The organism is Rothia halotolerans (assembly GCF_004136635.1).
Lineage (GTDB): Bacteria > Actinomycetota > Actinomycetes > Actinomycetales > Micrococcaceae > Rothia > Rothia halotolerans.
Genome location: NZ_NOIU01000004.1, coordinates 112,971 through 228,313, shown reverse-complemented (window position 1 = coordinate 228,313; position 115,343 = coordinate 112,971). Strand labels below are relative to the sequence as shown.

General features: G+C 69.6%; 97 protein-coding genes, 1 tRNA gene, 3 pseudogenes, 1 CRISPR repeat array and 1 riboswitch (2 of these 103 cut by a window edge). Of the genes and pseudogenes, 56 read left to right on the top strand and 45 right to left on the bottom strand.

Annotated features, from left to right (window positions below; genetic code table 11):
- The 5 genes from EWV39_RS12215 to EWV39_RS12195 form a co-directional block, all read left to right on the top strand.
- Positions 1-207, top strand: the 3' portion of a protein-coding gene (locus EWV39_RS12215; protein WP_129660652.1) for a pseudouridine synthase. 774 nt of this gene lie to the left of the window's left edge; only the last 207 of its 981 coding nucleotides appear in the window; its start codon lies beyond the left edge, outside the window; the stop codon is at positions 205-207.
- A gap of 10 nt (positions 208-217) precedes the next feature.
- Complete coding sequence (locus EWV39_RS12210; RefSeq protein ID WP_129660649.1) at positions 218-1,507, top strand: glycoside hydrolase family 76 protein; 1,290 nt, start codon at positions 218-220, stop codon at positions 1,505-1,507.
- A gap of 139 nt (positions 1,508-1,646) precedes the next feature.
- Positions 1,647-2,192, top strand: coding sequence for an NUDIX hydrolase family protein (locus tag EWV39_RS12205; protein WP_129660645.1), 546 nt, complete (start codon positions 1,647-1,649; stop codon positions 2,190-2,192).
- 78 nt (positions 2,193-2,270) lie between these two features.
- Positions 2,271-3,584 (top strand): tRNA guanosine(34) transglycosylase Tgt, encoded by a 1,314-nt coding sequence (tgt, locus tag EWV39_RS12200; protein WP_238148335.1) that lies wholly within the window; start codon positions 2,271-2,273, stop codon positions 3,582-3,584.
- A gap of 12 nt (positions 3,585-3,596) precedes the next feature.
- On the top strand, positions 3,597-4,094 hold the full coding sequence (locus tag EWV39_RS12195) for an SRPBCC family protein (RefSeq protein WP_129660639.1): 498 nt from the start codon (positions 3,597-3,599) through the stop codon (positions 4,092-4,094).
- Positions 4,095-4,170: 76 nt separating this feature from the next.
- Here EWV39_RS12195 and EWV39_RS12190 read toward each other — a convergent pair whose 3' ends face one another.
- Positions 4,171-5,232, bottom strand: coding sequence for an FUSC family protein (locus tag EWV39_RS12190; RefSeq protein ID WP_238148334.1), 1,062 nt, complete (start codon positions 5,230-5,232; stop codon positions 4,171-4,173).
- 351 nt (positions 5,233-5,583) lie between these two features.
- Between EWV39_RS12190 and EWV39_RS12185 the strand changes: the two genes are divergently transcribed.
- From EWV39_RS12185 to cls, 4 genes are all read left to right on the top strand, one after another.
- Complete coding sequence (locus EWV39_RS12185; RefSeq protein ID WP_129660636.1) at positions 5,584-6,852, top strand: winged helix-turn-helix domain-containing protein; 1,269 nt, start codon at positions 5,584-5,586, stop codon at positions 6,850-6,852.
- Positions 6,853-6,945: 93 nt separating this feature from the next.
- Positions 6,946-9,792, top strand: coding sequence for a hypothetical protein (locus EWV39_RS12180; protein ID WP_129660633.1), 2,847 nt, complete (start codon positions 6,946-6,948; stop codon positions 9,790-9,792).
- A complete protein-coding gene (locus tag EWV39_RS12175; RefSeq protein WP_129660630.1) occupies positions 9,789-10,616 on the top strand; it encodes a hypothetical protein in 828 nt (275 codons plus the stop codon). Before EWV39_RS12180 ends, EWV39_RS12175 begins: the two co-directional genes overlap by 4 nt.
- 54 nt (positions 10,617-10,670) lie before the next feature.
- A complete protein-coding gene (cls, locus tag EWV39_RS12170) occupies positions 10,671-12,146 on the top strand; it encodes a cardiolipin synthase (protein ID WP_129660627.1) in 1,476 nt (491 codons plus the stop codon).
- 48 nt (positions 12,147-12,194) lie between these two features.
- Here the strand turns inward: cls and EWV39_RS12165 are convergent, their stop codons facing one another.
- Entirely contained in the window at positions 12,195-12,887 is a 693-nt protein-coding gene (locus tag EWV39_RS12165) for a hypothetical protein (RefSeq protein ID WP_129660624.1), read from the bottom strand.
- A 110-nt stretch (positions 12,888-12,997) separates the two neighbouring features.
- Positions 12,998-14,836, bottom strand: a complete 1,839-nt coding sequence (gene glsA / locus EWV39_RS12160; RefSeq protein WP_129660621.1) for a glutaminase A — start codon at positions 14,834-14,836, stop codon at positions 12,998-13,000.
- Between the two features lie 128 nt (positions 14,837-14,964).
- Here glsA and EWV39_RS12155 point away from each other — a divergent pair.
- The 5 genes from EWV39_RS12155 (at position 14,965) to EWV39_RS12135 (ending at position 20,933) form a co-directional block, all read left to right on the top strand.
- Positions 14,965-15,037: transfer RNA gene (locus EWV39_RS12155), tRNA-Lys, on the top strand.
- A 368-nt stretch (positions 15,038-15,405) separates the two neighbouring features.
- A complete protein-coding gene (locus tag EWV39_RS14380) occupies positions 15,406-15,984 on the top strand; it encodes a polysaccharide deacetylase family protein (RefSeq protein ID WP_420329965.1) in 579 nt (192 codons plus the stop codon).
- 578 nt (positions 15,985-16,562) lie between these two features.
- A complete protein-coding gene (locus EWV39_RS12145) occupies positions 16,563-17,993 on the top strand; it encodes an ATP-binding protein (RefSeq protein ID WP_165313300.1) in 1,431 nt (476 codons plus the stop codon).
- Positions 17,994-18,190: 197 nt separating this feature from the next.
- Positions 18,191-19,612, top strand: coding sequence for an SLC13 family permease (locus EWV39_RS12140; protein WP_238148333.1), 1,422 nt, complete (start codon positions 18,191-18,193; stop codon positions 19,610-19,612).
- Positions 19,613-19,706: 94 nt separating this feature from the next.
- Positions 19,707-20,933, top strand: a complete 1,227-nt coding sequence (locus EWV39_RS12135; protein WP_129660612.1) for a glycerate kinase family protein — start codon at positions 19,707-19,709, stop codon at positions 20,931-20,933.
- A gap of 837 nt (positions 20,934-21,770) precedes the next feature.
- Here the strand turns inward: EWV39_RS12135 and EWV39_RS14005 are convergent.
- The gene (locus EWV39_RS14005; protein ID WP_202864933.1) at positions 21,771-22,058 is read right to left on the bottom strand and encodes a hypothetical protein; all 288 of its coding nucleotides are present in this window, start codon (positions 22,056-22,058) and stop codon (positions 21,771-21,773) included.
- 891 nt (positions 22,059-22,949) lie between these two features.
- Between EWV39_RS14005 and EWV39_RS14370 the strand changes: the two are divergent.
- Together EWV39_RS14370 and EWV39_RS14250 are read left to right on the top strand one after the other, a co-directional pair.
- A pseudogene (locus tag EWV39_RS14370) lies at positions 22,950-23,123 on the top strand (SDR family NAD(P)-dependent oxidoreductase); the annotation flags it as partial.
- A 1-nt stretch (position 23,124) separates the two neighbouring features.
- Positions 23,125-23,487, top strand: coding sequence for an SDR family NAD(P)-dependent oxidoreductase (locus tag EWV39_RS14250; protein WP_337589947.1), 363 nt, complete (start codon positions 23,125-23,127; stop codon positions 23,485-23,487).
- Between the two features lie 376 nt (positions 23,488-23,863).
- On the opposite strand, the gene EWV39_RS12120 is transcribed toward EWV39_RS14250, so the two are convergent.
- From EWV39_RS12120 to EWV39_RS12095, 6 genes are read right to left on the bottom strand one after another with little or no spacing between them, the layout of a single operon-like run.
- The gene (locus EWV39_RS12120) at positions 23,864-24,604 is read right to left on the bottom strand and encodes an SDR family NAD(P)-dependent oxidoreductase (protein ID WP_238148332.1); all 741 of its coding nucleotides are present in this window, start codon (positions 24,602-24,604) and stop codon (positions 23,864-23,866) included.
- Between the two features lie 25 nt (positions 24,605-24,629).
- On the bottom strand, positions 24,630-25,610 hold the full coding sequence (locus EWV39_RS12115) for a Gfo/Idh/MocA family protein (protein ID WP_129660606.1): 981 nt from the start codon (positions 25,608-25,610) through the stop codon (positions 24,630-24,632).
- Entirely contained in the window at positions 25,607-26,527 is a 921-nt protein-coding gene (locus tag EWV39_RS12110; protein ID WP_129660604.1) for a sugar phosphate isomerase/epimerase family protein, read from the bottom strand. The genes EWV39_RS12115 and EWV39_RS12110 overlap by 4 nt, the downstream gene beginning before the upstream one ends.
- Entirely contained in the window at positions 26,524-27,066 is a 543-nt protein-coding gene (locus EWV39_RS12105; protein WP_129660804.1) for a VOC family protein, read from the bottom strand. Before EWV39_RS12105 ends, EWV39_RS12110 begins: the two co-directional genes overlap by 4 nt.
- A 14-nt stretch (positions 27,067-27,080) precedes the next feature.
- Positions 27,081-28,076, bottom strand: coding sequence for a LacI family DNA-binding transcriptional regulator (locus tag EWV39_RS12100; protein WP_129660601.1), 996 nt, complete (start codon positions 28,074-28,076; stop codon positions 27,081-27,083).
- Complete coding sequence (locus tag EWV39_RS12095) at positions 28,069-29,013, bottom strand: Gfo/Idh/MocA family protein (RefSeq protein ID WP_420329969.1); 945 nt, start codon at positions 29,011-29,013, stop codon at positions 28,069-28,071. The genes EWV39_RS12100 and EWV39_RS12095 overlap by 8 nt, the downstream gene beginning before the upstream one ends.
- A 226-nt stretch (positions 29,014-29,239) precedes the next feature.
- On the opposite strand from EWV39_RS12095, the gene EWV39_RS12090 reads away from it, so the two are divergent.
- The 4 genes from EWV39_RS12090 (at position 29,240) to EWV39_RS12075 (ending at position 32,847) form a co-directional block, all read left to right on the top strand.
- Entirely contained in the window at positions 29,240-29,896 is a 657-nt protein-coding gene (locus EWV39_RS12090) for a bifunctional 4-hydroxy-2-oxoglutarate aldolase/2-dehydro-3-deoxy-phosphogluconate aldolase (RefSeq protein WP_129660595.1), read from the top strand.
- A complete protein-coding gene (locus EWV39_RS12085; protein ID WP_129660592.1) occupies positions 29,893-30,516 on the top strand; it encodes a P-loop nucleotide/nucleoside kinase family protein in 624 nt (207 codons plus the stop codon). The genes EWV39_RS12090 and EWV39_RS12085 overlap by 4 nt, the downstream gene beginning before the upstream one ends.
- A 98-nt stretch (positions 30,517-30,614) precedes the next feature.
- Positions 30,615-31,412, top strand: a complete 798-nt coding sequence (locus EWV39_RS12080) for an IclR family transcriptional regulator (protein ID WP_129660589.1) — start codon at positions 30,615-30,617, stop codon at positions 31,410-31,412.
- Between the two features lie 91 nt (positions 31,413-31,503).
- Positions 31,504-32,847: an MFS transporter gene (locus EWV39_RS12075; RefSeq protein WP_129660586.1), complete on the top strand. Its 1,344-nt coding sequence runs from the start codon at positions 31,504-31,506 to the stop codon at positions 32,845-32,847.
- Positions 32,848-32,944: 97 nt separating this feature from the next.
- On the opposite strand, the pseudogene EWV39_RS12070 reads toward EWV39_RS12075, so the two are convergent.
- The 6 genes and pseudogenes from EWV39_RS12070 to EWV39_RS12045 form a co-directional block, all read right to left on the bottom strand.
- Positions 32,945-33,413: pseudogene (locus EWV39_RS12070) on the bottom strand (integrase core domain-containing protein); the annotation flags it as partial.
- Between the two features lie 141 nt (positions 33,414-33,554).
- Positions 33,555-34,529, bottom strand: a complete 975-nt coding sequence (locus tag EWV39_RS12065; protein ID WP_129660583.1) for an alpha/beta hydrolase — start codon at positions 34,527-34,529, stop codon at positions 33,555-33,557.
- Positions 34,530-34,593: 64 nt separating this feature from the next.
- Entirely contained in the window at positions 34,594-35,532 is a 939-nt protein-coding gene (locus tag EWV39_RS12060; RefSeq protein WP_129660580.1) for an NAD-dependent epimerase/dehydratase family protein, read from the bottom strand.
- Positions 35,533-35,620: 88 nt separating this feature from the next.
- Positions 35,621-37,201: a succinic semialdehyde dehydrogenase gene (locus tag EWV39_RS12055; RefSeq protein WP_129660577.1), complete on the bottom strand. Its 1,581-nt coding sequence runs from the start codon at positions 37,199-37,201 to the stop codon at positions 35,621-35,623.
- Positions 37,202-37,366: 165 nt separating this feature from the next.
- A complete protein-coding gene (locus EWV39_RS12050; protein WP_129660574.1) occupies positions 37,367-38,311 on the bottom strand; it encodes an acetoacetate decarboxylase family protein in 945 nt (314 codons plus the stop codon).
- A gap of 133 nt (positions 38,312-38,444) precedes the next feature.
- Positions 38,445-39,041: a TetR/AcrR family transcriptional regulator gene (locus tag EWV39_RS12045; RefSeq protein WP_129660571.1), complete on the bottom strand. Its 597-nt coding sequence runs from the start codon at positions 39,039-39,041 to the stop codon at positions 38,445-38,447.
- Positions 39,042-39,149: 108 nt separating this feature from the next.
- On the opposite strand from EWV39_RS12045, the gene EWV39_RS12040 reads away from it, so the two are divergent.
- A complete protein-coding gene (locus EWV39_RS12040) occupies positions 39,150-39,854 on the top strand; it encodes a type 1 glutamine amidotransferase domain-containing protein (protein WP_129660566.1) in 705 nt (234 codons plus the stop codon).
- A gap of 153 nt (positions 39,855-40,007) precedes the next feature.
- On the opposite strand, the gene fdhA is transcribed toward EWV39_RS12040, so the two are convergent.
- Both fdhA and EWV39_RS12030 read right to left on the bottom strand, forming a co-directional pair.
- On the bottom strand, positions 40,008-41,228 hold the full coding sequence (fdhA, locus tag EWV39_RS12035) for a formaldehyde dehydrogenase, glutathione-independent (RefSeq protein ID WP_129660563.1): 1,221 nt from the start codon (positions 41,226-41,228) through the stop codon (positions 40,008-40,010).
- A 251-nt stretch (positions 41,229-41,479) separates the two neighbouring features.
- Complete coding sequence (locus EWV39_RS12030) at positions 41,480-42,088, bottom strand: TetR/AcrR family transcriptional regulator (RefSeq protein ID WP_238148331.1); 609 nt, start codon at positions 42,086-42,088, stop codon at positions 41,480-41,482.
- 57 nt (positions 42,089-42,145) lie between these two features.
- Between EWV39_RS12030 and EWV39_RS12025 the strand changes: the two genes are divergently transcribed.
- A complete protein-coding gene (locus EWV39_RS12025) occupies positions 42,146-43,375 on the top strand; it encodes a beta-ketoacyl-[acyl-carrier-protein] synthase family protein (protein WP_238148330.1) in 1,230 nt (409 codons plus the stop codon).
- Between the two features lie 472 nt (positions 43,376-43,847).
- Positions 43,848-47,597: direct repeats of the CRISPR family, unit length 29 nt; unit sequence GGAAATACCCCCGTGCGTACGGGGAAGAG.
- An 18-nt stretch (positions 47,598-47,615) separates the two neighbouring features.
- Here EWV39_RS12025 and cas2e read toward each other — a convergent pair.
- Genes cas2e through EWV39_RS12005 form a run of 4 tightly spaced genes read right to left on the bottom strand, consistent with a single transcriptional unit; the run spans position 47,616 to position 52,202 of the window.
- Positions 47,616-47,930, bottom strand: a complete 315-nt coding sequence (gene cas2e / locus EWV39_RS12020; RefSeq protein WP_129660557.1) for a type I-E CRISPR-associated endoribonuclease Cas2e — start codon at positions 47,928-47,930, stop codon at positions 47,616-47,618.
- Positions 47,931-47,935: 5 nt separating this feature from the next.
- Entirely contained in the window at positions 47,936-48,874 is a 939-nt protein-coding gene (gene cas1e / locus EWV39_RS12015; RefSeq protein WP_129660553.1) for a type I-E CRISPR-associated endonuclease Cas1e, read from the bottom strand.
- 8 nt (positions 48,875-48,882) lie between these two features.
- Entirely contained in the window at positions 48,883-51,510 is a 2,628-nt protein-coding gene (cas3, locus tag EWV39_RS12010; protein ID WP_165313298.1) for a CRISPR-associated helicase Cas3', read from the bottom strand.
- Positions 51,507-52,202, bottom strand: a complete 696-nt coding sequence (locus EWV39_RS12005; RefSeq protein WP_129660547.1) for a type I-E CRISPR-associated protein Cas6/Cse3/CasE — start codon at positions 52,200-52,202, stop codon at positions 51,507-51,509. Before EWV39_RS12005 ends, cas3 begins: the two co-directional genes overlap by 4 nt.
- A gap of 256 nt (positions 52,203-52,458) precedes the next feature.
- On the opposite strand from EWV39_RS12005, the gene EWV39_RS12000 reads away from it, so the two are divergent.
- From EWV39_RS12000 to EWV39_RS11980, 5 genes are all read left to right on the top strand, one after another.
- Positions 52,459-54,159: a type I-E CRISPR-associated protein Cse1/CasA gene (locus EWV39_RS12000; RefSeq protein WP_129660544.1), complete on the top strand. Its 1,701-nt coding sequence runs from the start codon at positions 52,459-52,461 to the stop codon at positions 54,157-54,159.
- Positions 54,156-54,830, top strand: coding sequence for a type I-E CRISPR-associated protein Cse2/CasB (gene casB / locus EWV39_RS11995; protein WP_129660540.1), 675 nt, complete (start codon positions 54,156-54,158; stop codon positions 54,828-54,830). Before EWV39_RS12000 ends, casB begins: the two co-directional genes overlap by 4 nt.
- A gap of 35 nt (positions 54,831-54,865) precedes the next feature.
- Positions 54,866-55,930: a type I-E CRISPR-associated protein Cas7/Cse4/CasC gene (locus EWV39_RS11990; protein WP_129660537.1), complete on the top strand. Its 1,065-nt coding sequence runs from the start codon at positions 54,866-54,868 to the stop codon at positions 55,928-55,930.
- Entirely contained in the window at positions 55,927-56,631 is a 705-nt protein-coding gene (gene cas5e / locus EWV39_RS11985) for a type I-E CRISPR-associated protein Cas5/CasD (RefSeq protein ID WP_129660534.1), read from the top strand. Before EWV39_RS11990 ends, cas5e begins: the two co-directional genes overlap by 4 nt.
- 322 nt (positions 56,632-56,953) lie before the next feature.
- A complete protein-coding gene (locus EWV39_RS11980; protein WP_129660531.1) occupies positions 56,954-58,000 on the top strand; it encodes a universal stress protein in 1,047 nt (348 codons plus the stop codon).
- Between the two features lie 19 nt (positions 58,001-58,019).
- On the opposite strand, the gene EWV39_RS11975 is transcribed toward EWV39_RS11980, so the two are convergent.
- On the bottom strand, positions 58,020-59,048 hold the full coding sequence (locus EWV39_RS11975; RefSeq protein ID WP_129660528.1) for a LacI family DNA-binding transcriptional regulator: 1,029 nt from the start codon (positions 59,046-59,048) through the stop codon (positions 58,020-58,022).
- Between the two features lie 135 nt (positions 59,049-59,183).
- Between EWV39_RS11975 and EWV39_RS11970 the strand changes: the two genes are divergently transcribed.
- Both EWV39_RS11970 and EWV39_RS11965 read left to right on the top strand, forming a co-directional pair.
- Positions 59,184-60,533, top strand: coding sequence for an APC family permease (locus tag EWV39_RS11970; RefSeq protein ID WP_238148329.1), 1,350 nt, complete (start codon positions 59,184-59,186; stop codon positions 60,531-60,533).
- 143 nt (positions 60,534-60,676) lie between these two features.
- The gene (locus EWV39_RS11965) at positions 60,677-61,156 is read left to right on the top strand and encodes a hypothetical protein (RefSeq protein WP_129660525.1); all 480 of its coding nucleotides are present in this window, start codon (positions 60,677-60,679) and stop codon (positions 61,154-61,156) included.
- Positions 61,157-61,182: 26 nt separating this feature from the next.
- Here EWV39_RS11965 and EWV39_RS11960 read toward each other — a convergent pair whose 3' ends face one another.
- A complete protein-coding gene (locus tag EWV39_RS11960) occupies positions 61,183-62,616 on the bottom strand; it encodes an APC family permease (RefSeq protein WP_202864929.1) in 1,434 nt (477 codons plus the stop codon).
- 245 nt (positions 62,617-62,861) lie between these two features.
- On the opposite strand from EWV39_RS11960, the gene EWV39_RS11955 reads away from it, so the two are divergent.
- From EWV39_RS11955 to EWV39_RS11940, 4 genes are all read left to right on the top strand, one after another.
- Positions 62,862-63,347: a helix-turn-helix domain-containing protein gene (locus EWV39_RS11955; protein WP_238148328.1), complete on the top strand. Its 486-nt coding sequence runs from the start codon at positions 62,862-62,864 to the stop codon at positions 63,345-63,347.
- Between the two features lie 7 nt (positions 63,348-63,354).
- A complete protein-coding gene (locus tag EWV39_RS11950; RefSeq protein WP_129660522.1) occupies positions 63,355-63,915 on the top strand; it encodes a PIN domain-containing protein in 561 nt (186 codons plus the stop codon).
- Positions 63,916-64,119: 204 nt separating this feature from the next.
- Positions 64,120-65,760 carry a PTS sugar transporter subunit IIC gene (locus EWV39_RS11945; RefSeq protein WP_193554713.1) on the top strand — a complete coding sequence of 547 codons (1,641 nt, stop codon included), beginning with the start codon at positions 64,120-64,122 and terminating at the stop codon, positions 65,758-65,760.
- Between the two features lie 88 nt (positions 65,761-65,848).
- Entirely contained in the window at positions 65,849-66,436 is a 588-nt protein-coding gene (locus EWV39_RS11940; protein ID WP_129660519.1) for a hypothetical protein, read from the top strand.
- Between the two features lie 58 nt (positions 66,437-66,494).
- Here EWV39_RS11940 and EWV39_RS11935 read toward each other — a convergent pair whose 3' ends face one another.
- Positions 66,495-67,382: an arginase family protein gene (locus EWV39_RS11935; protein WP_129660516.1), complete on the bottom strand. Its 888-nt coding sequence runs from the start codon at positions 67,380-67,382 to the stop codon at positions 66,495-66,497.
- A gap of 282 nt (positions 67,383-67,664) precedes the next feature.
- Here EWV39_RS11935 and EWV39_RS11930 point away from each other — a divergent pair, with 282 nt between their 5' ends.
- From EWV39_RS11930 to EWV39_RS11915, 4 genes are all read left to right on the top strand, one after another.
- The gene (locus EWV39_RS11930; protein ID WP_129660513.1) at positions 67,665-69,134 is read left to right on the top strand and encodes a sugar porter family MFS transporter; all 1,470 of its coding nucleotides are present in this window, start codon (positions 67,665-67,667) and stop codon (positions 69,132-69,134) included.
- A 133-nt stretch (positions 69,135-69,267) separates the two neighbouring features.
- Positions 69,268-70,302: a Gfo/Idh/MocA family oxidoreductase gene (locus tag EWV39_RS11925; protein WP_129660510.1), complete on the top strand. Its 1,035-nt coding sequence runs from the start codon at positions 69,268-69,270 to the stop codon at positions 70,300-70,302.
- Positions 70,299-71,078 (top strand): TIM barrel protein, encoded by a 780-nt coding sequence (locus tag EWV39_RS11920; RefSeq protein WP_129660507.1) that lies wholly within the window; start codon positions 70,299-70,301, stop codon positions 71,076-71,078. Before EWV39_RS11925 ends, EWV39_RS11920 begins: the two co-directional genes overlap by 4 nt.
- A gap of 78 nt (positions 71,079-71,156) precedes the next feature.
- Complete coding sequence (locus EWV39_RS11915; protein WP_129660504.1) at positions 71,157-72,281, top strand: LacI family DNA-binding transcriptional regulator; 1,125 nt, start codon at positions 71,157-71,159, stop codon at positions 72,279-72,281.
- A 102-nt stretch (positions 72,282-72,383) separates the two neighbouring features.
- Here EWV39_RS11915 and EWV39_RS11910 read toward each other — a convergent pair whose 3' ends face one another.
- Entirely contained in the window at positions 72,384-73,433 is a 1,050-nt protein-coding gene (locus EWV39_RS11910; RefSeq protein ID WP_129660501.1) for a CobW family GTP-binding protein, read from the bottom strand.
- Positions 73,434-73,604: 171 nt separating this feature from the next.
- Positions 73,605-73,723, top strand: a riboswitch (SAM riboswitch).
- A gap of 41 nt (positions 73,724-73,764) precedes the next feature.
- Between EWV39_RS11910 and EWV39_RS11905 the strand changes: the two genes are divergently transcribed.
- From EWV39_RS11905 to EWV39_RS11885, 5 genes are all read left to right on the top strand, one after another.
- Positions 73,765-75,036: an acyl-CoA dehydrogenase family protein gene (locus EWV39_RS11905; protein WP_238148326.1), complete on the top strand. Its 1,272-nt coding sequence runs from the start codon at positions 73,765-73,767 to the stop codon at positions 75,034-75,036.
- A gap of 174 nt (positions 75,037-75,210) precedes the next feature.
- Entirely contained in the window at positions 75,211-76,479 is a 1,269-nt protein-coding gene (locus EWV39_RS11900; protein WP_129660498.1) for an acyl-CoA dehydrogenase family protein, read from the top strand.
- On the top strand, positions 76,472-77,956 hold the full coding sequence (locus EWV39_RS11895; protein ID WP_129660495.1) for an LLM class flavin-dependent oxidoreductase: 1,485 nt from the start codon (positions 76,472-76,474) through the stop codon (positions 77,954-77,956). The genes EWV39_RS11900 and EWV39_RS11895 overlap by 8 nt, the downstream gene beginning before the upstream one ends.
- Complete coding sequence (locus EWV39_RS11890; RefSeq protein ID WP_129660492.1) at positions 77,953-79,215, top strand: RbtT/DalT/CsbX family MFS transporter; 1,263 nt, start codon at positions 77,953-77,955, stop codon at positions 79,213-79,215. The genes EWV39_RS11895 and EWV39_RS11890 overlap by 4 nt, the downstream gene beginning before the upstream one ends.
- Positions 79,216-79,329: 114 nt before the next feature.
- Positions 79,330-80,310, top strand: a complete 981-nt coding sequence (locus tag EWV39_RS11885) for an arsenic resistance protein (protein ID WP_272947841.1) — start codon at positions 79,330-79,332, stop codon at positions 80,308-80,310.
- A gap of 205 nt (positions 80,311-80,515) precedes the next feature.
- Here EWV39_RS11885 and EWV39_RS11880 read toward each other — a convergent pair.
- From EWV39_RS11880 to EWV39_RS11865, 4 genes and pseudogenes are all read right to left on the bottom strand, one after another.
- Positions 80,516-81,078 (bottom strand): annotated as a pseudogene (locus EWV39_RS11880) (dihydrofolate reductase family protein).
- 495 nt (positions 81,079-81,573) lie between these two features.
- On the bottom strand, positions 81,574-81,951 hold the full coding sequence (gene crcB / locus EWV39_RS11875; protein ID WP_129660489.1) for a fluoride efflux transporter CrcB: 378 nt from the start codon (positions 81,949-81,951) through the stop codon (positions 81,574-81,576).
- On the bottom strand, positions 81,948-82,529 hold the full coding sequence (locus EWV39_RS11870; protein ID WP_238148325.1) for a fluoride efflux transporter FluC: 582 nt from the start codon (positions 82,527-82,529) through the stop codon (positions 81,948-81,950). The genes crcB and EWV39_RS11870 overlap by 4 nt, the downstream gene beginning before the upstream one ends.
- Positions 82,529-83,062, bottom strand: a complete 534-nt coding sequence (locus EWV39_RS11865; protein WP_129660486.1) for a universal stress protein — start codon at positions 83,060-83,062, stop codon at positions 82,529-82,531. The genes EWV39_RS11870 and EWV39_RS11865 overlap by 1 nt, the downstream gene beginning before the upstream one ends.
- A gap of 529 nt (positions 83,063-83,591) precedes the next feature.
- On the opposite strand from EWV39_RS11865, the gene EWV39_RS11860 reads away from it, so the two are divergent.
- Positions 83,592-83,867 (top strand): hypothetical protein, encoded by a 276-nt coding sequence (locus EWV39_RS11860; RefSeq protein WP_129660483.1) that lies wholly within the window; start codon positions 83,592-83,594, stop codon positions 83,865-83,867.
- A 60-nt stretch (positions 83,868-83,927) separates the two neighbouring features.
- On the opposite strand, the gene EWV39_RS11855 is transcribed toward EWV39_RS11860, so the two are convergent.
- From EWV39_RS11855 to EWV39_RS11820, 8 genes are all read right to left on the bottom strand, one after another.
- Positions 83,928-85,235, bottom strand: a complete 1,308-nt coding sequence (locus EWV39_RS11855) for a Fic family protein (protein ID WP_129660480.1) — start codon at positions 85,233-85,235, stop codon at positions 83,928-83,930.
- A gap of 65 nt (positions 85,236-85,300) precedes the next feature.
- Positions 85,301-86,557, bottom strand: coding sequence for a Gfo/Idh/MocA family protein (locus EWV39_RS11850; protein WP_129660477.1), 1,257 nt, complete (start codon positions 86,555-86,557; stop codon positions 85,301-85,303).
- Positions 86,554-87,438, bottom strand: a complete 885-nt coding sequence (locus EWV39_RS11845; protein ID WP_129660474.1) for a TIM barrel protein — start codon at positions 87,436-87,438, stop codon at positions 86,554-86,556. Before EWV39_RS11845 ends, EWV39_RS11850 begins: the two co-directional genes overlap by 4 nt.
- Before the next feature lie 56 nt (positions 87,439-87,494).
- Positions 87,495-88,415: an NAD(P)-dependent oxidoreductase gene (locus tag EWV39_RS11840; RefSeq protein WP_129660471.1), complete on the bottom strand. Its 921-nt coding sequence runs from the start codon at positions 88,413-88,415 to the stop codon at positions 87,495-87,497.
- Positions 88,408-89,637: a Gfo/Idh/MocA family protein gene (locus tag EWV39_RS11835; protein ID WP_129660468.1), complete on the bottom strand. Its 1,230-nt coding sequence runs from the start codon at positions 89,635-89,637 to the stop codon at positions 88,408-88,410. The genes EWV39_RS11840 and EWV39_RS11835 overlap by 8 nt, the downstream gene beginning before the upstream one ends.
- Positions 89,634-90,455, bottom strand: a complete 822-nt coding sequence (locus EWV39_RS11830) for an HpcH/HpaI aldolase family protein (protein WP_129660465.1) — start codon at positions 90,453-90,455, stop codon at positions 89,634-89,636. Before EWV39_RS11830 ends, EWV39_RS11835 begins: the two co-directional genes overlap by 4 nt.
- Complete coding sequence (gene iolD, locus EWV39_RS11825) at positions 90,452-92,389, bottom strand: 3D-(3,5/4)-trihydroxycyclohexane-1,2-dione acylhydrolase (decyclizing) (protein ID WP_129660462.1); 1,938 nt, start codon at positions 92,387-92,389, stop codon at positions 90,452-90,454. Before iolD ends, EWV39_RS11830 begins: the two co-directional genes overlap by 4 nt.
- A gap of 134 nt (positions 92,390-92,523) precedes the next feature.
- Positions 92,524-93,969 carry an aldehyde dehydrogenase family protein gene (locus EWV39_RS11820; RefSeq protein WP_129660459.1) on the bottom strand — a complete coding sequence of 482 codons (1,446 nt, stop codon included), beginning with the start codon at positions 93,967-93,969 and terminating at the stop codon, positions 92,524-92,526.
- Positions 93,970-94,160: 191 nt separating this feature from the next.
- On the opposite strand from EWV39_RS11820, the gene EWV39_RS11815 reads away from it, so the two are divergent.
- Positions 94,161-95,174 (top strand): Gfo/Idh/MocA family oxidoreductase, encoded by a 1,014-nt coding sequence (locus EWV39_RS11815; protein WP_129660456.1) that lies wholly within the window; start codon positions 94,161-94,163, stop codon positions 95,172-95,174.
- Positions 95,171-96,061 (top strand): sugar phosphate isomerase/epimerase family protein, encoded by an 891-nt coding sequence (locus EWV39_RS11810; protein WP_238148324.1) that lies wholly within the window; start codon positions 95,171-95,173, stop codon positions 96,059-96,061. The genes EWV39_RS11815 and EWV39_RS11810 overlap by 4 nt, the downstream gene beginning before the upstream one ends.
- 32 nt (positions 96,062-96,093) lie before the next feature.
- Here EWV39_RS11810 and EWV39_RS11805 read toward each other — a convergent pair whose 3' ends face one another.
- Entirely contained in the window at positions 96,094-97,158 is a 1,065-nt protein-coding gene (locus EWV39_RS11805; protein ID WP_165313296.1) for a LacI family DNA-binding transcriptional regulator, read from the bottom strand.
- Positions 97,159-97,472: 314 nt separating this feature from the next.
- On the opposite strand from EWV39_RS11805, the gene EWV39_RS11800 reads away from it, so the two are divergent.
- Complete coding sequence (locus EWV39_RS11800; RefSeq protein ID WP_129660449.1) at positions 97,473-98,669, top strand: pyridoxal phosphate-dependent aminotransferase; 1,197 nt, start codon at positions 97,473-97,475, stop codon at positions 98,667-98,669.
- Complete coding sequence (locus EWV39_RS11795; RefSeq protein ID WP_129660446.1) at positions 98,666-99,631, top strand: 2-hydroxyacid dehydrogenase; 966 nt, start codon at positions 98,666-98,668, stop codon at positions 99,629-99,631. Before EWV39_RS11800 ends, EWV39_RS11795 begins: the two co-directional genes overlap by 4 nt.
- 116 nt (positions 99,632-99,747) lie before the next feature.
- Here EWV39_RS11795 and EWV39_RS11790 read toward each other — a convergent pair whose 3' ends face one another.
- Together EWV39_RS11790 and EWV39_RS11785 are read right to left on the bottom strand one after the other, a co-directional pair.
- Positions 99,748-100,872 (bottom strand): YkvI family membrane protein, encoded by a 1,125-nt coding sequence (locus EWV39_RS11790; protein ID WP_129660443.1) that lies wholly within the window; start codon positions 100,870-100,872, stop codon positions 99,748-99,750.
- Positions 100,873-101,173: 301 nt separating this feature from the next.
- Entirely contained in the window at positions 101,174-101,839 is a 666-nt protein-coding gene (locus EWV39_RS11785; RefSeq protein WP_238148323.1) for a GntR family transcriptional regulator, read from the bottom strand.
- A 129-nt stretch (positions 101,840-101,968) separates the two neighbouring features.
- Here EWV39_RS11785 and glyA point away from each other — a divergent pair, with 129 nt between their 5' ends.
- From glyA to purU, 6 genes are all read left to right on the top strand, one after another.
- Entirely contained in the window at positions 101,969-103,306 is a 1,338-nt protein-coding gene (gene glyA, locus EWV39_RS11780) for a serine hydroxymethyltransferase (RefSeq protein ID WP_129660437.1), read from the top strand.
- A gap of 3 nt (positions 103,307-103,309) precedes the next feature.
- Positions 103,310-104,527 carry a sarcosine oxidase subunit beta family protein gene (locus EWV39_RS11775; protein ID WP_129660434.1) on the top strand — a complete coding sequence of 406 codons (1,218 nt, stop codon included), beginning with the start codon at positions 103,310-103,312 and terminating at the stop codon, positions 104,525-104,527.
- Between the two features lie 20 nt (positions 104,528-104,547).
- Positions 104,548-104,865 carry a sarcosine oxidase subunit delta gene (locus EWV39_RS11770; RefSeq protein WP_129660431.1) on the top strand — a complete coding sequence of 106 codons (318 nt, stop codon included), beginning with the start codon at positions 104,548-104,550 and terminating at the stop codon, positions 104,863-104,865.
- Positions 104,862-107,783: a glycine cleavage T C-terminal barrel domain-containing protein gene (locus EWV39_RS11765; protein ID WP_129660429.1), complete on the top strand. Its 2,922-nt coding sequence runs from the start codon at positions 104,862-104,864 to the stop codon at positions 107,781-107,783. Before EWV39_RS11770 ends, EWV39_RS11765 begins: the two co-directional genes overlap by 4 nt.
- Positions 107,776-108,429 (top strand): sarcosine oxidase subunit gamma, encoded by a 654-nt coding sequence (locus EWV39_RS11760; protein WP_129660426.1) that lies wholly within the window; start codon positions 107,776-107,778, stop codon positions 108,427-108,429. Before EWV39_RS11765 ends, EWV39_RS11760 begins: the two co-directional genes overlap by 8 nt.
- Before the next feature lie 67 nt (positions 108,430-108,496).
- The gene (gene purU, locus EWV39_RS11755; protein ID WP_129660423.1) at positions 108,497-109,393 is read left to right on the top strand and encodes a formyltetrahydrofolate deformylase; all 897 of its coding nucleotides are present in this window, start codon (positions 108,497-108,499) and stop codon (positions 109,391-109,393) included.
- A gap of 78 nt (positions 109,394-109,471) precedes the next feature.
- Here purU and EWV39_RS11750 read toward each other — a convergent pair whose 3' ends face one another.
- The 4 genes from EWV39_RS11750 to map form a co-directional block, all read right to left on the bottom strand.
- Positions 109,472-110,071 carry a DJ-1/PfpI family protein gene (locus EWV39_RS11750; RefSeq protein WP_129660420.1) on the bottom strand — a complete coding sequence of 200 codons (600 nt, stop codon included), beginning with the start codon at positions 110,069-110,071 and terminating at the stop codon, positions 109,472-109,474.
- 114 nt (positions 110,072-110,185) lie between these two features.
- The gene (locus tag EWV39_RS11745; protein ID WP_129660417.1) at positions 110,186-110,797 is read right to left on the bottom strand and encodes a TetR/AcrR family transcriptional regulator; all 612 of its coding nucleotides are present in this window, start codon (positions 110,795-110,797) and stop codon (positions 110,186-110,188) included.
- Between the two features lie 190 nt (positions 110,798-110,987).
- Complete coding sequence (locus tag EWV39_RS11740; RefSeq protein WP_337589946.1) at positions 110,988-111,635, bottom strand: histidine phosphatase family protein; 648 nt, start codon at positions 111,633-111,635, stop codon at positions 110,988-110,990.
- Between the two features lie 182 nt (positions 111,636-111,817).
- Positions 111,818-112,600 (bottom strand): type I methionyl aminopeptidase, encoded by a 783-nt coding sequence (gene map / locus EWV39_RS11735; protein WP_129660411.1) that lies wholly within the window; start codon positions 112,598-112,600, stop codon positions 111,818-111,820.
- Positions 112,601-112,664: 64 nt separating this feature from the next.
- On the opposite strand from map, the gene EWV39_RS11730 reads away from it, so the two are divergent.
- From EWV39_RS11730 to EWV39_RS11720, 3 genes are all read left to right on the top strand, one after another.
- Positions 112,665-112,961, top strand: coding sequence for a helix-turn-helix transcriptional regulator (locus EWV39_RS11730; RefSeq protein WP_129660408.1), 297 nt, complete (start codon positions 112,665-112,667; stop codon positions 112,959-112,961).
- 199 nt (positions 112,962-113,160) lie between these two features.
- On the top strand, positions 113,161-114,627 hold the full coding sequence (locus EWV39_RS11725; protein WP_129660405.1) for a sugar porter family MFS transporter: 1,467 nt from the start codon (positions 113,161-113,163) through the stop codon (positions 114,625-114,627).
- 120 nt (positions 114,628-114,747) lie between these two features.
- Positions 114,748-115,343 carry the 5' portion of a type II CAAX endopeptidase family protein gene (locus EWV39_RS11720; RefSeq protein WP_238148322.1) on the top strand. 268 nt of this gene lie beyond the right edge of the window, so only the first 596 of its 864 coding nucleotides appear in the window; it begins with the start codon at positions 114,748-114,750; its stop codon lies off the right edge, out of view.

Sequence of the window (115,343 nt, the reverse complement as noted above, 5' to 3'; positions counted from 1 at the left end):
CACCAGATCCGCGTGCACCTGAACTCGATCGGCCGCCCGATCCTCGGCGACCCGCTCTACCCGCGGATCCTCCCGCCCGGGGAGGCCGCCGCCCTCCCCGACCTGCAGCTCCTCGCCCGGGAGCTGCTGCTCGTCCACCCCTTCACGGGCGAGCGGATGCTCCTGCGCTCGGCGCGTACCCTGGAGAGGACCGCAACCGAGCAGTGAGGGAGGCAGCATGACCCCGGATCCCACCCCCCATGCCCCTGGGCACGAGACCGGGACGGAGGATCGGAGCCCCGGCCCCGCCGGGACCGGAGCGCCCGCCACCCGGGCCGGACGCCGCGACCGCGCCTCGCAGCCCGGTCGCCCGGAGCGCGCGGAGCTGGCCGCCTACTCGGTCAGCAAGCTCTTCGTGCACCGCCTCCTGGGCGTCCCGGGCACCCTCGTGGCCCGGGCGAGCGTGCCGCCCCGCGGCAGCCTCGGCTCGCGCCTGACCCGCTGGAACTACTGGTGGCAGGCGCAGCTGCTGGACGCCATGGTCGACGCCGGGGAGCGGGACCTCGCCCTGGGACGGACCTCCGACGCCGAGCGCTGGCTGGACAACGGCACGCGCCTGCTGCGCGGCATCCGCTGGCACAACCTCGGCACCTACGCCAACTCCTACTACGACGACATGGCCTGGCTGACGCTCGCGGCCCAGCGGCTCAACGCCCTCTCCCGCCGGGTCTCCGGGCGGGGCTCCGGGCCGGCCCAGGAGGTCGGCCGGGTCCTGTACCCGCGGCTGGCCCGCGCCGTCACGCCGGAGCTCGGCGGGGGCGCGTTCTGGAACACCGCGGAGGACTACAAGAACACGCCCTCCACCGCGCCGATCGCCGTCGCCCTCATCCGCGCCGGCCGGCACGAGGAGGCCGCGGCCCTGATGAGCTGGCTGCGCGAGAGCCTCTTCGATCCCGAGCGGGGGTACCTGGACGGGATCCGGCTGACGCCGGCCCGGAACGGGGAGCTGGTCCCGGAGGTCAACCGCAGCGTGCACTCCTACAACCAGGGCACCGTGCTCGCCGCGCACCTGGAGCACCCCGAGGGCGACCTGCGGCACGCGGAGCAGATCGTGGAGGCGGCCGCGCGGACGCTGACGGTCGACGTCGAGGTGGAGGGCACCACGGTGCGGATCCTCGACACCCGGGGCGGCGGCGACGCCGGCCTCTTCGCCGGGATCCTGGCCCGTTACCTCGCCGCCGCGGCCCTGGACGGGCGCCTCTCCGAGGCGACGCGCAGAACGGCGCGCGAGCTCGTGCTGGCCACCGCCGAGATGCTCTGGAGCGGCCGCCGGGAGTACGACCCGGACCTGCCCCTCAACGAGCCCGGCGTGGACGTCGCGGAGATCCGGGGCAGCGCCGTCGCCGTCTTCTCCCCCGACGCCGCCCGGCACAGCTCCGAGGCGCTCGGGGCCGGCGCCGGCGTGGAGCTGTCCTCCCAGGTCCAGGCCTGGACGATCCTGGAGGCCGCGTGGAGGCTCGGGCGCTGAGGGCGCCCCTCCCGGCTTCCGACGCCGGCCGCGGGCACCGTCCCGCGGCCGGCGTCGGCTTTTCAGCGGGTAGCCGAACCCCGCGGTATTTCCCCCTCCCCGCTAGGAGGGCCCCGGGACGGTGAGATAGAACCGTGACATGAGCAGTGTACGTACCCCGGATCCCACGCCGGGCTGGCTCCCCGAGGAGGAGCTCGCCCAGGCCCGCCAGCGACTCCCCATGGTGTACATCCAGGCCATCCCCGTGGTCCTGGACCCGCTGGGGAACATCACCGAGGTCGGGCTCCTGCTGAGGCCCAACGCGGAGGGGACCATGGTCCGCTCCTTCGTCTCCGGCAGGGTCCACTACCGCGAGACGGTGCGCGCGGCGCTGCTGCGCCACCTCGAGAAGGACCTCGGGCCGCTGGCGATGCCGCAGATGCCCTTCACCCTGACGCCGTTCACCGTGGCCGAGTACTTCCCGAGCCCCTCGCAGTCGGGGCTCACGGACGAGCGGCAGCACGCCGTCGCCCTGTGCTACATCGTGCCCGTGGCCGGCGACTGCGAGCCGCGCCAGGACGCCATCCAGCTCTCCTGGCTGACCCCCGACGAGGCGGTCAGCCAGGAGATCCAGGAGGAGTTCGAGGGCGGGGCCGGCGACCTCGTGCACCGCGCCCTGGCCCACGCGGGCTGGGGACGCTGCTGACCAGCACCGGCGGGACCGCCGCCGCGGGCGTGACCCACGCGGCGGCGGCCCTCCCGCCGACCCCCTAGGATGTATCGGGTGCTTGATACAACGTTCCCCAGCGACCAGTTCGGCTTCCGCGTCGAGTCGCGCCTGAGCGAGACCGCCGACGCCGGGCCCTCGGCGGACGCCCGAGCCCGCAACGACGGCGGCGAGTTCCTCGGCCGCACCGGCGTCATCGAGACCCCGCACGGCCGGATCCGCACGCCGGCCTTCATCCCGGTGGGGACCAAGGCCACCGTCAAGGCGGTGCTGCCCGAGTCGATGCGCGAGCTGGGCAGCCAGGCGCTGCTGGCCAACGCCTACCACCTGTACCTCCAGCCCGGCTCCGAGGTCCTGGACGCCGCGGGCGGGCTCGGCGCCTTCATGAACTGGGACGGCCCGACCTTCACCGACTCCGGCGGCTTCCAGGTGATGTCGCTCGGCTCCGGCTTCAAGAAGGTCATCGACATGGGCACCGTCACCGAGGCCACCGGCGCGGACGGCAGGCCCCTGGGGGACGACGACGTCGCCGCCGGCAAGCTGCGCATGGCCCACGTGGACGACGACGGCGTGACCTTCAAGTCCCACCTCAACGGCGACCTGCACCGCTTCACCCCGGAGATCTCGATGGGCGTGCAGCACCGGATCGGGGCCGACGTCATGTTCGCCTTCGACGAGCTGACCACCCTGTACAACTCCCGCCCCTATCAGGAGCAGGCGCTGGAGCGGACCCGGCTGTGGGCGCAGCGCTGCGTCGCCGAGCACCTCCGGCTCACCGAGGAGCGCTCCCACCGGCCCTACCAGGCGCTGTTCGGCGTCATCCAGGGCGCCCAGTACGAGGACCTGCGCCGCAGGGCCTGCCGGGACCTCGGCGAGATGGCCTTCGACGGCTTCGGGATCGGCGGGGCACTGGAGAAGGAGAACCTCGGCACGATCGTCCGCTGGTGCAACGAGGAGCTGCCCGAGGGCAAGCCGCGGCACCTGCTGGGCATCTCGGAGCCGGACGACATCTTCGTGGCCCTGGAGAACGGCGCGGACACCTTCGACTGCGTCTCCCCCACCCGGGTCGCCCGCTCGGCCGCGGTCTACTCCCCGGACGGCCGGTTCAACATCAGCAACGCCCGCTTCAAGACCGACTTCGGCCCCGTCCACGAGGGCTGCGACTGCTACACGTGCGCGAACTACTCGCGCGCGTACCTCCACCACCTCTTCAAGGCCAAGGAGCGCCTCGCCGCCACCCTGGCCTCGATCCACAACGAGCGGTTCATCGTGCGCATGGTCGACACCGCGCGCGAGACCATGGCCTCCGGCGACTACTTCGCGTACCGTGACGAGTTCATGGGACGCTACTACGCGAGCGCCCGGGGCTGAGAAAGGCACATCATGAGCATTCTGGCCACGGTCCCCGCCGACCACATCGTCTCCGTCTCCGAGGACGTCGCCGCCTCCCCCGCCGAGGTCTTCGGCGCCTTCACCGACCCCCTGCGCCTCGCCGGCTGGTACGGCCCGGCGGGGTGGCTGGTCCCCGTGCACACGATCTCGCTGGACCCCAGGCCGGGCGGCACGCTGCGGCTGGTCATGGTCAACCACGCCGACCCCAGCCAGGCGGTGCCGATGTACGCGACGTACGTCAGCGTCGTCGAGAACGAGCTGCTCGAGCACCGCGAGTCCCTGCCCGGGCCGGACGGGGAGGCCACCGACGCGAGCGTGTTCCACCGGATCGAGTTCCTGGAGCGCGAGGTCGAGGGGCGGACCGGGACCCGGGTCGTGGTCAGCCAGGGGGCGATGCCGCCCGAGATCCACGAGACGGTGGCCTCGGGGTGGCGCTCGGCGCTGCGGAAGCTCGCGGAGACCGTGGAGTCGCAGGTCCGCGCCGGCTAGCGGCGATCCTCCCCGACGCCCGACGCCGCCCTGCGCCGGTGCGGTCCCGCCCGGGGCCGCCGTCGGACCCCACAGGCTAGCGGCGCCGGCCGATGCGCCCCAGGATCGGCAGCGCCCGGGTGTCCGCCTCCCGCTCCCGGCGGGTGCGGAAGATCAGCACCAGGCCCAGGCCCACCGCGGCCCCGATCGCCGTCTCGGCCATCCGCGCGGTGAGGATCTCCTGCGTCGAGGCCGGGTGCGCCAGCTGCAGCATCAGCAGCGCCAGCGGAGTGATGAACAGCAGCGCGAAGCCGTAGTTGCGGGTCACGAAGACCTCGGCCAGGAACTGGAAGAGCACCACGTAGACCACGATGTGCCACTCCTGCAGTCCCGTGGAGAGCACGAAGGCTGCGACCAGGATGCCGCCGAAGGTCCCGACCACCCGGTGGATCCCTCGGTAGAGCCGGGCGGCGACGTCGGGCGCGGAGATCGGTGCGACCGCCGCGACCATGGCCCAGTAGAAGTGGCTGAGGCCCGAGGCCTCCCCCAGCAGGCCCGCGATCAGCGCGGCGGAGAAGTACAGCAGCCCCTGGCGGGCGATCCCGCCGCGGCTCATCCCGTGATGCGCTGCCACAGGGGCCACCGGGCCGTGCCTGCCCTCGCCGATGCACCAGCCCAGCAGCCCCGTGAGCACGCACCAGATCGCCGAGAGCGCGGCGACCCCGAGGCCGGCGCCCAGGTCCGCCGTGGCCGGGAGGCTCCCGATCGCCCCGGCCGCGAAGATGTAGAAGATCGCCCCCGGCGGCTTGAGGCCCAGCACCGCGCTCGCGACCGCGCCGACGCCGCCCGCCACGGCCACCGCGGGGATCACCACCCACGGCGATGCGCCGAGATGGGCCAGCAGCGCCCCCAGCAGGATCATGCACAGCAGCAGGGCCCCCGCCTGGCACTGGTGCCTGAAGCGGTCCCGCAGCGGCTCCTGCCGGCCGTAGATCGCGGTGAAGGCGCCGAAGGAGGCGAAGATCGTGAGGTCGGCCCGGCCCAACAGGAGCATGACGGCGAGCGGCACCGCGAGGCTGATCGCGATCCTCAGCGCGGGGATCTGATCGGAGCGGGCGGGCGCGAAGGCGAGCATCTGGCGGACGTGGCCGGTGGGCACGGGCGAGGGGGTCCTCTCTGAGAGCGGGTCGGGGCATCGCTGCGGGCCGCGGGCGCGGGGCGTCGGGCGAGGCCTCCCGGACCGCGCGAGGAGGTCCGGACGTGCCGTTCTCGGCGGGATGTCCCACGTCCGCTCCCGAAGCGGACCGTTTAATAGTAAGTCTCCCGGCCGGGGCGCCGGCGGGTGGAGGCGCGCCCCCGCCCGGAGCGCCGGCGGGTGACGCAGGCGCATCCGGCGGAAGCCCTGCCGGGCGGCCCGGGAACCTCCGGCCGAGACCCGCTCCGCAGCTCTCGGCAGGACAACTCCTGGAGGTTGAATACCCTTCCCGGCCGTCTGGTAACGTCACGGAGCATGGCACAGGACACGCTGACACCGAGCGAGGCCCGCCGCCTCGCGCTCGGGACCCAGGGGCTCGCGGGCGCGCGTCCCGCCAGGTCCGGCCCTCCAGGGGTCCGGGCGCTGCGCCGCGAGATCGACCGGATGGGCCTCCTCCAGATCGACTCCGTGAACGTCTTCGCCCGCTCCCACTATCTCCCCCTGTTCTCACGGCTCGGCGCCTATGAGGCCTCCGCCCTCGACCGCCTGGTCATGGGCGGGCCGCAGCGCCGCGGCGCGCCCGCCTACATCGAGTACCTCGGCCACGAGGCCACCTTCCTCCCCGCCGAGGACTGGCCCCTCTGGGAGTTCCGCCGGGACCGGATGCGCAGGAGGTACGCCGGGCCGGGCGAATGGTTCGCCGAGCACCGGGACACCGTCGACTGGGTGCGCGCGGAGCTGACGCACCGGGGGCCGCTCCGGGCGGGGCAGGTGCAGAGGGACGCCGAGCGCCGTCCCCGGGGATCGTGGTGGGACTGGGACGACGTCAAGCGGGCGCTGGAGATGATGTGGCGGTTCGGCGAGGTCGCCGTGGCGGGACGCGAGGGCTTCGAGCGCCGCTACGCGCTGGCCCCTGACGTACTGCCCGAGCGGCTGCTCACGGAGACCGCCGGGAAGGACGAGGCGATCCGCGAGCTCGTGCGCCGCGCCGCCAGGGCCTCGGGCGTGGCGACGGCCGCTGACCTGGCCGACTACTACCGCCTGCGCTCGCGCCCCGCCGTACTGGCGGCCGTCCGGGACCTCGAGGCGGCCGGCGAACTGGTGCCCGTGTCGGTGCGGGGCTGGGAGCGCGGCGGCCGGCCGACCCCGGCGTGGCGCTGGCACGAGGCCCGCGTCCCCCGGCTGACGGACCGCGCCACCGTGCTCACCCCCTTCGACCCCGTCGTGTGGTTCCGCGAGAGGGCGCAGCGTCTCTTCGGCTTCCACTACCGCATCGAGATCTACACGCCCGCCGCCCGGCGCAGGTTCGGCTACTATTCGCTGCCCGTGCTCATCGGGGACAGGATCGCGGCGCGGGTGGACCTCAAGGCGGACCGGGCCGCCTCGACCCTGCTCGTGCAGTCGGCGTGGTGGGAGGACCACGCCGACGCCGGCCGGCACGGGCCCCTGCTGGCCCGGGCCGTCCGGGAGGCCGCGGCGTGGCAGGGGCTCGACGCCGTGTCCGTCGCCGGATGGGGAGACGCGACGGAAGCCCTCGCCGGCGAGCTCGGCGCCGCACGGCACGGGGACGGAGCCGGCCGCTAGGACGCCTCCGCCGCGGGCGGCGAAGCCCGGCGGCATCCGCCCGGGACGCCCGGTCTCCCCCAGCCGGCGGATGCCTCCTAGTAACGTTGGAGAATGGCCCGCCGATTCCCCCTCGAAGACGACCCCCTGGCCCTCTGGCGCTCGCTCGCCGAGCTGAGCCCGAGGGTCCTTCCCGAGCCCGGCTTCGCGCGCCCCGCCGTGACCGTCAAGGACTACCTGCGGGAGCACCGCCTCCCGTGGGATCCCGCGACCGGCCACTGGGGCGGGGCCCACGGCGCCTGGCGGCACACGGTCTTCGCCGGCCTGGTCCCGTACCGGACCCTGCTGGTCCGGGCGGGGCTCGAGTTCGGACCCGCGCCCGCGGAGGAGGGACCCGGACCTGCCTCGAGCCTGACCCCGCTCTTCGCACTGCGGGTGGAGCAGGACGGCGCGGCCGACCCCACGAGCCTGGAGTTCTCCCGGGCCTGCTGGGCGGCACTGGCCAGGTCCGGCTTCGGCCGGGCCGTGACCGCCGACTTCGACGCGGACGGCCGGCGTTGGCGGGCCGCCATGGTCACGGTGCTGCGCTCCCGCGGCGTCCGCCTCCTGCCGGAGCCGAACGCCGAGGAGGAGGCCGACGGTGCCGGGAGGCCCAGCGGCACGGCAGCATCCGACGGCGCCGGGACGCCCGAGGATGCGGGAGCGCCCGATGCCGCGGGCGAACCCGGCACGACCTCGCCCCCGTACGGCGTCCCCGGCCCCTCCGGCGCCACGCACCTGCTCGACCACGGCGACCTGCTGGCGATGATCGAGGAGACGCACCGCGTCTTCGAGGCGGGAGCCCTGCGCAGCGAGCGCCTGCTGCGCTCGCCCGTCCGGGTGCTCAGCCTCCTGCAGGACGAGGATCGGGCGGGCGTCCCCGCGCTCCCGCTCATCGACCACCCGAGCGCGGCCCCGCTCGTCGAGGCCGCCGGGGCCACCCGCTTCCGGCAGGCGGCGGCGGGGCTCCTCGGCATCGGCGCGGCAGAGCCCCGCGAGGAGGCCGCCTCCCCGCTGCTGATGTACTCGGCCGTCGCGCCGAGGGAGCTGCCCCTCGGCGTCGTCGGCGCGGCCGGCGCCGCCGTGGCCACGCAGTTCTCCGTCAACCGCGCCCTCGCCCGGCTGAGCGAGGGCGCGGGCCTCTGGGCGGTCCCGGCCTCCCTCTCCCGGGGGCTCGACGCCGGCCGGGCCCGCGAGATGCTCCTCTCCGCCCTCATCGCCCGCCGGGGCCGCGCCCTCGCCGAGCTCCCCGACCCGGCCGAGGCCTTCGGCCCCGAGCCCGCCGACCCCTCGGGGAGCCGCCGGGTCCACCCGCTCCACCCCGACCTCGCCGGGTGCGGCGTGCTGCGCGCCCGCCCGCTCGAGGACCTGCCCGGCGGCGCCGGCGGCCTCGGGATCCGGGTCGGGATCCTGCCGGGGATGGAGGAGTGCGGGCTGTACCCGGGCCTCGTGCCTGGCGAGGGGTACGACGCCGTGGAGGCCCTCGACGTCGTCCTCGGCGCCCTCCCGGAGCCCGCGGCCGCCGGCCCGACGCCCGCCGAGTACGGGGAGTGGGACCGGCTCGCGGACCGCGTGCTGGCGGCGCATGAGCGGGTCGAGACGCTGCTGGCGGCCCGCCAGCGCTACCACGAGGCCGTCCCCATGCTGATGCGCGCCCAGCACCAGATCAGCCGGACGGCCCGGCAGCTGAGCGGGGTGCGCGGAACCGAGCAGTCGCTGGAGGGGAGCCTGCGCGAAGCCGAGGCGGAGCACCGCTCGGCCTGGGAGCGGGCGCACAGCCTCAGCGACGCGATCGCGGAGCACCTGAGCGCCTCGCCCGGCGTCGTGCGCCGGAGCGTGACGCTGGGACGGACCGTGCCGCCGTGGCGCCACCGGCTGGAGGAGCTGCGCACCCGCCGGGACGAGGCGGAGCGCGCCGAGGAGGCCGCCCGCCAGCGCCGGGACGCGCTGCAGCGCGAGCTGGACCGGGTGCGGGCCGACGCCGCGGTCCTGCGGGAGGAGCTGCGCGAGGCCGCCGAGACGGTGCGCGGCCTACAGGAGGAGCTCGAGGCCTACCCGCACCCCGCCCACGCCGTGGACCAGGACTGGCTGGCCGGGGACTGGCAGGAGGACACCGCGTCCTCCCCCTGGCTCGACGCCGAGGTCCAGGACGCGCGTGTGGAGGCCTACCGGAGCGCGGCGCTGCTGCACGGGCTCGCGGGGCGGTTCGGGGCCGCCGAGGTCCGGGAGGGGCTGCTGCTGGCGCGGGACCTCCTGCGCGCCGCGCCGGAGGGGACGGCGGGGACCACGCCCGGCGGGACGGCAGGGGCCGCGCCCGGCGGGACGGAGGAGATCGCACCTGGCGGGATGGAAGGGGCCGCGCCCGGCAGGACGGCGGGGACGGCAGAGACCGGGCCCGGCGCCGACGCCGCGGCCGCCGCCTGGCAGGTGCTGCTGGCGGTCTTCCCCGACGTCGAGGTCGCCGTGGAGCTGCTCCCCCGCCTGTGCGCCCCGCTCGGGCCCCACCGGCTCGACTGGGTCCTTCTCTCCGACGCCGACCGGACCGGTCCCGGCGTCGCCTACGCCGCGCTGCGCCACGCCCGCCGGGCCGTGCTGCTCCCCGCCGCGGAGGAGAGGGGCCGCCCCGCCGCGGAGATGGAAGAGGGCCCCGGTGCGGAGGGGGCGGAGCGCTCCCCCGCGGACGGAGGACCGTCCCCGGACCCCGCCGCCCCGTTCGAGGCCGAGAGGCCCCGGGCCCCTCGGCGCGTACGGCACCACTCCCCCACGCGCCAGGCCCAGCGGCGCCTCGCCCAGACGGAGGGATGTTCCGCTGACTGGGCCCCGGCTTGGGCCGATGCGCTATCGTTGGCACGGCGGCAGTCGGACGAGCCCGACGAGGATCCGCGACGCCGGCGACCAGAGGCAGGAGTGGACGGAGCATGACGCACAACGGCCTGCCCGAATTGCGAGCCACGCCCGTGCGCAGCCCCGGCCCCTGGACCGGGCTGTTCAAGCACACCCCGCTGTACTGGGCGGGACTGCTGGTGGTCTGGGGCAGCGCCACCGTGGACCGGCTGGCGCAGGACATCGCCGGCGCTCCCTCCTCCCTGCACGAGGCGCTGCCGCTCATCCAGACGATCACCTGGCTGGTGCTCGTCCTCTACTCGGGCTTCCTCGTGCTGCTGTGGCCCCGCCCGGAGAGCTTCCCCGGGCTGCCCTCCGGGCTCGCGGACCGGCTCCAGCGGGCCGTGCCGCCCACGGTCATGACGGTCGTGTTCCTCACGGTCATCCAGGCCGGCGTCGTGCTCATCGAGCACCTGGCGGGGACCGGGGATCCGGAGCGGGCCCTCACCGCGGCTGCCGTCTACGGGCTCGAGGCCGCGACGGGGGCCATCGCCTTCTGCGCCCTCATGGTCGCCGCGGCCTCGCTGCTCACGCGCATCGGATCGCGGGCGCTGTACCTGCTGACGGGCTGGCTGAGCTACCTCGCGGTCACCGCCGTGCAGAGCGCGATCACGACGCTGGTGATCGAGCCGGGCGGCGGCATGTTCTGGAAGGGCATCAGCGCCGACGGCGCGGGCATCAACGTCTACCTCAACGCGATCCCCTTCCTGTTCCCCGCGGCGGCCGGCTCCGGCCGGGACGCGCTGAGCACCGGGACCCCCGAGATGATCAGCGTCCTCATCAACCTCCTGGTGACGGCGGCGTGCATCGTGGCGGCCGTCGCCCGCGCGGCCTCGTCCCGCTCCCCGCGCCGTCCCGCCTGAGACCCCCGATTCGGTGACGAGGGCGGACGCACCTCGTCCCGTACACTGGTCCGGGTGAACTTCTCCCTGCTGAACATCCCATGGTTCCCCGGGTGGGTCGACAGCATCATCTTCGCGCTGGACATCATCATCCGCATCATCGCGCTGTGCTGGATCCCGTACAACCGCAAGCCCTCGGTGGCGCTGGGATGGCTGATGGCGATCTTCCTGCTGCCCTACGTGGGCATCCTGATCTTCATCGTCATCGGGTCACGGTACCTGCCCAAGAACCGCAGGGAGCGGCAGTCCCGGATGAACGAGCTGGTCCGTGAGCGGACCGGGAACAGGCCGGTCCTGGGCGCCCAGGGGCACCTGCGCGAGTCGGACCTCGCCTCGGCGATCCTGAACTACCGGCTCGGCTCGCTCCCCATGGCGGGCGGCAACGAGTTCGCGCTGCTGCCGGACAACCACGAGTCCATGAAGGTCATGGCGAAGGCCGTGGACGACGCCGAGGAGTACGTCCACTTCGAGTGCTACATCGTGGCCTACGACACCTCGAGCGCGCCCCTGCTGGACGCCCTCTTCCGGGCCCACCAGCGCGGCGTCAAGGTCCGCGTCCTGATCGACCACATGGGCTCGCTCGGCTACCCCGGCTACTCGGAGCTGGTCAAGATGCTGGACCGGGCGGGCCTGCCCTGGCGGCGGATGCTGCCCCTGCGCCCCTGGCGCGGAGAGTACCAGCGGCCCGACCTGCGCAACCACCGCAAGATCCTGGTGGTGGACGGCCTGGTGGGCTTCTCCGGCTCGCAGAACATCATCGACAGGTCCTACAACAAGAGGAAGAACCGGCGCCGGAACCGGGCGTGGAAGGACCTGATGCTGGACATCCGCGGCCCCATGGTCTCGGAGCTCAACGCGCTGTTCCTCTCCGACTGGTACGCCGAGACCGGCGACCTGCTCCTCGAGGAGGCGGACCAGGACCTCCCCTCGCTCGACTCCGGAGCGATGGCCCAGGTGGTCCCCTCCGGCCCCGGGTTCGAGACGGAGAACAACCTGCGGCTGATCAACCACCTGATCTACAACGCCGAGCGCAGGATCATCATCTGCAGCCCGTACTTCGTCCCGGACGACTCGCTGAAGATGGCGCTGACCACCGCGGCGCAGTCGGGCATCGACGTCACGCTGATCGTCTGCGCCAAGGGCGACAAGTTCTTCCCCCACTACGGCCAGCGCTCCTACTACGCGAGCCTGCTGCACATGGGCGTCAAGATCCAGCTCTACCCCGCGCCGACGGTCCTGCACACCAAGTTCATGGTGGTGGACGACGACGTCTCCCTCATCGGCTCCTCGAACATGGACCAGCGCTCCTTCTCGCTGAACCTGGAGGTCTCGATGCTGATCCTGGACAAGACCGTGGCCTCCCAGGTCAACGAGCTGGCCAAGGAGTACTTCGAGGTCTGCGAGGAGCTCGACTACGCCGAGTGGCTGCGCCGCCCGCTCCGCCAGAAGGTCACGGAGAACATCTGCCGGCTCACCTCGGCGCTGCTGTAGGGGCGGGCCGCGGGCGAGGCCGCACGCCGCGCCGGCCGCTCCCGCCGCTCAGTCGAGCTGCCCGTGCCTCCACGCGCTCGCCGCGGACTCCAGCTCCTCGGCGGTCGTGACCAGCCGGCGGGAGGCGCGGGTCATCCGCGCTCCCCGGCGGCTCGAGCCGGGGGCGGTGAAGAACTCGCTCGCGCGGGCGCCGGCGGCGGTGCCCGCGGGGTGGACGGCGACGTCGTTCCGGTCGGCCGCCGCCGCCTGGCCGAGCGCGACGACGCGGCAGAAGGCCGCGAACCGCTCCAGCGCGACGTCGAACTCCCCCGTGTACGCGCCGGTGAGGATCGCGTCCACGGTGCGGCACAGCTCCTCGGCCGCCGGCGGGTCGGCCACGCCGGCGACCACCCGGGAGACCTGGGCGCTGCCCTGCCCGAGCTCGTAGTACCTGCCCACCGTGCCGGGGTTGCGGCGCACGGTGTCGCGCAGGGCGTAGATCCGCCACAGCGCCCCGGGCAGCGAGACGCCGGGGGCCTCGGCCCACATCTCGGCGATGGCGTCCAGGCCGTAGCGGTCCGTGAACTCCACCAGGCGCGCGGTCACCTCCGGGTCGCGGTTCTCGCGCCCCTGGCTGAGGATGGCCCACGCCGAGGAGTGGGCGGCCTGGGAGACCGTCTCCGGGTCCTCCCCGCCCTCCCAGCGGTCGAAGAGGTCCGGGGAGAACTTCACGGGCTTGTGGTGGCGTTCTGCGGAAGACATCGGTCCTAAGCCTACGCCTGTCCGCCGGGAGGTGTCCGGGGTGGCTTCAGCTTCCCTGCCCGTCGGCACGCCCCGGCCCAGCTCCGTCCCTCTAGGCGTCCCGGCCCGGCTCAGCCCATCTGGCTCGTACGCAGCCCGATCTCCCGCAGCTGCTGGCCCACCTGGCGGTACCCCTCGCGGGCGATGGCCTGCCACAGCAGCAGGCCGAAGGCGGGATCCTCCCGGTCCAGTCGCTCGAGGGCGTCGGCGGGCAGCAGGAAGTACTCGACGTCGTCCAGGGCCGTGACGCGCAGGACCTGCCGGTCCTCGAATCCGAGGCAGCCCTCGCCGAAGGTCATCCCCGGGGAGAGCTCGCCGACGGTGATCTCCTCCCGCTCGGCGTCGCCGCTGGGGCGGTCCCCCGCCTCGTCCATGCGCACCGGCAGGGTCTGCCGGACCCGCCCGGAGATGATCATGTGGATTCCCGCGAAGCCCTCTCCCGGAGCGAGGATCTCCTCCCCCTCGCGTGCCGAGCGGCGCTCGAGCAGCCCGCCCAGCCGCTGCCGGTCCTCCGCGGAGATGTGGGCGGCGAGCGGGCTGTCCAGCAGACCCACCCGCTCGGGCCGGGTGTCCTCGGAGCCGTAGCGCTCGATGATGAGGTCCTCGGCCCACGCCGCCGCGCTGTCCTTGGTGTTGAACGTCCTGATCCCCTCCGGCAGCGGCAGCAGGGACTCGGGATCGACGACGGCCAGTTCCCGCCCCTCCGCGGCGAAGCTCTCCCGCAGGTTCCGGAAGAGCTCCCCGGAGGCGTCGAGCACCTTGCCGACGCGGCGGCCGTCCACGATCACGGTGACGACGTCCTCCTCCGCCGCGTCGATGATCGCGCGCACCGCGGAGTCGACGGCGGCGAACATCAGGTCGCCCTGCAGCTCCACCACCACGGCCCGCGCCGCGTACTCGTCCAGCACGTCCTGGGCCTCCTGGTTGCGCCGCACCTGGGAGGGCGACTCGGAGATCGGGTACACGCCGCGGACGGTGGCCTGCGCGGCGGCGGTGGCGTGGGCGAAGTGCAGCTGGAGGTCGTCGGAGAGGCGGCGGCAGGCCTCGACGCCGCGCACGCTGTTGCCGTGCTCGTCCAGCGGCGGCGAGTACACGGCCAGCCCCATCTCGCCGGAGAGGACCGCGATGATGCCGCCGCCGATGCCGGACTTGGCCGGGATCCCGACTTCCGTCATCCAGTGCCCCGAGTCGTCGTACATCCCGCACGTGGACATGACCGAGAGCACCCGGGCGTTGACCTCCGGCGGGGCGACCTGCTCGCCGGTCACGGGGTTGACGCCGTTGTTGGCCAGGGTCGCGGACATGATCGCGAGGTCCCGGGTGGTGACCGAGATCGAGCACTGGAAGAAGTAGTCGTCCAGCGCCTGCTCGACGTCGCCCTCGATGATCCCGAAGGACTTCATCAGGTAGCCCATCGCCCGGTTGCGGTCCCCGTAGCGGCTCTCCTGCTCGTGCGAGGCCCGGTTCACCTCCAGCTCCCGGCCGGCGTACCTGCCGTAGGCCTCGAGGATGCGCGGGGCCCGGCCCTCGTCGCGCGGGTCGATCAGCGCCGTCGTCGCGATGGCGCCGGCGTTGATGAGCGGGTTGTCCGGCCGGCCGTTGGTCTGCAGCGAGATCTCGTTGAAGGCGTCCCCGGAGGGCTCGACGTCGATCCGCTCGTCCACGTACTCGAAGCCGTGGTCCTGCAGCGCGATCCCGTAGGAGAGAGCCTTGGAGATCGACTGGACGGTGAACTCCTCGGCGGTCTCGCCGACCTCGTAGACGTGCCCGTCCACGGTGGCGATCGCGATCCCGAAGCTGTCCGGGTTCCCCTCCGAGAGCACCGGCGTCGAGTGGCTGGGCTGCCCCTCATCGAGGACGCTCAGGCTCCGGTGGACGTTGGCCAGGTACTGCCTGATCGGTGACTCCATGGGGACCACCCTAAGGGGCGGGAGGGCGCGGCGGAGAACGACGTCGTCTCCCTGCTCCGGGCCCCTCCCCCGTTAGCTGGCCCCCTTCCCGCTCGTGTACAGTGGGAGTGCTCTGCGCAGCGGAGCGTGCGCCTCTAGCTCAGTTGGTAGAGCATCGGACTTTTAATCCGTGGGTCGTGGGTTCGAGCCCCACGGGGCGCACAGAGGAGGATCCCGTTCCGGCCATGGCCGGGGCGGGATCTTCTGCGTTGGGCTCGGGATCCCACGATGGATGACGTGGCCCCGCTGCCCAGCAGGTCCTGCACAGTGCGTGGGTCGCGCGGCGGTCAGGGCTGCAAGATCGACAGACTGAGCTTCGCCCAGATCCTCATCCGGGCCGGGACGAAAGCGGCCCAGCCTAGATCAGCGTGTTTCTGAGGCCCTGATGCTCCTGCGGCAGAACCAGTGAGGCAGTAGGCCCACGGTTATCGTGCCAGGCCCGGGCCGGCCAGCATGGAGGTCGTGACTCGTCTGGGAAGGCCGCTGTCCTCCAGGAGGTCTGCTGAAGTGTCCTCCTCGACATCGGTCACGTGGTGCTGCGCGCGACCCGGTGGTCCTCCGCACGAGCCCCGTTGGCCACACCGTCCGGCCCTGCTTCAACTGATGCTAAGTCTCATAACTCCGGTGCGCCGTCCGCCCCCTCGAAGAAGGCGCGGCAGAATCCCCCTCGGAGCGATAATGACCGTGCTCATACTCGTGGCAGGTTACGGCATCCCCGCCTCGTTCAAACACGCTCATGGGAGATCGCAGAAAGTCTCGTCAATCGAGTGGGGACAGTCGAAAAGGTCGCGGTGCTCACCTTCGAGGACGGCCCCACCGATACCGACGCCGTTGCTGTTCTCGACGTGCTCGCCGATCGCGATGTGCCAGCGACCTTCTACGTCAACGACAAGACGTCGAGGGCGCTGACGAGGGCTGGGACCATCTCTTCACCCCGTCTTGAGGGTCACCTTGATGCTCAGCGGATGCATGGTGGTGCACCGCTCCCTCATTCGACTTGTACCGGGGAGGCCGTCACGAGAGACCTCCTGAATGAGCGCCTAGGGTGTCTTGCTACAAACTTAGCGGCAGAGTTGGCGCCTCCAACATGGTTGTTTAATAGAGATTGAACTTTGCAAATTTTAGGTAAACTTATTCAGATTTTCCTCACCCGTCGGAAGCTTTGGATGATACGCTGAGGAACATTGTTTTTCTATTATTAATAGTAACCATTCCTGGCTGCTGCGAAACGGGACCGCCTTCATGATTCGACGCCTCTGCCTACTCCTCGGAGTCCTTGTGGTGCCCATTCTGCTGGCTTTAGGTTCCCGAGCGCTCTCTGCTTCGGCGCCCCCTCCCTTCTTGTCCGATGAAGTGATATCGGTTGAGATAGTTCAGGATCCACAGCCGGAAACCCGCCCCATTCCCGATGCCGCCCAGCCGTCCGAGAACCCTTCCGGGACCCCTCCCCCATCGTCACCACCTGATTCGCGGCAAGTGCCGCCAGAACCTCAACCAGCCGGGCAAGTCCCCGTTCCGGCAGAACAGTCCGACGAAGACGACACGGACGATGACGAGAGCCCAGATGATGACGACTCGTAAGGACACAAGCTCGGCGCCCGGTGATGACCGGTCCCAACACTTGGCCAGTAGGACCTCGGCTCGATGGCGTATCGTGGGGTGGATCGTGCTAACCACTGCGTTAGCATTGTTCGCCACCACCATCACCATGCGCTCGGTGCTGTTGAATCGAGTGGCAGAGGACGCCAACGCCGGGGTCACGCAGGAAGTGGAGGAATTCCGGCTCTTCGCAGAGCAGGGTGTGGATCCGAATACGGCCCAGCCTTTCACCTCCATGGGCAACCTGATGGAACAGCACCTCGAGAAGCAGACGCCTGCCACCGGCGAGGCGATCATCTCAGTGGCGGGGCCGGAGGTGCTCTTCACCGACAACGCGGAGGAGGATGCGGGAGAGACCCTCGCGCAGGACCACGGCCAGCTCAATGCGATCCTCGACGCCCCAGGGCCATCCGGTGTGACCGAGACGGAAAAGGGAGAGATCCGCTGGGGCAAGGCAAGCATAACGGCCCAGAACCTCCCGGAGGGGGAACCAGCCGAGGGAACGCTCGTCGTCGCGCAGTTCACTCAGGCCGAGGTCCGCGAAGTCAATAGGCAGGTTGTCCTGCTCATCGGTGTTGCAGCGGGAGGGCTGCTCCTCACCGCAGGGATCGCGTGGCTCGTGGCCGGCCGAATCATGCAGCCGATCCGCGTGATGCGTGAGGTGGCCGAATCGGTGAATGCTCGAGACCTCTCGGCACGCATACCGGTCGAGGGCCAGGACGATGTCTCCCAGTTGGCTGTCACCTTGAACAGCATGCTGGAACGCGTCGAACGAGCCTATGCATCCCAGCGTCACTTCATCGCGGAGGCTCGAGGACGTCTGAACGGTCCCCGCCAGGAGGCCTCCCGCGCCATCAAGGTCCTCTCACGGGAATGGCTGACGGCAGACGAGAGACAGCGCGCTACGCTCGAGGCTCAGCGTCAGCTGCGACGCATGAAGGAAACCCTGATGAGCCTGGAGATACTGGCCCAGGCCGATGACCCGAGCTTCCTCTCCCTGCGGGAGACCTCGCTGAAAGAGGTTACCGGTGAGGTCTTCGCCGAGGCGGCGGGGCTTTCGACCGATCGTCGCTGGGTCCTCGAGGCGGCAGCGACCGGGTGGGGCTGGCTGGACCCGCAGCGGGTGCGGGAGGCCATGCTCCAGCTCGCGCGCAACGCCGTCACCCACAGCGGCTCTCAGGACGAGATCAGGATCGGCTCCTCTCTCTCGGACGAGAAAAAATGGGTGAGCTTCTGGGTGGCCGACCCGGGCCCGGAGCTGGAGCAGGAAGAGGCCCGCACCCTGTTCGAGAGCTACCGCTCCGAGGGGAAGGGAGCCGAGGATTCTGGAATGGGCCTCGGATTGGCCATGGTCAAGGCCGTTGCGAATGCGCATGGAGGCACGGCCTGGATCGAATCGGGCGAGGATCTTGGGAACCGCTTCGGTCTGGACATCCCACTCGACCGCCCGCGTCAGGGCGAGGCCGGGAACGAGCGGCCGATGGAGGGTCCCGAGGGCAGCACGGGTCAGGAAATATGAGCACTTCCCGACGCTCCGAGGCCTCCCGCGATGTCCCTCTGCATCCCGGCGAGGCCCAGAAGCCTCGCTCGCGGACCGCATCCACGGCGCCCGTCCGCTACTCCACCACTCCGCCGGTTTGGGGGGATCAACCGCAAGCCGTCAACCGCCCCAGTTGGGGCAGAGGGCGCTGGATAGCCGCCCTGGGCGCTCTATTCTTGACGGTTTTCGTCATCTGGTGCGGTTATGAAGCCACTGGGCCTCCGGCTCGGGCGGGCTCGCCCGGGCTCTCGGCCGAAGGTGCGCTGACCCTAGCCGTTTTCGCAGCGGCGATATGGTTATGGATTTTCTCCCCCATCGGGGATACCTACATAGCGCTCGGGGCCGCCGTCATCCTGGTCGTCACCGGCATGCTCCCCGACGAGCAGCTCTTCGACTCTTTGGGTGAGGAGACCGTCTGGCTGCTTCTCGCGGCATTCGTTATCGCGGCGGGGGTCACCACCACGGGGCTGAGCACCCGAGCGGCCGCGTACATCGTCACGGGAGCACACGGCCTCCGACAACTCACCCACCTGTTGACGAGCGTCCTTGTGGCGACGGCGTTCGCCATCCCCTCCACCTCGGGTCGCGCGGCCCTGGCTTTGCCGATCTTCATCGCCCTCGCCAAGGTCCTCGCCGATCGTCCTCGTGTGGTGCTGTCCCTGTCCCTGCTCTTTCCTTCGGTGATACTCCTTTCTGCGGTGGCCTCCTACCTAGGCGCAGGGGCGCACCTGATCACCAGCCAGATCCTGCAGGCAGCCGGGCAGGAAGGCTTCTCATTCGCCACGTGGCTGCTCTTCGGGTTGCCATTGGCCTTCGTCTCCTCTCATCTGTGCGCGGAGCTCATCCTGTGGCTTTTCACCCGGCGGGAGGATCGCCGCAAGGGCCTGAGCATTTCCCTCCACCAGGTGCAGAAGCATTCTCCCATCCCGCTGAGCGGGCCGATGACCGTCGGTCAAACACGTGCAGCTCTGCTGGTCGGCACCGTGGTGGCGTTGTGGTGCACCGAACCGCTGCACGAGCTACATCCGGCCGTCGTCGCGCTGATGGGCGCGCTATTGGTGACCAGCCCGCGATTCGGATCGGTCAGCATGGGGAAGGCCCTCAAGACCGTCCCGTGGTCGATGTTGCTTTTCATGGCGGCGACTCTGACGCTGGGGACGGCCCTGTTGGGTTCCGGTGCGGCCGATTGGCTGGCGCACAGCATCATGAGACCCCTGACGGATCAAGGGGCGGGTGCCGGGGTGGCGTTCGTGATCGTGGTCGTTGTCATGTCGACCGCCGCCCACCTGGTCGTCCAGTCGCGGTCGGCGCGGTCGGCGGTACTGATCCCGCTGGTGATCTCGCTGGCCCCGGGAGTAGGGGTGGAACCGATGGCGGCGGCGTTCGCATCCACGGCGGCCGCGGGCTTCTGCCACACCCTCACGAGCTCGGCCAAGCCCGTTACCATCTTCTCCGAGGTCGAGGGCATCGATACCTTTGCACCTCATCACCTCTTACGCCTCAGCCTGTTCTTGGCCCCTCTGATGATTGTCCTGATCTTGCTCTTCGCGTTCTTCGTCTGGCCCGCGCTGGGAATGCCCCTCTTCACTTCCCCATGAGGATGCCCGCCCCGCCTCAGCTGTCCACAGACTCGGCATACCCTGCTGGTCGCCAATTCCGGTGACCCGTTGCCCTCAACAGAAGGAGACCCTCTTGGTTTCGGCATTCCCGCGATACATCCTGGTGGCGCCCTCGGGTTTCAAAGAATCCCTGGATGCCCATGATGTGGCCCATGCCATCAGCGCAGGCATCCGCCGCGCGGTACCTGGTGCCCTCATCAAGGCCATCCCCATCGCGGACGGAGGCGAAGGGACCGCGAAGACCATGGCCGCGGCTACCAATGGGCACGTTGTTCCCGCCAGCGTCATCGGGCCCGTGGGGCAGCAGGTCAGCTCCCACTACGCCCTGCTGGGCGGGGACGCCGAAGGCACGGCCGTCGTCGAGATGGCGGCAGCGGGTGGCCTTGCCCTCGTGCCCCGGGACCAGCGCGATCCGGGAGCCACCACTACCTACGGCGTCGGGCAGCTGATCGCCGGAGCCATCGAATCGGGGGTACAGCAGGTCCTTGTCGGCTGCGGCGATTCGGGGACCAGCGACGGTGGAATGGGTGCTCTGAAAGCGCTGGGCGCTGCGGTCCTCGATGCCGAGGGTCGAGAAGTTCCCGAAGGCGGAACGCACCTGAAGCAAGTGGACCGCGTGGATCTGAGCGGATTGCACCCGGCGATCCGAGAGGGAAGCGTGAAGATCACCTTGGCGCTGAATCCGTACAACATCCTGACCGGACCCCGCGGTGTCGCCCGTGTCTTCGCCCCGCAGAAAGGGGCGAGCCCTGAGCAGGTCGAGGAGCTCTCCCGGGGTTTCGACCACTGGGCCAGGGTGCTGACGCGAGACCGTCTTCCCAGCGCGGCCGGGATCGACTTCTCGACGGGGGCAGGAACCGGCGCGTCGGGTGGGCTGGGAGCAGGTCTCGCGTCGGTGGGGGCGGTCCTGATGCCGCGTTTCGAGGCGTTGCTGGATTCCGGTTTGGCCGGGATCGACCTCGAGTCCCTGCTCGCGAAGGCTGATCTGGTGGTCACCGCCGAAGGTGCCATCGATTTCCAGACGCCCCGGGGGAAAGTCCCCGCCGAGCTGGCCCGCCGCGCCGGAGAGCACGGAGTGCCGGTCATAGCTCTGGCCGGAACCCTCGGAGAGGGGGCTCGGGGCGTCTACGACATCGGCATCGATGCTATCGCCTCGATCGTTCCCATTCCTATGTCTCTGGAAGACGCCGTCGCCGATGGGGAGAACCTCCTGAGGGAGGCCACCGAGCGGCTGATGCGCACTCTCATGCTCGGCGCCGCGCTGGCGGAGACGGGACTCGACCGGCGAGGCAAGTGGTGATTGGTTCTGTAGTGCTGCTGCGAGGAGGTGGATGTCCAGCCGGAGCTCTAGAGGACGGGCTGAGAACAGCTTTGGTCCGCCCCATGCGTCGCCGAGTCCTCTTGAGAGATGTTGGCATCCTGAGCAAAACTCCGAATTCGTGCCGGCGATGGTCGGCTGCGACTGGTGCCCATAGTGGGTTTTCCCTTCCGAGAGTGCTGGATGGGGCGTGCGCCGAGGTCGCGTTGATGGTCATGCTTGATATGCAGTGCACGACGGTGATCCTGCTTGAGGATGCGCGGTTCATGAAGGGCTAGTTTGACTTCCCCTCAGCCCGTGAATAACGAGAAGATGATGCGCCAGATGCTCAACCTCTATACGTACAGCAAGGCGATGGTTCCTCCGGAGTATCACGGGAGGACCGCGCAGGTGCGCACGCGGTCTTCGCCGCCGCCAGAGTGCGCGCTACGGGTTCCATCGACAGCCCCCCCCCCCCGTAGTAGCGCGTTTACTCCCCGACCCACCGTTGGCCTGATACGGTTCATGTGCGCAAGGACCGCGCTGCTGCAGCACATCGACTTCGCCCTCGATGCACGGTTCGTCCGGTCTTCAGCGATACTGGCTGGGTTCCTGGCCGCATGCACACACCCGTTCGCATCCTTCAAGGAAGGCTCGCGCAGTGAGCACTTTAACGGTTTGCGGCGTGATGGCGTCGCCATGCACAAGAATCACCAGATCGATCCATAGCGCCTCCCAACTCCGCGACGACGCAGCGTTCCTCGCGCCAGCGTCTTGCCGCCGTTGAAGAAATCGTTGGGCCGGTCCAGCCCCCAGGCGGCCGGAGGACGAACGGCTGCATCAGCAGCGTCGTCGATGACGGGTACTTCGAGGCGTTCGAGCAGATGCCGGCGAAGTCCTCGTCGTGCACGACGCTGGGCCCGGGAGCGGGTAGGTCTGACCGTGCTGTGCTTGGCGGACCCCGCAGACGATGGTGTTGCGCGGGGTGATCCGGTAGTGGATCATCAACTGGTGCTGGGTGATGACGCCAGACTGACTGGTCCGGTCCAGCTCGGCGAGCCGCTCCGGCGCGATGGGCTCCGACTCGATCTCGATGATGTACAGCGGCGTCGCGTGGTTCTTGGGCATGACGTCCCACTCGCCGGAATAGGGTTGGTTGCGAGCACCACCTTGTTGGCCCGCACGGTGCCATGCGGCGTCGTAAGCTCGACGGTGCTGCCTGTCCGTTGGACGTCGCTCACCCGCGTCTGCTCGTATACCTTGGTCGAGGAGTCGAGCACGGCTTGGCGTACTCCGCGGGCGAGCTTGCCCGGGCTCAGCATCCCGCCGATGGACTCGCCCATCCCGCCTCCAATCACGACGACGTCGCAGGTGAGGCCGCTGTCAGGCTCGGGCTGCACGCTGCACACCGCCCGGCCGGTCCATCCAACCGGTGAAGTTGCTGTACTTCGTGTCGTCGGTCCTCATGCTGCCCTCATCTCCGTTAAGTGGGGACGCCCCCGGGGGTGAATGTTCGCCTCAGCAGGGCACCCTCCGCCCCGGCTGCACCGCGACCAATATCGCCCACCTCCAAGTGTCCCTCACCGGCTTCATAGACGCGTTCCCCGGCTCGCCCGAGGTCTATCAACGCCATTTATACCTTTTCTCGACGAGGTGCGCGTCATGCCAGCCAGACGGGCACAGAACTAGGCGTCGGGGTTATGACGCTGTATTCACCGCGCGAGGATGAAGGCACGAGCCTCTGACCGAGGCGATGGGTGAGTTTCCGGAAGCCCCATGCGATGCAGCGGAGATGCTTGGGCGGCCACGGAGCGCCTCGGCGGAATAGTTATTGGTGCCGGACGATCGAAGTACGCCTGCACATCCTCGGCTTGGCGGTTCAGAACGCGCCCGAGCGTGATGACCTCGCTCAGCGAGACGGGATGCTGTGCGGAGGTTCTAGAACTGCAGCGACTTTCTGCTTCGCGGCCGCCCGAACAGGATTACGTTAGGCCTCGATAAGTCGCCCCGGAGAGCGCCGAGGCCACCGTGGCCGAAGTCGTCGAGCACACCGGCCAGCTCGACGTCCTCGTCAACAACGCGGGGATGATGCAGGAAGCGCTGATCGAGGAGATGTTGCTCGCCGACTGGCACCGCAACCTGGCGGTCAACCTCCCCGGTCCCTTCCTGATGATCCGCGCAGCACTGCCCCCCCCTGCGCAAGACCCGGGGGCATCGTCAACACCGGCTCCCTCGAGGGGATCAGCTCCAATCCCGGGCACGCGGCATACAGCGCGACCAAGGCTTCACCCGCGCCGTCGCCGTGGACCACGGACACGAGGGGATTCGCTGCGATGCGGTGGCGCCCGGCTGGATCGAGACGGACCTGAACCTCGAATTCATCGAGAGCACGACCGACCCCGAGGCCTTCCGCCGGGACATCGGCCGAATCCATCCGGTGGCGCGGACAGGAGCGCCCGAGGAGGTCGCCGCACTGGTCGCCTTCCTCGCCTCGGAGGACGTCTCATTCATCACCGGGCAGGTCTACACCGTCACGGAGGAGGAACGGTACAGCTGAGCCTGCCCTGAGCCGCGGGCCCGCGACGTCTTTCCTGGAATCGGCGTCGATCTCCACGAGGTGCGCCGAAGAGGGCCGCGCGGAAGATGCGGTAGCAGCCCAGCCCCTCCTCGCTGCGCAGCAGCGGAGCACCCTCCTCCCTCACCTCGGCGAACTTGCGGTCCGTCGCGCCGTCGTCCCGCAGGGAGGCGAGCAGATCCTGCGCGCCGCTGCCCGTGCCGAACTGCTCCTTGCGGCACCGCACTAAGAAAGGTCCCGCCTCTGCATAAATTTTATTCTCCTATTAGGAGAATTGATAGATCAATTTATGGGGATTCAATACAGGGCAGAATTATACAAATAATGATCATAGTTGAAATCAAGTGAGTAATATATATTATGTTCCCATTCCAAGATGCGCGCCGCCGGCGACATCCATAGAGAGGCCCGTCAGGTACCGGTTCTCTGGCGCGGTCAAGAATTCAATGCTACGTGCCACCTCGGCAGGCTCCGCGAAACGCTGCATGGGCAGTTGCTGAGCACGAGCGGCCCGTGCCGCCTGCGCTGCACCCGACTGTTCAGCAAGCTGGGACCAAAGGGGCGTGTTCACCGGCCCCGGATTCACAGCGTTCACTGATATTCCATCCGGTCCCAAGATTTTCGCCATCGACCACATTATATGCAGAACCGCGATTTTACTGGCGTTATACGGCAGATAATCCACACGCGCTTCTTTGGCAGCCACAGAAGAAAGCAATAGCATAGTTCCTGCGGTGCCGGACTCACGCATGATGTTTCCGACCTCCCGGGCAATAGTGAATGTCCCCGCAGCGTTGATGCGCATAATCTGCTCAAACTCGGAAGTAGAGGTAGCGAACGGATCCGGGGTGCCGCCGAGAACTCCAGCCGCATGCACCAAGGCGTCGATACGTCCGTACTTCTTGAAAACCGAGCCTACCAGTTGCCGAGTTTGCTCTTCATCGGTAACGTCCAGCTCAAAAAAAGAATCTACTTCCTGATCGGGCTTCGATTCGCGATCGGCGCCGATAACCACGTCGCCACGCCGATTGAGTGTACTTACAACAGCTGCCCCGATGCCTCCACTAGAACCAGTTACTAGAACTATTTGCTCAGACACGTTTATACCTTTCTATTCCTGCGAGCTAACGAGCGGCCTTGCTCGACCACTCGCGTCCTTCCTGCTCCACAGTGGGCAGCCCGGCCTCACGAAGAATCTGATCCAGCAGCTGCTGTGTTTTGGCAGCCTCCCAACCGGAGGTCAGAGGTTGACCCCGATCCCGAACTCTATCCAGGAAATGATGTACGGCGGCTGCAAATCCGAACGTCTCCGTCGCCGTCGCCCACCCGAAAGCTTCAGGGCTCATCGTGCGGACCTTCTTTATTCCGTTGTCGGTGATTGCAACGGAATCTGGAGCGATCACCTCGGCAGTCCGCATCTGCCCATATGCGTCGAGTTTCTCCCCCCAGTCCCCCGCCGTACGAGCGGCTACCAGCAATCCTGTATTTCCTGAAGAGAAACGGATTAATGCACTAGTGCCGTCTTCCTCCCAGGGGTCAGAACCGGCAGCTGTCGCAGAAACCTCAACCACATCTCCGCCACAGAACCAGCGCAGAAGATCTACCATATGAATAGCATTCTCAAACGTAGCTCTATATTCGGACCCTGCCCGATTCTTCTGAGCGACACAGAATGTCGCCCCGGATTCCCCAAAGGCCTCTCGAGCAGACATATAAACGGGGGCAAACCGCCGGTTCAAACCCACCATCAGTACGCATCCACGCGCATCTGCCAATTCAGCAAGTCGCACTGCATCTTCTGTAGACGTGGCGAGTGGCTTTTCGCAGAATACATCCGCCCCCGCTTCTAGAGCCTTTTCAACACCTGCAACGTGTTCAGATCGAGGGGTAAGAACGAAAACAGCATCAAGCTGCTCGCTCGATAGCATCTCATCAACCGTCGGATAGACATTCGCAAAACCCCACCGACGCTGCACTGCACTCGGATCGGGGCGGCGAGACACCAGGGCACGCAATTCAACGTCTTCGCGTTGCACTAGAGTCGGAAGTTGCGCAATGGTAGCGATATTTCCAGCACCGATTACGCCTACCTTGGTTTTGTTCATGACAGCACCTCCGAGTTGTGAGTAGATGATTTGTTTTCAAGATCGCTCAGCAGATTCCGGAGGTATTTTGCCCCCCGACGGAATCCGACCTCAGGGTCGTCAAGGTCTTGGGGATGCCATCGGTATTCATATTCAAGCGAGAGGATTCCATCATATCCTCGCTCCCACAACCGTCGAAGAATCCATGCCCAATCAACGGAGCCGTCACCCACAACACGGGAGCGAACAGCCCGCTCTTCGGCGTGAACACGTGCGGTCTCTGAGGCGACGAAGGGGGCATCCGGGTCTACGAATACGAGATCTTTGACGTGTACGTGTCCGATCAGATCACCCTGTACGGCGAATGCCTCATCGATATCTTCGTCGTGGGTAAAAGTAAGGTTAGCCTGGTCATAAAGAACACGGACAGAAGGTGAGTCTATCTCTCGCACCAGACGAGCAGTATCTCGGGCGGTCTGGGTCATCGTGCCGAAGTGGTTTTCGGGACAGAGGATAACCCCGGCCTCTTGCGCTTGAACTGATAATTCCCTGAGGGAGCGGAGGAGCTGGGCCCAGTGGGCCTCGTAGTCATCTTGATGGGCCTGCCACTGTCCAGCATAGACGCGGATCCGGTTTGCACCGACTGTATGGGCGGTATCGATAGCGGTCCGGAGCTCATCTACCGCTGCCCGCCGTGTGTGGTCATCGGTGGCATTGATCGCCATGGTGTATGGGGTCAACCCAATGATGGGGATCCCTTCACCCTCTGCGACTCGGGCTGCTTCAGTTGCCGCCGCAGTATCTTGGATGCCCAGGCCGCTGGTGTAGTCATTCTGATAGATGATTTCGGCAGCATCAAGACCGGCACGCTTGAAGAGTCTAAGTGCTTCCGGAACGGTATGATCTGGTGTTCCCAGGGTATGACCGGCGATTTTCATGCGTTATCTTTCAGGCTAGGGAGAGTAATTGTCCAATCGGCTGGGCCGACGAGGTGAGGGGGATTTATAACCCGAGATCGGTCGACGAATTCGAGGACCAAGCCCCAGTCGGTCCTGGCATAGACCCACCGGTTACCGGCCACGCTCGGGCTGTCACCGGCTACTTCCTTTCGGTGCCCGAGCACCTTTACACAAGAATGATCCTCGATGGCCGCGACGACCTCATCGACATCTTCCACGACGAATGCCAGATGATGTCCACCTGCATCACTGGGGCGGGGGAAGGAGGGAGCCTGATCACTGCTCCACCATTGGAAGAGCTCGACATTTAGGTTTGGAGGCAGACGGAGCATCCGCAGTTCCAGGTGTGCATCCTCCGGCACACCGAAATGCAGAGGCATGAACGCAGCGTCCGGCCCTCGCGTGGAGCGGTATAGCTCTTCGCCCCCGAGAAGCTCGGTGAAGAGTTTCGTCGCGGCCTCAAGGTCCGGGACAGTAAATGCTACGTGGTCGACCCATCGAATGCCCGGGAGGGGCATGTTAGGAGAAGTATTCATGAGGTCACCTCCCCTGTGGAGGATCGAACCAATAAAGTGGGTTCAAGCATGATATGTTCGGCAGTTTCGCCGTTCATTAGTTTCTCCCCAAGTTGTATGGATATTTCCCCCATCGCCTCGATAGGTTGTTTCACGCTCGTCAGACGAGGGTTGAAATGTGCCCCCAGGTCCAGGCCATCGAACCCGACGACTGATACGTCTTCAGGCACTCGGATATTTCGAGTAGAGAACTCAGCGATGACCGCGAACGCGATGGCATCGTTTGAAGCGATGACAGCCGTGGGGCGTTGAGCGGAATCCAGCCAATCATCAACGACCTCGCTCCCGATGTCCGCAGTATGCGTCGAACCGAGAACTTGCGGCTTCACATCACGCATCGAAGCCGCGCGTTGATAGGCTTTCCTTCTGTCATACGCGGTGTTCGTACCTACGATGCCCGGAGCATACGCGATCTCCGTGTGGCCGAGCGACGATAGATGCTCGAACGCGAGATCGATGCCGTGAGCACTGTCTACGGTGACGGTAGGGACAGAATAATCGCTGTTGACGCGATCGATGACCACGACTCGGTTGTCGAATGCATCCCGCCGTAATGATTCGAGGTCCACCGGGGTGGAGGGGGCGATGATGCCGAATGGAGAGTACATCGAATGCACCGAATCGAGGTACTTACTGGTCAGTGATTGGTCTCCATCTGTCAGGCACAAGATCAGCTGATATCCCTGACGTCTTGCTGCTGCGGCTGTTGTATGGGCGAGTTCCGCGAAGAACGGATTGGTGATGTCTGGGACGATCAACGGGACAAGGTTGCTGACCCGGCGGCGAAGCGCTTGCGCGAGGGGACTCATCGAGTATCCGAGTTCCGCGGCGACTTTCAGGACGTGCTCGCGAGTTTCCGGCCGCACGGCCTCCGGTTTCGAGAAGGCGCGGGAGACGGTAGAGCGGTGCACTCCGGCGGCTGCGGCCACATCGTCAATTCTCGGTTCAGGCATCTGAATCTCCGTGCCTTGTACTTGTCGCCCAAACGACCTCCATCACCAACAGGAGATCTTCGAGACCAGGTAGGTCGCGCATCCCGGAGCTCAATGAGTCCGCGACATGGTCGACGAAATCAGCATAGAGAGGGTCGCTGTCGACCTCGATGACAGCGTGCTCGGTTTGACCGTGGTAATCGGTAAACGTCGCCCTTCCATCTGTGTCGATCGAGACGAATCCTTCTGTCCCGCTTGCTGCGAAGTTGCAGAAACGCTTCGTCGGAGCATCGGGGAAGGCATAACCCACCTCAACGATGGCTTCGCGTCCCTCGTTCGAGAGGATCAGCGTCGCATGGTCCTCGATGGCTTCCTGATGAAGAGCTGAGGATGTTCTCAGCGTTATCTCCGGAGCGGAGCCGATGTGTCGCAGCGCTAGATCCACGAAGTGGGGACCGAGGTTGAGGAAACTCCCTCCCCCGGAGCGGTCTGGATCCAGCATCCAGGCGTTGCCGGCCCTGGGGTAGCGCTGAGGTGGACCCGCGATGAATGTCATGCGCTCGTAAAAAATCGTCCCAGCGCGGCGTAGCCAAGACTCGACCGGAGCATCGCGTTGCACGAACGCGACTGCTGAAGGAACCCCGGCGAGACGAGCTTCCTTGGAGAGCCTCTCGACCTCCGCCAGGGAGACCCCTCCTGGTTTCTCGAGGACAAACGGAATGCCCCGTTCGATGAGGCGCTGAACGACGTCGGCCATCTTGTCATGAGCGCTGAGAACGTAGGCGAGCTCGAGGCCTTCATATGCAATGGCCTCCTCAACCAGCGTCGTGGCCGGGGCATCCAGAAAGGATGCGAGTTCGGTCGCTGCCTGCGGATCGTCATCCTGAACCGCGAGGACAACGTGCCGACGACGGATCGCGTCTTGGTAGAGGGGCATATGCCAATGGGACGCCCCCAGTACTACGACGCGTGACCGAGTATCGCGGGGCGAGTCATCTGCTGCCCGGTCTGACCCTGCATGAGTTTGGTGCGGAGCTGTCGTCATCGATGACTCCTTGCTGATCTTCGTCTAGACTGAGATCGATTGTGAGATCGGTTGCATTTGAGGATTCCACGGCTTGTGGGGCGTGTCAACCGCCACGATCCGCCACACTCAACACCATCGAGAAGAGAAGAGAACACTGATGTCTGTCGCGTTCAAAAAACTTGAGGTTCTGCAGGCCATCCACGAATCCGGCAACGTACTCATCGTCCGTCTCGACACTGCCGAGGAAGCCTTCGAAGTAGCCTCGGCAGCCGTCAAGGGCGGCATCCGCGCGCTCGAGATTACGCTGTCCATCCCCGGAGCCCTGAAGGTCATCCAGCGCCTTACCGAACGATTCGCCGAAGACAACGTCGTCTTCGGGGCGGGAACTGTTCTGGACAGCCACGCCGCATGGGCAAGTATCCAGGCCGGCGCCCAGTTCCTCGTCAGCCCCAACTTGAGTCCGGAGATGATTCGCACCGCCAACAGGTACCAGGTACCGACCATCAGTGGCGCCTACACCCCGACTGAGATTCTCGAAACGGCGGAGGCTGGAGCCGACATGGTGAAGCTGTTCCCGACCGAAGCGGGCGGGATTCCGTACGCGAAGTCGATCCTGGCCCCGCTCGCCCAGATCCCTCTTGTCCCCGCTGGCGGGGTCACCACGGACAACGTTGGGGACTGGTTCAATGCCGGAGTTGCTGCTGTCGGCGTAGGAAGCGCCATCACGAAGGCCGCTCGCCCGGATGGCGACATGAGCCGCGTGACAGCAGCTGCAGAAGCGTTCATGGGCGCCATCGCTGAGGCCCGAGGATGACGCTGGTCGCAAACGGTTCACCGCTGGCATTCATCACTCTTGGTGTCGCTGGATCCGGCAAGTCGACCGTCTCACGAGAACTCAGCAGGATGACGGGTGCGGCGTACCTCGATAAGGACACCGTTACCGGGCCCCTGGTCGAGTTCGCGCTCAACGCGTTAGGTCAGGATCCCTCCGATCGTGAATCCAACCAGATTTATCTAGACCAGGTGATGCCTGTCGAGTACGAGACACTTTTCGCCCTTGCCAGACAGAATCTCGCACTCGGCAACTCCGTAGTGCTCGATGCTCCCTTCGTAGCGTACCTAGCAGACCCCGCCTACCTTGAGACGACGACCGCTCACGCTAAGTGGCCGGAAACGGATATCAGGATTATTCACGTCCATGCATCCGAGGAGACCATCCGACAACGGCTTCTCGAACGTGACAACCATCGGGATCGAGCGAAACTCGGGGACTGGGAAGGCTACTGGCATCGTTTCGGGGGTCTCGAGTGCCAGTGGCGCACAGGTGTACACGAACATCTTCACAATGAAGGCGAAGAGGTGTGGCAGGGCTTGGAAGCCCTCCTGAGCCGGATTCGCGCTTCAGCAGAAGGTTCCAGCCGTCCCCGGGTCTAGCAGATCACCCCATGGGTTGACGTGGTGTCCGCCACGTGTGAGGATCTTGTAACAGCGTTACAAGGACGCAAGTACATCGATGGAGATGGAGGGGGAGAATGGCCCTCACAGAGGACGTTGCGAACACGATGCGAGTACTCGAGATGTTGGCACCAGAGCCCGAAGGCTTGAGAGTCACGCAAATAGCGGAGGCGCTGGGGGTCAACAAGGCGATTGCGCATCGACTGCTCGGTGCACTGGTGGCTTCCGGGTACGTCGTCCAAGAATCGCGCACCTCCGCCTACTTTGCTACCCACCGCCTGGGTGCGATTGGATTGCGACAGCTCTCCGCCGCCGGCGTTGACGACTGGTCAAAACGAGCCCTTGATGCGCTGGCCACGAAAAGCGAAGAGCTTGTCCGTCTGGCAGTGGCTACAGGCGATACCTTGCAGTGGGTTGCGAAGGCACAAGGTGCCAACTCCACCCTTCGCCTTGACCCAGTTATGGGCCAGGATGCCGTCCCTCATGCGACCGCCTCCGGAAAGGCTTGGCTCTCAACCCTGACTCAGGATCGGGTCCGTGACATCTTGAAGCGAGAAGCGACGGCGCCGCAGACTTCCAGGTCTCCTCTGGATATCGAGGCCCTCTCGAGCGAACTCGCCGAGGCCCGGCAGCGAGGATACGCCACTACATTCGAGGAGATGGACCTAGGCATCAATGCCGTGGCCGCCCCCATCTACGGCGCCGGTCAGAACGAGGCCGCCACCGGGACGATCAGTATCGCCGGACCATCTGTTCGACTGACGCGCTCCCGCCTCGTTGACCTGTCCACCCCCCTTCGCGAGGCGGCAGATGATATCGCCGCAAGCTGGCCGAGCTTTACTTATCTTACTCTGAACTCCGAAATCATGGCGTAACCCCGCTCCCTTAAAGGAAACCCATAACAATGGGTCCTTACACGAGCGCGCCCAAAATCGCTCATAATTCTACTGCAGTAAGGAGAGATCGATGACGACCTCACATAATACGCCAGACGACATCCAAATTACCAAACCGCCTTCCAGCACAAGGAAGAGCAGTCGCTCTTCCAACCTCATGGCGGGAACAATCGGGCATTTCGTCGAGTGGTACGACTGGTACATCTACGGACTTCTGGCTGCAGTATTCTCTGAACAAATCTTCCCCAGCGGATCGCAGTTTATTTCGCTCATGTCGGCGTTTATAACCTATGCTATCGGCTTCGTGGTTCGCCCCCTGAGCGGTATCATCATCTCCCCTCTCGCCGACAAATACGGCCGACGCCGCATCATGACACTTGCAATTTTCGGCATGACTTTGGGCGCGCTCATCATAGCCCTCACGCCACCGTTCTCAGCTATTGGGTACGTCGCACCGGTCCTCTTCGTCATTGCTCGCGTAATACAGGGCATCTCTGCGGGCAGTGAAATGCAAAGCGCCATCGCGTTCATGGTGGAACACGCTCCATCAAATCGCCGAGCATTCTTCGGATCCTTCACGAACGCGGCGAGTGGTCTAGCAACTCTCGCCGCAACCGGGGCAGCCGCAATCGTCACCTCCTCGCTCGCCCCAGACGACCTCAACTCCTGGGGATGGCGCCTCCCCTTCATTCTCGGCGGAGTACTCGGCATAGCCGGTCTAATTCTCAGAATGCGTTCCGATGAGTCCCCGGAATTCGAAGAGAGCGCCGCTGAAGATAAAACCGCACCTCAACGATTAATGAAGCTTCTCCGTGAGCATCCGAAGGCACTCATTCAGACGGCAGCCCTCTCTGCTCCGGCGGTGGCTTATTACACTTGGGCGACCTTCCTGCCGACATACGCCAACCTGACGAGCGGACGGGATTTGGGCGCGACCATGGCAGGCAGCACCATCGGCTTGGCTCTTCTAGTTATCATCGTTCCCCTTTGCGGATACATCTCCGATCGCATCGGACGACAGAAGATCTTTCCTATTATAGGCGCGATTGGCATGGTGGTACTCTTCTACCCACTTCTCCTCCTGCTCGATCGCCCGGGATTCGGCGTGTATCTGCTTGTCACTATGTCCGGCTGGATCGTCCTCGGAATTTGGCAGGCCGTCTATCCGACGATTCAGGCACGACTTTTCCCGCCGGAGGTAAGGGTCGCAGGCATCGGTTTTGCACATCAGATCGTCATTGCAATCTTTGGTGGAACAGCACCACTCGTAGCCTCGTCTTTCGTAAATGCTGGTCACCCTTTACTGGTGGCCGTGTACATGATAGTAATTGTTGCCATTTGCCTCGCTATCTACTTTACGCTGCCCGAAACGGGCAGCCGAGGGAAAGCGGCCAAGGCGTGGGAAAAATCCTAATATCATCAGAGGAGTGAGATGATTATTTGGGTGGGGTAACAAATATTACCCCTCCCACTCTTGTTATCAGCAGCGCTGCTGAAGTATTCACGACTATCTAAGTGTATGAGGGTAAGACGTTGTCTACACGTCCGTGGACTCGGCTGGTCGGGCTGATCTGCACGGGCGGCATGAGGCCGATGGTAGCTGTAGTGGTTCACCCACACTGCAAGGGCATGCCGGCGGGCCTGTTCTGAGTCGTAGACGCGGGCGTAGAGGCATTCCTCGGCCAACAGCCGCTGATACCGCTCGACCTTCCCGTTGTGCCGCGGCGTGTACGCGCGGGTGCGCTGATGACGTGAGACATGGGACTGCACAGCGGTCACGAATCGTGAGGCTCGGTAGTTCGACCCGTTGTCCGTCACGACGCGGCCCACGCGCGTGATGCCGTGTGCTGCGAAGTAAGCGCGCGAGCGAAGAACCCGAACCGTCGTCTTCGCGGTCTTGTCTTCGAGCGCTTCGGTATAGGCCAGACGGGAGAACCCATCGACAGCCGAGTGCAGGTAGGTATAACCGATACGCTGCCTCGGGCCCGTTCATTCATCCTCGACCCGGTGACTACAACGTCATGACCCACAGCACCGGAAAGCAGAACGCCGCCTGCCCCCGGGAGCCCGGGGGCAGGCGGCGTCGTCATCCCGCCGGGGTCGGCGGGGCGGAGCGAACCGTCAGTCGGTGCCCAGCGCCCGGCGCAGGGCCTCGACGGCGAGGCCGCGAGCCACGTTCGCGCCCTTCGTGTCGCGCAGGCTGTCCAGCAGCAGGAAGTCGTGGACCATCCCGGCCACCCGCACGCTGGTCACGTCCACGCCGGCCGCGCGCAGCTTGTTGGCGTACTTCTCGCCCTCGTCGCGCAGCACGTCGGCCTCGTCGGTGATGACGAGCGTGGGCGGCAGGCCCGCCAGCTCCGCCTCCGGGGTCCGCAGCGGGGAGGCGTACTTCTCCCGCCGCTGGTCCTCGTCGGTGGTGTAGGCGTCCCAGAACCACTTCATGCCGTCGCGGGTCAGGTAGTACCCCTCGGCGAACTGCTCGTAGGAGGGCGTGGTGAAGTCGGCGTCGGCCACCGGGTAGAGGAGCACCTGGCCCGCGATGTCCAGGCCGCCGCGGTCCTTGTTCATCTGGGTGAAGACCGCGCTCATGCACCCGCCCACGGACTCGCCGGTCACGGCGAGGCGGCTGGCGTCCAGGCCGTGCTCGGCGCCGTGCTCCGCGACCCACTGGCCGACGGCGTAGTTCTGCTCGACCTGGGTGGGGTAGCCCTTCTCCGGGGCACGGTCGTAGACCGGGAAGACCCCGGCGGCGTTGGCACCGACGACCAGCTCGCGGAACAGGCGGTCGTGGGTCTTCTCGTCGCCGAAGACCCAGCCGGCGCCGTGGATGTAGAAGACCACGGGCAGGGGCCCCTCGACGCCCTGGGGCCGGATGATGCGGGTGCGGACGGTGCCCCACTGGCCGGCGTCGACCTCGACCCACTCCTCGTCGACGGCGGGGCGCTCGACGCCCTCACCGCTCTGGAGGTCCAGGAGGATCTTGCGCCCCTCCTCCGGCGGGACCTCGTAGATGCGGGGATGGGGGTCGGTCGCTTCGCACAGCTCCTTGGCCTCGGGCTCGAGGACGGGAGTGATCGGATCGGGGATGTCGCTCATGACAGTCCTTTCTCGACGCGTCGATTCAGCGTGGTTTGAGCATCGCAGGGTGAAGTTAGCAGCGTCAACCCTTCTGCGGCTGGGAGTTCCCCACGATCTGGCCGATGCCCTCCCGGTAGCCGGTGACCCTGAAGCCGGGGAAGCGGGTGGCGAACTTGGAGGTGTCGAAGACGTTGTCGCCGCGGTACCGCGGGAGCAGCTCCCTCGCCTCCGCCATGGCCGGGACGAAGCGGCTGCCCAGGGTGAAGGCGAGCATCGGCAGCACCGTGTAGCCGATCCTCCGCCCCGTCGCCCCGGAGGCGATCTGGACCATCTCCCGGTAGGTGAGCCGGTCCTGGTCGATGGGCAGGTGCCAGGTCTGGCCGTAGGCGTCGGGGGTGTTCCCCAGCAGGGCCAGCGCACGGCTGGCGTCCGGGGTCCAGATCAGGGAGCGCACGGTCCTCGCGCTGACCGGTACGAAGGGACGCTTGCCCGCCCTGATCCGGTCGAAGACGAGCGAGTTGCTCCAGCTCTTGGTCTTGCCGGGGCCGTAGAACTCGGGGGCGCGGCCGATGAGGGCCTCCACCTCCCCGGCCTCCATCTCCCGCAGCAGCATCTCGGCCAGCTGGGCCCGGACCCTGCCCTTGCGGCCGTTGGGCTCGAAGCGCGTCGACTCGGTCTGCCGCTCGGGCGTGCCGGGGTACATGTAGGTGTTGTCGAAGAACACGAGCTTGGCGCCGTGCCGCTTCGCCGCGTCGATCGTGTTGCGCATCATCGCCGGGAACTTCTCCTCCCACAGCTGGGAGTCCATGGGCAGCCCCACGGTCAGGTACACGACGTCGCTCCCCTCGACGGCGCGGGAGGTCGCCTCGGCGTCGGTGAGGTCGGCCTCGAACAGCTCGTCGGTATCGTTGACCTTCTTCGGGTGCCGGCTGACCAGCCGGATGTCCTGGGTGAAGCCGCGGTGCAGCTCCCGGGCCAGCTCCTCCGCGATGGGCCCGCCCGCTCCGAGAATCGTCTGCATATCGTTCTCTCCTTCAGTCTGCAGCTGTGTATGGCTGTATTCGGTGTCTCCGCGTATGCGCCCGCTTCCGGGACGCGCGCCGCCTGCGCTATTTGATGCCGGGGACCCTCTTGAGGACCTTCAGCCCCAGGGTGAAGGCCCGGGCATACGCCCGAGGGGGCACGCCGTCGGGATTGCCCGCCGGGATCCCCCGCTCGACGGCGATGGTCTGCGCCTCGGTGTACTTCAGGATGCCGTGCTCGCCGTGGCGGCGCCCCAGCCCCGAGGCCTTCATCCCGCCCATCGGGGCGTCGACGGATCCCCAGGCCGCGGCGTAGGCGTCGTTGACGTTCACGGTGCCGGCCTCGAGCCGGGCCGCGACCCGCCGGCCGTGGGCCTCGTCGGAGGTCCAGACGCTGAAGTTCAGCCCGTACTCGCTGTCGTTGGCCCGCGACACCGCCTCGTCCTCGTCGGCCACGCGGTACAGGGAGACCACCGGGCCGAAGGTCTCGTGGGCGTAGACCTCCATGGACTCGTCGACGTCGGCGAGCACGGTCGGCTCGTGGAAGAAGGGGCCGATCTCGGGCCGCGCCCGTCCCCCGGCCAGGACCCGCGCGCCCTTGGACACGGCGTCCTCGACGTGCCGGACCACCGTGTCCAGCTGCTTCCGCGAGACCAGGGAGCCCGTCTCGGCTCCGTAGCCGATCTCCGCCGAGAGCCTCAGCCCCTCGGCCGCGGAGACGAACCTCGAGACGAACCCGTCCCACAGCCGCTCCGGGACGTAGATGCGCTCCATGGAGATGCACAGCTGGCCGGTGTTGGAGAAGCTGGCGCGCACGGCGCCGCTGACGGCCTTCTCGACGTCGGCGTCCTCGAGCACCAGCAGGGCGTTCTTCCCGCCGAGCTCCATCGAGCTCTCGATGAGCCGCTCGCCGGCCTGCGCGGCGACCTTCCTCCCGACGGCGGTGGAGCCGGTGAACATCAGGAAGTCGGAGTTCTCGATGATCGGCGTCCCCAGCTCGGACCCCGAGCCGGTGACGACCTGGACCAGGCCCTGCGGCATGCCGGCCTCCTTGAGCAGGTCCACGGCCCACAGCGCCGAGTACGGCGTCTGCGCCGAGGGGTGGGAGAGCACCGCGTTGCCCGCGACGAGGGCCGGCAGCGCATCGCTGATGCCCAGGGTCAGCGGGTAGTTCCACGGGGAGATGATGCCGATGAGGCCCTTCGGGTGGTGCAGCTCCCAGACTCGCGTGAGCCCGGGCTGCGCGCCCTGGCGCCGCTTGGGCTTCAGGTGCCGCTCCGCCGTGTGGGCGTAGTACCGGGCGTTGAGGGCCACGTCCATGATCTCCTCGAAGGCGTGGCGCCGCGCCTTGCCGTTCTCGAGCTGGATGAGGTCCAGGACCTCCTCCTGGCGCTCGAGCACGAGGTCGTGGAAGCGCAGCAGCACGGCGGCGCGCTCTCTGATCGGCCGGGCCGCCCAGGTCCTCTGGACGCCGCGGCCGCGCTCGGCGGCGGCCCGCACGTCCTCGGCGGTGCCGCGGGGCACGGTGCCCAGCGCCTCGCCGGTCATCGCGTTGAGGACCTCCTGCTCGGAGCCGGGGTCCGCGACCAGCACGCGGCGGGTCAGGCGCCGCAGCGTCCCGGCGTCGACGTGCGGGGAGATGCGCTGGTTCTCGGCGGTCTCGTTCATGGTTGCTGCTCTCCTGTCGGTGGGCCGACGTCGGATATCGGGTGGGGTTTCGGAAAAGGCCGGGGCCCTCCTGGCGGGGGGTCCGAGCGGTGCGGCGGCCCGTCGGGATCGTGCCATCCGGCGGCCTGCGGGGCGGCCCGGGCGGGTCCGGGCGGACCAGCGGGATCAGTCGATCGAGATCACGGTCGGCATGTGCAGGGCGGCCTGCCCGGAGGTCATGACGTCGAAGGTGAGGTGGCGGATGGGCTTCAGCGAGCGGAGGTCCTCCGAGACCCTGCCCTCCCCCAGCGTCAGCTCGACGCCGCGGGGCAGCGCCGCGGAGCCGGAGGCCAGCGCGTTGGTCTGGTTGAAGGTCGAGTGCCAGCCGCCGTCGAAGCGGGTGTAGGAGGTGAGCGAGGAGACCGCGCTGCCGCTGCGGCGCCGCTTCTGGGCCGGCGTCGGGGCGCTGAGCTCGAGGTCGGTGCCGCCGGCGTCGTCGGCGATGCGGCCGTGGACGCCGCGGGAGTCGATCTCGACGTCGATGTCCGTCACCCACTTGGGGAAGCCGTAGCCGTCATGGCCGCGGACCTGGGCGATCTCGGTGTTCACCGGCAGGGAGAGCACGTAGGAGTCGAGGTGGCCGTTCTTCAGCGCGGCCAGGGTGTCCACGGCGCCGAGACGGCCGTGGCGCGGGGGCCGCACGGCGATGCCCACCGCGGCCTCGGTGTAGAAGTCGATGTCGGCGACGTCGTACCGGAAGAGCATCAGCGAGGCCAGGCCGAGGCCCGGGGTGATCTCCAGGGGATCCAGCTGCCGGGGCAGGCGGGCGCGCAGGGCCTTGGTCGGCGCCAGCAGGGTCAGCCGCGCATTCGACATCGCGTAGTAGAAGTTCGGGATGAAGGTGGGGCCGACCCGGGACCGGACCTCCGTCTTGGGCTGGTCCCGGAAGAAGTCCACGCTCTCCACGCGCGGGTCCCGGGCCACCTCGTCCAGGTCGGCCTGCATGCGGTAGCGGTCGAAGAGGCCGCCCCGCGGGACGCTGACGGTCCGCTCGCCCAGGGTCACGTCCACGGTCCGGGACGAGGCCGGGGCCTGGGGCGAGGTCTGAGCCGGGGTCTGGTTCTGCGTCATGATCGGCACTTCCCCTCATCGTTCACTGCTTGATGTGTTCAGTGTAAACCTGCGAAGTTGACAGCGTCAACAGCGGGGTGGGATCCGCCTTCAGACGGTCCCATGACGGATTCAGGGCAGACGCGAGCGGCGGTCAGCTCGACGACGAGGCAGACTGCCCGGCGGCGAGGAGGGCGGCGAAGGCACCCCGGACCCGGGCGTCGAGCCCGGCGTCGCCGGTGCCGAGCAGCTTGCCGTCCAGGTGCAGCGAGGCCAGGCCGTGCGCCAGCGCCCACCCCGCGGTGGCCAGGCCGTGGGGGTCGGCGCCGGGGTAGCCGCTGGCGACCACCTGCTCGATCAGGCCGAAGACCTCCGCCGAGGCGCTCAGCCGCTCGTCGTCGTCCCCGCACGGCTGGCCGAACATCAGCCGGTAGAGCGCCGGGGAGCCGACGGCGTACCGGACGTACGCCAGGGCCAGATCGGCCAAGGGTGTGCGGCTGCCTCCCTGACGCCCGATGACGACCTCGAGCCGGGACTGGAGGTCGCGGAACCCCCGCGTCGCCATGGCCGCCTCGAGGCGCTGCTTGTCGGGGAAGTGACGGTACGGCGCGGTCTGCGAGACCCCGACCTCCCGCGCCACGGCCCTCAGCGAGAAGGGGGCTCCGGCCTCCAGCATCCCGATCCCGGCGTCGATGAGCGCGGCGCGCAGGTTGCCGTGGTGGTGCGCTCGGGGGGAATCGGCCGTTGACATGGAGGCTCCTCGCTCTAAAGTTTACAGTGAATACATTAGTGGACCACGACGGAGACGGGAACCGCCTCCGCACAGTGTGAGGAACGAACCTCACGGAAGGGGCAGGCCATGACCAAGGCACTGTTCGTCGTCACCGCCGCGAACGGCTGGACGCTCAAGGACGGAAGCGTCCATCCCACAGGCTACTGGGCCGAGGAGCTCGCCGAGCCCCACCGCCTCTTCGCCGAGGCCGGCTGGGAGATCACGATCTCGACGCCGGGCGGCGTCGCCCCGACCCTGGACGAGCTCAGCCTCGGGGTCGCCGGCGGGCTGCCCAAGCGACGCAAGGAGATCCGCGCCTACATCGACTCGATCCAGGACGCCCTGGACCGCCCCGTCCCCCTGGACGAGGTGGACGAGGCCGAGTACGACCTGGTCTTCTACCCCGGCGGGCACGGCCCCATGGAGGACCTCGCCTTCGACCCGGTCTCCGGAGCCCTGCTCACCCGGCGCCTGGCCTCGGGGCGGCCGCTGGCCCTGCTCTGCCACGCGCCCGTGGCCATCCTGGCCGCGCAGGGTGAGGACGGCGCGAACCCCTTCGCGGGGAGGCGGATGACCGGCCTGTCCAACGTCGAGGAGCGGCTGAACGCCTTCGGTTGGAAGGCCAAGTGGTACCTCCAGGACGCCCTGGAGGAGGCCGGCGTCGCCTACGAGAAGGGGAAGCTGCCGCTGCGCCCCTTCGTGGTGGGCGACGGCGCCCTGTACACCGGGCAGAACCCGCAGTCCGCCGACGCCCTGGCGGAGAAGATCCTGGAGGACTTCGGCGGGAAGTGAGGCGTCCGCGCCCCGGAGGGAACTCGGACGCGATGGGACGTGGGATCTCGGCGGCCCGGTGGCCGCCCAGCCCGGGACAGCAGGAGGGGCGTCGATCAGCCGCTGCGGCGTCGGCGCCCCTCCCTTCCGGGCCCGCGCGCAGGCGGGATCGGCTCAGCCGACCTTCCCCGTGGTGTTGTGCGGGTCGATGACGAACTTCTCGGCCACGCCGGCGTCGAACTCGGCGTAGCCGCGGGGAGCGTCGTCCAGGGAGATGGGGGTCGCGTGGACGGCGTCGGCGATGTGCACCTTCTCGCTCAGGATGGCCTCCATGAGCTGCCGGTTGTACTTCATGACCGGGCACTGGCCGGTGCTGAAGGACAGCGCCTTGGCCCAGCCGAGACCGAGGCGCAGCGAGAGCGAGCCCCGCTGAGCCGCCGCGTCGACACCGCCGGGATCCTCCGTGACGTACAGGCCGGGGATCCCGAGCGCGCCGCCGGCCTCCGTGATGTCCATGAGCGTGTTGAGCACGGCCGCAGGGGCCTCCGGGGCGTCGTGCCCGTGGGCCTTGGCCTCGAATCCCACGGCGTCGATGCCGGCGTCGACCTCCTCGCGTCCGAGGATCCGGGCGATGCCCTCGCGGGGGTCCTCCTCGGACACGTCGATCGTCTCGCACCCGAACTTCCGGGCGTTGGCGAGCCGGTCCGCGTTCATGTCCGCCACGATGACCACGGCAGCGCCCAGCAGCTGGGCGCCGACCGCCGCCGCGGTGCCCACCGGCCCGGCGCCGGCGACGTAGACCGAGGAGCCCGGCCCGACACCGGCGGTCACGGCGCCGTGGAAGCCCGTGGGGAAGATGTCCGAGAGCATCGTCAGGTCCAGGATCTTCTCCAGGGCCTGGTCCCGGTCGGGGAACTTCAGGAGGTTCCAGTCGGCGTAGGGCACCAGCGCGTACTCGGCCTGGCCGCCGACCCACCCGCCCATGTCCACGTAGCCGTAGGCGCTGCCCGGCCGGTCCGGGTTGACGTTCAGGCAGATCTCCGTGCGCTGCTTCTTGCAGTTGACACAGCGCCCGCAGGAGATGTTGAAGGGGACGGAGACGATGTCGCCCTTCTGGATGAACTCGACACCGGGGCCGGTCTCGACCACCTCGCCGGTGATCTCGTGGCCGAGGACGAGTCCCTCGGGAGCAGTCGTGCGGCCCCGGACCATGTGCTGGTCGGAGCCGCAGATGTTGGTGGTGACCACCTTGAGGATGGCCGCATGGGGAAGCTTGCGCCCCACGTTGGCGGGATGGACTCCCGGACCGTCCTTGAGCTCGAAGGTGGGGTAGCTGGTGTCGATGACCTCGACCCTGCCGGGACCCTGATAGGCGACGGCGCGGTTATCGGACATGGGTGACCTCCTTGTCGTCCGGCATACAACGCTGGATGCCGAGTTTCTGTAGTCTATGTCACAAAATCGCGCCGGTCACTAGCGCCAGAAGAGTCCCGCCTCGTCACGGGGGCTGCGTCAGCCCCGACCTGGCAGCGTCCGTCGCGACCCGCCAGCTTCCATCGCGGACGGCCGGCGTACGCCCCGATCTGTCAGCATCCATCGCGGACAGTCAGCGCCAACCCCAGACAGCCAGTCGCCATCCCGGCCGTTCAGCTTCCGTCGCGAACGGTCAGCGTCCCCGCCAGATCGACGTCGGCCCCAGTGCCCTGCACGCCGGCCCGGGAGAGCAGCGCGGCTCCGAGGGCGGCGCTCCAGAAGGTCTTCACCTCCAGCTCGAGGGACCGGTCGAGGATCCACCCGCGGCTCTCGAGCAGCCGCCGGAGGTACCGCTCGGACTGGCGGAACAGCAGATGCACGTGCGTGTCCACCACGGGGGCGAGCTCCGCCCGCGAGATGCCTGCCGCGAGCGCCCGGGCGACCGGGGGCAGCGAGGAGAGGGAGAGCACCCCGCGCGCGATCCGCCGCCGGAAAGCCTCGGCGTCAGGCGCCCCGGCCCCCATTCTCTCGATGCGCCGGGTGTCGTGGAGCAGCGCGAGGAAGGCCGCGTGCACGAGCAGCGAGTCCTTGGAGCCGAAGTAGTAGGTGATCTGGTTCGGGAAGACGCCGGCCGCGCGGGCGATCTCCGCTACGCTCAGCTCCCGCCCCGGCCGCTCCACGCACAGGCGGGCGGCGGCCTCCATGATGCGCCGCCGGGTGGTGCGCCCGCGATCCAGGACCGGCTCGGGGGCTGCGCGCTGCTCGCCAGGCTTCTGTTTCACGCTCCGATTGTATAGCATACAAAACGACGCAGAGTTGTATGGCATACAAGAACGGGGATGAGAATGGGACTGGGCAGCAAGGCAGTGGTCACGGGCATCGGGGCGGTCACGCCCCTGGGAGGCGACGCCGCCACCACGTGGGAGGCGCTCCTGGCCGGGAAGTCGGGGGTCCGCCCCCTCTCCTTCCCCGAGGGAGAGGGGGCCTCGGATACGGTCGCGGGGACGATGGCGCTCGACCCGGCCGGCCTGCTGAAGCCCGTGGAGGCCAAGCGGCTCGACCGCTCCCAGCAGGCGGCGCTGGCCGCCGCGGCGGAGGCCTGGGCGGATGCCGGCGCCCCCGCCGCCGACCCCGAGCGCCTCGCCGTGGCGGTGGGGACGGGCATCGGCGGCGTCCGCAGCCTTCTGCACGAGGACGACGTCCTGGAGGCCTCCGGAGCCCGCCGCGTCTCGCCCCGCACGGTCCCGATGCTGATGCCGAACGCGAGCGCGGCCCACATCAGCATCCGCTACGACGCGCGGGCCGGCTCCTATACCCCGGTCTCGGCCTGCTCCTCCGGCGCCGAGGCGCTTGCCCTCGGCGCGCGGCTCATCCGGGCGGGAGAGGCCGACGTCGTCATCGCGGGCGGGACGGAGGCGGCCATCACGCCGATCACCGTCGCCGGCTTCGCCCAGACGCGGGCGCTGGCGCGCAGCACCGGGGACCCGGCCGAGGCCTCGCGGCCGTTCGCGGCGGACCGCACCGGATTCGTCCTCGGCGAGGGCGCCGCCGTCGTGATCCTGGAGAGCGCCGAGCACGCCGCGGCCCGGGGCACCCGGCCCTACGCGACGCTGGCCGGCGCCGGTGTCAGCTCCGACGCGCACCACATCACCGCGCCCGCCCCGGACGGCCGCGGGCAGGTCTCGGCCATGCGCAAGGCGCTGGCCCAGACGGAGCTCTCACCCGAGGAGTTCGGGCACGTCAACGCCCACGCCACGGGGACGCCGGTGGGCGACGTTGCCGAGGCCCGGGCGATCCACGAGGTCTTCGGTCCCATCACGGCGACCGCGCCCAAGGCCGCGCTCGGGCACCTCTTCGGGGCGGCCGGCGCGATCGAGGCGGTGCTCGCGATCCTCAGCGTGCGGCACGACGTCGTCCCGCCCACCCGGAACCTCGCCACGGCCGGCGTCGACGCTGAGGTGGGGCTCGACGTCGCGACGCAGCGGCGGAATCTCCCGCAGGGGGCCGTGCTGAGCAACTCCTTCGGGTTCGGGGGTCAGAACGTGTCGCTGGCGTTCACGCGGGAGTGAAGGCGGGACGGCTGCTTAGCGGCTAGAGACAGCGCACCCCTGGAACATGGAAGGATTTCCGTCCCGACTGAAAGTGATCTGGCGATAGCAGATGTGAGGTCGATCAGTGGGGTAATTACGCTTACGCTCCTCATCATAATACAAGGGGCCAGGGAACCGAAAGGCGATGAAGTAGATACCCAGAATTCGACTGTATGGGCGCAGAAAGAATGCTGCACAGGGATTATGAAGTACCTCGTACTTAGAAATATCCCCGCGTAGGCAGAGAAGGCCCGGGATTCAGAGCAACACCGGCCATGATCCCACAAACGGGGAAGAGGTGAACGGGCCGTGGCAGACTGACCAGTCCCCCGAAATAACCACGTGCGTACGGGGAAGAGTCCAGGCGGACGATGTGCCGCTTCGCGTGGACGGAAATACCCCATGTGTACGGGGAAGAGGCCTCCCGGGAGCAGGCCACGGTCATGCCGTCGGAAATACCCCCGTGCGTACGGGGAAGAGAAGGCCTCGAACTCGAACCGCCGGCACAACGTGGAAATACCCCCGTGCGTACGGGGAAGAGCCTGCACGATCACGGCCTCTGGGGTGAAGGAGGGAAATACCCCCGTGCGTACGGGGAAGAGCGGTCCGAGAACTCCCCGCACGCCGCCGGCAGGGAAATACCCCCGTGCGTACGGGGAAGAGGCGTCATCGAGGCCGTCCGCGGCTCGGTCGTGAGAAATACCCCCGTGCGTACGGGGAAGAGGATCGCACGATCAAGATATCCGGCAAGTGGCTGGAAATACCCCCGTGCGTACGGGGAAGAGACGCGTGAGCTGCGCTCAGCAGCGCGTGGCCAGGAAATACCCCCGTGCGTACGGGGAAGAGCCATGTCCAACGCGAGGGATTCCGCGTTCCGCGGAAATACCCCCGTGCGTACGGGGAAGAGACCTTCACGCCGCCCCAGACCGTGACGTCCTCGGAAATATCCCCGTGCGTACGGGGAAGAGCCTGGACAGCCGCAACATCGTCTCCACCCACGGGAAATACCCCCGTGCGTACGGGGAAGAGGCCTTGCCCTCCTGAACGATCTCCACGCTTTCGGAAATACCCCCGTGCGTACGGGGAAGAGGATCGTCTCGGCCAACGACGTGGAGCGCGTTCGGAAATACCCCCGTGCGTACGGGGAAGAGTGCACCTTGGAATCCGAGGCCCGCACCCAGAGGGAAATACCCCCGTGCGTACGGGGAAGAGGGCCATTACCTGCGGCCGGACCTGCAGGAGAAGGAAATACCCCCGTGCGTACGGGGAAGAGCCTACATGCTCCCCGTCGAGCAGGCTGTCTCCGGAAATACCCCCGTGCGTACGGGGAAGAGTTTGCTGGTTGCGGATGGTGGGCAGGTCGGTGGGAAATACCCCCGTGCGTACGGGGAAGAGAAGCGTGTCATCACCCGCATCGCCGAGTGCACGGAAATACCCCCGTGCGTACGGGGAAGAGGCTCAGATGGGCCTGCGCCCCGGGACGAAGGAGGAAATACCCCCGTGCGTACGGGGAAGAGTCGGGCGGAAGCCCTTGTACCGCCGGTCGGTGGGAAATACCCCCGTGCGTACGGGGAAGAGCAGAAAGGAACCGCCATGAACCAGCCGATGCTGGAAATACCCCCGTGCGTACGGGGAAGAGGGATCGCGGATCAGCAGATCGCGGGGGTCCAGGGAAATACCCCCGTGCGTACGGGGAAGAGAGGCAGCACCCGGACGCAGCACGGCTGCACGTGGAAATACCCCCGTGCGTACGGGGAAGAGCTTTAAGTTTGTCCCACTGCTCCTTCACCAGGTGAAATACCCCCGTGCGTACGGGGAAGAGCCGACGTTGACCTCGGCGACCTGCCCGACCCGGGAAATACCCCCGTGCGTACGGGGAAGAGATGCCCAGGGAACTGATCCAGGCTGCCGAGCAGGAAATACCCCCGTGCGTACGGGGAAGAGCCGACGTTGACCTCGGCGACCTGCCCGACCCGGGAAATACCCCCGTGCGTACGGGGAAGAGATGCCCAGGGAACTGATCCAGGCTGCCGAGCAGGAAATACCCCCGTGCGTACGGGGAAGAGGGACGCCTCCGGCGCCTGGCATGGATGGTTCGGGAAATACCCCCGTGCGTACGGGGAAGAGACTGCGTACAAGGACGACAGCGGTAATAACGCGGAAATACCCCCGTGCGTACGGGGAAGAGTCGACCTTCTGCTGCTCCTGGGTCATGCGCAGGGAAATACCCCCGTGCGTACGGGGAAGAGAAGATCTCCATCCCCGCCCCCAAGGACCTCAAGGAAATACCCCCGTGCGTACGGGGAAGAGTCTTCGGCGGAGGCGGCCATGCCGGAGAGCACGGAAATACCCCCGTGCGTACGGGGAAGAGGCGGCGTCGCGGTATCCGAGGATCCTTGCGACGGAAATACCCCCGTGCGTACGGGGAAGAGTCCTCGATCATCGTGCGCAGGGGCCCGAGATCGGAAATACCCCCGTGCGTACGGGGAAGAGTGCCACTGGAAGCCGGTCGCGCTCCCGCCGAGGGAAATACCCCCGTGCGTACGGGGAAGAGCAGCGGATCCAGTTGTAACCGGACGCCTTGCTGGAAATACCCCCGTGCGTACGGGGAAGAGCGGACCGTGGTGTACCGAACGGTGCTCTTACCGGAAATACCCCCGTGCGTACGGGGAAGAGATCACCGTGCGGAACCGCAGCCGCGGGAACTCGGAAATACCCCCGTGCGTACGGGGAAGAGTTCCGCCGGGCCGCCTTGGAGACCACGAACTCGGAAATACCCCCGTGCGTACGGGGAAGAGCCCCACAGCAGCATGGCCGGTTTTGGGATGGGGGAAATACCCCCGTGCGTACGGGGAAGAGTGATCGCGGTCAGCTCATCCATTTAGACTCCTGGAAATACCCCCGTGCGTACGGGGAAGAGCGGACTGGATCCGCGCCAGACGCTTCTCCGCGGGAAATACCCCCGTGCGTACGGGGAAGAGGCGATCAGCACCGAGGACTTCCCGGCCCGGATGGAAATACCCCCGTGCGTACGGGGAAGAGGCCGGCATGGGTGGCTTCCCACTGCTCGATCAGGAAATACCCCCGTGCGTACGGGGAAGAGTTCCGTGGATCATGAGCGCTTATTCCTTCGTCGGAAATACCCCCGTGCGTACGGGGAAGAGCGCCCGGCCTGGCTCAGCACGCCCTTGATATCGGAAATACCCCCGTGCGTACGGGGAAGAGAGGATCTTGATGACCTTGCCCTTGACGATGACGGAAATACCCCCGTGCGTACGGGGAAGAGCATGTCTACTTGTGGGTCATGGTCTGCTCGATGGAAATACCCCCGTGCGTACGGGGAAGAGTACACGCCGCGGAACAGTGGCGAGGGGGACTGGGAAATACCCCCGTGCGTACGGGGAAGAGGTTCTTGCGGGTCTTGGTGGTTGCTGCCATGAGGAAATACCCCCGTGCGTACGGGGAAGAGACCGAGCTCACCGTGAAGGAGGGCTGAACCATGGAAATACCCCCGTGCGTACGGGGAAGAGTGGTCTCAATGGTGGTCTCCGGTGGGAGATCGGGAAATACCCCCGTGCGTACGGGGAAGAGGGGCGCTGTGACCCTTAAACAGAGGGTCGCCGGGAAATACCCCCGTGCGTACGGGGAAGAGCCGGACCTGCGCGTGAAGGACGACCAGGGTAAGGAAATACCCCCGTGCGTACGGGGAAGAGGTGGAGCTCGGCAACAATTTCGCGACCACCGAGGAAATACCCCCGTGCGTACGGGGAAGAGATCGGCAACCTGGTCGCCGATCCGGAGCTCAGGGAAATACCCCCGTGCGTACGGGGAAGAGCCACTCCACATGTTGTGCTTGGTCCACTCGGCGGAAATACCCCCGTGCGTACGGGGAAGAGCAGGCGTGGCGGATCATCCCTTCGTGGTAATCGGAAATACCCCCGTGCGTACGGGGAAGAGTTCTGATCCCCACCATATTCAAAAAGGCCCCCGGAAATACCCCCGTGCGTACGGGGAAGAGTGCAGGAGATGTTCACTGGGTGAGCTCCTTCGGGAAATACCCCCGTGCGTACGGGGAAGAGATGGTCGCCCCGGACTTCGGGACGGCTTCCACGGAAATACCCCCGTGCGTACGGGGAAGAGATCAATATCCACTTGGAGAAGCAGCAGAAAAAGGAAATACCCCCGTGCGTACGGGGAAGAGACCAACTGACTAGGCATTTTATCGGCTCGTCGGCCGATTTTGGGCATCTTTCGGTGCGGCGGTCGTCGCCAGCTGCACCCCGTCCAGCTCCACGATGGGACGACGCTGCGGTCCCGAGGTCCGAAGCTCAAATCCCTGCTCGTGCTTCGGAGCTCCGCAGATCATCGTCACAGCCCCTTCCTTCACAGCTTCATCGCACCGTCCCCAGAGATGATCGCGAACCCCGGGCGAGAGATTTCCGACGTACAGCCCTGTGGACACCTCGGACAGAAAACGGCTCAGATATCCATGCAGATGCTCCGGGATCGCGCTGGCCGATACGACGACGAACATGATTCCTACTCCTCCTTTCCGTATTGGGTATGCCCAATGGCTTCATCCTCGGTATCCGCCACCAACCTGTCGTCATCACGCGCCGGCAGATAAGGGGTAAGGACCTCCATGAGCGCAGCGAGCATTCCTTTGAGGACCCCCTGTCGGACCAGTTCGGCCCGTACAGCCTTCCGAACCGTAGTAGGCACATCGTCCTCCTTCGAGGCGGCGAAGGCGATCGGAATGCTGATAGTCGGCTTATAGAGGTCCGCCAGGTCGTAGAGCAGCGATCGCGCATTCCCCCGGTGGATGATGCCCAGTGCCGGATTGATCCCGATGGCCGCACAGGCGGATGCAGCACACCCGTACAGGATGGAGTTCGTGATGTTCAGAGCGATGTTCACCGGGTCATCGGAATCGGTGTTGCGCTTGAACTTCTCCACCTTGTGTTTCTTGGACATCTCCCGGTATAGGTTCCTCATCGCCCGCCCTTCGAGGCCGCGCATGGTCGCGATAGAGCCGCCGGGCATATGCTCCATGCCCAGCTGCTTCTTGTAGAACACCATCGCCGCGATCCTCTGGTGCTTCTCCTGAGCGACAAGGCGAGCCTGGGCGATGGCCCACCGCGCCGAAGAGGTCAACGGCGTCGCATGGGCGTAGGCCGGCACCCCGCCTCCACCTGCGAACAGCACCGTGACCCCCGACCGAGTGCAGGACGTAATCGCAGGCTGGGTGATGCTCGTCCCCGGCCCCAGAATGAGAACCGATATCCCCGCCACGGGCATCTGCACACGACGCCGCACCACCTTCTCCGCGGCGTCGTCCTCCCCGATGGCGACGACGCCGGTGCGGTCCTGCCGTACAGCGCAGTACTCGATGTACAGGAACGATACGCGGTCCTCCAACCGCACCTGATGTCCCACGGGGAGCGTGGAGAAGGCCACGGCCTCATCCGAATACGCCATGTATCCTCCTATGCGTTCTTCCGGAGCCCGAAGACCGGATCGTAATGAGTTTCGGCAGTTTCCAGCACCCAGTATCTGCTCAGCACGGACTCGGCATCCCGCAACGGCTCAAGACGTGCGTAGATCTCCCGGTGACTGGCTGGCAGAGCCACCGAGGACCGCAGGGCCTGTCTGATCTTCTCCTGATCGCGACCCTTCAGCCGTTTCAGCTCCTCCACCGTGCCCGGCCATGCCCCCGGCACAACGGCCGGGTCCCCGCACAGGATCACTTGCCGGAGCTCCTGGTCGATCAGGCGCGTCCGCCTCTCCACGGCCTCTTCTGATACGTCTTTCTCAGCCCTCGTCAAACTCGTGAAGGTTCCGAGGTCGCACCATGGATCCAGGATCCAGCCCATATCGTGGGCGGAGATTCGCCCCTTCTGCGACCGAAGGGCGTCGTCCGCGTACTTCTCGAGATCGGCCTCGGTCGGATCCAGGATGTTCTCGAAGGTGACGGCGGAACCATCGATAAAGTCCTGACAGTCCTGCGGCACCCTCAGCGTGCGCGTCGCTGAGAGCCACTCCCACGTCCTGTCCAACTCGGCCCTGAAGTACGGCTTGGCCTTGTACTCATCAGCATCGGCGATCCGGAGAAGACGAATAGACATCCCCTGAGCCCCCGGAATCCTGAGCTTCCTCTCGGGATCCTCCCGCCTCCACACGCGTCCCGCCCGCTGGATCAGGGAGGGCGCCGGCGAGAGCTCGGTGCTCAGGAGATCGAGATCGATGTCCAGGGACGCTTCGATCGCCTGGGTCCCGACGACGGTGAGGGCCCGCCCCCTCCTCCCCGAGCCGATCCGCTCTTCCAGCATCGTGGCGTTGCGGCGTCGATGCTCGGCGGTCATCCGCGAGTGCAGGAGGACTACGTCTTCCTCCTCGTGAGCCAGGGTCTCAGCGACGCCCTGCGCGCGGGCCACCGTGTTGCAGATGACGCCGATGCGCGCCTCGGGCCACTGCTCCCGCATGTTGCGGACCCACTCGATGTGGGAGTCGACGAGTTCATCGGCTGGAGCTTCGCTCATCTCCCACGAGATGGCATGTTCCCGAGCCGGCAGATCGGTGCGCTCCCGGGAGGGCGACTCAGAGGCGAAGTTCTCGACGGAGGGGAAGCAGGGGGCCGCCGAAACGGTTTCCTGCGTATAGGCTTCCACGAACATCCTCCGCTGCCAGGCCGGCAGCGTGGCAGTCAGCAAGGACACCCGAGTCCCCGTGGTCCCCCACCACCGGAGCAACGGGAGGAGCAGCTGTGACTGGTACTGATCCATGGTGTGCGCCTCATCCAGCACCACATGGGCGTTGGCGAGCGCCAGGAGCCGGAGGTGCGTCCACTTGGCGGGAAGCGAGCCCATCAGCGCCTGGTCCACGGTCCCCACGCAGACGGGGGCCAGCAGCCTGGAGCTGCCGGACCTGACGAACTCGGCAGGATAGAGACCGCCGTTGTCCGGCTCGCCCTCCCCGTCCTGGACCACCGTGACGGGAGTGCTGTAGAAGTCCTCCGTGGAGGCCAGGCCGTGGGCGAGGGCCGCCACGTTGGGGTTGTCGCGGAAGAATCCTTGGATCCGACGCATCAGGGCGTTCGACGTCGCCTGGGTGGGAAGCAGGAAGATCAGCCGCTCCTCCGCCGTCGAATGCCGCAGCGCTGCAGCTTCCGTCTTGCCTCCCCCGGTCTGGACCATGACGTTCCACAGGCCTCGCCCCGCCTTCAGCGCCTCCTCCTGGAGAGGGCGGGGCTCGAACTCTCCGAGGATCGCCCGCTTCGCCTCTTCCTCGTCCTCCCACCCCGAGTAGATCCCCACCGTCTGCCGGATGCGACGCAGCGCGCTCTCCTCCCGGCTGGTCAGCCACGCTCCCGGCTCCTGGAGGCTCAGCTCCCCGGACGCCATGAGCCCCTGGGCCTCCATCACCCAGTCGGTCCCGGAGGCGATCCGATCCGCGAGCACCGTCAGCCCGGAGAGGAGGATGGTCACGGCATTCGGGGCGCTCTCCGGAAGATCTGCCTCTTCCAGGCCAAGACTCTCCCTGAGGATGCCGAGAAGATCCCGCTGGGCGGTGACCCAGCCTCCCTTCTCGTGCATCTGCTCGATCTTCTTCTCTTTCAGCGTCGCTCCTGCCCCGTACAGGAAGGGAACGACGAAACGGCCATGATGCCCCATAGCCGGCAGGACCTTCCACAGATCCTCAGCCTCCTCTGCGGAACTGAACACCCCGGGATGGAGAGCTTTCGCGGTGACCTGCTCGTGGCGGGAGGCTCCCTCGATCTGCGCGCGGCCCTGCAGCCCCTTGACGGGATCGAACGTATAGTCGCCGGCTTCCAGGAGCCGGGCCCTGATCCGGTCCCACTCGGGACCGTGAGCATGCGGCTGCCATTGGAAGACCGGAGACGCCTTGCCGACGTCGTGCCCTCCGGCGACCCATGCCACGAGCCGCTCGGCGTTCTCGCCGAGCCCTTCCTCGAGCAGCCCTCGGAGCCCCGGGCGCAGCCAGTGCCGGTAGAGCTGGCGTGCGACGACGGCGGTGTCCAGCAGATGCGCAAGGAGTGGATAGGGCTCCTCTAGACCATGCTGCTTGGCCCACAGCGCCTCGTGCGTCCGCTTCACGGGATCCGCCGGATGCTCAGCAGACCGCACCCGTAGGACTTCGCCCGCCCGACGCCCTCGCGCAGCAACCGCTCCAGCTTCGCGGGATCCTCGACGTAACCCACGCCGTCCACGGTGTCGACCTGGACGGTCGGCCCCGCTCCGGTCTTCCGGCCCCGTCTGTCGGCGCCCAAGACCTGACGCTGGTGGTTGTTCAACGCGACGTCCGCCAACGCGCCCTCGAGCTTCCGGGCCACCCATTCGCTCATCCGAGGCAGATCCATCGGAGCCGCATCGTCGTGATCGAAGGGAATCGGCGTGATCGTCCTCTCACCCTTGGCCCTCCTCTCCGAAGCCTTGGTCCGGCGCTGGATCGCGTTAACGGCCAGCCGGAAGGCCACGGCCGTCCCTTCAACCGGTGCCGAGAGATCTGCCTCACGGACGTCCAGACGCCCCGCCAGATCCGGCGCCTCCACCGGAACGGCCGCCTGCACCAGGAAATAGGGCGGAAGTCCCGGCGTATGGTCCAGACGGAAGAGGATGCGTGAATCCTGACGCGGGTGATCCTCTCCGAGATCTCCGAAGAGACCCATGACGGCGCGGTGCCGGAAGCGCGGATCGTCCACGTCCCAGCCACCCTCGGGCTTGTTCTCCTGCGTTCGCAGGAGCGCCTCGTGGACCGGGTAGCGGATCAGGTAGGTCGGGGGGTTCATCGGGCATCCTCCTGGTGTCTCGATCGAACGCGGACATAGAATTGATGCCTGCGCTTCTTCCCCGCGCGGAGCGGGGGTACTTCAAGTTGCCTATAGGTTCATGCATAGATTCGTGGCCCTTCCCCACAACAGTGGGGGTACAAGATGAGCCACCATCCAGGCTACTCATTATCTGTTATTTTTCAAACAGTTGGCTATAAGTTGACCACCCCCTTCTTTTCGCTTACCGTGGAGTCCACCCGACAGAGGAGGCCCCGTGGGAACCAATGCCCTGATAGACACCAGCTGGATTCAGCTGAGCGTCCCCGATAAGAGCTGCTCAGACACCAGCCACGCGGATGAAAAGTCCCCGACCCCACGCGTCCGGCGCTCGGCGACTCCTCGCGATGCCCTCCTCATGGCGCATGAGTCGGGCGTCGACCTCGACCTGTCCCTGCCTGCGTATGCGCTCTCCGCCCAGTACCGCTTCCTCGCCTCCCTCATCCCCTCCATCCTGCGCGAATGTGAGCCAGATGACACCATGAGGCGACGACACAATCCCGCACCGCATCTGCTCAGGCATGGACTGCCCGAAGACGCCGTCGACCGGGGGCTGGCCACTCTGCAGAGGGGCGCGAACCTCTTCGACGCGACCCAGCCCTTCATGCAGCGTCCGCCCGTTCCCCCGAGCGGCCCCAAGGACACCGCACGAGCCCTCGGGCCAGGCCAGCAGCCGGTCAAGAAGCTCTCCCCCGCTATGCCCTCCGACGCCGGGGAGGACTTCTGGCACCTCTCCGTCGCGCAGCCGGGCAGACTGCCGGTGGAGGAGGCGACCCTGGCCCTCGTCATCTACCATTACTTTTCGATGGCGGGGAACAACGCCTACGATGGCGACAAATGCGCCATGGGCGCCCCGGGCTTCCGCTATCCGGGCAAGGGGTTCGCGGCCACCGAGATCTTCTGGCGCGGCGATTCGCTGCTGAAAACGCTCCTCTTCTCCGTTCCCCGCACCTGGGTCGAGGGAACCGGCCTTCCCGCTTGGGCCGACCGCACCGGCGCCCTCTCCACCAACCCTTCCGAGGGGACCGAGCATCCGCTCTGGCGCGCCACGTGGAGCTCCAACACGGTGGCCGCCGCATGGGAGGGGACCGACCTCGTCGGCGCCCGTACCGGCGGCATTCCGGAGGAGTGGTATGTGCCGTCGATGGGCCAGGACAAGCAGAGCCGGAAGAACTGGTGGGACCAGCGCAACACCGAGGATCCCTTCTATCTGTATCTCCCGAACCAGAACGGCGAGCTCAAGGCGCAGCGCCTGGACTTCGGCCGCGACGCCGTGGACCTGGCCGTCGAATGGGTCGCCGAGGGCAAGGTGGAAGCCGCCGCTGCGAGCGCCTCCGACCGCCTCGATCTGCCGGAGAGGATCACTCCGTCCTTCGCCCGCCACCAGGTCGAGGGTACTGCGTCCTCCCCCAGCATCCGCGCCTCCCAGATCTTCGAGCCCAGCGAGGACCAGTGGACCTTCGGCTTCGACGATGAGACGCAAATTGCCGTCATAGGGCACGCGGGCCTGATCCGGCAGCTCCACGGCATCGTCTGTGCCCCTTTCCGGCGCCGCAACGCCGGAGACGCCAAACGCGAGGCGCAAGGCCACGGTGCCGTCGTCTTCGACAACCTCGAGGCCCGTCGCGGCGACGCGTCTACGGCCTTCTGGCGTCACATCACCCCCGTGTACGAGGAGTTCATCCGCGAAGGAAGCGGCGAGCAGCACTTCATACCGGATGCCACCGTCCTGAAAGCGCAGCAGGCCTGCATGGCCGCATTCGACGAGATCCTCGCCCCGCACCGCGAACAGATGCCCGGCCGCGCGGCCTTCGTCCGGTCCCGGATCCAACGTCGCGTTCTGTGGACCATCAGAACTTTCATCGGCAACGACGACGAGACAGACGACCCCCACGAGATGGAACGAGAAGAACGATGACCGAGCAGCAAAGAAGTCCCGAACTCGCGTTGATCCACGAGATCCTCCGGCGTCGGGAGCACGAGAGCTATCGACGGGCCAGGGCGGAGATCCGTCGCGGAGCTTCGCCGACCACCGAACACTACGCCTACCCCTACGTCATCCCTCGGTTGGCGAATCCGGCCGATGGCACCAGCCGCACTGTCCTGCTCCGGATCGCGGCACTCGCTGCGGAGTTCACGGCCGTGCCCCCGTTCTCGCCTCGCCGGGAAATCTCCGAGGCGGAACGGCCGGAGGGCGAACACAGGAAGCGGAGCACACCCGCCCGCAAGTCCCTGGGCCGCTGGGCCTACGAGCTCGAGGCGGCGAGGTCCGGGGGGACGCCGTCCCTCGATCCGGATCGCCCCGGCATGGTGGCGAGCAGGATCGCCTACCTCCACACCCAGGATCATGAGGAGGCCATCACCGCGGTACGGCGTCTCCTCCAGATGGCCTCCGGCCTCGGCGCCCGCATCCCCGACATGGACTATGCATCCCTCTACTGGCTCTTCCTGCGCTGGGGCAACGGCGTCTCCGAGGCCTCTGCGCAGGTTCGACGCCGTGTCCTCCAGGACTTCTACTCCGGCTATGCCGCAGCCCCCGAGGCCGCAGGCACTGCGGAAGACCCCCTCGATCAGTCCGACCCTTCCTGACCCCCCCCCACCGAACACCGACCGAAGGAACACCCATGGCACGTCACCTGACCATCAGCCTTGTCACCGTCGTCCCCTACTCCAACCTCAATCGCGACGACGGCGGCGTCCCCAAGCGCGTCATGCAGGGCGGGGCACTCCGGGCCCTGCACTCCTCGCAGTCCATCAAACGCGGCATCCGCACCGCCTACGAGAACGCCAGCCTCGAAGACCGCAGCATCCGCTCTGGCAAGATCGCGGCGGAGGTTGCGGACATCGCCCTGACCATCGATCCCGCGGCGGACAAGACCGCCGTGGAGAAACAGGCCAAGAAGATCATCGGCGCGCTCACCAAGAATGAGAGCACCGACGACGGGGCCGATCGTTCGACGTGGCTGAGCAGCGAGGAGATCACCACCGCAGCGCAGGCAGCCTTGGACGCGTCCGACAAGCCCTCGGCCGACTTCGTCCAGCCGGGCCGCTCCGGATCCCTCGCCATCGCTGCCTTCGGGCGTATGTTCGCAGCGGCTCCCGAGAAGGGAACCGAGGCCGCGTTGAGCGTCTCCCCCGGCGTCACCACCCACCGAGTCAGCATCGACACGGACTACTTCTCGACGGTGGACGACGTCAAGGAGCGGGAGCGCCAGACCGGCGCGACCTTCCTCGGCGTCTCCCAGTACGTCAACGGCGTCTTCTACCGCACCGTCACCATCGACAAGGAGCAGCTGAAGGAGAGCTGGTCCGGCTTCGACCTCCCCGATGCCGAGGAGAGGCTCGGCGAGCTGATCACCGCGATCCTCTACGGGCTCCCCCGCGGCAAGGAGCACAGCTCCGCCCCCTACGTGCAGCCCGCGCTCGTGCTCGCCGAGGAGCAGCGCTACCGGACCGCATACGATTTCGAGACCCCGGTCCAGAACGCTGAAGAGGGCGGCTACCTCGAGACCACCATCGACCGTCTGGGTGAGCAGTACGCACAGGCCCGCAGCTTCGACCCCGGGAACTTCGGCCCGACCGAGGCGCTGACCGGCACCTACGCGGGCCTCGAGGGCCGCTTCGGAGAGCTGACACCGGTGGACAAGGACGCGTTCGTCCAGCGGGTCGTCGGATGGATCCGCAAATGAGCGACTCCGTCTACATCCGGCTGGCCGGCCCCATCCAGTCATGGGCGGGGCCGGCCGTCACGGGGAACATCGTCCGCACCGAACGGCTTCCGACGACGACGGCGCTGCGGGGCCTGGTAGCCGGAGCCCTCGGCGCCCGCCGCGGGGAGTGGCCGGCATGGCTCGACGAGGTGGACTTCACGGTCCGGGAGGACCGGGGCGGCCGCCTGATGGACGACTACCAGACCATCAACCCCCGCCGTCAGGAGGAGGAGTTCCGTCGGCGCATCCTGCTCGCACAGGGTCGCAAGGCCCGCGGGGACAAGGCGCTCGTGTTCACCCCCGATGCCCAGAGCGGGACCTCCATCGTCAACCGCACCTACATCGCGGACGCGGAGTTCCTGGTCAGGATCACCTGCCCGGGGCACACCGAGGAGATCGACCAGGCGCTGGCCTCACCGGCCTTCAGCACCTACCTCGGGCGCAAGGCGTTCCCGGCGGCTTTCCCGTTCTACCTCGGCATCGGCAACAGCGAGCTGCTCAGTGCGCTTCCCCTCTGTTCGGCAGGGGCGACGCGGAAGCATGTGCCGCTCCTCTTCCATTCCCGCTCGCCCTTCGCGTCGAGCAGGAAGCCGACGAAGCAGGAGGTGCCCGTCGTGGGATCGCGCGCGGACTGGCTCAAGGAGGTCGGCAGGACGCTGCGGCGTCGTCATACTCTCTGAGGCAGCTGGGGCGGCATCCGGCCGATGCCGCCCCAGCCGACGCGGGGACCATTGACCCCCTGTAGATCCGCTGGTGGGTCTCTCGAGACCATACTGCGTACGAGGTTTCGCAGATCGACTCCGAAGTGAAGCCTTCTGCTGTGGTGCAAGATGCCCCGCTCCGTGCTGATGCATTTCTCTGCTCCCCGGCATTATTGCCCGTCTCCTTTTCCAACGTATTCGCGGAAACACTTGATGATTCATCGGGAGATGGGCCGAGGAAATATCTCCGGAAACGACCCGCGCCCTACAGTTTCCACACGCAAGACACTAAACTTGTGATATGGAGAATACACACGAGAAAAACCGGAGCGAAACGGTCGTCGTCGGGATCGACGGCTCGGAGAACAGCCAGCGGGCCTTCGACGTCGCGCTGGCGATCGCGAAGCGGCGGGGCTGGGACCTGCACGTGATCCACGCGTACTCCAGCCTCACCATGCCCTACGCCTACGGCGCGGACCTGATGGCGCAGAGCCGCCGCGAGTACGAGGAGCAGGCCCGGGGCATCTTCGACGGCATGGCGGCGAAGGCCAAGGAGGCCGGCGTCGCCATCAGCTCCGAGACCACGGAGCACGAGGCGGTGAGCCTGCTGGTGGAGGAGTCCCGCTCCGCGCAGCTGGCGGTGGTCGGCAAGCGGGGGCACAACCGCTTCGCCGGGAGGTTCCTCGGCAGCGTCTCCGCCGCGCTCTCCGCCCACGCGCACTGCCCCACGCTGGTGGTCCCCGACCGGGCCGGCACCGAGGGGAGCGGGCGGCTCCTGGCCCCCACCCAGGAGCGTCCCGAGCGGGAGGCCGAGGAGGAGCCGACCCAGCTGATCGCCGAGTCCGAGCGGCGGGAGCCCGCCCGGGAGTTCGAGAACGTCGAGGTCGCGCTCAACTTCGACGACGAGGTCGTCGTCGGCATCGACCACGGCGACTCCGCCGCGGCGGCGGTGGACGCGGTCACGGAGAAGGCCGCGGAGTACGCCGAGCAGCTCAGGAAGCCGCTGACCCTGGTCTCGGCCGAGCCGCTGACCAGCCTGAACTTCTTCCCGACCTCCGCGCGCTACGGCCTGAAGATCCCGGAGTTCCGCGAGCGCCACGCCGAGCGGCTGGAGGAGGTCGTCCGGCAGGTCTCGCAGAAGCACCCCGACCTCTCGGTCCGCTGGCGGTTCTTCGACAGCACCCCGGCGGGCGTGCTCGCCGAGGCCACCCGGACCGCGGCCCTGGTGGTGTTGGGCACCCGCGGGCACAGCGGATTCACCGGGCTCCTGCTCGGCTCGGTGAGCCAGAGCGTGCTCAACCGCTCCGCGGGCCCCGTGCTGGTGGTACCCACCAGGAAGCGGGATTAGCCGTCACCGACCCGATGGCTCAGTGCGGTGAGCCGCCGGCCGGTGCTCCGGTGGAGCCCCGCTCCACGAGCCGCAGCGGGTGGGCGGGTGCGGGATCGCCGGCGCCCTCCTCGGCCCGGCCGCCCGCCGCGATCCGCTCGATCAGCAGGCTCGCGCACAGCTCGCCGAGTTCCGCGGGCCGGTGGTCCAGGGCGGTGATCCCCGGCGTGACGTGCCGGTAGGGCGTGCTGTCCACCGCGCCGGCGACCAGCACGTCCTCCCCCACGGTCAGGCCGTGCAGGTGCACGGCGTCGAGCACCCCCAGGGCCGTGCCGTCCGGCGCGCTGACGATGGCGTCCGGCGGCCGCTCGGCGTCGAGCATCCGGCCGGCCGCCCGCGCGACCTCGCGGGCCGAGGCGGCGAAGGAGGTCTGCTCCAGGATGGGGGCGATGCCGCGCTCCGCGCACCACTGCTCGTACGCCCGGGCCGAGCGGAGGCCCCACGATGAGTTGGTCCCCGCGCCGATGAAGGCCGGGCGGCGCGCTCCCCGGGCGAGCAGGTGGTCGAAGAGGGCCTCGATCGCCGCCCGGTGGTCGGGTTCCACGACCACCTCGGCCGCGCGTCCGCTCCCCGGGGTCCGCTCGCTGGCCACGCACGGCTTCTCGCCGTCCAGGACCTCGCCCAGCCCCGGGTCGTCGCCCAGCGGGTCCACGACCAGGACGCCGTCCACCCCGTCCAGCGCCGAGGCGGCGTCCTGCCCGGCCGGGAGGATGGTCAGCGCGTAGCCGGCGCGGCGGGCACCCTCGGCGGCGCCGAAGACGAAACGCATGTAGTACTCGAGCATGCCCACCTGGAAGGGCAGGTGCAGGCCGAGCACCCCCGCCCTGCCCTGCCGGAGGTGCCGGGCGGCGGCGTTGCCCCGGTAGCCCAGCCGCTCCGCCGTGGACCGGACCCGCTCGCGGGTGCCCTCCGAGATCCGCCCGGAGCCCCCGAGCGCGGCCGAGGCGGTGGTCCTGGAGACGCCCGCGGCCTGGGCCACGTCGAGCAGGGTGATGTTCTGGTTGCGCATAGTCCCCCATCCTAGATCAGAGACGACCTTGTGCTGGATCACATTCGAGGCCTAGACTCTCGCATTGCGGGATCGATCCCGCAGCGTCACGGCAGGCCGGAAGGTCGCGCCGCCGTATGAAGGAGAAGATCGCCGGTGCCAGATTCCAGCGCCCCCGCCACGAACGTCGTCGAGTTCCGCAGGGCTCTGGGCACTCCCTCGCTCGTGCTCCTCGGGCTCGTCTACATGGTGCCGCTGACGGTCTTCACGACCTACGGCATCGTCACCGAGATCACCGGCGGGCGCCTGCCGGTGGCCTACGCCGTGACGCTGGCGGCCATGCTGCTCACGGCCCGCTCCTACGGGCGGATGGCGCGCGCCTACCCCGTCGCGGGCTCGGCGTACGCGTACAGCAGGCGGACCTTCGGCGGCGCCGTCGGCTTCGTGACCGGCTGGACGCTGATGCTGGACTACATCTTCCTGCCGATGATCAACTACCTGGTGATCGGCATCTACCTGCACGCGGCCATCCCCTCGGTGCCGGTCTGGGTCTTCACTCTGTCCGGAATCGTGCTGGTCACCGCGCTCAACCTCTTCGGCATCGTCGCGATCGCCCGGGCGAACTACGTCATCGTGGGGGTCCAGGCGATCTTCCTCGTCGTCTTCGCCGTCTGCGCCTTCACCGCGCTGAGCGGCACCGGCACCGTGGACCTCCTCGGTCCGCTGACCGGGGACGGCTCCGAGCCCGGCGTCCTGCCGCTCTTCGCCGGGGCCGCCATCCTGTGCCTGTCCTTCCTGGGGTTCGACGCCGTCAGCACCTTCGCCGAGGAGGCCCGCGAGTCCGAGCGGGTGATCCCGCGGGCGATCATGCAGACCACCCTCATCGCCGGCGTGCTGTTCATCGGCGTCTCCTACCTCTCCTACCTCGTGCTGCCGGGCACCGTCTTCGACGACGCCGACGCCGCGGCCTTCGAGGTCATGAACACGGCCGGAGGCGTCTTCCTCGCCGCGTTCTTCACGGCCGCCTACGTCGCCGGCTCCCTGGGCTCGGCGCTGACCTCCCAGGCCGCCGTCTCCCGCATCCTCTACGCGATGGGGCGCGACGGCGTCCTCCCCCGCTCGGTCTTCGGACGACTGAGCGCCCGGTGGAAGAGCCCCGTGGGCGGCATCGCGGTCACCTCGGCGGTGGCGCTGCTGGCCCTGGTCCTGGAGCTGGAGTCCGTGTCCTCGCTCATCAGCTTCGGCGCCCTGACCGCGTTCTCCCTGGTCAACCTCGCGGTGATCAAGCACTACTTCTTCGAGCGGCGGCAGCGCGGGGCCGGAGGGGTGCTCTCCAACCTGGTGCTGCCCGGGGCCGGGCTGCTGGTGACCGTATGGCTGTGGACCAGCCTCTCCTCCCTCGCGCTCATCGTGGGGATCAGCTGGTGCGTCCTCGGCGTCGTCTGGGTCGCCGTCATCACCCGCGGGTTCCGCCGGCCGACGCCGAGCCTGGAGGCCATGGACTGAGGCGGCCGCACCCGGCGGGCCAGCCACCTCCTGCCCCTGTGGCCCAGAAGGCGCGGGCAGCAGCAGCCTCGGCCAGGTCCCACGCCGGGCTTCCGCCCCTGTGATGCAGAACGCGGATACGGGACCGCCCGCAGGGCCTAGACTTGACCGCCATGACCGACCCCTCCGCTCCGCCGCACTCCCATCCGCTCCGGCGTCGCCCCTGGCCGTGGCTGCTGCCCGTCCTCGCGGGCGCGGTCGGCGTCGTCATCGGAGTCCTGATCACGCTGCTGTGCACCGTGCTGCTCTCGCCGGAGGCCTCGGGGAGGAGCTCCACCACGGCGGAGGCGGTCATGGCCTGCGGCGTGGCCGAGCGGGACGGCGTCAGCTTCCGGCAGGGCGAGCAGAACCCCGAGATGCGGATGAGCTGGGCCGCCGCCGAGGAGTCCGACGCCGGGAACCTCGACGTCGCGAACGGCGACGTCCGCTGCGTGCTGGACCGCCTCGGTGCCTCCTCGGCGGAGGTCCAGCGGCTGCTCGACTCGGACCGGGCCAGCGCCTCCCAGGTGCTGGAGGACTACCAGGTCACCGTGCACCTGGACGACCCCGAGCACCAGTACGCGGACTTCCAGCCGACGCACTGACGGAGGCGGTCGGCGGCCGCCGCCGGCTAGCGGGACTCGGCCTGCCGCTTCTTCCCGACGCGGTGCGCCACGTAGGCCACCACCCACAGCGCCAGGCCGATCACCAGCAGGATCCCGGCGATCTCGTACTGGAGCCAGTCCTCCCGGCTGCGGGCCCAGGGCCCGGCGAGGAAGAGGCTCATCACCGCGCCGAGGATCGGGATGGCGGTCGGGGCTCGGAAGGCCCCCTCGGGCGCCTTGTCCCGCCGCAGGACCAGCAGGGCGACGTTGACCACCGCGAAGACGCACAGCAGCAGCAGCGACGTCGTGCCGCCCAGAGCGCCGACGATGCTGCTCTCCGAGTCCAGGTTGACGTAGACCACCAGGCCCACCGCGAGCAGCGTGCTGAAGAGGATCGAGACCCACGGGGAGCGGCGCTTGGGCAGCACGACGCCGAACACCCGCGGCAGCACGTCCTGCTTGGCCATCCCGTAGAGCAGGCGGCTGGCCATCAGCATGTTGATCAGCGCGGTGTTGACCACCGCGAAGATGGTCAGGAACGGGAAGATCGCGTCCACCGGGATGCCCGGCGCGCCGATCCGCACGACGTCGAGCAGGATGCCGGCGTCGGGGTTCTCGGGGTTCAGCAGGTCCCCGGCGGGGATCACCATGATCACGGTGACGGCGACCAGCATGTAGATCAGGGCGCAGAGGCCCAGGCCCGTGAACATGATCCGGGGGAAGTCCCGCTTGGGGTTCTTGCACTCCTCGACCAGGTTCACCGAGTCCTCGAAGCCGACCATCGCGAAGAACGCCGTGGCCGTGGCCATCGTGATCGCCGCGAAGGCGCCCTTGTCCCCCGGGGTCTCGAAGAGCACGAGCCGGTGCACGTCGCCCTCGCCGTTGACGATGGCGATGACGCCGATGAGGATGACGATCGCCATGATGGCCAGCGTGACCAGCGTCAGCACCAGGTTGAACTTGACGCTCTCCCCCACGCCCCGGAGGTTGATCAGGGCCAGGACCAGGATGATCGCGATCGCCGCGAACATGGTGGCGGTGGAGTCGGTGGGGACGCCGTCCACGAACTGCCCGACGCCGATGAGCAGGTTCTGCCCCACCAGCGTCGAGGAGGTCGCCGCGCTGGTGATCCCCGAGCTCGCCACCGCGAAGGCGACGATGAAGGTCACGAAGTGCACCCCGAAGGCCTTGTGCGCGTAGAGGGCGGCGCCGGCCGCGTAGGGGTACTTGGTGACCAGCTCCAGATAGGAGAAGGCGGTCAGCGTCGCGATGGCGAAGGCGATCAGGAAGGGCAGCCACGCGATGCCGCCGACCTGGCCCGCCACCTTGCCGGTGATGGCGAAGATGCCCGCGCCGATGATGTCGCCCATGATGAGCAGCAGCAGGAGCTTGGGGCCGATGACCTTCTTCAGGCCCGGGCCGTGCTCGTGCACTTCCTCGAGCGCCTTCGTCATGCTCATGTTCTTCGCCTTTCCTCATCCGCCGCGCCGGGAGGCCGTCTCTACGATGGAGCCTCCTCGCGGCGGCCCGGTTCAATCTACAGTACGGCGGGCACGGCGGATGTCATTTCTGTTTCCCCCTGGTTTCCGATGGTCCGGGGCATGTCAGCAGGCGCCGGAGGGGCGGGGTAGCGGGCGCGCTGAGTCTGGCCGGGGCAGAAGCTCCAGGCGTTTCGAATATTTCGTTTAGCCGATAGAATGGGTGCATGACATCGGCATCCCTCGAACGCGAGACGGTGGCTCCCGACCCGAGCCACGAAGACACCATCCGGGCCCTGGCGGCCTTCCTGGAGAGCGCCCCCTCAGGGGCGGACCGAGAGGCCCCCTATCTGTCCTCCCCCACCGGCGAGCGGCAGGAGATCCCGGGTGAGGTGTATTCGCTGCTCACCCGCATCGTCGAGGCCCTCTCTCAAGGACGCGGGGTATCTGTGGTGCCGACGAACACCCAGCTGACCACTCAGCAGGCCGCCGACCACCTGGGAATCTCCCGCCCCACCCTGGTGAAGCTGCTGGAGCGGGGAGAGGTCCCCTTCACCACGGTGGGCAGACACCGCCGGGTTCTCTTGACCGACCTCCTGAGCTATGAGCGCGACGTGACGGGACGACGCCGAGCGGGCCTCGCGGAGGAGACCCGGGAGACCGCGGAGGAAGAGGCCTATTTCGACCTGCCGCCTTCTTCCCGCACGAGGTGAGGCGGGGATGTCGTTCCCCGTACTCCTGGACGCCTGTGCGCTCATACCCATGCCCGTCGCCGATATGCTGCTCCGGCTCACCACCGCCAAGCAGTACAGGGCGTTGTGGTCCGAGGAGATCCTCGAAGAGGTCGAACGGAACCTCGTCTCGCAGCTGGGCAGAACCGCGCAGCAGGCGCGGAGAAGAGTGGACCGCATGCGAGAGTACTTCCCGGATGCTCTGGTCGAGGGCCATGAAGGCCTCAGCCAGGCCATGACCAACGACCCCAAAGATCGGCACGTGCTGGCCGCGGCGGTCCGTGCGAACGCAGAACTCATCGTGACCTTCAACCTGAAGGACTTTCCCCCCGCCGCCCTCGACCCATACGAAATCGAAGCGCGCTCGCCCGATGACTTCCTGCTCGACCAGCTCGATCTCAACGCCTCGGCAGTACTCGCCGTGGCGCGAGAAGTCATCGAGGACATGAGGCGACCGCGCATAGGGTGGACCGAATACGTCCAAGGCCTTTCGGCCTCAGGGTTACCTCTCTTCGCAGGGGCCCTCGACGATGCCTTCCGCCGTACGTGACGCGCCCCTGCGATCCGCGCCGCCCCATCGTGCATTCGGCGGGCCTGCCACCTCGGCTCGAGGGAGGAGAGTGCATACTCCCCCCCATCCCTCAGGGCCTCCACGCAGATGACGTGAGAGCCGGAGCACCTACACTGATCCAGGCGGATCCGCTCCTCGGCGTCGTCCGCCGCCACGAGCAGGAGCAGGGAAGGCAGCATCGGCATGGAACAAGAGGCCACGGCGCCCCGGGAGGCGGGACGACGCCGCGTCGTCGTGATCGGCAGCAGCGGAGGGAACCTGCGCAGCCACGGCGGCGACGACCCCGCCCGCCTGATCCGCGACGTCGGGCGCCAGCTCGACGCCGCCGGCTTCGAGCTCGCCGGCGTCCAGCTGGTGGCGGCCTCGGCCTCCATGGACGGGATCGCGGAGTCCGCGCCCGCCGAGCTGTGGGCCCTCGAGGAGGGCGAACCCAGCGTGAGGGCGGCCGGGCCGCTCGGGGAGGTCAACGACGTCGCCCGCCGGAGCGACCGCGAGCTGGCCGAGCGCATCCGCGCCGGGGAGGTCGACGCCCTGATCATGATGAGCGCCGATCCCGGGGACACCAACGCGCGGAGCGTGGGCGCCGCCGTCGAGCGCGGGATCCCCGCCGCGGGCACCGGCGGCAGCTCGATCGCCGCAGCCCAGCGGATGGGCCTGCGGCTGGTCTCCGTCTCGGGGACCACCGGGACCACCAGCACCACCCGCGCCGTCTCCTACGTCTCGGGGCTCGCGCGGCACTGGGGGACGAGGTACCGGCCCTCCCTGGGCGGGTCGTCCTCGGCCTCCTCGGCCGGGTCCGGCGGCGAGCCGGCCTGGCGGCGCATCAGCATCCGCGGCATCATGGTCGGCTCCATCCCGGCCTTCATCTCGCTAGCGCTGGTCCTGGCGGTCAGCAAGATCCCCGGCCTGGACGTGCTGACGCCGGTCTTCGACCTGCTGATCGCGGCGCTGCCGATCGTCGTCGCGGCCGTCGCGGCGCGCCGGATCAGCGGGCTGGACGAGGTGGGGCTGGTCGCCGGCGCCGTGGCCGGCATCCTCTCCCAGGACGGCGGCATCCTGGGTGGGCTGGTGGGCGGCATCCTCGCCGGGCTCCTCGCCTCCCTCCTCATCAAGTGGACCCTGGCCTGGCGGTTCCCGGCCACCACGGCCAACATCGTCACCGGCGCGCTCGCCGGGCTGCTGCCCGGGCTGGTGGTCCACTTCGTGCTCGCGCCCTTCACCAGCCTGCTCGGAGACTGGGTCAAGTTCGGCATCGAGTGGGCGCTGGAGGTGAGCCCGATCCTGGCGGGCGCCCTGGCCGGCGTCGTCATCTGGCCGGCGATCATCGGCGGCGTGTACCACTCCGTGATCCTGCCGCTGGTGCTGCTGGAGATGGGCCAGAAGGGGCACAGCTTCTTCGGGGCCATCGACATGGTCGCGCTGATCATGGTCTCCCTGGGCGTCACGCTGGCCAACGTCATCAGGCCGCGGACCAGCGGGGAGCGGGCGCTGGCCGGCTCCGGGGCGGCGGTCAACTTCCTCTTCGGGACCTTCGCCGAGGCCTCGTACCCCTTCATGTTCGGGGACAGGAAGGTGTTCACGGGCGCGCTGCTGGCCGCGACGGCGGGCGGGGCCGTGGTCGGCGTGACGGGGGCGGAGGCGACGGCGTACCTGCCGGCCGTCGTCGCGCCGTTCATCTCCACGAGCATCCTCGGGATGGTGCTGGCGATGGCGACGTCGTTCGCCCTCGCGCTGGTGCTGACGCTGCTGATCAACGCGGCCGCGATCCGGAAGGCTCGGCAGACGCAGGCGCCGCGGGAACAGGCCCGGGAGAGGGCCGCGTAGCAGCCGACGGCGTCCGCTCCTCCGCCCAGCCGGGTCGGTCGGGACACGGCGGATGCGAGCGGCCCCGCGCTCGCCTACGGTGGTCCCCATGCGCACCTTGAAGAGACTCTCGCTGCCCGCCGTCCTCGTCGCCCTGCTGGCCGCCGGATGCGGAAGCTCCTCCGAGGCCGAAGGAGAGGGAGGCGATTCGGCGGCCGGCTCGCCTGCGGCTTCCTCGAGCTCCGCCGCGGAGACCTCGTCACCCGACGCCTCCTCGACCGAGGCCTCGCCGGAGGAGACCCCGTCGCCCGAGGCATCCTCCGGCTCCTCCGCCTCCGAGGGGACCGCCGCGCCGAGCTCCGAGGCCTCTCCCCCGGCGTCGGGTGCGCAGGGCAACGTCCTGACCGTGCGGACCGGCTCCGAGGAGCACGAGTTCACCCCCGACATCGTCCGGTGCTCGGGCGAACCCGGGAACATCCAGCACCTCGTGGCGTCCGTGAACAACCAGCCGCCGCTGTTCCGCCTGGCAGGCGGGGAGCTCGCCATGTACAAGCCGGAGAAGCAGGGGCCTCCCTACAAGACCAACAGCCCCGCGGACGTCGGCTACACCGACGAGGGCCTCGTCGCGGAGGGGGCCGATATCGGCGGTGCGGTGATCACCGGCGAGCTGAGCTGCACGGAGTGGGAGTCCGACTGAGCTGAGGCGACGGGGCGTTCGCCCTGTCCCGCTCTCATTCGCCCCATCCGGCCTCACCTCACCCGATCAGCGGGAACCCCGAGACCACCCGCTGGAGGTGCATCACCTGCCGCGGGACGAACTCCGCGATGCTGAGGGCGACGACGTCGGCCTCCCGGTCCACGTCGGCGACCACCCGCCGCGCCTGCTCGCTCGTGAGCCCGCCCCGGTCCGCCCCGAGGCCCAGGCGCACCTCGTCGGAGTCGATGGTGTCCACGTCGAAGTGGACCGCCACCTTGGACGCTCCGGTCTCCCGCAGCCAGGCCAGGAGCAGGGCGCTGTCCCGGCGGAGCGTCTCCGGCGAGAAGACGGTCAGCCCCCATTCCTCGGCGATCTCCGGGTAGGAGTCGTCCGTCCAGTCGTGCATGCCCACCAGGGCGACCCGCTCGGCGGGGACGGTGGCCGGGAGCGTGGCGAGCAGCTCCTCGTCCCCGTGGCCGGTGAGCGCGGAGACGACCATGGCGTGGTAACCGGGGTAGTCGCTCTCGCCCGTGCCCATGTCCGGGTGGGAGTCGATCCACAGGATCGCCAGATCCTCGCCGTACCTCTCCGCGAGCACCGAGAACGGCGCCATGCTCACCGAGCACTCCCCGCCGAGGGTGGTGATCCGCTCGGGCCGGTGCTCGCCGATGATCCGCAGGGCCGCCCGCAGCTGCTCCAGCACCGCGGTCTTGGCCTCGACGCCGTCGCGCTCCTCCAGCCCGGTGTCCCCCATCTCCGCCGGGACCCACTCGCTCGGCCCGGAGTGCTCCGGCAGGACGGCCTCGAGCACCCTCGAGCCCACGGCGTAGCCGCGGCGTGCGACGTCGAAGGGGAACTCCGCCGCCATCTCCCGCACGCTCTGCGTGCCGGCCCCCTGCCACTGCGGCCAGACCAGGCGCAGGTGCTTCGTCCCGTCCTCGCTCATCGCGGGCCCTTCCCGGGCGCCTCGTCACGCCCCTGGATCGGTTTCTGTGGTTTCCCTCTCATCAGATCACATCTCCTTCGGCAGATGCCCGGGAAGGTGCGCGCCTGTGGATGAGGAAGTTCCCGCGTCGAGGGCGAAACCGGATGGAAACTTTGACTGGACAAAGGTGACTAGCACGAGCTAGATTGATCTGCATCACATTGCTAGCACGAGCTAGTACCTCGGCCGGCCTCCTTGCCGGCTCCCGAGAATCCCGACGCGTGGTCCGACGAAGGAGTCCTCATGACGCACACGCCCGCGGAGAAATCCATGACACCTCTCCCACCGCTCACCCGAGGCCCGCACCAGCGGCGGCTCGGCCTGGTCGCACTCGTGGCGACTCTGGGCGGGCTGCTCTTCGGCTACGACACCGGCGTCATCAACGGCGCCCTGCTGCCAATGACGGCAGAACTCGGGCTGACGGCCTTCACCGAGGGCGTCGTCACCAGCTCCCTGCTCTTCGGCGCCGCCGTCGGCGCGATGACCATCGGGCGACTCTCGGACGGCTGGGGACGCCGCAAGACCATCCTCCTGCTCGCCGTCATCTTCTTCGTCGGCACCATGGTCTGCGTGGGCGCCCCGGTCTACGAGGTCCTGGTGGTCGGCCGCGTGCTGCTGGGCCTGGCCGTGGGCGGCGCCTCGACCGTGGTCCCGGTCTTCCTGGCCGAGCTCGCGCCCTACGAGATCCGCGGTTCGCTCTCGGGCCGCAACGAGCTGATGATCGTCTCCGGACAGCTCGCCGCCTTCGTCGTCAACGCCATCATCGGCAACACCCTCGGGCACATCGACGGAGTCTGGCGCATCATGCTCGCCGTGGCCGCGCTGCCCGCCATCGCGCTGTTCTTCGGCATGCTCCGGATGCCCGAGTCGCCCCGGTGGCTGCTCTCCAAGGGGCGTCACGACGAGGCCGTCACGGTCCTGAGCACGATCCGCTCCCCCGAGCGCGCCGAGGCCGAGGCCCGGGAGATCCGCGAGATCGTCAAGCTCGAGGAGAAGACCGAGAAGGTCGGCATCGGGCTGCTCCTGAAGAACAAGTGGCTGGTCCGGATCGTCCTGGTCGGCATCGCGGTGGCGGTATTCCAACAGCTGACCGGCATCAACTCCATCCTCTACTACGGCCAGGTGGTCCTGACGGAGTCGGGCTTCGGCGAGCAGGCCGCGCTGATCGCCAACATCGCGCCCGGGGTGATCGGCGTCGTCGGCGCCTTCATCGCCCTGTGGATGATGGAGAAGATCAACCGGCGCACCACGTTCATCATCGGGTACTCGCTGACCGCGGCCTGCCACTTCCTGATCGGGCTGGCCTCGGTGCTGGTCCCCGAGGACAGCGCCGCCCGGCCGTACGTCCTGCTCGTGCTGATCGTCGCCTTCGTCGGATCCATGCAGACGTTCCTCAACGTCGCCACCTGGGTGCTGCTCAGCGAGATCTTCCCCCTGCGGATCCGCGCGCTCGGCATGGGCATCTCGGTCTTCTGCCTCTGGATGACCAACGCCTTCCTCAGCCTCTTCTTCCCCACCCTCATCGGCGCCTTCGGCATCACTGGCTCCTTCTTCGGGTTCGCCGTGGTCAACGCCGTCGCCGTGGTGGTCATGATCCGTTTCCTCCCGGAGACGCGGGGTCAGACCCTCGAGGCCGTCGAGGAGGCGGTCACCACCGGCGCGATCTTCGCCGTCAAGCCCAAGGGCCGGAGGGGCGCCCGGCGCTCCGGCTGACGGAGCCGCCGCCCTCCCCGGGACGGTGACTCACCGTGGCCTCCCGCCTCCCCGGGGCGGCACCGCATCGTCGAGGACGGCGGCGCCGCCCCGGCCCACAGTTTCCCGAACATCCGACTCGAAAGGACCTCCCATGCCCAACGCCATCTCCCTCCCCGAGCCCGTCCGCCTCGGCGTCATCGGCACCGGCTGGATCGGCAGCTTCCACGCCGAGTCCATCGCCCACCGCATCCCCGGCGCCGTGCTCGAAGCCGTCGCCGACCCCCGCGCCGGCGCCGCCGAAACAGTCGCACATCCTCTGGGCACCGAGAAGGTCTACCTCGAGGCCCTCGAGCTCATCAAGGACCCCGACGTCGAAGGCGTCGTGATCGCCTCCCCCGCCTTCACCCACACCGACCTGGTGGTGGCCGCCGCCGAAGCCGGCAAGGCGGTCTTCGTGGAGAAGCCCATGGCCCTGACCCTCGCCGACGCCGATCGGGCCATCGGGGCGGCGGCGAAGGCCGGCGTCCCTCTCCAGGTCGGCTTCAACCGGCGCTTCGCCACCGACTTCGCCGCCGCCAAGGCAGTCGTGGCCGAGGGGCGTCTCGGCACCCCGCAGCTGCTGCGCTCGGTGACCCGCGACCCCGGCCTGGCCGATCCCGGCTCCGTCAAGCCCTGGACCATCTTCCTGGAGACCCTGATCCACGACTTCGACACCCTGAACTGGTTCAACGACGGCGCCCGCCCCGTCGAGGTCTACGCGGCCGCCGACGCCTTGGTCGCCCCCGGCTTCAAGGACTCCGGGCTGCTGGACACCTCCTCGGTGACCATCCGCTACGACAACGGCGCCATCGCGACCGCCGAGGCCAGCTTCTCCGCCGCCTACGGCTACGACATCCGCGGCGAGGTCTTCGGCTCCCGCGGCATGGTCACCGCCGGCGACGTTCGCTCCTCCAGCATGCGCTTCTACGGTGCGGAAGGCGCCTCGAGCGAGACCACCCGCCTCAACATCGACCTGTTCCGAGAGGCCTACACCGACGAGCTGGCGGCTTTCGCGGCCTCGGTGCGCTCCGGCGTCGTCGAACAGGCCCGCGGTGAGGATGCCCGGGCCGCGCTAGAGATCGCGCTGGTCTGCATCGAGTCCTACCAGCAGAACCGCCCCGTCCAGCTGGCGGGGGTGAGCGCATGAGCTTCGTCCTCGCCGCCAACGCCGAGATGCTGTACCTCGACGAACCCTTCGCCCGCCGCGTGGCCAGGATCCACGACGCCGGGTTCGAGGTCGAGATCTGGGACTGGACCGCCAAGGACATCGACGAGCTGCGCGCCACCGGCGCGACCTTCTCCTCGATGACCGGGTACGTCACCGGGGACCTCGTGGACCCTCAGGGATCCGCCGAGCTCCTGGAGACCGCGCGCCGCTCCCTGGAGGTCGCGGAGCGGCTCGACTGCCCGCGGCTGAACCTGCACGGGACCGGCCTGGACGGCCAAGGGCTGCCGGTGACGCCGAAGTGGCGGACCTCCGGAAGCGACTGGCTGCACGCCATCGAGACCCTGCGCGGGATCGCCGCGCTCGGCGAGGAGGCCGGACGCGTCTTCACCCTGGAGAACCTCAACACCCGCGTGGACCACCCCGGAACCCCGTTCGCGGCCTCCGAGGACACGGCGCGCCTCATCCAGGCCGTGGACAGTCCCGCCCTGCGCCTGAACCTGGATCTTTACCACGCGCAGATCGACGAGGGGAACCTCATCGAGCGCACTCTCGAGGCGCTGCCGTGGGTCGGCGAGATCCAGGTGGCCGACGTTCCGGGCCGATGTGAGCCCGGGACGGGCGAGATCAGCTACCCGGGCATCGCCCGCGCCCTGGCGGGGGCGGGTTACGAGGGGACGGTGGCGCTGGAGGCCTGGGCCTCCTCCGACTCGGACCGGGCCCTGGAGGCGTTCAGAGAGGCCTTCTCCCCGCGGTGAGGCGCGGACCTCCTCGGTCCGCTGTTCGACCGTCGGGCCGTCGCCTTCTCCCCCGATGAAACGAGGATCGGCCGGGGCATGGCCCCAGCCGATCCTCGGGCCCGCTCCCCGCGTGCCATGATGGGATCCATGCACGCGGACGGCCCCCCTCATGAGGAAACGGCACCGGTCGGCGGTGCCTCGCGCACCGGCCGGCCGACCATGAAGTCGATCGCGGACCGGGTGGGGGTCTCCCGGCAGCTCGTCTCGATCGTGCTGCGGGAGCTGCCGGGCGCCAGCGATCAGACGCGGCGGAGCGTCCTCGCCGCCGCGCGGGAGCTGGGCTACCACCCGGACGCCTCGGCTCGGGCGCTGCGCGGCAAGCGGACGCGGCGGATCGGCGTCGTGTTCACCATGCGTCAGCCGTTCGAGGTGGACCTCGTGGAGAACCTGTTCGAGTCCGCGCGCGAGCGGGGCTTCTCGCTCGTCCTCGCCCCCATCACCCCGCGGCGGGGCCAGGAAGCCGTGATGGCGGAGCTGCTGGAGCAGCGGGTCGAAGGGGTCATCGTGCTCGCCGCCGAACACGGGGGTGCCGAGATCCGGGGCCTGCCGGACGGCGTCCCCGCCCTCATGCTGGGCGGGCCGCGCAGCGATAGCTCCCCCGACGACTTCCGCGTGGACGACGGCATCGGGACGCGCCTGGTCATCGAGCACCTCGTCGGCCTGGGCCATTCCCGCATCGCGTACGTGACCGGCGGGGACGGTCCCAACGGCGAGACCCGCCGGGCCGCCTACGAGGAGGCGATGGCCTCCCACGGTCTGACGGGATCGATCGACGTCGTGCCCGGCCGCTACACCGAGGAGGGCGGGGCCGAGGCCACGCTGCGGATCCTCTCACGCGAGCGACTGCCGACCGCCGTGGTAGGAGGCAACGACCGGATCGCGATGGGGGTCCTCGGCACCCTCATCCGCCATGGCCTGCGGGTCCCGGCGGACGTCTCGGTCGCCGGGTTCGACGATGCCTCGCTCGCTCGGCTCCCCTACGTGCAGCTGACGACGGTCGGCTACGACCCCGCCCGCCTCGCCGATCTCGCTATGGCCGGCATGATCCGGCGCATCGAGGAACCCAACGCCGTCCCCGTGCGCCACCGCGAGGCGCCGCACTTCGTCCTCCGCTCCAGCACGGCGGGCCCCCGGGCCGAGGACGCCGGGTGCCCCCGTTAGCGGCCCGTCCCGGTCCTCCCCGGTGACGGGCCCTCGCCGTCCCTTCGTCCGATGACGACGCAGTCGCCCCGCTCCTTGCGCACGGCGGCCCCTCCCGTCCCCTCACGAGCTGAGCGCCATCAGCCGCTTCAGCCTCCGCAGCCCCTCCTCGCGCGCCTGCGCCGTCGGCCCGGCCTCCTCCGCGACGCGCTCCAGCCGCTCCCTCACGGCCTCCTCGTCGAGGTGCATGCCGATGGCCACCAGGCCGGGCTCCTCCGGGGCCGCACCGCCGCGATCGAGGTGCAGCTGCGGGCCGACCATGCTGACCGTCCAGGTCCGCTCGGCGCCGTCCCCGCCGACGGAGACGGAGCCTTTCATCCGGTAGACGCCCTCCGGCGGGTCCTCCAGGAGGTCGGCGAGCGCACCGGGGGACACCGGGCCGGGCAGCCGGACGGTGACGGCGTCGGCATGGGGATGCGCGTGGTGGCCGGGCTCCGCGCCGGACGCCTCCTCGGCGGCCTCGCGGAGCAGCGCGCCGATGGGCAGCTGGTCCGGCGCGTCCTGGGCGCTCGCGACGTCGAAGACGAGCTGTGGATCGAGGCGGCCGTGCGTGGTCTCCAGCAGGTGCGCGCCGGGGTTGCGCCGGCGCACCCGCTCCCGGATCCTCTCCAGGATCTCCGGGGCCCGCTCCGGGTCCAGGCGGTCGGTCTTGTTGACGAGCACCAGAGAGGCGGCCGCGTAGCGCACCGGCGGCATCGGGCCGGTGTCCACGGTGTCGAAATGCTGGGCGGCGTCGACGACGTCGATCAGCCCGCCGAAGCGCGCCCGCCGGCTCCCGCTGGCCCGGATCAGGCTCGTCAGGGCCAGGGGCTCGGCGACGCCGCTGGCCTCCACGATCACCGCGTCCAGCCTCAGCTTCGGCCGCGTCAGCTTCTCCAGGGCGACGTCGAGGCCCTCGGTGTCCTGCATGCAGCACAGGCAGCCGCCCGCGATGGAGGCCGCCTCGTCGACCTGGCCGGTGATCAGGCCGGCGTCGACGTTGATCTCCCCGAAGTCATTGACGATCACCCCCAGCCGCGCGCCGGGCCGGCGCAGCAGGTGGTTGAGCACCGTGGTCTTGCCGGCACCCAGGTGGCCGGTGAGGGCGATGACGGGGACGGTCGCAGCTGCCATGTGCCCATGGTATTCCCCGGCTCCGGCGGCCGCCCCTCGCTCCAGCGCGGCGACCGCTCCCGCACGACCCGAATATGACGCCGCCCGGAACGACCTGCGTCACGCGGATTCACGAACCGTAAACACTCGCCGCCGTCTGCCCGCCGCTGTTAAGTTGGGCGTGTTCAGAAGGATCAAGAGATCCAGGCGCGAAGCTCTGGCTGGCCTGGGCGGCAACCCTCTCACCGTGGTGGGGTGCCCCAGATGACGATCCGGCCGGCGCGCTCCCCCGCCGCCGGTAAGTGCGGTGCGTCCTGTCCTGCGGATGCGCCCCGACGCCGAGGACCGACCCGTGAGCCTTTCATCCACCGACATCTCCCCCACCGCCCGACGCATCCTGGAGCGGCCCGCGGCCGTGCACACGCCGTGGACCGAGCCCGCCTCCGAGGAGCAGCTGACCCGCTGGGAGGACGTCGCCCGCCGCGTCGGCGAGCAGCTGGCCGCCGACGCCGTCGAGCGCGACGCCGCGGGCCGGCAGCCCAGCGCGGAGCTCCGCCTCCTCAAGGAATCCGGCCTGGTGAACCTCCTCATCCCCCGCGAGTTCGGCGGCGAGGGCGCCGTCTGGGAGGCGGGCCTGCGCGCGGTGCGCGTCCTCTCCCGCTACGACGCCTCGATCGCCCAGCTGCTCGCCTACCACTACGCCAACGTCTCGGCCGCCGCCTTCTACGGCGGCGAGGAGGTCCAGGAGCGCCTCTTCCGCGCCTCCGCGGCGGGCTCCTGGATCTGGGGCGATGCCGTGAACCCCGTGGACCCGGCCTTCACCCTGACGCCCGACGACGCCGGCGAGGGCTTCATCCTCAACGGCCGGAAGCGCTTCTGCACCGGTGCCTCGGTCGGCGAGGTCACCCTGGTCAACGCCGAGATCGCCGAGGGGCCGCTCGCCGGGGCCACCGCCGCGTTCATCGTGGACCGCGAGCGCCCCGGCGTCGGCTTCGACGAGGCGTGGGACTCCCTCGGCCAGCGCCTCTCCGCCTCGGGCGGGGTCGCCTACGACGACGTCCGCATCACCCCGGAGGACCTCGTCGGCCCGGTCGGCGAGATCCCCTTCTCCACCCTGGTGACGCCGCTGATCCAGCTGGCCTTCTCCAACCTCTACCTCGGGGTGGCCGAGGGCGCGCTGCTGCGGGGCCGGGAGATCACGCTGGCCCGCCGGAACTCCTGGTTCCTGAGCCCGGCGGCGGACTACGCGCACGACCCCTACGTCGAGCGCCTCTACGGCGACCTGGTGGCCAAGCTGAAGGCGGGGCTTGCCCTGGCCGACCAGCTGAACCGCCGCTCCGCCCGCTACCTCGGGCTGGGCGGGCAGCTGACCGCGGCGCAGCGCGGGGAGTACGCGGTGGAGGTCGCCTCGCTGAAGATCGTGGCGACCGAGGTCGGCCTGGACACCACCCAGCGGGTCTTCGAGGCCACCGGCGCCTCCTCGGCGACGCCGGGCACCGGCCTGGACCTGTTCTGGCGCAACGTCCGGACCCACACCCTGCACGACCCGGTGGACTACAAGCGCGCCGAGGTGGGCATCCACTTCCTGCGCGGGGAGCTCCAGCCGATCTCGCTGTACACCTGAGGGGCGTGCCGGGGCCCGCCCCTCGGGCTTCCGCACCAGACGCTCCTGGGCACTGCGTTCCCTTCCTCTAGCCGGTATGTCCCTCGCCCGAGGGCACGGCTCTCCCTGCCCTGCCGGCGACCCGCCCCCAGCCCGCTCCCGACCGACCCCCACCGTGAAAGAGGACCAGCCCCCATGACCGACCCCGTGTCCATCGACGGCATCCGCGCCCTGTTCCCCGGGATCGCCGCGGGCGCCGTCGAGCGCGAGCGCAACCGCGTGCTCCCGCACCTGGAGATCCGCGACCTCGCCCACGCCGGCCTCGGCGCCGTGCGCCTCCCGCGGGAGGAGGGCGGCGCCGGCCTGAGCTGGGAGGAGACCACCGGCCTCCTGATCGACCTCGCCGCCGCCGACTCCTCGATCGTCCAGGCCCTGCGCGGCCATTTCACCCTGGTCGACGACGCCCTGGAGACCTTCGCGCTGCGCCGGCACCGCACACCGGCCGCCGTCGCCCAGGCCGAGCACGTGCTGCGGTTCGCGGCCGAGCGCCGGCTGGCCGGCAATGCCTGGACCGAGCCCGGGGCCGGCGGCACCGCCACCACGGCGACGCCGGCCGAGCGGGACGGCGTCGCCGGCTACCTGCTCAGCGGCACCAAGTACTACACGACCGGCAGCATCTTCGCCGACTGGGCCGACGTCACCGCCCGCCACGCGGAGACCGGGGAGGCGCTCGACGTCGTCGCGCCCCTGACCCCTGCCGCCGGCGCCCCCGAGGGCAGCGTCGCGATCAGCGACGACTGGTCCGGATTCGGGCAGCGCCAGACCGGGTCCGGGACCGCGAGGTTCGACGACGTGTTCGTCCCCGCCGGCCAGGTGAAGCCCTTCGCCGAGCGCATCGGGTACCAGACGGGCCTGTACCAGCAGTTCCTCCTGACCGTGCATGCCGGCATCGCCCAGGGCGTGGTGGACGACCTCGGCGTCGCCGTCCGGAACCGCACCCGCAACTACTCCCACGCCAATACCGAGCTGGTCCGCGACGACCCGCAGATCCTGCAGGTCGCGGGCGAGCTCGAGGCCGCCGCGTTCACCGCGCGGACCCTCGCGCTGCGCACCGCCCGGCTCCTGGACACGGCCATCGACGTCGAGCGGGCGGGCTGGAGCGATCGGCCCGAGAAGGCCGCCGCCCCCGCCCACATCCTGGCGTTCGAGACCGCGACCGCCAAGGCCCAGGTCGCCCTGAGCGGGATCGTCCCGCAGGCCGCGACCAAGCTCTTCGACGCGCTGAGCGCCTCCGCCACCGAGACCGGGCTGAGCCTGGACCGACACTGGCGCAACGCGCGCACCGTCGCCAACCACAACCCCTGGATCTTCAAGGCCCGTCAGCTCGGCGATCTCCTGGTCAACGGGAATCAGCCGCTGCTGGTCTGGGACGTCGGAGTCAACAAAGGAGCAGGACATGCCTGAGCACGCCGTACACTCGCCCGCCCCCGCCCGGACCGCCGTCCGCGTCCGCCTCAACGCCTTCGACATGAACTGCGTGGGCCACCAGTCGCCCGGCCTGTGGCGGCACCCGGAGGACCGCTCGGCGTCGTACAAGGACCTGGGCTACTGGACCGGGCTCGCGCAGACCCTGGAGAAGGGGCTGTTCGACGGGATCTTCATCGCCGACGTCCTGGGCACCTACGACGTCTACGGCGGGTCCAACGAGGCGACGCTGAAGGCCGGCACCCAGGTCCCGGTCAACGACCCGCTGCTGCTGGTCTCCGGGATGGCGGCGGTGACCGAGCACCTCGGCTTCGGCGTCACCGCCGGGACCGCCTACGAGCACCCCTACTCCTTCGCCCGCCGCCTCTCCACCCTGGACCACGCGACCCGCGGCCGGCTCGGCTGGAACATCGTGACCGGCTACCTGCCCTCGGCGGCCCGGAACTTCGGCAACGCCGACCAGCTGGAGCACGACGAGCGCTACGAGCACGCCGAGGACTACCTCCAGGTGGTCTACAAGCTGCTGGAGGGCTCCTGGGAGGACGACGCCGTCGTGCGCGACGCCGAGTCCGCCACCTTCACCGACCCCTCGCGCGTGCACGAGATCGACCACCGCGGCGAGTACTTCACCGTCCCCGGCATCCACCTGTGCGAGCCCTCCCCGCAGCGCACCCCCGTGCTGTTCCAGGCGGGCGCCTCGAAGCGCGGCACCCGGTTCGCGGCGGAGAACGCCGAGTGCGTCTTCGTCGCGAGCCCCAGCAGGACGCACCTGCGCGAGACGGTGACCCGGCTGCGCGACGCCGTCGAGGCCGCGGGCCGCCCGCGGGACTCGATCCGCATCTACACGCTGCTGACCGTGGTCACCGGCCCCACCGACGAGGCCGCGCACGCCAAGCACCGCGAGCTGCAGGAGTATGTGGACCACGAGGGCGCGCTGACGCTGATCTCGGGGTGGATGGGCCTGGACCTGTCCGGCTTCGACCTCGACGAGCCGCTGGGCAACGTGAAGTCCAACGCGATCCACTCCGCGATCGAGACCTTCCAGAAGGTCAACGAGGACGGGCGGCCGTGGACCGTGCGGGACATCGCCGAGTTCGTGGGCATCGGCGGCTTCGGGCCGCGGATCGTCGGCTCCGGGGAGTCGGTGGCGCGCGAGCTGGTCGAGTGGGTCGAGGAGACCGGCGTCGACGGCTTCAACCTGGCCTACGCGATCACGCCGGGGACCTTCGAGGACGTCGTCGAGTACGTGGTGCCCGAACTGCAGCGGCTGGGGGCCTATCCCGAGGAGTACGAGGAGGGGACCCTGCGCCACAAGCTCTTCGGCGCCGGGGACCGGCTGCCGGAGGGGCACCCCGGCAGGGTAGCCGGCGAGGCCGTGCGGGCCGCCGCCGGTGAGCAGCGCGAACCGGCCCACGCCGGCGCGGGCGCCGCCTCCGGACCCGGGGGCCGGGCGTGAGCGCGCGGACCGGCGAGGACCTCGCCGCTCCCACGGCCGCCCGCCGCCCGGGTCCCTCCCGCAACCGCAAGCTCGTCTGGGCCCTGGCCGCGCTGACCGTCTTCATGGTCGGCGACGGCATGGAGACCGCCTTCCTCTCCCCCTACCTGGACACCCTGGGGTTCGACGCCGGCCGCGTCGCCCTGCTGTGGAGCGCCTACGGCGCGAGCGCCGCCATCGCCGCGTGGGCCGCCGGGGCCCTCGCGCAGGCGTGGGGCTCCAAGCGGGTCATCATGACCGGTGCCGCGATCTGGCTCGCCATGCACGTGGTGTTCCTGGTCTTCGGCGTCTCGGTGGGCAGCTACCCGCTGATGCTGATCGCCTTCACGGTGCGCGCGGCCGGCTACGCCATGTTCGCCTTCGGGTTCCTGGTGTGGGTCAACGACGAGGCCGAGCCGAGGACCCTGCACAAGTCGGTGGGCTGGTACTGGTTCGCCTACGCGCTGGGGCTGGGCGTCATCAGCTCGTACGTCGCGGGCTTCACGCTGCCGGTGATCGGCCAGCTCGGGACCCTGTGGCTGGCGCTGGCGTTCGTCGCGGCCGGCTCGGCCATCGCGCTGTTCAAGGTTCCCGGCGCGGCCCGGCGCCGGGTCCCGCTCGCCGAGAGCCTCGGCTCTCTGGTCAGGGGCATCACCGTGATCCGGGACCATCCGCGGGTGGGGATCGGCGGCGTCGTGCGCGTCATCAACACCACGAGCTTCTACGCGTTCGTGGCGTTCCTGACCACCTACATGGTCAAGCAGATCGGCTTCAGCGACACCGAGTGGCAGCTCATCTGGGGCACGATGCTCTTCGCCAACGTCCTGGCGAACATCATCGCCGGCTACGGCGCGCACTACCTGGGGCCGCGGCAGATCATCACCTGGGCCGGCGGCTTCGGCTGCTTCGTCACGGTGCTGGCCCTGTACTTCGTGCCCACCTGGATCGGGCCGAACTTCTGGGTCACGATCGTGATCGCGGTGGTCTACGGGCTCGCCCTGGGCATGTTCGTGCCGCTCAGCGCGCTCATCCCGCAGCTCGCCGGGGAGAACAAGGGGCCTGCCATCGCGGTGCTCAACCTGGGCGCGGGGGCGAGCCAGCTCGTGGGCCCGGTGCTGGCCTCCCTGGTCCCGGTCATCGGCATGACGCCGGTGGTCTGGGTCATCGCGACGCTGTACCTGGTCGGGATGGTGCTGACGCAGTTCCTGAAGCAGCCGCGGACGGCGGCCGCGATTGCCTGAAGGGGCGGGCCCGGACCGGCCTGAGCGCCGTCGGGCCCCTCAGAGGACCCGACCGTGCGGCCGGAACGGGTACTCTGCTCGGGAAGAGCACACGTACTGCGGGGAGGACCGGGATTGCGCCGAGCGATCGGGTGGTGGGAGGGGCACCAGGTGCCGCTCTACCTGGTCGCGATGCTCGCGGGCGCCGCGGCGGGCCTAGGCGCCCCGGGACTCGCTCCCGCCCTCGAGGCCTCGATCAACCCGGTCCTCGCCCTGCTGCTCTTCGCCACCTTCCTGGGCATCCCCCTCACAGAGGTCGGGAAGGGCTTCAGGGACGCGCGCTTCCTGCTCACGGTCACGGCGACCAACTTCCTGGCCGTCCCCCTGATCGTCTTCGGCCTCTCGCGCTTCGTGGCCGGGGACCGCGGCCTGCTGCTCGGCGTCCTGCTGGTGCTGCTGACGCCCTGCGTCGACTACGTCATCGTCTTCACGGGGCTGGCCGGGGGCGCCAGGGCCCGGCTGCTGGCGGCCACCCCGCTGCTGATGCTCCTGCAGATGGCCCTGCTGCCCCTGTACCTCCTGCTCTTCGCCGGAGGCGAGGCCATCGCGGTGATCGACGTCGGCCCCTTCCTGGAGGCGTTCCTGGTCCTCATCGTGATCCCGCTCGCCGCGGCCGCCGCGGTCCAGGCCCTCGGGCGCCGGCACCGGGCGGGGACCGCCGTGGAGGGGATCATGGCGGGTGCCATGGTGCCGCTGATGATGGCGACGCTGGCCGTGGTGATCGGCTCCCAGGTCGCCGCGGTGGGCGGACAGGCCGGGCAACTGGCCCGGCTGGTCCCGCTGTACGCCGCCTTCCTCGTGCTGGCGGTGGCTCTCGGGCTGGTCGCCGGCCGCCTGGCCCGCCTGGACGCGCCGGCCCGGCGCGCGGCCGCGTTCTCGACCGCCACGCGCAACTCCCTCGTCGTCCTGCCGCTGGCCCTGGCCCTGCCGGAGCCGCTGGCCCTCGCGCCGCTGGCGGTGGTCACGCAGACGCTGGTGGAGCTGATCGGGATGGTGGTCCTGGTCCGGCTGATGCCGGTCCTCGTCCCGGGCGGGGATCCCGTCGCGAAGAGGTGAGCCGCGCCGGCGGTCCGGGCGGCCGGGCGACCTGCCAGTTCGGCCGATCCCTCCCTTGGGACATCGAGCGGATTCACACCACGACCTGCGCACTACTAGCGCTTTTCGGAGCTTTCACTCCGAAAAGAAGCCGGTCCGCCGGATTAGCCGCCCCGGTGTCACCGGATGGCCGCGGACGACACCTGGAACCGAGTGCTCGCGCAGGTCAGCGCCTCGTCTCGTACCTGCTCAGGGCGACGCCGCCGGGGAACGTCCGCCTCTCCGTCAGGCTCAGTCCCGACCAGCTGTTCAGCGTCGCGAAGAAGGGGCCCCGCCGCCCAGCAGGACCGGATGGGTGACGACCGCGTACTCGTCGATCAGCCCGGCCCGCATCACGGCCCCGGCGAGCGCCGCGCCGCCGACGCGCATCGGCCCGCCCTCGCCCGCCTTGAGCCGCGTGATCTCCTCGACGGCGTCGCCGGTGACCAGGCGGGCGTTCCAGCCGACCTCGCCGAGCGTCGAGGAGAACACCGCCTTCGGCGTGTCCCGCCAGTTCCGCGCGAACTCGACCTGCGCCGGGGTGGCGCCCGGCTGCCGGTCGCCGGTCGGCCAGTAGGAGCTCATGGTCTCCCACAGCCTGCGCCCGTACAGCAGCAGGCTGATCGCCCGCTCCTCGTCGAGCCACCACTGGAACAGCTCCTCGCTCGGCTCGCTCCAGCTGAGGTCGTCGCCGGGCGCGGCGATGTAGCCATCCAGGGAGACGTTCATGCCGTAGACCAGTCTCCGCATGACACGCACCTTCCGCCTGTGGTCACGGTTGCCCGGGGCCCGCCCGGGCGCTGCGTCCGCCCGCCTGGGACGAAGTGCGCGTGCGCGGAGATCCTCGGTTGCCGAGCATTCTACGGGCCGATCCCGCGCGGCGGTACGGCTGCCGACCTTCCCGCCGCGCGAAGGCTCCGCCCCATCGATCAGGAGGAGGCGATCGGCTCACAGGCTAGCCCAACACACGACACACGGCGCGAGCAGTCCGGACATCTCGATCGGGATCACGAGCAGAGGTGCGCAGTACTAGCGTTTTTCGGAGCTTTCCTACCGGAAATCCGACGCTTCGCCGCATCACCTATCGTGCCTCGCCACTAATTTTTCGGAACGAAAGCTCCGAAAATGCCTAGCTCACGACGTCGGATACCTGCGAAACCGCTTATTCCACGCCGCGCCTGACGGCTGACGTCCCCGCGCGTCCGCCAGCGCCTGAACCTCTCGATGCCTCTCCGGAATCCGATCCTAGAAGAGCGAACCGATCCACAGCCCCAGGCCGGCGGCCACCGTCGCGGTCACCAGCACGCCGAGGCCGTTGACGACGCCGGCCGCCCACCGCCGCTGCTGGAGCAGCCGCACGGTCTCGAAGCTGGCCGTGGAGAAGGTGGTGTAGCCGCCGAGGAACCCCGTGCCGAGGATCGGCAGCCATGCGTCGGGCAGGGCCTGGCCTCCCACCAGGCCGGTCAGCAGCCCCAGCAGGAACGAGCCGGTGAGGTTGATGAGGACGGTCCCCCACGGCACGGCACCGCTGGTGCGGGAACGCACGACGCCGTCGAGCACCAGGCGGCACACCGCGCCCAGCCCGCCGGCGACCGCCATGAGTGCGAAGATCAGAGGGGTCATGAGCGGCCCTCCCCAGTCTCGGAGGCTCCGACCCGCTCCGACGCTCCGTCCCGGCCCTGCGTCGTCGACCGGCGGACGAGCGTGGCGGCCGCGACGCCGAGCCCCGTCGCGATCCCCCCGAGCAGCAGGGTCGCCATGGCGTAGGCGATCCCCGCCCCGACGGGGCCCGAGCCGATCAGCTGCGCCGCGTCCGCTGCGAGCGCGCTGTAGGTCGTGTACCCGCCGATCAGGCCGGTCCCGAGCCCCAGCCGTGCCGCCCGGCGTGCGCCCCGGTCCGGCCCGCTGCGGGCGAGGGCGTCGAGGAGCAACCCGAGCAGGAAGGCCCCGGTGACGTTGATCCCGAGCACCGCCCACGGGAACCCGTGGGCCGTGGGGAAGGCCAGCACGAGGGCCTCCCGCGCGGAGACCCCCGCGGCCCCGCCCAGGAAGACGAGCAGCATGGAGGAGGGACGCAGGTGGATGGGCCGCTCCCGGCCGCGGGCGGGCGAGGTGCCCGGTCCGCCGGCGTCGGAGGAGAGGCCATGCCCGCCGCTGCCGGAGGAGATACCCGGCCGCGCGGCGTCGTCGTGCGGCGCCACTACTCGTCCCGCCCCAGGGGCGAGCCGCTGTGGTCGGCGCGGGGGTCCAGCGGGATCACGACCACCGGGCGCCGCTGGGTGTGGGCCAGCTGCACGGCGACCGATCCGTTGAAGAACTCGCGCAGGGATCCCCGGAGCCCCGCCTCGCGGGTGCCGACCACGATCATCGAGGCGTCGACGTCGTCCGCGAACCGGGCGAGCCGCCGGGAGGGATTGCCCGCGAGCGCCCGGACTGACCATGGCACCGAGCGGCAGGCCAGCACGGCGGCGATCTCCTCGCGCAGCGTCGGGTCGAAGGAGACGGCCTCGTCGCCGGCGGCGTCGGGGTCGATGGGGCGCGCGGTGAGGCCTTCCTCGGTCTCTGTGTCGGTCGAGTAGCGTGAGGCGTCGACGCTCACGCAGATCAGCTCGGCGCCGAAGTGCTCCGCGAAGCCGGCGGCCTCGGCGAGGACCGCGGGAAGCTGCCCGGGCGTCACCCCGGCCACGACGGGGCCTGGGCGGTATCCGGTGTCATCGGGGGGAAGTGCGCTCATCGTCTCTCCTACCTTTCGGGCGCGTTCGGGCCATCCGGGTAGGGACTGTTGTCGAATGCTCGAGGTTGGGTACGGCGAGCCCCACCGCCGCGACGGCGCATCCGCCGTCCCCTCAAGTCTTCCACGTCGGCCGCCCGCGCGCGAGCCCTTCCGGCGGACGACGCCGCCCCGGCGGGCTCCAGAGCGGCAGGCTCCCGGGCCGGCGGGCTTCCAGACCGGCGGGCTTCCGGACCGGCTGGCTCCAGGCCAGCGAGCCCCGGACCAGCGGGGTCCAGCCCGGCAGACCCCGGCCCCGCACCTTCTCCGCGACCCAGCCCTATCCCCGCACGGCCCCCGTGCTATAGTGAAGGTTGCTCTTGGCCCGCACGGCCGATCCGACGGCGAACCGTCCTGGATCCTGCCGCGGCCCGAGGCGACGTCTTCTCCGACGCGTGAACGCCGGAGGTTTCCGCCTCGCACTGACACCAGCACGCGAAGCCCGACGATGGGCGCGCCGTGCCCTGCACGAATTGAAGTTACAGAAATTCCCATGAACACGAACGCGCCGGCGGCCTCCGAGGTCGTCTGGCACCAAGCCGACCACACCGTCTACTCCGGCATCCGCGACGGGCAGTTCGCCGGATACATCACCACCGCCGAGGCCCGCTACTCGCTGCACGGCCAGTACGGCCAGCACCTGGGCGACTACCGCACCCTGGACGAGGCCCAGGACGCGATCGAGCACTCGCGCCTCCAGCACCACCGCACGAGGCGGCGCCGTGGCCCCTCCCGCCACCGCCCCTGGGGCACCCCGGCGGGGCACTGAGGCCGCCGGGGCCCGGGGAGCGCCCCGGAGGAAGGCGCGCGGTCCAGTCCGCGCACCTTCTCACGAGGCGGAGCCGGTCCTCCCCGGCCGCAATATCCCCGCACTCCGCGGGTCAGGCACGGCCGGCCCCAGCCGCGGCGCGCGGACGGCCGTGTCGATGCCGCCCGCCCGATTGCTGCGTTCCGTCAGGGTGACCAGCCCGAGGTACCGGTCGGCGCTCCAGCAGACCAGCCGTCCCTTCTGGTTCTTGGTGCGCTTCAGGATCCCGGCGTCGGCCAGCTCCGTCAGGGCACGGTGGATCGCGGCGGGAGACCCTCCGAGGCGTCGCTGCACCGCCGCGGCCGTCAGCACCGGCTCGCTGGCCAGGATGCCGAGGATGCGCCGGGTGAGGGCGTCACGACGCGGCTCCACGGGCGAGCGCCCCTGTTCCCTGCGATGGGCGATGAGCTCCTCGTGCACGATCCCGTCGGCGCGGGCGACCTCGTCCGCCAGGCGGACGGCGTTCGCGGCGGCCCGCTCGGTGGCCTCGGCGAAGGCCGTCACCCACGCGTCGAGGTCCGGAGGGGCGCCGCGGAAGGCCATCAGCCCGGCCAGGTAGGCGTTCGTGTCCCCCGCGAAGACCATGCTGATGGGGATGAGCGTGTTCCGCAGCGCATCGGTGCGGCGCAGGACGGTGTGGATCAGCGCGCGCCCGATGCGGCCGTTGCCGTCGATGAAAGGGTGGATGGTCTCGAACTGGGCGTGCGCGATCGCCGCCCGCACCACCGGGTTGCCGTGGGTCTGCGTGACGAAGCGGGAGAGGTCCTCCAGCAGCCGAGGCACCTCGCTCTCCGGCGGCGGCACGAAGTCGGCCCGCAGCGGGCTCAGGCCGGAACCTCCCACCCAGTTCTGCTCCCGCCGGATGCCGGGCTCCAAGGAAGGCTCGATGACGTGCTGCAGCCGCTCGACGTCCTCCACGGTCACCGGCCGCGACCGGTCCGCCAAGGCCGCCACGGCGTCCTCCGTGGCGCGGACGTTCGCCACGACCTCAAGCGCGACGGCAGGTCCCTGCTGGAACAGCTCGGCGACGGCCAGCTTCTTCGGCGTCACCCTGTTGCCCTCGATCCAGGAGGAGGAGATGCTCTCCGAGCGGATCAGCAGATGGTTGAGGAAGCGGCCCCGCTCGCCGATCCTCTCATCGGCGCGGGCGAGGACGGCCAGCGCATCCGCGGCGGCCTCCTCCGCGCCGGTACCCAGGTGCGGCAGCTCGGTGCCGAGCTCGTCCGGGACGTAGGCGAGGTAGCGCCCCGGTTCCCGATCCCTCCGGCTGAGCCCCCCGCCGAGGCCGCTGTCCTCGGGGCGCCAGAGCCGCTCCACGTACTCCGTCATCCGCGCACCCCCTCCCTGTATTTTTACTCTAGCCTAGCTAAAGTAAAAATACAGGAGCGGGGGTTTCACTTAGAAGAGGCAGGCACCGCGACCGGCATCCCCGTCCGCACCGACTTCTCGGCGGCCAGCGCCAGCCGCAGGGCGCCCGCGCACGCGGCCGGAGGGGTGAGGTTCTCCGCCTCGCCCCGCAGCAGGCTCACGAAGTGGGCGGCCTCCACCCGGAAGGCCCGGCCGAAGCGGTCGGTGAACTCCTCGTGGGTGTCCCCCGGCGGCGCGATCCCGGGCTCCGTGGAGAGCACCGGGACCATGCCGTCCAGGCCCGTGCCGTAGGCGCCCTCGCTGCCGTACACCTCGGTGCGGACGTCGTGGCCCGCCGCGATGTTGCGGGCCGCGCTGACCACGGCCTGCGCCCTGGAGGCGAAGGTGAGGATCGCCGTCGCGGTGTCCAGGTCGCCCTGCTCGGCGTAGCCCGGCCCGTCGATCGCCGAGCCGGTGGCGTAGACGCTGCGCACCTCCTCCCCCAGCAGCCAGGGGACGGCGTCGAAGTCGTGGATCGCCAGGTCCCGCCAGATGCCGCCGGAGGGCCCGACGTAGTCGGGGCTCACGTGGTGGTGGTCGTGGCTGACCGCGTGGACGAGCCGGATCCGGCCCATCTCCCCGGTCCGCACCCGGCAGCGCAGATCGCGGTAGGCGGGGTCGTACCGGCGGTGGTAGCCGAGCATGACCGGGGCCGGCGCGTCCGCGAGGTCGCGGATCAGCGCGTCCTGCGCCTCGGGGTCCAGCGCCAGCGGCTTCTCCGCCAGCACCGGCAGCCCGGCCGCCGCGGCCTCGCGGATCAGCTCGGGGTGGCTGGCGGTGGAGGTCGCGATGACGACGCCGTCCAGCCCTTCCAGGTGCCCGCCGTCGCCGTCGGTCAGGCGGCGGCTGACCGCGGCGCGGCTCCTGCCCTCCGAGCCCCGGGGATCCGCGCCCTGCATGTCCGCACCCTGCACGCCCGGGTCCCGAGCGCCTCCGTCCCGGCCGGCGGCGCCGGGACGGGATGCGGCCCCGAGACGGGAGGCGGCCTCAGGCCGGGCCGCGGCCGCGCTCACCCCCTCCCGCGCCGGCTCGCCCCACACGGCGGCGGTGGCCGCGGCCTCCCGCCCGAGGGCGGCCGTGACCTCCTCTTCGACCGCCGCGGCAGCCTCCTCCAGGCGCCCGGCGTCGCGCCCGATCAGGACCACCTCGCCGACGCCCTCGGTCAGGATGAGGTGCGCGGCGTGCATCCGGCCGATCCGGCCGAGCCCGAGCACCCCGATCCGCAGCCCCCGCGCGGCGCTCACCGCGCCTCCTCCAGGATGCCCCGGAGGTACTCGACGCTCCGCCGGGCCTCCTCGCGCGGTCCCTCGCCGGCGGCGGGCTCCGAGCCCACCACGTTGTCCTGCTCCAGCGTGAACCAGCCCTCGTACCCCGCCGCGCGCAGGCTGCGCACGATCCCGCGGATGTCGACGTCGCCCTCGCCCAACGGCTGGTACATGCCCTCGACGACGGCGCCGTAGTAGCTCCGCTCGCCCTCCTGCACCTGCCGGGCCCGGTCCAGCTTCACGTCCTTCAGGTGCACGTGGGAGACCCGGTCGGCGTGGTCGCGGGCGAAGGCTGCGGGATCGATCCCGCCGATGAACATGTGGCCGGTGTCGAAGCAGATCGGCACCTCCGAGCCCGCCAGCACCCGGTCCAGCTCGGCCTGCGTCTCGACCATGGTGCCCACGTGCGGATGCAGGGCGACGGCGACGCCGGCCTCCGCCGCGAGCGCGACGACCCGGTCCACGGTGCCCAGCAGCGTCTCCCAGCCACGCTCGTCCAGGACCGGGCGCTCGGCGTCGTACCCGTCGACGCCGGTCGCGGCCGAGAGCACGAGCGTCCCGGCGCCCGCCGAGCGGTACCCCTCCAGCTCGCGCTCGATGATCGGCAGGGGATCCGCCTCGGGATCGTGGAGGACGACCGGGACGAACCCGCCGACGGCCTTCAGGCCGTGCCGCGCGAGCAGCTCGGCCTTCTCCGCCGGGTCCTCGGGCAGGAAGCCCTCGGGGCCGAACTCGGTGGCGGTGAAGCCCAGCTCGCCCATCTCGGCGAGCACCCGCTCGCGGGCCATCTGGTATCCCCAGCCGGGGACCTCGCACACGCCCCAGGAGATGGGAGCGGCAGCGATCTTGTGGTGGTTCATGGTTCCTCCTCGAAGAAGCGTGTGTGTGGCGGGCCGGCGTCGCGGCGGGCGGGCGGTCAGCCGGCCGTGGCCGCCGGGGCGCCGCCGTCGAGCACCGCCCGGACGGCCTGCGCCGCCGCGACGAAGGTGGCCTCGGCGGCGCGCGCGCTCAGCCCCATGACGTGGGGCGTGAGCACCGTGGCCGGGTGCCGGTAGAGCGGGTGGGGCCGGGCCGGCTCGGGGTCGAAGGCGTCCAGGCCGAGGCCCGCCAGCCGCCCCGACTCCAGCGCCGCGAGCGCGGCGTCCTCGTCGATCAGCCCGCCCCGGCTCACGTTGACCAGGATCGCGCCCTCGCGCATCCGGGACAGCGCGGCGGCGTCGATGACGTGGCGGGTCTGTTCGAGCAGCGGCAGGTGCAGGGTCACGGCGTCGGAGGCGGCGAGCAGCTCCTCGAGGCTCCCGGCGCGGATGGCCGGCGGCACCTCAGCCACGGGGTCGTGGGCGAGCACGGTCATGCCGAACGCTTCCGCCAGCGCATGGACGCGGCGGCCGATCCTGCCGTAGCCCACGATGCCCAGCGTCGCGCCCTCCAGATCCCCGACCGGGATGGAGGTCCGCTCGGCCCAGCCGCCGGAGCGGATCAGCTCCGTGAGCGGCGCGAGCCGCTTGACCAGGTGCAGCAGGTGGGCGAAGGCGCCCTCCGCGACGGCGTGGGTGTTGGTCCCCGGGGTCACGGCCACGGGGATGCCGCGCCGGGCGGCGGCGTCGAGGTCCACCTGGTCGGTCCCGACGCCAGTGCGGGCCAGCACCCGCATCCGCGGCATCGCGGCGAGCTCGTCCTCCCCCACCGTGACCGCGGCGCGCACGATGGCGCCCTCGGCCAGCGCCAGGTCCTCCGCGGTGGGCTCGGGCCGGAAGTCGATGTCCTCGCCCAGCAGGGGCTCGACGCTGCCCGGCGGCACCGGCCCGAGCCCCACGACCACCCTCCGATCACCCATGCCGCGACTCCTCGCGGGGGCGGCGCGCGGCGCTGGTGTTCGGGACCTGCTCCACGGACTCCCAGCCGCCGCTCGCCGCGGCGGCCTCGGCGGCGTAGACCACCCGGTTGGCCGCGAGCGCGTCGTGCACGTCCGCGTGGGCGGAGTCCTGGCCGAGGTAGGCCTGCAGGAACTTCTTGGCCTCGATGACCTTGAGGTCGTCGTAGCCCATGCTGGTGCCCGCGCCGGGCTGGAACTTCTCGAAGTCTCCGAAGCCGGCCGCCGCCATGACCCGGGTGTACCCCACGTGGCTCTCGTGGCCCAGGGCCAGCTGCAGCTCGTTCATCCGCTCGAAGTCCCAGCGCAGCGAGCCCTCGGTGCCGTAGACCTCGATGCCGTAGCTGGCGCGCGGGCCGATCGTCACCCGCGAGGCCTCCAGGGTGCCGATGGCCCCCGCGCCCCGGGCGTCGTCGGCGAAGTGCACCAGCATCGCGGCGTAGTCCTCGTTCTCCACCGGGAGCATGTTCCCGTCCTCGATGACGGCGAAGTGGGTCCCGCTGCCCATCGGCAGCTCGGGCCGCTCCGTGTACACCGTGGAGGTGGCGGCGGTGACCCGGTCGATGGGCCCCACGATGTAGTGGGAGAGGTCCGTCAGGTGGCCCATGAGGTCGCCCAGCACGCCGGAGCCCGCCAGGTTGCGGATGAACCGCCAGGACAGGGCGCCCTTGGGCTCGGCCGAGTAGTCGGCGAAGAAGGCGCCGCGCACGTTGGTGATCCGGCCCAGCTTGCCCTCCGCGACGAGCTGGCGGGCGTACTCGATGGCCGGGGCGTTGCGGTAGTTGAAGCCCACGGCGGTCTGCACGCCCGCGGCGTCGGCGGCCTCGGCCACGTCGCCGGTCTCCTCGGCGGAGCGGCCCACCGGCTTCTCGATCCAGAACGCCTTGCCCGCCGCGGCCGCGGCCTTGCCCATCTCGGCGTGGAGGAAGTTGGGCGCGCAGATCGAGACGACGTCGACCTCAGGGTTGGCGAGGACCTCGTGGTAGTCGGTGGTGCCCGACTCGTAGCCCAGCACGTCCACGGCGTACTGCGCGCGCTCGGCGGAGGTGTCCGCGGCCTGGACCAGCCGGGGTCGGATGCCCAGCTCGGGGTAGACCACGGGCAGGCTGGCGTAGGCGCGGCTGTGCAGCTTGCCCATCCAGCCGACGCTGATGAGTCCGACGCCGATCTCGCGGGTTTCGGTCATGATGCTCCTTGTTCTGAGATGTTGTCCGGGATGACTTCTGAGGTGCTGTCCGGGGTGAGCCGGGCCACGAGGTCGCTCGTGGCCGCGGCGAGGAGGGTGGAGTCCGAGCCGACCGCCAGGAAGCGGAAGCCCTGCTCGGCCCGCTGGCGCGCGGCGTCGGCGGTGGGACTGAGGATACCCGCGCAGATCCCCGCCGAGGAGGCCGCGGCGAGCACCCGGTCCACGGCGGCGCGGAACGGCTCGGACTCGAGGTCCAGCGGGGTGCCCAGGGCGTAGGAGAGGTCCAGCGGGCCGACGAAGAGCACGTCGACGCCGTCGATCGCGGCGATCCGCTCGACCTCCTCCAACGCGCCGAGGGTCTCGATCTGCACGATCGTGATCGCCTCGTCGCCGGCCCGGCCGAGCGCGCCGCGGTCCATCCCCCAGCGCACCGAGCGGTTGTAGGTGGCCACGCCGCGGTCCCCGGCGGCCGGGTAGCGCAGGTGCCGCACGGCCTCCTCGACCTCGGCGGCGCTGCTCAGCCGCGGCAGCATGACGCCGGCCGCGCCGGCGTCGAGCACCCGGCCGATCCGGATGCGCTCGGCCTGCTCGACCCGCACCAGCGTCGCGGCGCCGTAGGCCCCCACGGCCGGCACGGTGTCCCCGACCAGCCGCTCCGAGCCGCCGCCGTGCTCCAGGTCCAGCAGGATCCACTCGGCGCCCGCGGCGGCCATGACCTCCGCGGCGGCCGGGGAGCCCAGGCCGGAGAAGGAGCCGATGACGGTGCCGCCCTGGCGGATGCGCCGGGCGAGCCGTCCGTTGTCCAGCGGGGTGCTCATACGTGCCACCTCTGCTCGGCCAGGCCCTGCTCGTACTCCTCGCGCAGCGGCGCGACCCACTCCTGCTCGCTGACCTCGGCGGGGGCGACGTCCCAGAAGACGCCCGAGCCGGGCAGGTCCACCAGCGGGACGGTCGGGACCACGATGAGCACGGGGCCGGAGCTTCCGCGCGTCTCGTCCAGGGCGCGGCGGACCTCCGCCGCGGTGGTGGCGCGGATGGCGGTGGCACCCAGGCCGCCGCCGATCCCCTCCAGGTCCACCTCGAGGTAGCCGCCCTCCAGCCGGCCGCCCTCGCCGGGCTCCCGGTACCGGAAGTCGTTGCCGAACTGCTCGCCGTACTTCATCATCTGCAGCCGGCGGATGACCTGGTAGCCGTGGTTCTCGGAGACGACGTAGGTGACGTCCAGCCGCTCCTGGGCGGCGGTGAGGATCTCGGTGGGGTTGAGCAGGAACGTGCCGTCGCCGATGAACACGGTTACCCGCTTCTCCGGGTCGGGGTCGGCCAGCCGCACGCCGATCCCGGCCGGGATCTCGTAGCCCATGCACGAGAAGCCGAACTCGAGGTGGCAGGCGCGGCCCTCGGTGGCGTCCCAGACCTTGAGCAGGTCGCCCGGGGGCCCTCCGGCGGCGGCGATGACGGTGTCGCCGGAACGCGCGTGCTCCTGCAGCAGGCCGATCAGCTGGCCCTGGGTGACCTCGGCGTCGGTCGCGGGGATCTCGAGGCCCTCCGCCTCCGCCGCCGCGCGGTCGAAGGGGACGTCCGGGTCCAGCGCGCGGGAGCGCTCGGGGGCCCACTCGGCCTTGCGGGCCGCGATCTCCTCGCTCCAGTCCTGGGCGACGCGGTGCCCGGACAGGGCCTCGGCGAGGCCCTCCAGGCCCAGGCGGGCGTCGCCGACCACGGCCGCGGCGCCCTGCTTGAGGGCGTCCAGCTCGGTCACGTTGATCGAGGCGAAGCGCACCCCGGGGTCCTGGAACATGGTCTGGGAGCCGGTCGCGAAGTCGGTCAGCCGGGTGCCGACGCTGAGGATCAGGTCCGCCCGGGCGACGAGCCGGTTGGTGGCGGGGTTGCCCTCCAGGCCGATGCCGCCGAGGAACCAGGCGGCGTCGTGCTGGACGGCGCCCTTGCCGCCGAAGGTCTCCGCGACCGGGACGCCGGTGGACTCGGCGAACCGCTCGAGGGCCTCGCCGGCCTCCGAGTAGTGGACGCCGCCGCCGGCGATCAGCAGCGGCCGCTCGGCCTCCCGGATCCTCTCGGCGACGTCCGCGACCTCGTCCGGTGCCGGGATGGGGCGGCGGATGGTCCAGTCCCGGGGGCGGAAGAGCTCCACGGGGTAGTCGTAGGCGTGGGACTGGATGTCCTGCGGCAGGGAGAGCACGACGGCGCCGGTCTCCACCGGGTTGGCCAGCACGCGGAAGGCCTGGGGCAGGGCGGTGATGAGCTGCTCCGGGCGGGTGATCCGGTCGAAGAACCGGGAGACCGGGCGGAGGGCGTCGTTGACGGTCAGCCCCGGGTCCGCGGGGTCCTCGAGCTGCTGGAGGACGGGACCCTGTCGGCGGGTCGCGTAGGTGTCCCCGGGCAGGAGCAGCAGGGGCAGGCGGTTGACGGTCGCCAGGGAGGCCGCCGTCACCAGGTTCATGGCGCCGGGGCCGATCGAGGCGGTGACCGCGAGGGTCTGCCGGCGCCGGGTGGCCTTGGCCAGCGCCGAGCCGGCGTGGCCGAGGGCCTGCTCGTTGCGGCCCTGGATGAAGGGCAGCTCGTCGGAGTACTGGGAGAACGCCTGGCTGAATCCGGCCACGTTGCCGTGGCCGAAGATCCCGGCCGCGGCCGGGATGAAGCGGCGGCGCTGCCCGTCGGCCACCGAGTGCTGGGCGGTGATGAACTTGACCACCGCCTGGGCCACGGTGAGCCTGATGGTCTTCTCGTGCTGGGTCATGGTGCTCTTTCTGCTGGTGGTGGGGCCGCGAGGCCGTGTCATGTGCCGTAAGGGGCGCCGCGGGAGGGGGCACGTCGGTCCGAGGCGGGGGCTGACGAGTCGTCGCTGCGGATGACGAGTCGTCGGTCCGGGCTTCAGTCCCAGGGCCGCCCGTGCAGCACGATGGTCTTGCTCTCGGTCATCTCCTCGACCGCCGCGCGCGGCCCCTCCTTGCCGATGCCACTGGCCTTGAGGCCGCCGTAGGGCATGAGGTCCGCCCTCCACAGGGGCGTCCAGTTCACGTGCACGACGCCGGCGTCGACCTCCCGGGCGGCCCGCACCGCGGCGTCGACGTCGCGGGTGAAGACGCCGGCGGCCAGCCCGTACGCCGAGTTGTTGGCGGTGCGCAGGGCCGAGGCGGTGTCGGCGGCCGTGGAGACCGCGACCGCCGGGCCGAAGAGCTCCTCCTGGGCGATGGGCGAGTCGGGATCGACGTCGGCCAGCACCGCGGGCCGGACGATCGCGCCCTCCCGCTCCCCGCCGACCGTCAGCCGCGCCCCGCCCTCGGCCGCGCGGCGGATCGACTCCTCGACGCGCCGGGCCTCCTTCTCGGTGATGAGCGTGCCCACCGAGGTCTCCGCCGACGCCGGGTCCCCCGTGGTGAGCTTCGCGACCCGGTCCGTGAGGGCCTCGACGAACTCCCCGGCCACCGCCTCGTGGGCGACGACGCGCTGGACCGAGATGCAGACCTGGCCGGCGTTGATGTACCCGCCGGCTGCGACGGCGTCGGCCGCGAGCTCCAGGTCCGCATCGGGCAGCACGACCACCGGGGCCGAGGAGCCGAGCTCGAGCGAGAGCTTCTTGACGCCCGCGATGGAGGCGATGTGCTCGCCCACCGCGGTGGAGCCGGTGAAGGAGATCTTGCGGACCCGCGGGTCGGAGACGATGGCGTCGCCGAGCTCCGCGCCGGAGCCGGTCAGCACCGAGAGCACGCCCTCGGGCAGCCCGGCGTCGACGAAGCACTCGGCGAGCGCCAGGGCGGTGAGCGGGGTGGTGCCGGCCGGCTTGAGGATCACCGCGTTGCCCGCCGCCAGCGCGGGGGCGATCTTGTGGTTGACCAGCAGGGCCGGGTAGTTGAAGGGGGTGATCGCGGCGACGATGCCCACCGGCTGGCGCAGGGTGAAGCCGAGCTTCTCCTGGCCGGTGCCGCGGTTGGCGTCCAGCGGCAGCGTCTCGCCGTAGAGCTGGGTGCCCTCGAAGGCCGCGAGCCGGATGATGTCCCCGGAGCGACGGGCCTCGCCGCGCGCCTCGGCCAGGGTCTTGCCGTTCTCCGCGCTGAGGATCTCGCCGATCCGGTCCGCGCGCTCGTCGGCCAGGGCGGCCGCGCGCAGCAGGACGTCGGAGCGCTCGTGGGCGGGGGTGCGGCGCCAGCGGGCGGCACCGGCCTCGGCCGCCCGGATCGCGCGCTCGACGTCGTCGGGGCCCGCCGAGGCGACCTCGCCGACCGCCCGGCCGTCGTAGGGGGAGGTGACGGGGCGGGTCGCACCGCCGGCCGCGGCGGCCTGCCAGGCGCCGCCGATGAGCAGTTCGCTGCGCGTCATTGCGCTCCTTCGGGGTCTCGGGATGGTGCTGAAAGGTATTTTGAACCGGTCCAAAATCTGGCTCCCGGGGGGGCTCGGAAAATTGAACCGGTCCAAGTAATCTAGAGTGATGCAGGGCACGCTGTCAACGACGTCGTGACGCGTCCCCTGACGCACCCCACCACCCGACGCCGCCAGAAAGGGAATCCTCCATGACCTCACCCCTCAGGATCGGGCTGTTCGGCACCGGCCGGATCGGCTTCGTGCACGCCGCCAACGCCGCGACCCTCCCCGGCACCGTGCTGCACCGCATCTGCGACCCCGCGCTCGAGCGCGCCCGCGAGACCGCGCAGCAGTACGGCGTCCCCCACGTCACCGCAGACCCGGAGGAGATGCTCTCCGCGGGGGACCTGGACGCCGTCGTCGTCGCCTCCCCCACGCCCACCCACGTGGGCCTCATCGAGGAGTGCATCGACCGCGGCCTGCCGGTGCTGTGCGAGAAGCCCATCCACCTGGACATCCGCCGGGTCGACGAGCTGCGGGAGAAGGCGCGGGCCGCGACGACGCCGGTCGCGATCGGCTTCAACCGCCGCTTCGACCCGAGCATCGCCGACCTGCACCGGACCGTGCGGGCGGGCGGCGTCGGGCGCCTGGAGCAGCTGACCATCGTCAGCCGGGACCCCGAGCCCCCGGGTCCCGAGTACATCGCGGCCTCCGGCGGCATCTTCCGGGACATGACCATCCACGACTTCGACATCGCCCGCCTCTTCGTCCCCGAGATCGTCGAGGTCACGGCGCGCGCCGCGCAGAGCTTCAGCCCCGAGATCGCGGCGGCCGGCGACTTCGACACCGCGACCACCGTGCTGCGCGGCGCGGGCGGCGAGGTCGTCACGATCGTCAACTCCCGGCACTGCGCCTACGGCTACGACCAGCGCCTCGAGGCCTTCGGCGACGCCGGGGCGGCCCGGCTCGAGAACCTCCTGCCGCTGACCACCCGCAGCTTCGGCGCGGGCGGCGTCGAGGGGACGACGCCGTACTACTCCTCCTTCGTGGACCGCTACGCCGAGGCCTACCGCGCCGAGCTGGCGGAGTTCGCCGAGGGGGTCCGCAGCGGGACCGTGCGCAACCCCGGCTTCGAGGACGGCCGCGCGGCGCTGCTGCTCGCCGACGCCGCCCAGGAGTCGGCGGAGCGCGGCGTCGCCGTGGCCGTGGAGCCCTCGGCGTGAGCCCGCCGGAGGCCCGGGACGAGGCGGCGAGGCGGAGCGAGCCCCGCCTCGTGGCCACCTGCTGGACCAGCGCCGGGGCCGCGATGCCCGGCGAGCCGCCCGAGCTGAGCCCCTTCGACGCCCTCGAGCGGGTGCGCCTGGCGGGAGAGACGGGCTGGGCCGGCATCGGCTTCGGGCAGGACGACCTGCGACGGGTCCGCGAGACCATCGGCTTCGCCGCCCTGCGCGAGGGCATCGAGGCCGCGGGCCTGGAGCACGTGGAGGTGGAGCTGTGCTCCGGCTGGTGGGAGGAGGATCCGGCCTGGCGGGTGACCTGGGAGCTGCTGCTCGACGCCGCCGAGGCCCTGGGCGCGGCCTTCGTCAAGGTCGGCACGGCGCACTCCGCCGCGCTGGAGGACGTCGGCCCGCTCGTGGAGCCGATGCGCCGGCTCGCGGACCAGGCGCAGGCGCGCGGCACCCGCGTGGCGCTGGAGCCCCTGCCCTTCGCGATGGTCGCCTCGATCCCGCAGGGTGCCGAGCTCGTGCGGAGGGCGGGGCATCCTGCTGCGGGGCTCGTCGTCGACTTCTGGCACGTATTCCGCGCGGGCACCCCGCTCGCGGAGCTCGGGCGCTGCCTCTCCCCCGAGAGCGTCTTCGGCGTGGAGCTCTCGGACGCCGAGGACGCCGTCGCGGGCGTCGGCCTCTTCGAGGACACCCGCGACCATCGGAGGCTCATCGGCGAGGGCGAGCAGGACGTCGCGGGCTTCGTGGAGACCATGCGGCGCGTGGGGTTCCGGGGACCGTGGGGCGTGGAGATCCTCTCGAGGGAGCACCGGCGCCGGCCGCTGCGCGAGGCGCTCGAGGTCGCGAGGGACTCGGCGCTCTCGGCATTCCCCGAGACGGGATAGGAGCCCCCCCGGGGGGCGTTCTCGCAGGCGGCCTAGACGGCCCGGGAGGCGGGCTGGGCGCCTCCGGGCGCTGCCTGCGTCGAGGCGCGCACCACCAGGCCGGGCCGGACCAGCTCGTCGCCGCCGAGCGCCGTCGGGTCCTGGAGCGCGGCGAGGATGCGGCGGGCCGCGAGCCGACCGATCTCCGCGTTGCACGGATCCACCGAGGTCAGCGAGATCCGCGGCAGGCCCGCGAGGTAGGTGTTGTCGAAGCCGGCGACGGCGAGCTCCCGCGGCAGCTCGAGCCCGGCCCGCTCGGCGGCCGACTGGACGCCGAGCGCCGCCAGGTCGTTGACCGCGATCACCGCGGTGGGGCGCGGCTCGGTGCGCAGCAGGCGCGCGCCGGCGTCGGCCCCCTCCCGCTCCGAGTAGGAGGCGGGGAAGACCAGCTCCTCCAGGCCGCGGGCGCGGCACGAGGCGGCGTACGCCTCCCGCCGGGAGCGCGAAACCCCGCCTCCCTCGCCGCCGACGAAGGCGATGCGCCGGTGACCCCGCTCCATCAGGTGCTCGAAGAGCAGCTCCATGCCCGCGCGGTCGTCCACCCGGACGGAGGCGTGGCCGGAGCCCGCCTCCGGGGCCGCACTGGCGTAGACGATGGGGACGCCCCTGGGCAGCGCCGAAGCGTCGGCGACCGTGCCGATCACCAGCAGCGCGCGGGGCCGGAGATCCTGCAGCATCGTCATGACCCGGTCGTCCACGCGGCCGTACCGCTCCCCCTCATCGGCGACACCGGGCACGCTGGCGCTGGTGATCAGCCCGTACTGGCCCTGGGCGTCGAGCTCGGCGCGGGCGGCGTCGGCGATGTCCGCGAACAGGGGGTTGCGCAGGTCCACCACCACGATGCCGATGAACGGCGACCCCTCGGCCGCGAGCGAGCGGGCCAGGAAGTTCGGCTGGTACCCCAGCTCCTCGGCGGCCTCGCGGATGCGCCGGAGCCTTGCCTCGCCGACCCGGCTGGCGTCCTTGAACGCCAGCGAGACCAGGGACTTGGAGACCCCGGCCTGCGCGGCGACGTCGCGGATGGTGGCCCGCGAGGCGGAACCGGCTGGCTTGTCCATGGGGACCATCCTGACACAGGGCGGGAGGGGAGACGGCCCGGCGGCCTCGCCCGCCGGGGGCGGGATGGCCCCGGAGACGACCCGCTCCGCCGGAATCAGGGGTGGTCTGCTCCGAGGCCGCGGAGGGCCCGTCCGAAGCACCTCGAAAGAGGCAGACGGTCATTTTTTTCCACACGGTAAACGACCCCTTCCCAAAAGTGTGACCGAGAACATAGGGTTTGTTTTCAGGTACTCCCTTAGATCGTTGCGTCGCCTCTCAGCTTCGCCCGCCGATCATCATTATTACCCCGTCAACGGACATGAGAGGTACAACCATGGAATTAGCACAGCGGTTAGACCGATTGGGCACTGAAACCGCCTTTGCGGTGGCGCAGGCTGCGGCGGCCTGGTCCGCGAAGGGGAATAAGGTGTACCCGTTCCACCTGGGTGACATCAACATTCCCACGGCTCCCCACATCGTCGAGGCGATGAACGCGGCCATCGCCGACGGCAAGACCGGCTACTGCCCCGGACCCGGCATCCCGGCCCTCCGCGAGGCGCTCGCGGAGGACATCGGCGCGCATCGCGGCATGTCGATCAGCCCGGAGGAGGTCGTGGTGACCACCGGCGGGAAGCCCGTCATCACCAAGTTCCTCCAGACCGTGATGGACCCCGGGCAGGAGGTGCTCTACCCCAACCCCGGCTTCCCCATATACGAGTCGCAGATCGAGTACCTCGGCGGGACCGCGGTCCCGTACGCCTACACCCCCACGGCTGACGGCTTCGCCATCGACGTCGAGCACCTCGAGTCGCTGATCACCCCGAACACCACCGCGATCATCTACAACGATCTGCAGAACCCGATCTCCGCGGAGTCCACCCCCGAGGAGCGGGAGGCCATCGCGGCCCTGGCGCAGCAGCACGACCTCTGGGTGCTCTCCGACGAGGCCTACTTCGAGACCCGCTACGAGGGGACCTCGACGTCGATCGCCTCCCTCCCCGGCATGGCGGAGAGAACCGTCATCCTCTACACGTTCAGCAAGAAGTTCGCGATGACGGGATCCCGGCTCGGATGCGCCGTCGCGCCTCGGCGAATCGCCGATATCATTTCCAAGCTCAATACCAATGATGAGTCCTGCACGACGCATTATGTGCAATGGGCGGGAATTGCCGCGTTGCAAGGAACGCAAGACCCGGTCCACGAAATGCTGAATACATTACGCGAGCGCCGAGACGCCGCCTGTGAATTAGTCAACAGCATCCCCGGCATGAAGGTCGCGGTGCCGCAGTCCACCTTTTACCTCTTTCCCGATGTCACCGAGGCGATGGAGCGGCTCGGCGTCTCCGACGTCTCGGCCTTCGCCGAGAACGCGCTCCACGAGACCGGGATGTCCTTCTGCACCCGGCTGCACTTCGGCCGACGCCACCCCAGCGAAGAGCGGCAGTACATCCGTCTCGCCTACTCGGGCATCGACCTGCCCGAGATCAAGGAGGGCCTGGGACGGCTGCGCGATTGGGTGGAGGCGGGATGAGCCGGGTCATCGTCACCGGGCGGGTCCCGGAAGAGGCCGTCCGCAGGCTCGAGGCGGAGCACGACGTCGACGCCTGGACCGGCCGGGATCCCATGGGCCGGGAGGAGCTGCTCCAGCGGGTGGCCGGGGTCGACGCCGTCCTCAGCCTGCTCACGGAGCGCATCGACGAGGAGCTGCTGGAGGCCGCCGGGCCGCAGCTCAAGGTCGTCGCCAACGCGGCGGTGGGGTACGACAACGTCGACGTCCCCGCCTGCGCCGCCCGGGGCGTGGTCGCCACCAACACCCCGGGGGTCCTCACCGCCGCCACGGCCGACCTCGCCCTCTCGCTGATCCTCATGACGACGCGGCGCCTGGGCGAGGGCGAGCGGATCATCCGCTCCGGCCAGCCGTGGAAGTGGGGGATGATGTTCCTCCTCGGCAGCGGGCTGCAGGGGAAGACGCTGGGCGTCGTCGGGATGGGCGGCATCGGCCAGGCGACGGCGCGGCGCGCCCGGGCCTTCGGCATGGACGTCGTCTACCACTCCCGGAGCGAGATCGACCCGCAGACGGCGGAGGAGCTGGAGGCCCGGAGGCTGGGGCTGGACGAACTGCTGGCCAGCGCCGACGTCGTCTCCCTGCACTGCCCCTACGGCCCCGAGACCCAGCACCTCATGGGTGCGGAGCAGTTCGCCGCCATGAAGCCCTCCGCCTATCTGGTGAACACGGCGAGGGGGCCCGTGGTGGACGAGCAGGCGCTCGTCGCGGCCCTCGAGGAGGGGCAGATAGCGGGTGCGGGGCTCGACGTCTACGAGCACGAGCCGGAGGTCCACCCCGGACTGCTGGAGCGCGACGACGTCGTGCTCCTGCCGCACCTGGGCTCCGCCACGCTGGAGACCCGCACCGCCATGGCGACCCTCGCCGCGGAGAACGTGCTGGCCGTCCTGCGCGGGGAGCAGCCGCCCACGCCCATCCGGCAGCGGTAGTCCTTCCCCCCCTGCGGAAAGATCCTTCCCCCCCCTGCGGAAAGAGGGGTGTGCGAGCCTGGCTCGCACACCCCCTCTCGTCATGTCCCGGCCGACCGCCGGGGCGGCCTCGGGCCTCACGCGGCCCTGCGGCCCAGCAGGCGCCGCCCCGTGCTGAACAGCATCAGGGCCAGCAGCAGGATGCCCACGTACCCGTTGATGACGTAGACGATGTTGACCATCTGCGAGAAGGGGAGCACGAGCCCCACCACCGTGCCGAGCACGGCCAGGCCGATCGTCAGGTACTTGAAGGCCGGCGTCCTCTCGGCGCAGAAGCGCGAGGAGACCGTCCACAGCAGCGGCACCGCCGTGGTGAGGATGCCCGCCAGGATCATGACCGAGATCCCCGAGGCGAGCACGGCGCTGAGGTCTCCCGCCAGGACCAGCATGGGGATCTCTGCGTCGTGCACCCGGGCGATGTTGGCCAGCAGCCCCAGGCCCACCACCATGCACGCCAGGGCGAACGCGACGCCGCCGAGGACGCCGCCAGAGGCGGCCTCCCTCCGCCGCTCCGCCTTGCGCCCGAGCGCGGTGAGGAAGGCCGCGAGCCACAGCATGCAGAAGCCCACGTAGGAGAGGCCGGCGAAGAACCAGTTCGAGGAGGCCTGGGTCACCTCCAGCCCCGGCAGGACCGAGCCGGCCTCGCCCAGGCCCTCCGGGTTGTTCACCACCCCGAAGATCCCGAGCGCCACCGCCGCCACCACGATCAGCGGCCCGATCTTGCCGATGACCTCCACGATGCCGCCGAGGCCGAACCACACGACGGCGGCGACCACGACGGCGAGCCCCACCCCGCCCACGTACTTGGAGAGCCCGTAGTGCTCCTCGAACACCGCCCCGGCGCCCGCGACCATCACCGTGAAGCTCAGGAAGACGAAGAGGATGGAGAAGTAGTCGAAGAAGGTGCCCAGGTGCTTCCCGCAGTAGTGGCGGAAGACCAGCGAGGGTCGCTCGAACCTCTCCGCGTGGCCGACCCGGAGGAACTCGACCGCGACGTAGGTGATGAACACCAGCACCACGAGCCCCGTGCCGAAGATCCCCCAGTACCCGTACGAGGAGTAGTACTGGAGCACCTCCTGGCCCGTGGCGAAGCCGGAGCCGATGAGGAAGGCGAGGATGGCCCCCGCGTAGGTGAGGATCCTCGCCGGCCGGGGGCGGCGGGCCACGTCGGCGTCTCTCGTGCTGGGGGCGGTCTCTGACATCGGTGCGCCTCTTCCTGGCTCGGGGTGCCGGCGGGCCGGGAAGCTCCTCAGGGACGGGCACGGCTGCGGTGCGCCCTCGCGGCCGCTCCCGCCGTCGTTTGATATATCAGTTGGATCTCAGGCTCACGGGAGACTGTAGGGTGGGAATGTGACCCAGTCAACACTGGCAGGACGCCGTGACGCTCGATGAAGGGCCGGCACCGAGAGGCCCCCTCCGCCCCGACCGCACGGCCCTGACACCCCGCGGCCTCGATCCCGGGCGCCCCCTCCGGGCGGGAGGGCCCGAGGGCCCGACCATCAGCTACAGGACCGAGCGTGCCGTCGCGTCGAAGTTCGCGACGTGCTCGGAGGCCAGCTCCTCCGCCCTCGCCTCGTCCCCCGCGAGGATCTGCTCGATGAGCTCGACGTGCTCCGCGATGTGCTCCTCCATGGGCGGGAGCCGGTCCATGACCAGGCACCACATCCGCGTCACGAGGTTGTCCAGGCGCACGAGCTCCTCCTCCAGGTGCGGGCTCCTGGCCGCCTGGTTGATGAGCCGATGCACCCGCAGGTCCAGCTCCATGAGACGCCGGTGCTCCCTCTCCGAGGTCGAGAGCCGGATGCCCTCCAGCGCCTCCTCCAGCTCGTCCCGCACCTCTCCGCCGCACCACGAGGCGGCCCGCCGGGCCGCCAGCGGCACCAGCGCCTGGCGCATCTCGGAGATCGGCGTCAGCTCGGAGAGGTCCACGTTCGTCGCGAAGGTCCCCCGCCGCGCATAGGTGACGACGAGGTGGTCGGCCTCCAGCCGCTTGAGCGCCTCGCGCAGGGGCGTGCGGCCGACGTCGAGCTCCTGGCTCAGCGTCGACTCGATCATGGGGGCCCCGGGCGGGATGTCGAGCAGCGTGAGCCGATCCCTCAGGGTGTGGTAAGCCAGCTGGGCCTTCGAGGCCGCCGCAGGCAGGGCCGCCTTCACCAGTTCAGTCGTCACCGTTCTCCTCCTCCTCCGACCCCGGAGCGGATTCGTCGCAGGGTATTGCGTGGTCCACATCACTCATCCTACGCTAGACCCACAACTGATATATCAGTTGACGATCACACGGATGGAAGTAGGTTCCGCATGACCGACTACACGCCCCTCGCCGATGCCTCGCTGACGGCGGACCTCGCCGACTTGGACCCCCTGGTGGCCGAGGAGATCGACCGGGAACTGAACCGGCAGCGCAACGGGCTGGAGATGATCGCCTCGGAGAACCACACGGCCCAGGCCGTGATGGCGGCCCAGGGGTCCGTCCTCACCAACAAGTACGCCGAGGGCTACCCCGGCAAGCGCTACTACGGAGGGTGCGAGCACGTCGACGTCATCGAGCAGGCCGCGATCGACCGCGCGCGGCGGATCTTCGGCGCCAAGTTCGCCAACGTCCAGCCGCACTCCGGCGCCCAGGCGAACGCGTCGGTGATGCACGCGCTCATCACGCCGGGCGATACGATCCTCGGCCTGAACCTCGCGCACGGCGGGCACCTCACCCACGGCATGAAGCTGAACTTCTCCGGGAAGCTCTACCACGTGGTCGGCTACGGGGTGGACGAGGAGAGCCACGTCGTCGACATGGACCGTGTCGAGGAGCTGGCCAGGGAGCACCGGCCCCAGCTGATCGTCGCCGGCTGGTCCGCCTACCCCCGCACGCTCGACTTCGCCCGCTTCCGGGCCATCGCCGACGAGGTCGGCGCGTACCTGATGGTCGACATGGCGCACTTCGCCGGGCTGGTCGCGGCGGGACTGCACCCCAGCCCGGTCCCGCACGCCCACGTCGTCACGACCACCACCCACAAGACCCTGGGCGGCCCACGGGGCGGGCTCATCATCACCAACGACCCCGACGTTGCCAAGAAGGTCAACTCGGCCGTCTTCCCCGGCCAGCAGGGCGGGCCCCTCGAGCACGTGATCGCGGGCAAGGCGGTCGCCTTCCGCATCGCCGGGAGCCCGGAGTTCGCCGAGCGCCAGCAGCGCACGCTGGCGGGTGCGCAGGCCCTCGCGCGGCGGCTGACCCGCTCCGACGTCACCGAGCGCGGCATCGACGTCGTCTCCGGGGGCACGGACGTCCACCTCGTCCTCGTGGACCTGCGGAACTCCTCCCTCGACGGGAAGCGGGGCGAGGACCTGCTGTCCAGGATCGACATCACCGTCAACCGCAACGCCGTCCCCTTCGACCCCCGCCCGCCCATGGTCACCTCCGGCCTGCGGATCGGGACCCCGGCCCTGGCCACCCGAGGCTTCGGCGACGCGGCCTTCGAGGAGGTCGCCGACATCATCGCGGAGCTGCTGATCCTCGGCACCGAGCACGAGGAGGTCCCCTCCCAGCTCCTCGAGCCCCTGCGGGACCGCGTGCGCGCCCTGGCCGACGCGCACCCCCTCTACCCCAGCCTGACCCCCGCCACCACCGCGATCGGAGCCTGAAGCATGGCCGAGAAACTGCCGGAGCACCCCGACTTCCTCTGGCGCAACCCCGAACCGAAGTCCCAGTACGACGCGATCATCGTCGGCGGCGGAGGCCACGGCCTGGCGACGGCCTACTACCTCGCCAAGGAACACGGCATGCGCAACATCGCCATCCTGGAGCGCGGATGGCTCGCCGGCGGGAACATGGCGCGCAACACCACCATCATCCGCTCGAACTACCTGTGGGACGAGTCCTCCGCCATCTACGAGCAGGCGCTGAAGCTCTGGGAGCAGCTGCCCGAGGAGCTGGAGTACGACTTCCTCTTCTCGCAGCGCGGCGTGCTGAACGTGGCCCACACGATGCAGGAGGTGCGCGACTCCAAGCGCCGGGTCAACGCCAACCGGCTCAACGGCGTCGACGCCGAGTACCTGGACCCCCAGCAGGTCAAGGACGTCTGCCCGATCATCAACATCGAGGACGACATCCGCTACCCCGTCATGGGCGCCACCTACCAGCCGCGTGCCGGCATCGCCAAGCACGACCACGTGGCCTGGGCGTTCGCGCGGGCCTGCGACCGGATGGGCGTGGACATCATCCAGAACTGCGAGGTCACCGGGTTCCTCAAGGACGGCAACCGGGTGGTCGGCGTCGAGACGAACCGGGGCCGCATCAACTCGGACCGGGTCGGCCTCGCCGTGGCCGGGCACTCCTCGGTCCTCGCCGAGATGGCGGGCGTCCGCCTGCCCATCCAGTCGCGGCCGCTGCAGGCCCTGGTCTCGGAGCTGTTCGAGCCCGTGCACCCCACCGTGGTCATGTCCAACCACATCCACGTGTACGTCTCCCAGGCGCACAAGGGGGAGCTGGTCATGGGCGCCGGCGTCGACTCCTTCAACGGCTACGGCCAGCGCGGCGGGTTCCACATCATCGAGGACCAGATGGCGGCCGCCGTCGAGCTGTTCCCGATCTTCGCCCGGGCGCATCTGCTGCGCACCTGGGGCGGGATCGTCGACACGACCCTCGACGCCTCCCCCATCATCTCCCCCACCGAGGTCGAGGGCCTCTCGGTGAACTGCGGGTGGGGAACCGGCGGGTTCAAGGGCACGCCCGCGGCGGGCCTCACGTTCGCCCACACCGTCGCCACCGGCACCCCGCATCCGCTGAGCGAGCCCTTCGTGCTCGAGCGCTTCGAGACCGGACACCTCATCGACGAGCACGGCGCCGCCGCCGTCGCCCACTGAAGGAAGGGAGGAGACCCCACATGCTGCTCATCGAATGCCCCCACTGCGGGCCCCGCGACGAGATCGAGTTCCACTACGGCGGCGAGGCCGACGTCGAGTACCCGATCGACCCCTACGACCTCTCCGACGCCGAATGGGCCGAGTTCCTGTTCTACCGGGCCAACCCGCGCGGCATCTTCACCGAGCGCTGGATGCACTCCATGGGATGCCGCAAATGGTTCAACGCCGTCCGCGACACCCGCACCTACGAGTTCTCGGCCACCTATCGCCTCGGCGAGGAGCCGCCCTCCTCCGCGAGCCCGACCACCGGCACCATCGCTGAAGGGACCACCCGATGACCGCCTCACGCCTGAGCCCCGATCGCGCCCCCGGCCACAGCGTCGACCGCGAGGAGACCCTCTCCTTCACCGTCGACGGCACCCCGCGGACCGGTCTGCGCGGCGACACCCTGACCAGCGCCCTGCTCGCCGAGGACGCCCTCGAGTGCGGCCCCTCCCTCTACCTCGCCCGGCCCCGGGGCTTCCTCTCCGCGGGCGTCGAGGAGCCCAACGCCCTGATCCACCTGGCCGCCCGCCGGCCCGGCCACGCCGAGGAATCGATGCTCTCGGCCACCACGGTCGAGCTGGCCGAGGGGCTGCAGGGCCGGTGGCTGCAGGGCATGGGCCAGCTGGACCCCGCGGGGGACGACGCCGAGTACGACCGCAAGTACGTCCACGCCGACGTCGTGGTGATCGGCGCCGGCCCGGCGGGCATCGCCGCCGCCCGTGAGGCCTCCAAGGCCGGGGCCCGCATCTTCCTGATCGACGACCAGCCCCAGCCCGGCGGCTTCCTCCTCTCCACCCGGGACGAGGAGATCGACGGGGAGGACGCCGTCGCCTGGTGCGGCAGGACCGTCGAGCGGCTCCGCGCGGCGGAGGACTTCACCTACCTGCGCCGGACCACAGCCATCGGCTCGTACGACTCCAACTACGTCGTCGCCGTGCAGAACCGCACGGACCACCTCGACGCCGACCTGCCGGGCGTCTCCCGGCAGCGCGTCTGGCACATCAGGGCGGGGCGGGTCGTCCTGGCCACCGGCGCGCACGAGCGGCCGATCGTCTTCGCGGAGAACGACCGGCCGGGCATCATGCTCGCCTCGGCCGTGCGCACCTACCTCAACAGGTACGGCGTCGCCGCCGGCCAGCGGATCGCCATCGCCACCACCAACGACACCGCCTACGACCTGGTGCGGGACCTGCACCGGGCCGGCGTCGGGATCGCAGCGGTCATCGACTCCCGGCCCGAGCCCACGGCCCGGGCCGCCGAGGCGCTGGAGGCCTCCGGAGCCCGCGGGATCTTCGGGTCCGCCGTCGTCGGCACGGAGGGCGGCGCCGGGTCCGCCCGCCTGGAGCGGGTGGTGGTCAGCGGGATCGACGCCGAGGGACGCCTCACCGGCGAGCCGGAGGCCCTCTCCGCGGACCTGCTGGCGGTCTCCGGCGGCCACTCCCCCGTGGTGCACCTGCACTCGCAGCGGCAGGGCGCCCTGATCTGGAGCGCCGAGATCGACGGCTTCGTCCCCGAGGCCCCCGTGCGAGGTCAGTTCACGGCGGGGGCGCTCAACGGCTCGCTCTCCCTGGCCGAGGCGCTGGCGGAGGGCGCGCAGGCCGGTCACCGGGCGGCGGCCGACGGCGGGCTGCACGCCCCGCTCATGGTCCCCTCCGCGGCGGCCGACTCCCGGGAGGGCACGATCAGCGCCTCGTCCCGTCCCCTCTGGCTGGTTCCGGGACGCACGGGCGTGCCCGGCGAGTGGGAGACCCACTTCGTGGACCTGCAGCGGGATCAGACGGTGGCCGACGTCATGCGCGCCATCGGGGCCGGGATGCGCTCCGCCGAGCACATCAAGCGGTACACCTCGATCTCCACGGCCCAGGACCAGGGCAAGACCTCGGGCGTGCCCGCCCTGGGGGTCATGGCCGCGGTCTTCGACCTCCCGGACCCCTCCGCCATCGGCCCCACCACCTTCCGCGCCCCCTTCGCGCCGGTGCCCTTCGCGGCGCTGGCCGGCCGGCGCCGCGGCCAGCTCTTCGATCCCGCCCGGGCCACCAACATGCACCCGCTGCACGTGGCGGCGGGCGCCGAGTTCGAGGACGTCGGCCAGTGGAAGCGCCCCTGGTACTACCCCCAGGAGGGGGAGGACCTCGACGCCGCGGTGCTCCGGGAGTGCGCGGCCGTGCGGGACTCCGTGGGCATGCAGGACGTCTCCACCCTGGGCAAGATCGAGATCCGGGGGGCAGACGCCCCCACGTTCCTCAACCGCGTCTACACCAACGGCTTCGCCAAGCTCGCGGTGGGCAAGGGCCGCTACGGCCTGATGTGCACCCCGGACGGCATGCTCTTCGACGACGGCGTGACCCTGCGCATCGCCGAGGACCGGTTCCTGATGACCACCACCACCGGCGGCGCCGCGAAGGTGCTGGACTGGCTCGAGGAGTGGCACCAGACGGAGTGGCCGGACCTCGACGTCGTCTTCACCTCGGTCACCGAGCAGTGGAACACGGTGGCCGTGGTCGGGCCGAGGTCCCGCGACGTCGTCGCCAGGATCCTGCCGGAGCTGGACGTCTCCAACGAGGCCTTCCCGTTCATGGCCTTCCGGGAGACGGTGCTCTCCAACGGGGTGCCCGCCCGGGTCTGCCGCGTCTCCTTCTCCGGCGAGCTCGCCTTCGAGATCAACGTGGAGAACTTCTACGGCCGCTCCACGTGGGAGCTGGTGCGCGAGGCCGGCGCCGAGTTCGGCATCACCCCCTACGGCACCGAGACCATGCACGTGCTGCGCGCGGAGAAGGGCCTGATCATCATCGGCCAGGACACCGACGGCACGGTCACCCCGCACGACGCCGGGATGGAATGGGCGGTCTCGAAGCTCAAGGACTGCATCGGCAAGCGCTCCTTCCAGCGCGCGGACACCGCGCGGCCGGATCGGAAGCACCTGGTCGGCGTCCTGCCCGTGGACGGGAAGACCCGGCTGGACGAGGGAGCGCAGCTGATCGCGGCCGACACCCCCGTCACCCCCGAGGCGGGCCCCGTCCCGATGCTCGGGCACGTCACCTCCTCCTACCTCTCCGCGACCATGGACCGTCCCTTCGGGCTGGCCCTGGTCAAGAACGGACGCAACCGCATGGGCGAGATCGTCAAGGCGCCCGTGGGGGACACCCTGATCGACGTGGAGATCACCTCCCACGTCTTCTACGACCCGGAAGGGGCACGCCGTGATGGCTGAGCACACCGCCACCGAGGAACGAAACACCAGCGGGGTCGCCGGCCTCGACGAGCTGCGCGTCTCCCCCGCCGCCCACCTGGCCGAGGAGATGGCGCAGGCGAGCGTGACGGGCGAGCGCGGCGTCCGGCTCGAGGAGGTCCCGTTCCGCCCCCAGATCGGCGTCCGGGCCGAGCCCGGCACGCCGGGGGCCGAGGCCGTGGAGCGGGCGCTCGGCGTCGTCCTGCCGCGCAGCAGCGGGGAGAGCACCGGCGACGCCGAGGGCCTCCACGCCCTGTGGCTCTCGCCGGACGAGTTCCTGGTCGTGGACGCGTCCAGGCGGCAGGCGCCCGGCGAGGCCGCGGAGGCCGAGCGGGCGCTCGAGGGACTGCCGGGGCAGGTGGTGGACCTCTCCGGGAACCGCACCCTCCTGCAGCTCAGCGGCCCCATGGCCCGGGACGTCCTCGAGAAGGGCTGCCACGTGGACGTGCACCCCCGCCAGCTCCCGGTGGGAGCGGTGGCCTCGACCGCCCTCGGGCCCGTCCAGGTCATCCTGCACCGCAGCGCGGAGGACTCCTACCGCATCTACCCCCGCTCCTCCTTCGCCGAGTACATGGCCCGCTGGCTCATCGACTCCATGCGGGAGTACCAGCAGCCGGAGGTCGAGTGACGACGCGGACGCGCCCTCCCGGCGCGCACCGACTCGACCGCCGATCCCAGACGAGGAGAACCCCATCATGACCCAGCCGACCACCGTGGAGGCCCCCGTGGAGACGACCCACCAGTACGTCCTGAACTTCGCCTGCGCCCAGCGCCCCGGCCTGCTCCACGCCCTGACCGGGCTGCTGGCGGAGTTCGAGGGGAACATCATCGAGCTCAAGCAGTTCGACGACCCCAGGAGCGACCGCTACTTCCTCCGGATGCACTTCTCCGTCTCGGGGGACTCCCCCGAGGCCGTGGAGGAGACCCTCCGCGAGCACCTCTCCGGCCTCAGCGAGGGCCTGGACGCCGAGTGGGCGCTGACCCCCCACGGGGCCCGCCGGCGGGTCCTGATCATGGTCTCGAAGTCGGACCACTGCCTCAACGACCTGCTGTACCGGTCCCGGGTGGGCTCGCTGCCCATCGAGATCGCCGCGGTGGTCTCCAACCACCCGGACCACCGGGAGCTGATCGAGTGGCACGGCATCCCGTACTACCACGTGCCCGTGGACAAGCAGGACAAGAGGGCCGCGGAGGGTCGGCTGCTCGAGCTCGTGGAGGAGTACGACGTCGAGCTGGTCATCCTGGCCCGCTACATGCAGATCCTCTCCGACGAGCTCGCCTCGGAGCTCTCCGGGCGGGCCATCAACATCCACCACTCTTTCCTCCCCTCCTTCAAGGGGGCCAAGCCCTACCACCAGGCCTTCGACCGCGGGGTCAAGACCATCGGCGCCACGGCCCACTACGTCAACGACGAGCTCGACGAGGGTCCGATCATCAGCCAGCAGGTCATGCAGGTCGACCACGCCTTCGGCCCGGAGGACCTCGCGGCGACGGGGCGGGACTCCGAGTGCAAGGCCCTCGCCGACGCGGTGAAGCTGCACTGCGAGTCGCGGGTCTTCGTGGATGGGATCCGCACGGTCATCCTGCGCTGAGCCGGCGGAGCTGACCAGGCTCGACGGGAACGGGCGGGGCACCCTGGGGTGTCCCGCCCGTTCCCGTGCCCTGGGCGCTCATCCCCAGACGGGCGGCGCGGGGTCGTACTGGATGGCCCGCTGGACCTCGAGGGCCCGCTCCGCCCCGGCCAGGCGGCCGACGAGGTACAGGGCCATGTCGATCCCCGCCGAGACCCCGGCGGAGGTGACGACGTCGCCGTCGTCCACCCAGCGCTCCCCGCTGCGGACGACGACGCTCGCATCCTGCGCGGCCAGCTCGCCGTAGGCGAGGTGGTGCGTGGTGGCGGGCCGCCCGCGGAGGATCCCCGCGGCCGCGTAGACCAGGGAGCCGGTGCACACGCTGGTCATCAGCGCGCCGGAGGCCGCGGCCCCGCGCACGTAGCCCAGGTGCTCTCGATCGGCGCACAGGGGGCGCGAGCCGCGGCCGCCGGGCTCCAGGAACAGGTCCGGGGCGGGATGCTCCGCGAGCACGCCGTCCGGCCGCATCCGCAGGCCCTTGGCCGCGGCGACCTCCTCCCCCGAGGAGGACGCGGTGAGGACGCGCCAGCCGTCCTCCGGGTGGCGCTGGGTCCAGTGGGCGAGGACGTCCCAGGGGCCCACGGCGTCGAGCTCCTCGACGCCGTGGAACAGGTGGATCACTGCGGTCCGGGTGGCCATGCGACGAGTATGCCACCCGGGAGGGCACGGCGGGAGGCCCGGCCGGCGTCCACGCCTGTCGGGATTGATGAGCCGCTGCCCCGCACCGGGGACCGAGGCCCGGCGTCGCCCGCCTCAGCAGAGGTGATCCGGCTCCCGGCGGTCGGCGAAGGCGCCCTCCCAGACGGTCTCGTGGATGATCCGCCGCAGCGACTCCTGCTCCTCCGCCGAGGGGGTCCGAGCGATCATCCTGGCGCCGGCCCAGACGGTCCCGACGATCGCCTCCGCCCGCAGGGTCAGCGAAGCCTCGTCCCCGGGCGGGGCGTGCCCCACCAGGATCGAGGCCAGCGGATCCACCAGCGAGCGGTGCAGCCCCTCCAGCTTGGCCCGGATCAGGTCGTCTCCGCGCATGTCCGAGGCGAAGATGATGGTGTGGATCTCCGGACGGTGCATCAGGAGCACCACGAACTCCTCCACGAGGCGCCGGATGGTGTGGGGCAGGTCCATCCGCCCGCGCAGCACCGGCCTGACCCTCGCCTGGAGCTCCTGGATGGAGTCCTCGACCACCGCGGCGTACAGCTCGTACTTGCCGTCGAAGTGCCGGTAGATCATCGGCTTGGACAGCGAGCAGGCGCGTGCCAGGTCGTCCATGGTCGCTTGGTGGTAGCCGTGCTGCGCGAAGTACCGCCGGGCCTGGTAGATGATCCGCGTCCGCTGCGAATCCTCCGGAACTCGTGTGGTGTCCAACGTTTCCGCTCCTCAGGTCATGGAGCGCGGCACGCACTCCCGAGACGTCTCGACCGATGGGAGCGCCCGGGCCTTCCGCGGAATGCCAGCGGCATATGCCCCCGATCACGTCGGGTTGCCCCCAGTGAATCGGAACGGAAAAGTACCGGCACGTACACCTATACGTATGTGATGCAGATCACCTTTAGGGTCAGTCCATCGATTCCCCGGTGGGATCCTCGGCCGCCACCGCGGCGAGCTCCTTGCCGCCGAGGGGGTCCGCGGACCAGCTGATCAGCCGCCACCCCGAGTCCGGATCGCCCTCCACGTCGAAGGACCCCGTGTTGGCCAGCGGGACGCGCTCCATCTCTCCGACGTCGACGCCGTGCACCCGCGCGGCCGTCCAGGTCCGCAGCGCCGCGCCGTGTGAGAAGAGCGCCACGCTCTCCAGGCCCAAGGCGGCCACCTGGGCCATCGCGGCGTCGAAGCGGTCCAGGAAGGCCCGCCCGTCCGACGCGCCAGGCAGGTGCCGCCGCAGGTCGCCGCCAGCCCAGGCGAAGGCCGTGCTGAGGTACTCCTGGTGCGCCATCGGGTCCGAGGACATCTCCAGGTCCCCGGCCTCGATCTCCCGCAGGCCCTCCAGGACCACCGGCTCGAGGCCGCGGTCCCGGGAGAGCGGCCGGGCCGTCAGGGAGGTGCGGATCAGCGTCGAGACCACGATGGCCCCGAACTCCCGGCGGGCGACGACGCCCGGGATCGCGGCGGCCTGCCGCTCGCCCAGCCGGGTCAGGCCGGGGCCGGGGCAGCCGGCGTCGAGCAGGCCCTGGACGTTGGATGGGGTCTGTCCGTGTCGGATCATCAGGACGCGCATGGAATCGGTGTCATCTCCCTCGAACGGCGTGGGTCCCCGGGGCGGACGATCCCCTCGGGGCGAACCCTCATCCTATCCGCGCGGGGGCCGGGTGAGGGCGACACCGTCCCCCCACCCCCGCCGCGAGCGCGGCAGGGTACGGCGGCGGGGCCGTTAGAGGATGCCCGCCCTCATATCCGCTGCGCGCGCGGCAGGGTGAGGACCTCGGCCCCCTCCTCGGTGATGGCGATCGTGTGCTCGCTGTGCGCGGCGCGGCAGCCCGTGGCGCTGCGCAGCGTCCAGCCGTCGGCGTCCGTGACGAGCTCGGCCGTGTCCGCCATGACCCACGGCTCCAGGGCCAGCAGGAGGCCGGGGCGCAGCCGGTACCCGCGGCCGGGCCTCCCCGCGTTCGGCACGTGCGGGTCCTGGTGCATCGTGGAGCCGATGCCATGGCCGCCGAACTCGGTGTTGACCGGGTACCCGGCCTCGCCGAGGACCTCGCCGATGGCGTGGGAGAGGTCGCCGATGCGGGCGCCGGGGACGGCGGCCTCGATCCCGGTGCGCAGGGCGCGCTCGGTGGCGGAGATCATCGCGGCGTCGCCCAGGCGGTCCGAGGCACCCACGGTGAAGCTGACGGCGGAGTCCGCCGCGATGCCGTCCAGGAGCACCGCGAGGTCGAGCGTCAGCAGGTCGCCGTCCGCCAGCGCGCAGTCGCGGGGGAGGCCGTGGAGGACGGCGTCGTTGACCGCCGTGCAGATGTAATGGCCGAAGGGACCTCGGCCGAAGGACGGCGCGTAGTCGACGTAGCAGGACTGCGCCCCGGCCTCGCGGATCATCTCCTCGGCCCAGCGGTCGATCTCCAGCAGGTTGGTGCCCGCCCGGCTGCGCTCCCGGACGGCCTGCAGGATGTCCGCGACCAGGGCGCCCGCCGCCCGGGCCCGCTCCAGCTCGCCGGCGTTCAGGATCTCGATCATGCAGCGTCCTCCACTTTTTCCAATAACTATACCGGCCATACTATACCGGCACTATCATGGGGTCATGGTCAGATTGCCGCTCACCCCCGCGGAGGTCGAGCGCGGACAGCTCCTCGGCGCCCTGCTGCGCCGCGCCCGGGGCGAGCGCTCGATGCTCGACGTCGCCCTCGCCGCGGACGTCTCTCCGGAGACCCTCCGGAAGATCGAGTCGGGCCGGGTGGCGACCCCCGCCTTCCCCACCGTCGCAGCGATCGCGCAGGTCCTCGGCCTCTCGCTCGACGACGTGTGGGACCGGATCAGCCGGGGCGCGGAGGGGGCCGCGCCGGGTGGGGCCGGCACGCCGGACCGCTTGGCCTCGTAGCCCCTCCTGCCTCCCCGGCCCGGCTCGCCGGAGGCCATGGAGCCACCTCTGCGCGTCGACGCTTTCGGGAGCCCTCCCACTTGGACCGGTCCAAGTTTTTTCCGACCGGTCTTGTAGCCTGCGTCACATAAATGTATGGTCATACGCACAAAGGCTGCCCTGGGTCCCCGTCGGGCCCACAGACAAAGGAGTCCTCCCCATGGCCGACCCGCATTCCACAGGCCCCGCCACCTCCGACCTCCCGCCCCTGGTCGCAGGCCCCTACCGCAAACGCCTCGGGCTGATCTCCGTGGTCGCCTGCTTCGGCGGACTGCTCTTTGGCTACGACACCGGCGTCATCAACGGCGCCCTGCGCCCCATGACCGAAGAGCTCGGCCTGACCCCCTTCACCGAAGGCGTGGTCACCAGCTCCCTGGTCTTCGCCGCCGCCTTCGGCGCCCTGTTCGGCGGTCGGGTCTCCGACGGCATCGGCCGGCGGTCCACGATCATCATCCTCGCGATCCTCTTCTTCGTCGGCACCCTCTTCGTGGTCTTCACCCCCGGCGTCGGCATCCTGGTCACCGGGCGCATCCTGCTCGGGCTGGCCGTGGGCGGGGCATCCACCGTGGTCCCGGTCTTCCTCGCCGAGCTCGCCCCGTACGAGATCCGCGGGTCCATCACCGGGCGCAACGAGGTCGCCATCGTCATCGGGCAGCTCTCCGCCTTCGTCATCAACGCCATCATCGGCAACGTCTTCGGCCACATCGACGGCGTCTGGCGCTTCATGTTCGCGATCTGCGCGATCCCCGCCATCTGCCTGTTCTTCGGGATGCTGCGCATGCCCGAGTCGCCCCGCTGGCTGGTGGAGAAGGGCCGGCGCGAGAAGGCCCTCGAGGTGCTCAAGACCGTCCGCCCCGAGGAGCGGGCGATCGCCGAGCTCGGCGAGGTGGAGCAGGTCGCCGAGGAGGAGGAAGAGGAGCAGAAGGTCGGCCTGGGCGCCATCCTGACCAACAAGTGGCTGCTGCGCGTGCTGCTGGTGGGCATCGGCGTGGCCATGGCCCAGCAGCTGACGGGCATCAACTCCATCATGTACTACGGCCAGGTCGTGCTCATCGAGTCCGGCTTCGAGGCCAACGCCGCCCTGATCGCCAACATCGCCCCGGGCATCGTCGCGGTGCTCGGCGGGTTCATCGCCCTGTACATGATGGACCGGGTGGACCGCCGCAAGACCTTCACCATCGGCCTGTCCCTGACCACCACGTGCCACCTGCTGATCGGCGCGGCCTCGATCCTGCTGCCGGTGGGCAACGCCGCCCGGCCCTTCGTGCTGCTGTTCCTGATCGTCGCGTTCGTGATGTCCATGCAGACCTTCCTCAACGTCGCCGTGTGGGTCTGGCTGGCCGAGATCTTCCCGCTGCACATGCGCGGGGTGGGCATCGGCGTCTCGGTGTTCTTCGGCTGGACCACCAACGCCCTGCTGGCCCTGTACTTCCCCTCGATCATCGCGGGCATCGGCATCACGGGGGCGTTCTTCCTCTTCGCCGGGGTCGGGGTCCTGGCCCTGGTCTTCGTGATCACCCAGGTCCCGGAGACCCGCGGCGTCTCCCTCGAGACCCTCGAGGAGGACGTCAGCACCGGCGCGATCTACGCGGTGAAGAAGCGCAAGGCGCGGCGCTTCCTGCGCTGACCCCTCCCGGGTCGGCGCGATCCGTCCCAGACGACGCCCTCTCCGGACGACGCCGCCGCGGCCCCGCGCCGCGGCGGCGTCGTCCGTTCCCAGGGCCGGGCCCGCCCCTAGGATGGGAGCATGCCGGCCTCCCAGCACCCCGCGGACCGGGAGGGCGCACGCCCTCAGCCGCCGGTCTTCGGCTTTCCCGAGCGCCAGCGGACGGCCGGGCCGGGGACGCTCGCCGCCGCGTTGGTGGCGGCCGGGGCCGTCCTCGTCTTCGGGGTCCAGAGCTCGTGGGGGTACGCGGGGCTCGCGGGCGGCGTCGTGCTCGGGCTCCTCGTCTCGGCGCCGCTGGGACGGGACCTCGGGCTGATCGCGCTGGGGCTCGGCATCGTCAGCTCCGTCTCGATGGAGGCGGACATCTCCTGGCCCCACTTCTTCCTCATGGGCGCAGCACTCGTCGCGGCGGTGACGGTGCCCTACGCGGTGCACCGCCTGGTGCTGCGCGACCGCGCGGTCCGCTTCCCCCGGCGGCGGGGACGGCCGTGGAGCCGCCTGGAGTGGGGCTGGCTCGCCTTCGTCCTGGTGGCCGCCTACCTCATCCTGCCGTTCTACTTCATCCGCTCCGGGACCTACCTGAACTGGCCGGCGGTGGAGAGCCCGAGCGAGATCGGGCGGCTGCTCGTGGGGGTCAACGCCGTGGGCATCTGGGACGAGCTGTTCTTCATCTGCAC

Excerpts from the sequence above, each read along its gene's own strand:
- EWV39_RS11895 (WP_129660495.1), top strand. The coding sequence starts at position 76,472 with ATGCCTGAGCACGCCGTACACTCGCCCGCCCCCGCCCGGACCGCCGTC.
- EWV39_RS11900 (WP_129660498.1), top strand. The coding sequence starts at position 75,211 with ATGACCGACCCCGTGTCCATCGACGGCATCCGCGCCCTGTTCCCCGGG.
- EWV39_RS11765 (WP_129660429.1), top strand. The coding sequence starts at position 104,862 with ATGACCGCCTCACGCCTGAGCCCCGATCGCGCCCCCGGCCACAGCGTC.
- map (WP_129660411.1), bottom strand. The coding sequence starts at position 112,600 with ATGATCGAGATCCTGAACGCCGGCGAGCTGGAGCGGGCCCGGGCGGCG.
- EWV39_RS11830 (WP_129660465.1), bottom strand. The coding sequence starts at position 90,455 with ATGAGCACCCCGCTGGACAACGGACGGCTCGCCCGGCGCATCCGCCAG.
- EWV39_RS12065 (WP_129660583.1), bottom strand. The coding sequence starts at position 34,529 with ATGAGCGACATCCCCGATCCGATCACTCCCGTCCTCGAGCCCGAGGCC.
- EWV39_RS11730 (WP_129660408.1), top strand. The coding sequence starts at position 112,665 with ATGGTCAGATTGCCGCTCACCCCCGCGGAGGTCGAGCGCGGACAGCTC.
- EWV39_RS12180 (WP_129660633.1), top strand. The coding sequence starts at position 6,946 with ATGGCCCGCCGATTCCCCCTCGAAGACGACCCCCTGGCCCTCTGGCGC.
- EWV39_RS11790 (WP_129660443.1), bottom strand. The coding sequence starts at position 100,872 with ATGTCAGAGACCGCCCCCAGCACGAGAGACGCCGACGTGGCCCGCCGC.
- fdhA (WP_129660563.1), bottom strand. The coding sequence starts at position 41,228 with ATGTCCGATAACCGCGCCGTCGCCTATCAGGGTCCCGGCAGGGTCGAG.
- EWV39_RS12005 (WP_129660547.1), bottom strand. The coding sequence starts at position 52,202 with ATGAACCCCCCGACCTACCTGATCCGCTACCCGGTCCACGAGGCGCTC.
- EWV39_RS12050 (WP_129660574.1), bottom strand. The coding sequence starts at position 38,311 with ATGACGCAGAACCAGACCCCGGCTCAGACCTCGCCCCAGGCCCCGGCC.
- EWV39_RS12060 (WP_129660580.1), bottom strand. The coding sequence starts at position 35,532 with ATGCAGACGATTCTCGGAGCGGGCGGGCCCATCGCGGAGGAGCTGGCC.
- EWV39_RS11940 (WP_129660519.1), top strand. The coding sequence starts at position 65,849 with ATGCGCACCTTGAAGAGACTCTCGCTGCCCGCCGTCCTCGTCGCCCTG.
- EWV39_RS12175 (WP_129660630.1), top strand. The coding sequence starts at position 9,789 with ATGACGCACAACGGCCTGCCCGAATTGCGAGCCACGCCCGTGCGCAGC.
- EWV39_RS14005 (WP_202864933.1), bottom strand. The coding sequence starts at position 22,058 with ATGCCCAAGAACCACGCGACGCCGCTGTACATCATCGAGATCGAGTCG.
- EWV39_RS12080 (WP_129660589.1), top strand. The coding sequence starts at position 30,615 with ATGGCCCTCACAGAGGACGTTGCGAACACGATGCGAGTACTCGAGATG.
- EWV39_RS11865 (WP_129660486.1), bottom strand. The coding sequence starts at position 83,062 with ATGAGCGCACTTCCCCCCGATGACACCGGATACCGCCCAGGCCCCGTC.
- EWV39_RS11980 (WP_129660531.1), top strand. The coding sequence starts at position 56,954 with ATGGAGAATACACACGAGAAAAACCGGAGCGAAACGGTCGTCGTCGGG.
- purU (WP_129660423.1), top strand. The coding sequence starts at position 108,497 with ATGACCCAGCCGACCACCGTGGAGGCCCCCGTGGAGACGACCCACCAG.
- EWV39_RS11855 (WP_129660480.1), bottom strand. The coding sequence starts at position 85,235 with ATGACGGAGTACGTGGAGCGGCTCTGGCGCCCCGAGGACAGCGGCCTC.
- EWV39_RS11750 (WP_129660420.1), bottom strand. The coding sequence starts at position 110,071 with ATGGCCACCCGGACCGCAGTGATCCACCTGTTCCACGGCGTCGAGGAG.
- EWV39_RS12205 (WP_129660645.1), top strand. The coding sequence starts at position 1,647 with ATGAGCAGTGTACGTACCCCGGATCCCACGCCGGGCTGGCTCCCCGAG.
- EWV39_RS12165 (WP_129660624.1), bottom strand. The coding sequence starts at position 12,887 with ATGTCTTCCGCAGAACGCCACCACAAGCCCGTGAAGTTCTCCCCGGAC.
- cas1e (WP_129660553.1), bottom strand. The coding sequence starts at position 48,874 with ATGGCGTATTCGGATGAGGCCGTGGCCTTCTCCACGCTCCCCGTGGGA.
- EWV39_RS12115 (WP_129660606.1), bottom strand. The coding sequence starts at position 25,610 with ATGAACAAAACCAAGGTAGGCGTAATCGGTGCTGGAAATATCGCTACC.
- EWV39_RS11950 (WP_129660522.1), top strand. The coding sequence starts at position 63,355 with ATGTCGTTCCCCGTACTCCTGGACGCCTGTGCGCTCATACCCATGCCC.
- EWV39_RS11805 (WP_165313296.1), bottom strand. The coding sequence starts at position 97,158 with ATGGACAAGCCAGCCGGTTCCGCCTCGCGGGCCACCATCCGCGACGTC.
- EWV39_RS12085 (WP_129660592.1), top strand. The coding sequence starts at position 29,893 with ATGACGCTGGTCGCAAACGGTTCACCGCTGGCATTCATCACTCTTGGT.
- EWV39_RS11910 (WP_129660501.1), bottom strand. The coding sequence starts at position 73,433 with ATGGCAGCTGCGACCGTCCCCGTCATCGCCCTCACCGGCCACCTGGGT.
- EWV39_RS11815 (WP_129660456.1), top strand. The coding sequence starts at position 94,161 with ATGACCTCACCCCTCAGGATCGGGCTGTTCGGCACCGGCCGGATCGGC.
- EWV39_RS12090 (WP_129660595.1), top strand. The coding sequence starts at position 29,240 with ATGTCTGTCGCGTTCAAAAAACTTGAGGTTCTGCAGGCCATCCACGAA.
- EWV39_RS11770 (WP_129660431.1), top strand. The coding sequence starts at position 104,548 with ATGCTGCTCATCGAATGCCCCCACTGCGGGCCCCGCGACGAGATCGAG.
- EWV39_RS12055 (WP_129660577.1), bottom strand. The coding sequence starts at position 37,201 with ATGAACGAGACCGCCGAGAACCAGCGCATCTCCCCGCACGTCGACGCC.
- EWV39_RS11820 (WP_129660459.1), bottom strand. The coding sequence starts at position 93,969 with ATGACGCGCAGCGAACTGCTCATCGGCGGCGCCTGGCAGGCCGCCGCG.
- EWV39_RS12195 (WP_129660639.1), top strand. The coding sequence starts at position 3,597 with ATGAGCATTCTGGCCACGGTCCCCGCCGACCACATCGTCTCCGTCTCC.
- EWV39_RS11960 (WP_202864929.1), bottom strand. The coding sequence starts at position 62,616 with ATGAGCATGACGAAGGCGCTCGAGGAAGTGCACGAGCACGGCCCGGGC.
- EWV39_RS11760 (WP_129660426.1), top strand. The coding sequence starts at position 107,776 with ATGGCTGAGCACACCGCCACCGAGGAACGAAACACCAGCGGGGTCGCC.
- EWV39_RS11860 (WP_129660483.1), top strand. The coding sequence starts at position 83,592 with ATGAACACGAACGCGCCGGCGGCCTCCGAGGTCGTCTGGCACCAAGCC.
- EWV39_RS12105 (WP_129660804.1), bottom strand. The coding sequence starts at position 27,066 with ATGCCCCTCCCGGGCATTCGATGGGTCGACCACGTAGCATTTACTGTC.
- cas5e (WP_129660534.1), top strand. The coding sequence starts at position 55,927 with ATGAGCGACTCCGTCTACATCCGGCTGGCCGGCCCCATCCAGTCATGG.
- EWV39_RS12075 (WP_129660586.1), top strand. The coding sequence starts at position 31,504 with ATGACGACCTCACATAATACGCCAGACGACATCCAAATTACCAAACCG.
- EWV39_RS11740 (WP_337589946.1), bottom strand. The coding sequence starts at position 111,635 with ATGATCCGACACGGACAGACCCCATCCAACGTCCAGGGCCTGCTCGAC.
- EWV39_RS11795 (WP_129660446.1), top strand. The coding sequence starts at position 98,666 with ATGAGCCGGGTCATCGTCACCGGGCGGGTCCCGGAAGAGGCCGTCCGC.
- EWV39_RS11800 (WP_129660449.1), top strand. The coding sequence starts at position 97,473 with ATGGAATTAGCACAGCGGTTAGACCGATTGGGCACTGAAACCGCCTTT.
- EWV39_RS12045 (WP_129660571.1), bottom strand. The coding sequence starts at position 39,041 with ATGTCAACGGCCGATTCCCCCCGAGCGCACCACCACGGCAACCTGCGC.
- glsA (WP_129660621.1), bottom strand. The coding sequence starts at position 14,836 with ATGGAGTCACCGATCAGGCAGTACCTGGCCAACGTCCACCGGAGCCTG.
- EWV39_RS12025 (WP_238148330.1), top strand. The coding sequence starts at position 42,146 with ATGAGAATGGGACTGGGCAGCAAGGCAGTGGTCACGGGCATCGGGGCG.
- glyA (WP_129660437.1), top strand. The coding sequence starts at position 101,969 with ATGACCGACTACACGCCCCTCGCCGATGCCTCGCTGACGGCGGACCTC.
- EWV39_RS11725 (WP_129660405.1), top strand. The coding sequence starts at position 113,161 with ATGGCCGACCCGCATTCCACAGGCCCCGCCACCTCCGACCTCCCGCCC.
- EWV39_RS11945 (WP_193554713.1), top strand. The coding sequence starts at position 64,120 with ATGGAACAAGAGGCCACGGCGCCCCGGGAGGCGGGACGACGCCGCGTC.
- EWV39_RS11775 (WP_129660434.1), top strand. The coding sequence starts at position 103,310 with ATGGCCGAGAAACTGCCGGAGCACCCCGACTTCCTCTGGCGCAACCCC.
- EWV39_RS11840 (WP_129660471.1), bottom strand. The coding sequence starts at position 88,415 with ATGGGTGATCGGAGGGTGGTCGTGGGGCTCGGGCCGGTGCCGCCGGGC.
- EWV39_RS12210 (WP_129660649.1), top strand. The coding sequence starts at position 218 with ATGACCCCGGATCCCACCCCCCATGCCCCTGGGCACGAGACCGGGACG.
- EWV39_RS11845 (WP_129660474.1), bottom strand. The coding sequence starts at position 87,438 with ATGAACCACCACAAGATCGCTGCCGCTCCCATCTCCTGGGGCGTGTGC.
- EWV39_RS12110 (WP_129660604.1), bottom strand. The coding sequence starts at position 26,527 with ATGAAAATCGCCGGTCATACCCTGGGAACACCAGATCATACCGTTCCG.
- iolD (WP_129660462.1), bottom strand. The coding sequence starts at position 92,389 with ATGACCCAGCACGAGAAGACCATCAGGCTCACCGTGGCCCAGGCGGTG.
- EWV39_RS11975 (WP_129660528.1), bottom strand. The coding sequence starts at position 59,048 with ATGCGCAACCAGAACATCACCCTGCTCGACGTGGCCCAGGCCGCGGGC.
- EWV39_RS11920 (WP_129660507.1), top strand. The coding sequence starts at position 70,299 with ATGAGCTTCGTCCTCGCCGCCAACGCCGAGATGCTGTACCTCGACGAA.
- EWV39_RS11835 (WP_129660468.1), bottom strand. The coding sequence starts at position 89,637 with ATGACCGAAACCCGCGAGATCGGCGTCGGACTCATCAGCGTCGGCTGG.
- crcB (WP_129660489.1), bottom strand. The coding sequence starts at position 81,951 with ATGACCCCTCTGATCTTCGCACTCATGGCGGTCGCCGGCGGGCTGGGC.
- EWV39_RS11915 (WP_129660504.1), top strand. The coding sequence starts at position 71,157 with ATGGCCCCAGCCGATCCTCGGGCCCGCTCCCCGCGTGCCATGATGGGA.
- casB (WP_129660540.1), top strand. The coding sequence starts at position 54,156 with ATGACCGAGCAGCAAAGAAGTCCCGAACTCGCGTTGATCCACGAGATC.
- EWV39_RS11925 (WP_129660510.1), top strand. The coding sequence starts at position 69,268 with ATGCCCAACGCCATCTCCCTCCCCGAGCCCGTCCGCCTCGGCGTCATC.
- EWV39_RS11935 (WP_129660516.1), bottom strand. The coding sequence starts at position 67,382 with ATGAGCGAGGACGGGACGAAGCACCTGCGCCTGGTCTGGCCGCAGTGG.
- EWV39_RS12040 (WP_129660566.1), top strand. The coding sequence starts at position 39,150 with ATGACCAAGGCACTGTTCGTCGTCACCGCCGCGAACGGCTGGACGCTC.
- EWV39_RS11930 (WP_129660513.1), top strand. The coding sequence starts at position 67,665 with ATGACGCACACGCCCGCGGAGAAATCCATGACACCTCTCCCACCGCTC.
- EWV39_RS12185 (WP_129660636.1), top strand. The coding sequence starts at position 5,584 with ATGGCACAGGACACGCTGACACCGAGCGAGGCCCGCCGCCTCGCGCTC.
- cas2e (WP_129660557.1), bottom strand. The coding sequence starts at position 47,930 with ATGTTCGTCGTCGTATCGGCCAGCGCGATCCCGGAGCATCTGCATGGA.
- EWV39_RS12100 (WP_129660601.1), bottom strand. The coding sequence starts at position 28,076 with ATGCCTGAACCGAGAATTGACGATGTGGCCGCAGCCGCCGGAGTGCAC.
- EWV39_RS11990 (WP_129660537.1), top strand. The coding sequence starts at position 54,866 with ATGGCACGTCACCTGACCATCAGCCTTGTCACCGTCGTCCCCTACTCC.
- EWV39_RS11955 (WP_238148328.1), top strand. The coding sequence starts at position 62,862 with ATGACATCGGCATCCCTCGAACGCGAGACGGTGGCTCCCGACCCGAGC.